93 protein-coding genes (2 of these 93 only partly in view) are annotated in these 115343 nt (G+C 47.4%); 34 read left to right on the top strand and 59 right to left on the bottom strand.

Annotated features, from left to right (window positions below; translation table 11 throughout):
• Positions 1-240 carry the 3' portion of a hypothetical protein gene (locus tag MH144_RS10970; protein ID WP_239299751.1) on the top strand. 78 nt of this gene lie to the left of the window's left edge, so 240 of the gene's 318 nt are visible here — the last part of the coding sequence; its start codon lies beyond the left edge, outside the window; the stop codon is at positions 238-240.
• Between the two features lie 202 nt (positions 241-442).
• On the opposite strand, the gene MH144_RS10965 is transcribed toward MH144_RS10970, so the two are convergent.
• On the bottom strand, positions 443-1150 hold the full coding sequence (locus MH144_RS10965) for a metal-dependent hydrolase (protein WP_239299749.1): 708 nt from the start codon (positions 1148-1150) through the stop codon (positions 443-445).
• A 311-nt stretch (positions 1151-1461) separates the two neighbouring features.
• Here MH144_RS10965 and nirB point away from each other — a divergent pair, with 311 nt between their 5' ends.
• The 6 genes from nirB (at position 1462) to MH144_RS10935 (ending at position 7562) form a co-directional block, all read left to right on the top strand.
• On the top strand, positions 1462-3891 hold the full coding sequence (gene nirB / locus MH144_RS10960) for a nitrite reductase large subunit NirB (protein ID WP_239299747.1): 2430 nt from the start codon (positions 1462-1464) through the stop codon (positions 3889-3891).
• Positions 3892-3982: 91 nt separating this feature from the next.
• On the top strand, positions 3983-4309 hold the full coding sequence (nirD, locus tag MH144_RS10955) for a nitrite reductase small subunit NirD (protein WP_095289784.1): 327 nt from the start codon (positions 3983-3985) through the stop codon (positions 4307-4309).
• Between the two features lie 52 nt (positions 4310-4361).
• Positions 4362-5144 (top strand): formate/nitrite transporter family protein, encoded by a 783-nt coding sequence (locus MH144_RS10950; protein WP_239299745.1) that lies wholly within the window; start codon positions 4362-4364, stop codon positions 5142-5144.
• Between the two features lie 257 nt (positions 5145-5401).
• On the top strand, positions 5402-6031 hold the full coding sequence (locus MH144_RS10945; RefSeq protein ID WP_239299744.1) for a YfbR-like 5'-deoxynucleotidase: 630 nt from the start codon (positions 5402-5404) through the stop codon (positions 6029-6031).
• A 130-nt stretch (positions 6032-6161) separates the two neighbouring features.
• Positions 6162-6587: an Rrf2 family transcriptional regulator gene (locus tag MH144_RS10940; RefSeq protein ID WP_095289779.1), complete on the top strand. Its 426-nt coding sequence runs from the start codon at positions 6162-6164 to the stop codon at positions 6585-6587.
• Between the two features lie 117 nt (positions 6588-6704).
• A complete protein-coding gene (locus MH144_RS10935) occupies positions 6705-7562 on the top strand; it encodes an SDR family oxidoreductase (protein ID WP_239299743.1) in 858 nt (285 codons plus the stop codon).
• A gap of 185 nt (positions 7563-7747) precedes the next feature.
• Here the strand turns inward: MH144_RS10935 and MH144_RS10930 are convergent, their stop codons facing one another.
• The 6 genes from MH144_RS10930 to MH144_RS10905 all read right to left on the bottom strand — a co-directional run bounded on the left by MH144_RS10930 (position 7748) and on the right by MH144_RS10905 (position 12671).
• Entirely contained in the window at positions 7748-8284 is a 537-nt protein-coding gene (locus tag MH144_RS10930) for an RNA 2'-phosphotransferase (protein WP_239299742.1), read from the bottom strand.
• A gap of 32 nt (positions 8285-8316) precedes the next feature.
• The gene (gene imm48, locus MH144_RS10925; protein WP_239299741.1) at positions 8317-8757 is read right to left on the bottom strand and encodes an Imm48 family immunity protein; all 441 of its coding nucleotides are present in this window, start codon (positions 8755-8757) and stop codon (positions 8317-8319) included.
• Between the two features lie 296 nt (positions 8758-9053).
• Complete coding sequence (locus tag MH144_RS10920) at positions 9054-10043, bottom strand: serine/threonine protein kinase (RefSeq protein WP_239299740.1); 990 nt, start codon at positions 10041-10043, stop codon at positions 9054-9056.
• A 302-nt stretch (positions 10044-10345) separates the two neighbouring features.
• Entirely contained in the window at positions 10346-11215 is an 870-nt protein-coding gene (locus MH144_RS10915) for an alpha/beta fold hydrolase (RefSeq protein WP_239299739.1), read from the bottom strand.
• 201 nt (positions 11216-11416) lie between these two features.
• Positions 11417-12079 (bottom strand): ribonuclease H, encoded by a 663-nt coding sequence (rnhA, locus tag MH144_RS10910; RefSeq protein WP_239299738.1) that lies wholly within the window; start codon positions 12077-12079, stop codon positions 11417-11419.
• Between the two features lie 103 nt (positions 12080-12182).
• Positions 12183-12671 (bottom strand): HEAT repeat domain-containing protein, encoded by a 489-nt coding sequence (locus MH144_RS10905; RefSeq protein ID WP_239299736.1) that lies wholly within the window; start codon positions 12669-12671, stop codon positions 12183-12185.
• 214 nt (positions 12672-12885) lie between these two features.
• Here MH144_RS10905 and MH144_RS10900 point away from each other — a divergent pair, with 214 nt between their 5' ends.
• A complete protein-coding gene (locus tag MH144_RS10900) occupies positions 12886-13536 on the top strand; it encodes a DUF421 domain-containing protein (protein WP_239299734.1) in 651 nt (216 codons plus the stop codon).
• Positions 13537-13659: 123 nt separating this feature from the next.
• On the opposite strand, the gene MH144_RS10895 is transcribed toward MH144_RS10900, so the two are convergent.
• Positions 13660-14427 (bottom strand): ABC transporter ATP-binding protein, encoded by a 768-nt coding sequence (locus tag MH144_RS10895; RefSeq protein WP_095289765.1) that lies wholly within the window; start codon positions 14425-14427, stop codon positions 13660-13662.
• A gap of 2 nt (positions 14428-14429) precedes the next feature.
• On the bottom strand, positions 14430-15539 hold the full coding sequence (locus MH144_RS10890; RefSeq protein ID WP_239299732.1) for a FecCD family ABC transporter permease: 1110 nt from the start codon (positions 15537-15539) through the stop codon (positions 14430-14432).
• Between the two features lie 158 nt (positions 15540-15697).
• Here MH144_RS10890 and MH144_RS10885 point away from each other — a divergent pair, with 158 nt between their 5' ends.
• Both MH144_RS10885 and MH144_RS10880 read left to right on the top strand, forming a co-directional pair.
• Entirely contained in the window at positions 15698-16120 is a 423-nt protein-coding gene (locus MH144_RS10885; protein WP_239299730.1) for a MarR family winged helix-turn-helix transcriptional regulator, read from the top strand.
• Positions 16121-16174: 54 nt separating this feature from the next.
• Positions 16175-17017, top strand: coding sequence for an alpha/beta hydrolase (locus MH144_RS10880; RefSeq protein WP_239299728.1), 843 nt, complete (start codon positions 16175-16177; stop codon positions 17015-17017).
• Positions 17018-17062: 45 nt separating this feature from the next.
• On the opposite strand, the gene MH144_RS10875 is transcribed toward MH144_RS10880, so the two are convergent.
• From MH144_RS10875 to MH144_RS10865, 3 genes are all read right to left on the bottom strand, one after another.
• A complete protein-coding gene (locus MH144_RS10875; protein ID WP_239299726.1) occupies positions 17063-18406 on the bottom strand; it encodes an amino acid permease in 1344 nt (447 codons plus the stop codon).
• Positions 18407-18568: 162 nt separating this feature from the next.
• Positions 18569-19267 carry an RNA polymerase sporulation sigma factor SigK gene (sigK, locus tag MH144_RS10870; RefSeq protein ID WP_095359566.1) on the bottom strand — a complete coding sequence of 233 codons (699 nt, stop codon included), beginning with the start codon at positions 19265-19267 and terminating at the stop codon, positions 18569-18571.
• Between the two features lie 202 nt (positions 19268-19469).
• A complete protein-coding gene (locus tag MH144_RS10865; RefSeq protein ID WP_095359567.1) occupies positions 19470-19649 on the bottom strand; it encodes a hypothetical protein in 180 nt (59 codons plus the stop codon).
• A 273-nt stretch (positions 19650-19922) separates the two neighbouring features.
• On the opposite strand from MH144_RS10865, the gene MH144_RS10860 reads away from it, so the two are divergent.
• On the top strand, positions 19923-22301 hold the full coding sequence (locus MH144_RS10860; protein ID WP_239299724.1) for an Ig-like domain repeat protein: 2379 nt from the start codon (positions 19923-19925) through the stop codon (positions 22299-22301).
• A gap of 627 nt (positions 22302-22928) precedes the next feature.
• On the opposite strand, the gene MH144_RS10855 is transcribed toward MH144_RS10860, so the two are convergent.
• The 8 genes from MH144_RS10855 to MH144_RS10820 all read right to left on the bottom strand — a co-directional run bounded on the left by MH144_RS10855 (position 22929) and on the right by MH144_RS10820 (position 38491).
• Positions 22929-23690 carry a hypothetical protein gene (locus tag MH144_RS10855; protein WP_239299722.1) on the bottom strand — a complete coding sequence of 254 codons (762 nt, stop codon included), beginning with the start codon at positions 23688-23690 and terminating at the stop codon, positions 22929-22931.
• A 37-nt stretch (positions 23691-23727) separates the two neighbouring features.
• Positions 23728-25536, bottom strand: a complete 1809-nt coding sequence (locus tag MH144_RS10850; protein ID WP_239299720.1) for an RHS repeat-associated core domain-containing protein — start codon at positions 25534-25536, stop codon at positions 23728-23730.
• Between the two features lie 293 nt (positions 25537-25829).
• Positions 25830-26465 carry a hypothetical protein gene (locus MH144_RS10845; protein WP_239299718.1) on the bottom strand — a complete coding sequence of 212 codons (636 nt, stop codon included), beginning with the start codon at positions 26463-26465 and terminating at the stop codon, positions 25830-25832.
• Between the two features lie 42 nt (positions 26466-26507).
• A complete protein-coding gene (locus tag MH144_RS10840) occupies positions 26508-31256 on the bottom strand; it encodes an RHS repeat-associated core domain-containing protein (RefSeq protein ID WP_239299717.1) in 4749 nt (1582 codons plus the stop codon).
• Between the two features lie 31 nt (positions 31257-31287).
• Positions 31288-34587, bottom strand: a complete 3300-nt coding sequence (locus tag MH144_RS10835) for an RHS repeat domain-containing protein (protein WP_239299716.1) — start codon at positions 34585-34587, stop codon at positions 31288-31290.
• A 339-nt stretch (positions 34588-34926) separates the two neighbouring features.
• Positions 34927-35829, bottom strand: a complete 903-nt coding sequence (locus MH144_RS10830; protein ID WP_239299715.1) for an RCC1 domain-containing protein — start codon at positions 35827-35829, stop codon at positions 34927-34929.
• Positions 35830-36265: 436 nt separating this feature from the next.
• Positions 36266-37501: an MFS transporter gene (locus MH144_RS10825; RefSeq protein ID WP_239299714.1), complete on the bottom strand. Its 1236-nt coding sequence runs from the start codon at positions 37499-37501 to the stop codon at positions 36266-36268.
• Between the two features lie 60 nt (positions 37502-37561).
• The gene (locus tag MH144_RS10820; RefSeq protein WP_239299713.1) at positions 37562-38491 is read right to left on the bottom strand and encodes an ADP-ribosylglycohydrolase family protein; all 930 of its coding nucleotides are present in this window, start codon (positions 38489-38491) and stop codon (positions 37562-37564) included.
• 522 nt (positions 38492-39013) lie between these two features.
• Here MH144_RS10820 and MH144_RS10815 point away from each other — a divergent pair.
• Positions 39014-39682, top strand: coding sequence for an HAD family hydrolase (locus MH144_RS10815; RefSeq protein ID WP_239299712.1), 669 nt, complete (start codon positions 39014-39016; stop codon positions 39680-39682).
• A gap of 46 nt (positions 39683-39728) precedes the next feature.
• Positions 39729-40901, top strand: coding sequence for a mannitol-1-phosphate 5-dehydrogenase (locus MH144_RS10810; protein WP_239299711.1), 1173 nt, complete (start codon positions 39729-39731; stop codon positions 40899-40901).
• Between the two features lie 102 nt (positions 40902-41003).
• Here the strand turns inward: MH144_RS10810 and MH144_RS10805 are convergent, their stop codons facing one another.
• From MH144_RS10805 to MH144_RS10795, 3 genes are all read right to left on the bottom strand, one after another.
• Positions 41004-41909, bottom strand: coding sequence for a hypothetical protein (locus tag MH144_RS10805; RefSeq protein ID WP_239299710.1), 906 nt, complete (start codon positions 41907-41909; stop codon positions 41004-41006).
• A 131-nt stretch (positions 41910-42040) separates the two neighbouring features.
• The gene (locus MH144_RS10800; RefSeq protein ID WP_239299708.1) at positions 42041-42694 is read right to left on the bottom strand and encodes a YkyA family protein; all 654 of its coding nucleotides are present in this window, start codon (positions 42692-42694) and stop codon (positions 42041-42043) included.
• 39 nt (positions 42695-42733) lie between these two features.
• The gene (locus tag MH144_RS10795) at positions 42734-43636 is read right to left on the bottom strand and encodes a polysaccharide deacetylase family protein (protein ID WP_239299706.1); all 903 of its coding nucleotides are present in this window, start codon (positions 43634-43636) and stop codon (positions 42734-42736) included.
• Positions 43637-43858: 222 nt separating this feature from the next.
• On the opposite strand from MH144_RS10795, the gene MH144_RS10790 reads away from it, so the two are divergent.
• Together MH144_RS10790 and MH144_RS10785 are read left to right on the top strand one after the other, a co-directional pair.
• Positions 43859-44803 (top strand): DMT family transporter, encoded by a 945-nt coding sequence (locus MH144_RS10790; protein WP_239299704.1) that lies wholly within the window; start codon positions 43859-43861, stop codon positions 44801-44803.
• 86 nt (positions 44804-44889) lie between these two features.
• Positions 44890-45732, top strand: a complete 843-nt coding sequence (locus MH144_RS10785; protein WP_239299702.1) for a sulfurtransferase — start codon at positions 44890-44892, stop codon at positions 45730-45732.
• Positions 45733-45843: 111 nt separating this feature from the next.
• On the opposite strand, the gene MH144_RS10780 is transcribed toward MH144_RS10785, so the two are convergent.
• Together MH144_RS10780 and MH144_RS10775 are read right to left on the bottom strand one after the other, a co-directional pair.
• Positions 45844-47793 (bottom strand): AraC family transcriptional regulator, encoded by a 1950-nt coding sequence (locus tag MH144_RS10780; RefSeq protein WP_239299700.1) that lies wholly within the window; start codon positions 47791-47793, stop codon positions 45844-45846.
• Between the two features lie 310 nt (positions 47794-48103).
• The gene (locus MH144_RS10775) at positions 48104-48658 is read right to left on the bottom strand and encodes an NAD(P)H-dependent oxidoreductase (protein WP_239299698.1); all 555 of its coding nucleotides are present in this window, start codon (positions 48656-48658) and stop codon (positions 48104-48106) included.
• 186 nt (positions 48659-48844) lie between these two features.
• Between MH144_RS10775 and MH144_RS10770 the strand changes: the two genes are divergently transcribed.
• Together MH144_RS10770 and MH144_RS10765 are read left to right on the top strand one after the other, a co-directional pair.
• Complete coding sequence (locus tag MH144_RS10770; RefSeq protein WP_239299696.1) at positions 48845-49255, top strand: winged helix-turn-helix transcriptional regulator; 411 nt, start codon at positions 48845-48847, stop codon at positions 49253-49255.
• Entirely contained in the window at positions 49252-49971 is a 720-nt protein-coding gene (locus MH144_RS10765; protein ID WP_239299694.1) for an SDR family NAD(P)-dependent oxidoreductase, read from the top strand. The genes MH144_RS10770 and MH144_RS10765 overlap by 4 nt, the downstream gene beginning before the upstream one ends.
• 156 nt (positions 49972-50127) lie before the next feature.
• Here MH144_RS10765 and MH144_RS10760 read toward each other — a convergent pair whose 3' ends face one another.
• The 7 genes from MH144_RS10760 to MH144_RS10730 all read right to left on the bottom strand — a co-directional run bounded on the left by MH144_RS10760 (position 50128) and on the right by MH144_RS10730 (position 61288).
• On the bottom strand, positions 50128-53571 hold the full coding sequence (locus MH144_RS10760; protein WP_239299692.1) for a glycoside hydrolase family 3 N-terminal domain-containing protein: 3444 nt from the start codon (positions 53569-53571) through the stop codon (positions 50128-50130).
• 10 nt (positions 53572-53581) lie between these two features.
• On the bottom strand, positions 53582-54745 hold the full coding sequence (locus MH144_RS10755; RefSeq protein WP_239299690.1) for an N-acetylglucosamine-6-phosphate deacetylase: 1164 nt from the start codon (positions 54743-54745) through the stop codon (positions 53582-53584).
• Positions 54742-55524, bottom strand: coding sequence for a glucosamine-6-phosphate deaminase (locus MH144_RS10750; RefSeq protein ID WP_239299688.1), 783 nt, complete (start codon positions 55522-55524; stop codon positions 54742-54744). Before MH144_RS10750 ends, MH144_RS10755 begins: the two co-directional genes overlap by 4 nt.
• Positions 55525-55529: 5 nt before the next feature.
• Positions 55530-57839 (bottom strand): Ig-like domain-containing protein, encoded by a 2310-nt coding sequence (locus tag MH144_RS10745; protein WP_239299686.1) that lies wholly within the window; start codon positions 57837-57839, stop codon positions 55530-55532.
• Positions 57840-57901: 62 nt separating this feature from the next.
• Complete coding sequence (locus MH144_RS10740) at positions 57902-59461, bottom strand: extracellular solute-binding protein (protein WP_239299684.1); 1560 nt, start codon at positions 59459-59461, stop codon at positions 57902-57904.
• A gap of 45 nt (positions 59462-59506) precedes the next feature.
• A complete protein-coding gene (locus MH144_RS10735; RefSeq protein WP_239299682.1) occupies positions 59507-60343 on the bottom strand; it encodes a carbohydrate ABC transporter permease in 837 nt (278 codons plus the stop codon).
• Positions 60344-60391: 48 nt separating this feature from the next.
• Complete coding sequence (locus tag MH144_RS10730) at positions 60392-61288, bottom strand: ABC transporter permease (RefSeq protein ID WP_239300596.1); 897 nt, start codon at positions 61286-61288, stop codon at positions 60392-60394.
• A 336-nt stretch (positions 61289-61624) separates the two neighbouring features.
• Here MH144_RS10730 and MH144_RS10725 point away from each other — a divergent pair, with 336 nt between their 5' ends.
• Positions 61625-63907 carry a helix-turn-helix transcriptional regulator gene (locus MH144_RS10725; protein WP_239299680.1) on the top strand — a complete coding sequence of 761 codons (2283 nt, stop codon included), beginning with the start codon at positions 61625-61627 and terminating at the stop codon, positions 63905-63907.
• Positions 63908-63984: 77 nt separating this feature from the next.
• Here the strand turns inward: MH144_RS10725 and MH144_RS10720 are convergent, their stop codons facing one another.
• On the bottom strand, positions 63985-65010 hold the full coding sequence (locus MH144_RS10720) for a leucine-rich repeat domain-containing protein (protein WP_239299678.1): 1026 nt from the start codon (positions 65008-65010) through the stop codon (positions 63985-63987).
• Positions 65011-65175: 165 nt separating this feature from the next.
• Here MH144_RS10720 and MH144_RS10715 point away from each other — a divergent pair, with 165 nt between their 5' ends.
• Both MH144_RS10715 and MH144_RS10710 read left to right on the top strand, forming a co-directional pair.
• The gene (locus MH144_RS10715) at positions 65176-66348 is read left to right on the top strand and encodes an aminotransferase class I/II-fold pyridoxal phosphate-dependent enzyme (protein ID WP_239299676.1); all 1173 of its coding nucleotides are present in this window, start codon (positions 65176-65178) and stop codon (positions 66346-66348) included.
• Between the two features lie 164 nt (positions 66349-66512).
• Positions 66513-68585, top strand: a complete 2073-nt coding sequence (locus MH144_RS10710) for a methyl-accepting chemotaxis protein (RefSeq protein ID WP_239299674.1) — start codon at positions 66513-66515, stop codon at positions 68583-68585.
• Positions 68586-68686: 101 nt separating this feature from the next.
• Here MH144_RS10710 and MH144_RS10705 read toward each other — a convergent pair whose 3' ends face one another.
• From MH144_RS10705 to MH144_RS10695, 3 genes are all read right to left on the bottom strand, one after another.
• A complete protein-coding gene (locus MH144_RS10705) occupies positions 68687-70738 on the bottom strand; it encodes an iron ABC transporter permease (protein ID WP_239299672.1) in 2052 nt (683 codons plus the stop codon).
• Entirely contained in the window at positions 70735-71751 is a 1017-nt protein-coding gene (locus MH144_RS10700) for an ABC transporter substrate-binding protein (RefSeq protein WP_239299670.1), read from the bottom strand. The genes MH144_RS10705 and MH144_RS10700 overlap by 4 nt, the downstream gene beginning before the upstream one ends.
• Before the next feature lie 289 nt (positions 71752-72040).
• The gene (locus MH144_RS10695; RefSeq protein WP_239299668.1) at positions 72041-72583 is read right to left on the bottom strand and encodes a CueP family metal-binding protein; all 543 of its coding nucleotides are present in this window, start codon (positions 72581-72583) and stop codon (positions 72041-72043) included.
• Between the two features lie 164 nt (positions 72584-72747).
• Here MH144_RS10695 and MH144_RS10690 point away from each other — a divergent pair, with 164 nt between their 5' ends.
• Entirely contained in the window at positions 72748-73392 is a 645-nt protein-coding gene (locus MH144_RS10690; protein ID WP_239299667.1) for a TetR/AcrR family transcriptional regulator, read from the top strand.
• Between the two features lie 66 nt (positions 73393-73458).
• Here the strand turns inward: MH144_RS10690 and MH144_RS10685 are convergent, their stop codons facing one another.
• Together MH144_RS10685 and MH144_RS10680 are read right to left on the bottom strand one after the other, a co-directional pair.
• A complete protein-coding gene (locus tag MH144_RS10685; RefSeq protein ID WP_239299665.1) occupies positions 73459-74229 on the bottom strand; it encodes an SDR family NAD(P)-dependent oxidoreductase in 771 nt (256 codons plus the stop codon).
• A gap of 206 nt (positions 74230-74435) precedes the next feature.
• Entirely contained in the window at positions 74436-75077 is a 642-nt protein-coding gene (locus tag MH144_RS10680; protein WP_239299663.1) for a hypothetical protein, read from the bottom strand.
• A gap of 156 nt (positions 75078-75233) precedes the next feature.
• Between MH144_RS10680 and MH144_RS10675 the strand changes: the two genes are divergently transcribed.
• Positions 75234-75983 carry an isoprenyl transferase gene (locus MH144_RS10675; protein WP_239299661.1) on the top strand — a complete coding sequence of 250 codons (750 nt, stop codon included), beginning with the start codon at positions 75234-75236 and terminating at the stop codon, positions 75981-75983.
• 473 nt (positions 75984-76456) lie between these two features.
• Here the strand turns inward: MH144_RS10675 and MH144_RS10670 are convergent, their stop codons facing one another.
• The 3 genes from MH144_RS10670 to hcp form a co-directional block, all read right to left on the bottom strand.
• A complete protein-coding gene (locus MH144_RS10670) occupies positions 76457-77236 on the bottom strand; it encodes a collagen-like domain-containing protein (protein ID WP_275440057.1) in 780 nt (259 codons plus the stop codon).
• 228 nt (positions 77237-77464) lie between these two features.
• Positions 77465-78853: a PTS sugar transporter subunit IIC gene (locus tag MH144_RS10665; protein ID WP_239299659.1), complete on the bottom strand. Its 1389-nt coding sequence runs from the start codon at positions 78851-78853 to the stop codon at positions 77465-77467.
• 212 nt (positions 78854-79065) lie between these two features.
• Positions 79066-80373, bottom strand: coding sequence for a hydroxylamine reductase (hcp, locus tag MH144_RS10660; RefSeq protein ID WP_239299658.1), 1308 nt, complete (start codon positions 80371-80373; stop codon positions 79066-79068).
• A 243-nt stretch (positions 80374-80616) separates the two neighbouring features.
• Here hcp and MH144_RS10655 point away from each other — a divergent pair, with 243 nt between their 5' ends.
• The 3 genes from MH144_RS10655 (at position 80617) to MH144_RS10645 (ending at position 85430) form a co-directional block, all read left to right on the top strand.
• Entirely contained in the window at positions 80617-80988 is a 372-nt protein-coding gene (locus MH144_RS10655) for a hypothetical protein (RefSeq protein WP_239299657.1), read from the top strand.
• A 202-nt stretch (positions 80989-81190) separates the two neighbouring features.
• Complete coding sequence (locus MH144_RS10650) at positions 81191-83842, top strand: cation-translocating P-type ATPase (protein WP_239299656.1); 2652 nt, start codon at positions 81191-81193, stop codon at positions 83840-83842.
• Positions 83843-84053: 211 nt separating this feature from the next.
• Positions 84054-85430, top strand: a complete 1377-nt coding sequence (locus MH144_RS10645; protein WP_239299655.1) for an MFS transporter — start codon at positions 84054-84056, stop codon at positions 85428-85430.
• A gap of 136 nt (positions 85431-85566) precedes the next feature.
• Here the strand turns inward: MH144_RS10645 and MH144_RS10640 are convergent, their stop codons facing one another.
• Positions 85567-86223 (bottom strand): DUF2625 family protein, encoded by a 657-nt coding sequence (locus tag MH144_RS10640; RefSeq protein WP_239299654.1) that lies wholly within the window; start codon positions 86221-86223, stop codon positions 85567-85569.
• Between the two features lie 342 nt (positions 86224-86565).
• On the opposite strand from MH144_RS10640, the gene MH144_RS10635 reads away from it, so the two are divergent.
• Positions 86566-88050 carry a right-handed parallel beta-helix repeat-containing protein gene (locus MH144_RS10635; protein ID WP_239299653.1) on the top strand — a complete coding sequence of 495 codons (1485 nt, stop codon included), beginning with the start codon at positions 86566-86568 and terminating at the stop codon, positions 88048-88050.
• Positions 88051-88163: 113 nt separating this feature from the next.
• Here the strand turns inward: MH144_RS10635 and MH144_RS10630 are convergent, their stop codons facing one another.
• Entirely contained in the window at positions 88164-89147 is a 984-nt protein-coding gene (locus MH144_RS10630) for a sensor domain-containing diguanylate cyclase (protein WP_239299652.1), read from the bottom strand.
• Between the two features lie 24 nt (positions 89148-89171).
• Complete coding sequence (locus tag MH144_RS10625; protein WP_239299651.1) at positions 89172-89978, bottom strand: alpha/beta fold hydrolase; 807 nt, start codon at positions 89976-89978, stop codon at positions 89172-89174.
• Positions 89979-90194: 216 nt separating this feature from the next.
• Here MH144_RS10625 and MH144_RS10620 point away from each other — a divergent pair, with 216 nt between their 5' ends.
• Positions 90195-91409, top strand: coding sequence for an MFS transporter (locus MH144_RS10620; RefSeq protein WP_239299650.1), 1215 nt, complete (start codon positions 90195-90197; stop codon positions 91407-91409).
• The gene (locus tag MH144_RS10615) at positions 91402-91965 is read left to right on the top strand and encodes a TetR/AcrR family transcriptional regulator (RefSeq protein ID WP_239299649.1); all 564 of its coding nucleotides are present in this window, start codon (positions 91402-91404) and stop codon (positions 91963-91965) included. Before MH144_RS10620 ends, MH144_RS10615 begins: the two co-directional genes overlap by 8 nt.
• 103 nt (positions 91966-92068) lie before the next feature.
• Here MH144_RS10615 and MH144_RS10610 read toward each other — a convergent pair whose 3' ends face one another.
• The gene (locus MH144_RS10610) at positions 92069-93703 is read right to left on the bottom strand and encodes a DUF1593 domain-containing protein (RefSeq protein WP_239299648.1); all 1635 of its coding nucleotides are present in this window, start codon (positions 93701-93703) and stop codon (positions 92069-92071) included.
• A gap of 480 nt (positions 93704-94183) precedes the next feature.
• On the opposite strand from MH144_RS10610, the gene MH144_RS10605 reads away from it, so the two are divergent.
• Positions 94184-94834 carry a hypothetical protein gene (locus MH144_RS10605; protein WP_239299647.1) on the top strand — a complete coding sequence of 217 codons (651 nt, stop codon included), beginning with the start codon at positions 94184-94186 and terminating at the stop codon, positions 94832-94834.
• Between the two features lie 112 nt (positions 94835-94946).
• Positions 94947-95501, top strand: coding sequence for a DUF1697 domain-containing protein (locus MH144_RS10600; protein WP_239299646.1), 555 nt, complete (start codon positions 94947-94949; stop codon positions 95499-95501).
• Between the two features lie 129 nt (positions 95502-95630).
• Here the strand turns inward: MH144_RS10600 and MH144_RS10595 are convergent, their stop codons facing one another.
• From MH144_RS10595 to MH144_RS10580, 4 genes are all read right to left on the bottom strand, one after another.
• A complete protein-coding gene (locus MH144_RS10595) occupies positions 95631-96074 on the bottom strand; it encodes an Hsp20/alpha crystallin family protein (protein ID WP_239299645.1) in 444 nt (147 codons plus the stop codon).
• Between the two features lie 214 nt (positions 96075-96288).
• The gene (locus tag MH144_RS10590; RefSeq protein ID WP_239299644.1) at positions 96289-97476 is read right to left on the bottom strand and encodes an MFS transporter; all 1188 of its coding nucleotides are present in this window, start codon (positions 97474-97476) and stop codon (positions 96289-96291) included.
• A gap of 111 nt (positions 97477-97587) precedes the next feature.
• Positions 97588-98544: a helix-turn-helix domain-containing protein gene (locus MH144_RS10585; RefSeq protein ID WP_239299643.1), complete on the bottom strand. Its 957-nt coding sequence runs from the start codon at positions 98542-98544 to the stop codon at positions 97588-97590.
• 123 nt (positions 98545-98667) lie between these two features.
• Entirely contained in the window at positions 98668-99561 is an 894-nt protein-coding gene (locus MH144_RS10580) for a LysR family transcriptional regulator (protein ID WP_239299642.1), read from the bottom strand.
• A 144-nt stretch (positions 99562-99705) separates the two neighbouring features.
• On the opposite strand from MH144_RS10580, the gene MH144_RS10575 reads away from it, so the two are divergent.
• Entirely contained in the window at positions 99706-100488 is a 783-nt protein-coding gene (locus MH144_RS10575; RefSeq protein ID WP_239299640.1) for an SDR family NAD(P)-dependent oxidoreductase, read from the top strand.
• Positions 100489-100697: 209 nt separating this feature from the next.
• Positions 100698-102284: a choice-of-anchor I domain-containing protein gene (locus MH144_RS10570; RefSeq protein WP_239299638.1), complete on the top strand. Its 1587-nt coding sequence runs from the start codon at positions 100698-100700 to the stop codon at positions 102282-102284.
• Between the two features lie 128 nt (positions 102285-102412).
• Here the strand turns inward: MH144_RS10570 and MH144_RS10565 are convergent, their stop codons facing one another.
• From MH144_RS10565 to MH144_RS10555, 3 genes are all read right to left on the bottom strand, one after another.
• Positions 102413-103669, bottom strand: coding sequence for an amidohydrolase (locus MH144_RS10565; protein WP_239299636.1), 1257 nt, complete (start codon positions 103667-103669; stop codon positions 102413-102415).
• Between the two features lie 48 nt (positions 103670-103717).
• Positions 103718-105232 (bottom strand): AbgT family transporter, encoded by a 1515-nt coding sequence (locus MH144_RS10560; protein ID WP_239299634.1) that lies wholly within the window; start codon positions 105230-105232, stop codon positions 103718-103720.
• 226 nt (positions 105233-105458) lie between these two features.
• On the bottom strand, positions 105459-106763 hold the full coding sequence (locus MH144_RS10555) for a hypothetical protein (RefSeq protein ID WP_239299632.1): 1305 nt from the start codon (positions 106761-106763) through the stop codon (positions 105459-105461).
• A 242-nt stretch (positions 106764-107005) separates the two neighbouring features.
• Here MH144_RS10555 and MH144_RS10550 point away from each other — a divergent pair, with 242 nt between their 5' ends.
• Both MH144_RS10550 and MH144_RS10545 read left to right on the top strand, forming a co-directional pair.
• The gene (locus MH144_RS10550; protein WP_239299630.1) at positions 107006-108658 is read left to right on the top strand and encodes an alkaline phosphatase; all 1653 of its coding nucleotides are present in this window, start codon (positions 107006-107008) and stop codon (positions 108656-108658) included.
• Positions 108659-108867: 209 nt separating this feature from the next.
• Positions 108868-109233 carry a VOC family protein gene (locus MH144_RS10545; protein WP_239299628.1) on the top strand — a complete coding sequence of 122 codons (366 nt, stop codon included), beginning with the start codon at positions 108868-108870 and terminating at the stop codon, positions 109231-109233.
• A 131-nt stretch (positions 109234-109364) separates the two neighbouring features.
• On the opposite strand, the gene MH144_RS10540 is transcribed toward MH144_RS10545, so the two are convergent.
• From MH144_RS10540 to MH144_RS10510, 7 genes are all read right to left on the bottom strand, one after another.
• Complete coding sequence (locus MH144_RS10540) at positions 109365-110078, bottom strand: DUF4274 domain-containing protein (protein WP_239299627.1); 714 nt, start codon at positions 110076-110078, stop codon at positions 109365-109367.
• A gap of 150 nt (positions 110079-110228) precedes the next feature.
• Positions 110229-111749: a methyl-accepting chemotaxis protein gene (locus MH144_RS10535; RefSeq protein ID WP_239299626.1), complete on the bottom strand. Its 1521-nt coding sequence runs from the start codon at positions 111747-111749 to the stop codon at positions 110229-110231.
• A gap of 315 nt (positions 111750-112064) precedes the next feature.
• Complete coding sequence (locus tag MH144_RS10530; RefSeq protein ID WP_239299625.1) at positions 112065-113204, bottom strand: DUF4179 domain-containing protein; 1140 nt, start codon at positions 113202-113204, stop codon at positions 112065-112067.
• The gene (locus MH144_RS10525; RefSeq protein WP_239299624.1) at positions 113194-113742 is read right to left on the bottom strand and encodes an RNA polymerase sigma factor; all 549 of its coding nucleotides are present in this window, start codon (positions 113740-113742) and stop codon (positions 113194-113196) included. Before MH144_RS10525 ends, MH144_RS10530 begins: the two co-directional genes overlap by 11 nt.
• Before the next feature lie 370 nt (positions 113743-114112).
• Positions 114113-114634 (bottom strand): DUF5412 family protein, encoded by a 522-nt coding sequence (locus MH144_RS10520; RefSeq protein WP_239299623.1) that lies wholly within the window; start codon positions 114632-114634, stop codon positions 114113-114115.
• Positions 114635-114656: 22 nt separating this feature from the next.
• The gene (locus MH144_RS10515; RefSeq protein WP_239299622.1) at positions 114657-115277 is read right to left on the bottom strand and encodes an SMI1/KNR4 family protein; all 621 of its coding nucleotides are present in this window, start codon (positions 115275-115277) and stop codon (positions 114657-114659) included.
• Positions 115278-115302: 25 nt separating this feature from the next.
• Positions 115303-115343: the 3' portion of a hypothetical protein gene (locus tag MH144_RS10510; protein ID WP_239299621.1), read on the bottom strand. It continues 640 nt past the right edge of the window; the window shows 41 of its 681 coding nt (coding positions 641-681); its start codon lies off the right edge, out of view — the gene reads right to left on this strand; its stop codon occupies positions 115303-115305.

Here is a 115343-nt window from a genome sequence, read left to right as displayed (position 1 = left end):
CTTAAAGGTAGAAACCTGGAACTTATCGTTGCAGCATTGCTTGTTAGCGGCAAATTAAGAGTCGATGCTGTCACCTTGTTTCGTGAAGCCACTCTGGTCGTTGAGCTTGTCGGACAGTATAAAACACTAACAAACATTAACCCTTCGAATGCCGATAAACTGGTCCAATTTCTTGACGAGATGGGCGATGTGACTCTGGATGATGTGATGCGGGCTTTCCAAAAAAGAATGAATTCCTAAATGAATGGAATGAAATGAGGTTGGGATGATGTCTGACTTTGACGGAACTGGATTCGCCGAGCTATTAATTGTAGTCATCCTTATTGTGTTATTTGTATTTGGCTCTTCGGATATTGATGGGCTTACCGATTCCCCATCCTCTTCCTGAAGCGGAGCAATAAAAAAACGCCAGTCCATATACTCCGGACTGGCGTTTTTGAAGTTACAGAAATAACGGCGAGAATGCGATCCATGCCAAAATAAGGGTTAGCACAATACATACATTCTCCACCACTGCTCCATGTTTGGTCCCCGTGCTCATCAAATTCGCTCTGATCCTCCACTTGAGTGGCGGAAGCGGACGAATCCCGCGATTCGTCAACGAGTCAGCTAGCAGATGCATGGCATATGCTACTCCTCCGGCAACCCAAATCTCCGGTCCCTGCTCATGCGTTGTGCTGTATAGTAGTCCTCCCCAAACTGCTGTTCCATAGACCGTATGGGTTAGACCTCTGTGGGTCAGCGTAGTACATAACATGAGCAGACTCCCTGCGATCAGATTCCATGGCGCGAGAGCGTGACCGTAGAATACAAGACCCAGTCCGATAGCGAACATCAACACTTTGCGGAGCGAACGCGATGGCAGGAAAGATACCAGCCCGACCAGAATGGCCAGGAGCAGATTCCAAGGCTTCGCCTGTACGTAAAAATACACAAAAACGGCTGTCGGCAGCAATATGGTTTGCAGCAGCCTGATCAAACTATTGGGCAGTGCCTTGGATACCAACAAGGAATTCGGCTCATCAATGTCCGGCAGGAGCGAGCCAATGAGGGCAACCGTAACAGCCGGTGCCGTTACTTGCATACCCATCAGCTGTAGAACTGATAGTGAAACGCCTGTTCCAATAATTAGGTGGGATCTTCCCATCATGATGCGAAAACTTCCTTTCGAAGAAATAGGGAACATCATATCCCATTCTCGATGTTACAACGAAAACAAAAAGAGAACAATAGTTCGTATTTCTTATTTTAGATTAGAGTCCCGATCTCAATAACTTTCCATTCTTTATGCTCCAATAAAAAAAGTTTCCGTGACCGGGCTCACACTTTTTAATTTGTGCTACTTATCTCTTTCTTAGTGAAATAAATCACATTAAGTGTCAGGCATCCACGGTATGATTCAAATATAAACCACTAAAAATGTTGATATTGTCCAGTGTTAAACCAAGGAGGCTTACACACATGAACGGAAAAAGAGAAAAACTTGTCGTGATCGGTAACGGTATGGCCGGCATTAGTACTGTTGAACAAATTTTGAAATTAACTTCACGCTATGACATTACGGTCTTCGGCACGGAGCCCTATCCCAACTATAACCGAATCATGTTGTCCTATGTTCTGGAGGGCAGCAAAACCATTGATGATATCGTGCTAAATGATTTGCACTGGTATGAAGACAACGGCATTACGCTTCATACCGGGACAACCGTGTCTCGTATCGACGCAGATCACCGGGAAGTCGTCACAAACGAAGGCACACGGGTGCCCTACGACAAAGTCATTATCGCTACTGGTTCCAACTCCTTTATCCTCCCCGTTCCGGGTCATGATAAAGAAGGCGTTGTTGGATTTCGGGATATTGCCGATTGCAATATGATGCTGGAAGCAGCAAAGCAATACAAAAAAGCGGCTGTTATCGGGGGAGGACTTCTCGGACTGGAAGCAGCCAAAGGTCTGGTACAGCTCGGCATGGACGTCACCGTAGTTCATCTCATGCAAGACTTGATGGAACGCCAGCTCGATCCTCAAGCTTCAGCCATGCTAAAAGCGGAACTGGAGCGCCAGGGTATTCGTTTCAAAATGGGTGCTCAGACGGCTGAATTGATCGGTGGAGAACGCGTGGAAGGTCTCCGATTTGCCGATGATTCCGTGCTGGATGCAGACTTTGTCGTAATGGCTGTGGGCATTAAACCGAACACGATTGTAGCCCGCGAAAGCGGCATGGAAGTTAACCGGGGCATTGTCGTGGATGACTACATGCAGACCTCACTCGAAGGCGTATATTCCGTAGGGGAATGTACTGAACACCGGGGAGTATGCTACGGCCTCGTTGCCCCATTATTCGAACAAGGCATGATTCTCGCCAAGCATATTTGCGGCGTGGAGACTGCTCCTTATGAAGGTTCTGTCGTTTCTACCAAATTAAAAATTTCAGGTGTGGATGTCTTCTCCACTGGTGAATTTCTTGATAGTCCGGATCATACGGTAATCAGCCATAAGGATGACTGGAAACGGACCTACAAAAAAATCCTGCTGCGGGACAACATTATGGTCGGCGCCGTGCTCTTTGGAGATGTGACGGATTCTGCCGAATTGCAGAAGTTAATCAAACAAAAAACCGAAATGACGGATGAACTGTATGCCTCCCTGATGGGTACGGGCTGTGGGGGTCACAAAAAAGCTGCTTCTGTTGAAACGATGGCCGAGGACGAAATCGTATGTGGATGTAATGGTGTAACCAAAGGAACGATTGTCGATGCCATTACGAATCAAGGTCTGAGCAGTGTTGATGAGATCAAAGCCTGCACTGGCGCAACCCGTTCATGCGGCGGCTGTAAACCGGTGGTAGAGCAAATTTTACAATACGTACTGGGAGACAACTTCACAAGCGGTGCCAAGCAGGGCATCTGTGGATGCACCTCGCTTAGCCGGGATGAAATTGTAGCCGAGATCAAGCAAAAAGGATTGCAGACAACCAAGGAAGTGATGAACGTTCTGGGCTGGAGCCAGCCTGAAGGCTGTTCCAAATGCCGTCCGGCAATTAACTACTACCTTGGCATGATCGCACCGGATACGCATGAAGATGAGAAGGAATCCCGGTTTGTCAATGAACGCATGAACGCCAATATTCAGAAAGACGGCACGTATACGGTGGTACCTCGCATGTATGGCGGCGTAACAACTCCGGAAGAACTGAAACGCATTGCGGACATCTCGGTCAAATACGATGTAAAAGCAGTCAAGGTTACCGGAGGACAGCGTCTCGACCTGATTGGGGTCAAAAAAGAGGATCTGCCGCAGGTATGGGCGGACCTGGATATGCCTTCAGGTTATGCCTATGCCAAATCGCTGCGTACGGTCAAAACCTGTGTCGGTTCCCAGTTCTGCCGCTTCGGTACTCAGGATTCCATGGCGATGGGTGCCCTGCTTGAACGCAAATTCGAGCGTCTCGATCTGCCTGCCAAATTCAAAATGGCGGTTAATGGCTGTCCACGGAACTGCGCGGAATCATGTACGAAAGATATCGGGATTGTGGGTAACGATGGAGGCTGGGAGTTGTTTATTGGTGGTAACGGCGGTATCAAAGCCAGACTTGCAGACTCCTTATGCAAAGTGAAAACAGATGCAGAACTCATCGAACTCTGCGGTGCCATTATTCAATACTACCGGGAAACTGGCAACTATCTGGAGCGTACCTCGGAATGGGTAGAACGGATGGGACTTGAGCAGATTCGTTCGGTTGTGGTGGATAATCTGGAGGAACGCAAAGCATTGATGGAACGCATTGAATTCGCTCTGAACCATGTGGAAGATCCATGGAAGAAAGCACTGCGTAATGAAGAAGGCCAGACCAAACTGTTCCAGGGAATTGAAGTGTCGGCTCGCCCTTAAGCTTCAATCCTTAAGATAGTAACGTTCTTCACTGGATCAATATGATAATAAATTTGCAGGGTGAACCTGCCATAGAAAAGGAGCAGTCCAAATGACAACCAAACAATCGGGCACCTATTTTCCGGCGGGAGAGATTGAAGAGTTCCTCCCCCGGATCGGGAGAGTCGTAGAAATTGAAGGCCGACAGCTGGCTGTCTTCCGCGCCTCTGACGGTACCGTATTTGCTGCCGATAACCATAACCCCCACCCCAAGGGTGGACCGCTCGCGGAAGGCATCGTATCCGGACATTATCTCTATGATCCGCTGTACGATTGGAAAATCGACTTAAGTACGGGTCAAGTGCAGGCACCCGATCAGGGACAGGTTCAGATGTTTCCGGTGAAACTCGAGAACGGGCAGGTCTGGATTGCCGTATAGCTAGCTCCATAAGCAGGAACGAGATAGATGCACAATAATGGAGGAGACCAAGATGTTTACACCAGGTGTTGAAGGAATTATTGAAGCTGCCGTTAAAAAACGGGATCAGATGAATGCCAGCTTACCGCGTTACATGGTAGCAGCCTTAATGGCAGGAGCATACGTAGGGCTTGGGATTATTCTGATCTTTAGTATCGGTGCACCGCTGCTTGCAGCCAAGTCACCCTTGCAAATGATGCTGATGGGCATGTCCTTCGGACTCGCCCTCACGCTCGTCATTTTTGCAGGCTCAGAATTGTTCACAGGCAACAACATGTTTTTTACCATGAGTACACTGGCGGGCCGGACTACGGTTCGGGATACCTTGAAAAACTGGGGACTCGTTTTCCTCGGCAATCTGATCGGGGCGATCCTGCTCAGTCTGCTTATTGTAGGCAGTGGCTTGTTTAAGACAGCTGCACCGGAGCACTTACTGTTTGCCGTATCGGCCAAAAAGATGGCTGCACCCGTCACCGAATTGTTCTTCCGTGGTATCCTTTGTAACTGGCTCGTCTGTCTGGCCATCTGGATGGCGGCCCGTTCCAAAGAGGATATTGCCAAACTGGTACTGATCTGGTGGTGTCTGTATGCATTTATCGCCAGCGGATATGAGCACAGTGTCGCCAACATGACGCTCTTATCACTGTCCTGGCTGCTGCCCAACCACCCCGATACGATCACGTTGGCAGGTTGGCTGCATAATATGATTCCCGTCACCCTGGGCAATATCATTGGTGGTGCGTTGTTTGTCGGTATGGCGTATTGGTTTATCTCCCCGGTTCGCAAGAAAGCCTGATTGTACATCACACATTTTCATTAAACGTGAATCATAAAAAAATCAAAAAAACCACCATAAATCTCGCTGAATATACGTTCAGTAGATATGGTGGTTTTTTGGTTTTGTCCCGGATATCCATCTTGCCTCTTAATCCCTATGTCTGTGTCTTTCCCTATTAAGTTATTTTTACCTTTCTCGCATACATCGTTAATCCGTGGTTAACATAATTAAAGTATAGTCGGATCATACTCAACCAACAAAGGATGATAGCTTAGATGGGAATTCATACGTACTTTAGGTCACTGAACGATCTTGAACGCATCATTCGCACGCCTGGCAAGTTCAAGTTTGAAGAACACTGTGTGTCGGCCCATTCCTGGAAAGTAGTACAGTATGCCAAGACACTGGCCGATATTGAAGAACAGCACGGAGTAAGCATCGATTGGAAAAAGTTATACGAAATCACCAGCAGCCATGACTATGGCGAAATCTTCATCGGCGATATCAAGACCCCCGTCAAACATTACTCGTTGGAACTGCGTTCCATGCTGCTTCATGTGGAAGAAGCGATGGTAGAGCATTTTATCAACGAAAATATCCCTGAGGAATTTAAGGACATTTTCCGCAGGCAGCTGCGAGAAGGCAAAGACGATTCCGTAGAAGGTCTGATTCTCGAAGTGGCGGATAAAATGGATCAGGTATATGAAGCCTTTGCGGAACTGCAGCGTGGCAATACGGAGAAAGAATTTATCGTCATGTACCGTTATGCACTGATCAAAATCAAAAATATCGACCTTCACTGTGTACGTTATTTCTTAGACAAAATTCTGCCTGACATGATCGAAGAAGGCATTCGCTCCCCGTTCGATATCCGCCAAATCACTGAAGAAGCTTTGTCCCAATAATCAGCGCTGGCCATCTTGGTTCACCTGATCCGGGGACATGGCTTCTTTTCGTTATGGATGGTGATCTGGAACTTGGATTTGACAACATCATAATTTGTAACTATTATAGTTACAACGGTGGTGATCATCCATGAAACAAATCAGCAGCCGCTTTTCCATTGCGGTTCACACCCTGTCCTTGATCGCTGTTGCACCCCATGAGTGCACTGGGGATTTTATTGCTTCAAGCGTAAATACAAATCCCGTGATTATTCGGCGGATCATGTCCAAGCTGAAACAGGCCCGTTTGATCGAGGTCAGACCTGGCGTCGGCGGTGCTTCCTTATTAAAGGACCCGGCGGACATTACCCTTCTGGATGTATACCGGGCACTCGAAGTAGTCCAGGAAGGGGAGCTATTCAACTTTCATAAACATCCGAATCCGGATTGTCCGGTGGGCAGCATGATCGAACGTACCTTGCGTGCCGAGCTCATTGAGGCTCAGACAGCGATGGAACAGCGCTTGAACCGCGTAACCATACAGCAGATGATGGATCAGGTTCATGTGTCTGAATAAAAGAAGCTCATCGCGAGCTTTTTTTAACCTTTCGGTTGTAATCACATCTGTTATAACGGACTTGATTACATCCAATCTTTTTTAAAAAAAATACTTATATCATTGGAGGAACATTTCATGAAAATTTTGGTTACTGGCGCAACAGGTCATTTGGGTTCACTGGTCGTAGAAGCTTTGTTAAAAACGGTATCCGCCGGGGATCTGGCTGTAAGTGTACGCAACCCGGAGAAAGCTGAAGCACTGCACGCTCAAGGCGTCGACGTTCGTCACGGTGATTTCGATCAACCGGATACACTTGCCAAAGCTTTCGCTGGTGTGGATCGCCTGCTGCTCATCTCCACAGATGGCGACAATGAAACACGCATCCGCCAACATCAAACTGCCGTTGATGCTGCCAAGAATGCAGGTGTTGGATTTATCGCGTATACCAGCGTGGTGAATGCAGAGGATAACACCCTTTCGCTGGCTGAAGTGCATCGTGCCACAGAACAGGCGATCCGCGAATCCGGCATTCCCTATTCCTTCCTGCGTAACAACTGGTATCTGGAAAATGAAGCAGGCAGCGTACAAGCTGCTACCCAAGGTGCTCCATGGGTTCATGCAACCAACGACAGTCAAGTAGGCTGGGCTACGCGCAGCGATTATGCACATGCAGCTGCAGCAGTCCTTACAGGTGAGGGACTTGAGAACTCAGTATATGAGTTGTCTGGTAAACTTCGCACGCAAGCTGAACTAGCAGCTATCGTTGGTGAAGTGCTCGGACAGGACATAAACGTGCAAAACGTCGACAATGCTGCTTATGCCGACATCATGAAGGGTGCAGGTCTGCCTGACTTTGTAGTCTCCATGCTGGTTGATATGCAGAGTGCCATTCGTGAAGGTGCACTGGCTGTAGAGAGCGACACATTGGAGAAACTGCTTGGTCGTCCGGCTCAACCACTGAGCGAAGGCGTCAAAGCAATTCTGGGCAAGTAAAACGTTCTTCCAATCCATATCCGCTAATTGAACGAAATTCTATTAGCTGGATATCCAAAAGGGACACACCAACAAATGTTGATGTGCCCCTTTTTTTTGTAACATGCTCTCATATTCAATTACTCATTGGATACATAGCAGAATAACAAAAAAATAATCTATTTCACTCGCGGGTAATATTCTTGTTAGCGATGGATATAGCGAGCAGGTATATGGTCGGCGAGCCAGATATTTTCGTTACCATGATAAAAGAGGATACCGTCCTTGGCTGCCAGTGCGGCGTTAATTTTCAGGATTACGGGCTGATCATCACGTCTGCGTCCTACCTGTTCGGCCGTATTCATATCTGCGGACAAGTGCACATATTGCCGCTGGCGTGGCTGTAATCCCTGCTCCATAATGGAAGCCACCACGCGAGCCGGTGTTCCATGATACAGTGTTTCCGGCGGGTCCGCAGGCTTTTTAGATACCTTCTGTGGAGTGGAATGACCATATAATGCCCGAATGCGGCCGGAACGGATCTCATGTCTCTTTTTCTCCGAGGCCTCGATCATCTGCTCCAGATCCGGTTCTGTTACTTCCTTCCACTGCGGACTTTCATGAAGAGCCACGAGCAATTGCGAGATCTCCACCCAGCCCTCTTCATCCAGCTCCAGCTCATATTCCCAGGGGGCATGCCGCAGAGCATAAGAGAGCTCTTTGCTTAGTTTCATCAGATCCATCATAATCATCCCCCAAATCTAGTAGCTCTCTTCTATCTCTCCGGTTGTACCGCAGCCAAAATCTCCTGAATATTACGAGCCAGTCCTTCATCATCTTCCTGGTTAAATTGACGGTGGCCGTCAATCCCACGATGAATAATCGTGTTCATTACGGGATGCGCCTCCCGGTCCGAAGCCACCCGGATCAGATCGTCAGCAAAGTCCACTGCCTGCTGTTCACTGTAGTTGAATGGTTTGATCAACATACGAATACTCAGTGCATGAGCCTGCGGCTCTGCTAATTGATCCCGATGAGTGATACCGTATACTGCTCCAAAACCGAATGCAGCGATAACCTGCCGCTCCAGCTCTGTTGTCTGCTCCAAGGGCGTGCCGATCAATTGACAAATCCGGTCCACCAACTGCTCAAGCTCTGACGCAGCCGCTGCCAGAATGACGTCGTTAATATCTTCTGCGTTAATAAAATCAGTCATTTCGTAGTTCTCCATTTCTCAGCCATATTTGAGCCAACTCTCTCGACTTTCTGACCACATTGTATCGGAGATACAGCACTCTTTTCAAATCAATAAACTAAAATTTGTCTCCTAATCTAGCTTCAAACTTACAATAGCTGCATTATCTCGTCATTGTCGGACTTGCGATTGGTCCGATTTTCACATCTCCATTATAAAAAAAACCAAATCTCCACGTTTCCGAGTCGATTTGGCTTAGCTCTGTCCTTAATACACAAATTCCACATCCATAATATCACTTTGTATCTTCTTGTATTTCACGCCGTCTCGTGCTTTTTGCCCGTTTCCAGGTCATAGACTTGAGTATGTTCATTCTCTGCGAGCGTCCATTCCAACGTGCCTGGCTTGCGTAATTTCCACATTAGGGCCTGAATCCGCAAAGATCTTCTGACCCAGGCAAGCGAAGCACAGCGTTTCTCGGAGCGGACCGTCAGTCCCCAGTGAATGACACGTGCAAGCCATGGGTTCACATAGGTGTTGTGACTGCGAACAGATGGTAATTCATCCTGGAACAGCCGCTTTTTCACGTCCATTGGAGGCTGTCCGCATGTCCAATAGTGCAGAAGAGCTGACAGACTGTAGATGTCTGACATCGGCCCCTGACTGGATTTTTCGGAATAGAATTCAAGCGGTGAATATCCGGAAGATGTGAAAATGGCCTGTTTATCACCAGATTGCATGGGCCAGCGAGCAGCCGAACCGAAATCCAGCAGCATTGGCGTTCCGTCCTCCATAATCATAATGTTGGAAGGCTTCACATCCCGGTGAAGAATTCCTTGTTTATGAATGTAATCCAGTGTATCGACCAGAGGTAGCAGTGTCCCTTGAATAAACGCAGGGTCCAGTGCATGATCGTTTTCGCGCAAATACTCATTCAACGTGATCCCGCTGCAGTACTCGGTAATCAGATACCCTGTATCATTTTCTTCAAAGTGGTCTATGTACGTAATAATATGAGGATGACTCAGGCCGGACAACAATTCTCCTTCTACAAGGAAGGAAGCAAGCAGTTCCTGATACTGCCCGCCGAAACCGCGCGAAGAACAGTACACTCCCCGCTTGTCCGATTGCCGCGAAGCCAGCCTCTGCGGGAAAAATTCCTTGATGGCGATCTTCGCCCCTGTATTTTTGTCTCTTCCCGCATATACAATAGCCAGCTCGCTGCTGGCGAGTACCTGTCTTACCTGATATGTATCGTTTAGAATGACATTGCGCTGCAGTGCCATTTTGTAATTGTCTTTTCTCATAACAGACCCTCTTTTCAACCTTGTCGATCGGAAGACTTGCCGCATGTTGCATTACTCTGTCCCAATCAGCAGGCGTTTTATCGCCAACCATCTATATAAACCAATCATAGCGATTTGAAACACAATCATGCGGAAATAATAAAATAAATTAATTACTATACAAACTCAATACTAGTCTATTCCTGATAGAATTACAAAATCTTAGTTAAATCTTCAACTACTCATCTCATACTGTTATCGACAGATCGGGCGGATTATTTCAATAGACTTGAAAGCTTTGATCCGCCCTTCTCTGCACTATATTAATAGTTTTTCTGTAAAAACTGACGAATCTCCTCATTCATCTGAATGAGCACATCCTGTGAAGGAAAATGACCTGTGTCGTATTTGACGGCTTGTACATTCGGGATAATTTTCTGAGCTCGTTCAATGACCTTATCCCCAGGGAAAAAGACATCCTTCTCTCCGACCAGCAGCAGCGTTGGCGACGTATAATTCACCAGCTCTTCCCGTTCCGTAAGCTTAGGGTTATCCTGCTCCATGCTGACGTATTTGAAGATCTTGCCCATGATGTTTTTATCCATTTCCTTCATGCAGTTGCATGACATGGTGCCTGTAATTTTTTGCAAAGAAGATGGCGAAGAAGTCATCCGGTATTTCACAAGTGGAAGAACAATGTCCTGAGCTGTTTTAAACTTCGAACCCACAGCCAGTCCTGCAGGCGATACCAAAACGGAACATGCAATACGCTCCGGAATATAAGTAGCCAGTCTAAGGATGATCCCACCGCCAAAAGAAGGCCCGATAAACGCACTTTTTTCAATCTTATAGTGGTCCAGCAAGTCGGAAACCCACAAGGCCAAACTGTCAAACCTCGCCGAGATTCGTGTCTCTTCACTGTAACCGGGGTGACCGATCGTATCGGGAGCAATAATTCGGTAATCCTTGAATAAGGAAGAAAACCAGGACAACGTCATCGGATTCACACAGTTTCCGCCTTGGAGAATGAACAGCGGTTTCCCGTTCTCCGGACCCGTCAGCAATACATGCGTTTGTCCAAAACGCGTCTCGACATATTCCCGATCAACGCCCTCGCCCAGATTCTCCAGATAGGCTTCATAATCCTCCAGAATACTGCTCTTGCCTTCTTCACTTCTATAAATGGAACTCATGTCTGCCTCCTGCAATGTGTACTCTACCCTATAACTTGACGAAAAAGGGATGGACCAAAAAGATAAAGAGGGCCTGCAGATGACAGGCTCCTCCATATGTGTAACTTATCATATTCAGATGATTATAGAATGGAAACTGGAAATTGTAAATATCGTTTCTAATAGACTACATATAATGGAACATACGGACAGAATTTTCGCTTATTTTCGCCCGTAATCCGCCTTAATTTCGCCCCACTGTTTCGTCTGCCATTTCAATACTTTATTGCTGTACGTATTCGTACGCAGCCATTGCTCCGCCCGGTCAATCATGAGCCAGATCTCTTCCGTTGAGTTATCCCGAGCTAGCGTGGTGGATACTTTCTTTTGCTTCAGCCATTTCATGGCATTCACCGAGTCGGTATACACGGTCTTGTCGCTTCCTTCTTTTTTGAGATGCGCCAAGGCATGGACGATAGCCAAAAACTCACCCAGGTTGTTCGTTCCCTTGGAAATGGGTCCTACGGAGAAAATAATCTCTCCCGTGCGCGTATCCACACCTTTATATTCTACAGGTCCCGGATTTCCGCGTGTGCCCACGTCAACCGAAATACTGTCGTAGTCCACTTCTTCCGATGTCTCCATCCCGGCGCTTCTTCCCTTACTGACCGATTTGCTCTTGGAAGAACTGCCCGCTCCACTTGAACCAGTACCCCAGTTTCCTTTCCATCCGGCACGATATGCCTCTTCGGCTGCTGATTTGGATTCGTATGATTTATATTTTGCTCCGGTAAAATGATCCGTCTGCGCTTTGCATTCCGCCCACGTGCTGTATACACCTGGCTGCTTGCCCTCCCAGACGACATAGTATTTCTGTTTGGCCATCGTTACCCGCTCCTTCGTTTGCTGCAATCAATACCCTATTGTAAACGAAAGGAAGGGGTGAATGAAAGCACTGGATAGACAATCGTTCAGTTCACCGTCATCCTTACTTCCAGCTCCGCACCATGTCCAAGGCTACGACGAGAAGCTTTCTTTCATTATGTCTGATTTGTTGCTCAATGACTTGCTCACATGTAAGTATTTGCTCGTTGGATAGCTTATCCTCTAGTTGCTCCAACAGCATAAATGATTGTGCACACACTTCCAGACTGGTATCACCAATAAACGGAATGATGTGCTCTATATGTAATATGTAATCCAGATGTTCAAGAGCGTATAAGAACGTTCCTCTGCTTCCCGATGTTCCGGGGTCCATGATAGCTTGAATCAAAGGTTCGACAGCTCTATCATCTTGAAGCTCAGATAACGCGATAGCCGCTTGGTTGCGCAATTCATGATCTTCTGTAGTTTCCAGAATCTTGATCAGTAAATGGTTTCGAGATGTATCTTTGTTTGAATCAATGCTTGTTATTCGTTGTATAGCCTCTTCGGAATCTTCCTGGGAAAGAAGTTCTTGTATTATCTTCGTATGCATCGTACGTTGTATCACTCCTCGTTTGTTAGCAGAAAGGAACCTACTTAATAACATCGGTCATTTTCCTCATTTGGAACGTAGTATAATGGTCCTTTTGTTTTTGGGACTATTTTCCCCACCGCAAGCGCTTCACGAATCAATTGTATAATCCATCCATATCTCGAACAGGCTAAGCAAAGCAGATACACGACTTGGTACAGAAGGGAATGTAATCATGGACTGGATATGGAAATCGATCTTACTTGTGCTGGTTGGCATGGTGTTGCTGCGAATTGCAGGACGCAAATCCATCTCGCAGATGAGTGTGGCCACGACGGTCATCATGATTTCAATCGGGACAACGATTGTACAGCCTATTGCAAATCACGAACTTGGCAAAGCCATTGGATCCGCTGCCGTTTTTATTGCGACCTTGCTTGTGGTTGAAGTGCTTCAGATGAAATTCAATGTGTTCGAACGAATCATGAGCGGGAGTTCCAAAATCGTTGTAGAAGATGGGCAAGTCATTATTCCCAACCTGAAACGCATGCGTTACACCATGGATCAGCTGGAGATGCACCTCCGGCAAAATGGAATTTCGAGCATTAGTGATCTGGAGACAGCTACAGTTGAGCCTAATGGTCAACTTGGCTATGTGTTGAAACGGCATGCCCGTCCAGTAACCATCGGAGATTTGGAGGAACTGCTGTACGGTAAAGGGTTAGCTGGTGCTCAGCAGATCGGGAACAGCATACCAAAGACCTCTGCAATCGACCAACAGCAAAACACAAATGGTTCTTCGTCCCCTATCGGCAAATCCACTGATATTTTCGAGGAAGTCAGCAAGGGTACTCACTCCAAACCGATCGACCCCAAATTGCAATAATTGCACTCTCACTGCTCCACAAAAAAGACCGTTCCTGCCAGCAACACAACATTGCTCTTGCAGAATACGGTCTGTTTTTAATCCACTCATCTATGGATCTACTCTTATTTTACTTTTTTTGCATTACCGTGTACTCAAATAGGCTATGCCCAATCCACCCGTAACCGGATTCTCGTAAATTTCACAATCTACCTCAAACACTTCCCCGATCATCTCACGTGTCAAAATATCAGCGGGTTTACCATGCACCACGATCTGTCCCCGTTTCACCACATACAGATAATCGCAGTATTCGGCTGCCAGTTCGAGATCATGGAGTGCTGCAAGTATGCCAATATCCAAGCCTCGTACAATATTAAGGATTTGAAGCTGGTATTTGATATCCAGATGATTGGTCGGCTCGTCCAAAATAAGAAATTCAGGCTGCTGCGCCAGCACACGGGCCAGGATGACACGCTGCTTCTCTCCACCGGACAAAGACACGTAGTTGCGATCGGCATGACCGGACAGATGTACCTTTTCAAGCGCCTGCTCCACAATCTCGACATCCTGCTGATTATCGGTTTCCAGCAGCTTTTTATGTGGTGTCCGGCCCATCATGACCATCTCACGCACCGTAAAATCAAAGCTCAGTTCGTTGAACTGCCCCACAACGCCCATATGCCGGGATACGATCTTCGGACTTGATTTCAGAATGTCCTTATCGCCGAGTAATACACTTCCCTGCTGTGGCTTGATCACTTTATAGATGCTCTTGAGCAGCGTTGACTTGCCGCAACCATTCGGTCCAATGATTCCAACAAATTGCTTGTCGTTTACCTGTAACGAAATATTTCGGATGATGTCCGTATTCAGCACCGATATGGATACATTTTCTACGTTCAGTTTCATCGTTATTTTCCTCCAAAACCGTAGCCTTTTTTGACCAGCATATACATAAACATCGGTGCACCAATCATGGCCGTAATGATTCCAATCGGCAGTTCAACGCTGGATATCAGTGATCTTGCGATAACATCCGTCCAAATGAGGAAAATCCCGCCGAACAACACCGACACTGGCATGACTTTGCGATGGTCTGAGCCAACCATGCCTCTTACGATATGCGGAATAATGAGTCCCACAAAACCGATCATCCCGCAGCTCGATACCATGACCCCCGTTACTAGTGCCGTCAACAGCATGTATAGTCTGCGATATACACTAAGATTAATGCCCAGCGTCACAGCCGCTTCATCTCCGAGCAGCATCGTATTAAGCACACGGGATTGCAGCAGGAAGAACAGAATCGCTACCAGAACGACAATACTAATTAGCGGGAGCTTGTTCCAGCCTGAAGCCGCCAAGCTGCCCATCGTCCAGAATGTGACGGTTCGAATGCCCTCTGCATTGTTTGCAAAGTAAATGATAAAGTTCGAGAACGCACTGCATAGTGCGTTAATGACCATCCCGGCAAGTACCAGCTTGACGGATGTCATTTTGCCCCGGATACCTGCAAGCGTAAGTACCAGCAAGGATGCGCCCATGGCACCGGCAAAGGCCCAAAAAGCCACACCCGTTTGCCCCAACCAGCTAATGGAACCGAATCCGATCAAAATCGCAAACGTTGCTCCGAGTGAAGCTCCTGAGGATATACCTAGTATGTAAGGATCAGCGAGTGGATTCTGCACAGCAGCCTGCATGACGGCACCACAGAGCGCCAGACCTGCCCCGATAAACATGGCCATTAATACCCGCGGAAAACGTATCTGCCAGATAATATCGGTAAAGGAACCTGCTTCAATTGGCGCAGCTCCAAGCTGAAAGCCCGTTATTTTGTAGAGCAGAATACGATAGGACTCGGCCAGCGGAATATGCACCTGACCAATGGACACCGCTATCCCCACCGATACAAGCATGAATATCACCAGTGCTGCAAGAAGTAATGCGAAGCCGGATTTGCTGTGAATCAAAGACTTTGTTTTACCCACGTGCTGCGTCTGCATCTGTACTGTTTGTGCCATTTCTTCCCCCATCACTTCCACGAAAATGTAAGATCAAAAAATCTAGCTATTTACAACGCTTTTGATCGGATTATAATTGAGAATGATTATCTTTGTCAATTTTAAAAAAAGATATCGAATCCCTTGACAATGGTTTGATATAAAACTATATTGGGTTTATGAAAACAAGAGATGCGATATCACTCATATCCAAAATTAAAGAGAGTTCCAACCGTTTTATCGTATCCGAGATGACCAGGCATGGCGTTCAGGATATTGCCACTTCGCATGGCGATATTATCTATGCTCTGTATCACCGACCTCAAATGACCATGGCCGAAATCGCCAAAAAAATTGGCAAGGATAAATCTACCGTCACAGCACTTGTCGACAAGCTGGTTCGCATGGGATACGTCATCAAGGAGAGAAGCGACGAAGATACGCGCGTTGTTCATGTAGCACTGACATCTAAAGGCGAGGATCTCAAGCCCGTCTTTGAAGAGATCTCTCAGAACCTGCTGAATGTCTTTTACGCGGATATCACAGAAACAGAGAAAGAGGAACTGCTTCGAATTTTGATGAAAATTCACAGCAACTTCTAAATTTTTTTTGGATAAATAGTTTGATATAAAACTAAATTATTGGAGGAATTATACATGAAGGACTACACCAAATCCCTGCCTGACCATATCGCACAATACATTGGGGAACAGGATTTGTTTCTGGAGATCTTTGAGGGTGATAAACTTCAAGGAAGAAGTGATCACAGACCCCCTCTCCTATTCGTTCACGGTGCCTATACAGGCAGTTGGATGTGGAGCAAATACATCCCTCATTTCGTTCAACAAGGCTGGACTTGTTATGTCATGAATCTGAGAAGTCACTACAAGAGCAGAGTGCACGACATGACCCGGGTGACCTTCGAAGATTACCTGGAGGATATTCAGGAAATCATCACCGAGTGCGGGGAGCCGCCTATCCTCATCGGATTCAGCATGGGTGGCATTCTTAGTCAAAAGCTTGCAGAAAGCTCTCCCCTGCGAGGGTTGGTCGTGATCGATTCCAGTCTGAGTCAGGAAGTTCTTCGCTCCGCGCCGTACTCTGAAGTGGATCGTATAATGCCTGGCCTCGTCGTGCCTGCACCCGTTCATCAAGAGGTGACCAGCATAGATGAATCGGCAGAGGATATTGCTTTTCAACGTAAGTATTTGGCCATGGAATCGTCGCAGGCCTTCAGCACATTCTCCGCGTTCTTTGGCGGTGAGGACGTTGTATCCATTAACGGTGAGTCCATTACATGCCCCAGTCTCGTAATCAAGGCCGTGTCCAGTGAGGAAGAGGACCTGCGAGGCAGATTAACTGCAGAGCAGCTTCATGCGGAATATGCCGGTCTATGGCACACGACTCATACCGGTTTGCTCGTCGGTCAGAGGTATATTGAAGCAGTCGAGATTATCCTCAAGTGGTTAAAACGGAATGAGATGTGCCCACTGGTATAGCAAAAGCAAAAAAACCGCCCATCAGCGATGGACGGTTTTACATTTTCACTTTTTTTTCTTAAACAGAGAGATCCCCACCATAAGAATAAACCACACCGGAGTAACAAACAGCGCCACCCGTGTATCCTCTGCCAATGCCAGAACAACCAGCACAAACGCGAGAAAAGCCAAGATTAAATAGTTGGAAAATGGATACAGCGGCAGTTTGAAGTGACTCCGATTAGCGATCTCCGGCTGGGTACGACGGTATTTCAGGTGACAGATCACCATAATGCCCCAGACAAAGATAAAGCAAACGGTCGATACACTGGTGATCAGTGTGAACACGCCCTCTGGCATGACATAATTCAGAATAATGGCAACCAGAATAACCAGTGTGGAGAAAAAGAGTGCATTGGAAGGCACCTTTCGGCCATTCAGGCGTGCAAGGGACTCCGGTGCATTCCGATCCTTCGCCATGGAGAAGACCATACGGCTTGTACTGAAAATGGCACTGTTGCACGCCGAAGCTGCAGATGTCAGCACCACGAAATTCACGATCCCAGCGGCAGTCGCAATACCGACAGCTGCAAACACCTGCACAAAGGGACTTTCACTCGGCACAATCGCTTTCCACGGATAGATGCTCATAATAATCAGCAATGCACCCACATAGAAGAGCAGCACACGGATCGGAATTTGGTTAATGGCTTTCGGAATAACCTTCTCCGGATTCTCCGTCTCCCCTGCGGTCAGTCCGACCAACTCCATGCCGACAAAAGCAAACACCACCATCTGGAACGAAATAATGAAGCCATGCATGCCATTTGGAAACCATCCCCCATGACTCCACAGATTCGTGAAGCTTGCCGTCCCTTGATCTGTGGTAAAACCCTTAAAAATCATATATAGACCGACAACAATAAGGGCCAGAATGGCAATGACTTTGATTAAAGCAAACCAAAATTCCATCTCGCCAAACAGCTTCACCGTTGCCAGATTCATGACTAACAAAATGACCAGTGCAATTAAACCCGGCATCCATTGCGGTACATTCGGAAACCAGAACTGCGTGTACATGCCAACCGCCGTAATGTCCGCCATAGCGATGGATATCCAGCAGAACCAGTAGGACCAGCCTGTAATAAACGCCGCCATATTTCCCAGGTAATCACGCACAAAATCCACAAAGGAGTGATACTGCAGGTTGCTTAACAACAGTTCCCCCAATGCACGCATGATCAAAAACAAAACCGCGCCTGTGATGATGTACGCCAGCAGGATCGACGGTCCTGTCAGTTGAATCGTCTTGCCCGCTCCCAGAAAGAGGCCTGTCCCAATCGCCCCTCCAATCGCCATAAGCTGGACATGCCTGTTTTTTAATCCCCGTGTTAATGTTTCTTGCTGCATGGTAAACCACCACTCTCTTTCTGCACATGCTCTCTAGGTTGCTGAAACTTGTATACAACATCATATAATAATCTGACCCAAATACATATCCTTCAATTATGATTTTTTTCATGCGAAAGAGGCCACCTCTTCTAACAAGGCGCCCTCTACTTTGGGTCATCGTTATTTTTGCTTATAGAACTCATGATACAGCTTCATTAGCGCCCGTTTCTCGATCCGTGAGACATATGAACGGGAGATGCCGAGTTCCTTGGCAATTTCGCGCTGGGTCCGTTCTTCCCCGCCAGCCTCCAGGCCGAATCGGCCAATGACGACTTCCTTCTCCCGGTCATCGAGAATGTCGAGATTACGGTAGATTTTACTTTTCTCAATCTTAAGCTGCACCCTGTCTACGACATCATCCGCTTCGGTTCCAAGGATATCAATTAACGTAATTTCATTACCCTCTTTGTCCGTTCCGATGGGATCATGGAGGGAGACGTCTTTGCGTGTTTTCTTCAGGGACCTCAGGTGCATTAGAATTTCATTCTCTATACAGCGGGCCGCAAATGTGGCGAGTTTGGTTCCTTTGCCTTGTTGAAAACTTTCGATGGCCTTAATCAAACCAATGGTTCCGATCGAGATCAGATCTTCCAGGTCTTCACCCGTATTGTCGAACTTCTTGACGATATGCGCAACAAGGCGCAGATTGTGTTCAATGAGCAAGTTGCGGGAGTGGGCATTGCCTTCAGCCATGAGGCGCAGGTGTTTGGCTTCTTCGTCCTCAGCCAGCGGCTGGGGGAACGCATTATTTTTGACATACGAGACGAGCAGCGTTAACTCTTTGATGAACAGGGCAATTGCGGTAAACAATCCGGGCACAGATGACACCTCCTGCAGTTTTACAACGATCTGGCCTGAGCACGTGAAGGAACAGGGTCGATCTATTGTATGTAGGCGGGGGCCCAGAAGTGCACGTACACTTGAAAAAGGGAACGTTTCCTTGATGATTGAATGGAAATTTATGATGGAGAACGCTGCTGATTTATACTTGCCTGTGTCAGTCTATCCATTGGCATGAGTATTACGTACTCACTTCAACAATCGAGCCAACCTTCTGCAGGAGCAGAAATTCTTTTTGGACACTCTCAATGAAATACGTTTTCTCTCCCAATATCACGACATCACTCTCGGCTAATGGAACATCGCTTTTGAAATAGATAAAGTTATCTGCGCCTCTGAATGCACCTTTATAGTAGTACAAACGGTCACCTTCTCTTAGAAAAAAATGATATTAATGATTATTAAGCTTCTGGATACAAGTCTAATCGGATCTCTGCTAATGACCCAAAATCGACTCTTGAAGAGACACCTGGTTGAAGAAGTATGTTTAAAAAAAGGGAGTTATACGATTTTTCGACATCAACACTAAACTTTCGACAAATTATGACGATAATATCTATGTTTCTTACGTAATCATGTATATATTTCATACATGCAGAAACGATAAATTACTTCGAAGGGGAAGTCATGTCAAATGTTCTCAACGCTCAAAAAAAAGGTAAGCACTCTGCTTGTAACCATACTGATGGTTACTTCTGCCTCTGCTGTTTACGCAGAAGCAGGCACAAATTCTTCAGGGGACAGTGCCTCACTCGTTAGTACCACCATTACGCTTCAAAGCACGCGCAGCCCAGCCTCAGAAACCGATCCTGTAACCTTTGTAGCATCGGTCCGTCCGGATAGTTCTTCTACTGTTCGCGAGGATCCTACGGGTACAGTGACTTTGAAAGATGGGGACACCGTAATTGGCACAGCAAGTGTAGTAAATGATTCCATCCCTAGCAGAGCACTAATTTCGGTAAGAAATCTGGATGCCGGCGAACATCAGATCACAGCCGAGTATAGTGGCAACAGCACATTTGGCGGCAGCATCTCCGATCCAATTTTACAGACGGTATCCACTACAGCGACACCTCCTTCGGAACATCCGACGGTCACGGAGGTTACTTACCTCAATCCTCCACGGTCAGAGGAACCATTTACACTTGACATAAGTACAAAAACAAACCCACAATACTCCCGAGATATTGCTGGAACCCTCATACTTATGGACGGTGAAAAGGAGTTAGCTACGCTTCCGATGTTTCCTAAAGGCGTTTTCAACGGTCATGCCAGAACATCATATACCATAAGCGATCTAAGCGCTGGAGAACACCACATTACTGCTGAATATTATGGTGACACCAGATTCGGTATCGCTGACAGTGTCTCAGATATATGGCTCCAAGTGGCAGAAGGAAATGGTACAAATACGCCAGCTCCAACCCCTACACCGTCAAATGGAGGAGACACAACTCCTCCGGAGGACAGCGAAAACCTGTTTAATACAACCGTTACGATTGAAAGCATACGTAACCCGGCCTCAGAAGGAGAGCCCATTGCGTTTATGGCGAGAGTCAGCAGAAACTATAAGGATACGTACGACATGCCGACAGGCACGGTTACATTCAAGGATGGGGATATCGTACTGGGTACTGCTGAGGTCGGAACAGATGTAACCAAACCGGATCTCGCATTTTATTCAGTAAGAAGCTTAAGTGCCGGAGAACATCAAGTTACCGCGGAGTACAATGGGAACCGTACATTCAAGGGCAGCACCTCAGCTCCGCTAACCCAAATGATAACAGCTGAAGCAGCTTATGTAACAGAACACCCAACGATGACGACGGTTACCAGTTATCTGAACCCATCCAAGTATGGAAACGCGGTAACCTTTTACGTAAGAACAGAAACAAAACCACAAATATCCCGTGATATTGCAGGATCTGTAATCCTCATGGATGGCGACACGGAATTAGCTACACTTGCCATGTGGCCGGACGGCGTTGCGAATGGTGTGGCCAAAGCCTACTTCACAACAAGTGTTCTAAGTGTCGGAGATCACCCGATCACGGCTAAATATTACGGCGACGCTAGACACAGTGTAGGTGACAGTACCTCAGAGGTGATGGTGCAGGTTGTCCAAGGAAGCGGTGGCACACCGTCCAATCCACCATCAGTACCAGGTGATGACACAACTCCATCCAGTCCAACGACAGGTTCGAGTTCAGGTTCAGGTTCGCCCCCAACCGCCCCTGTTAGTTCTAAACCGCAAGAACCAGCTGTACCCGGAACAACAACGGAGCAGCCAAGCACGCCGGAACAATCCGAGGATTACCAGGATCCCAACGATATTTTCAGAAGCCGGGTGGTGAACGCAGATAGCAACGTAATTGCCGGTGTTCAAGCCAGAATCGCTGAGATCATCAGCAAAGGTGATGACTTCGTTAAATTGCAGTTTGGTGATGTTCAACACCATTGGGCGATACCGTCTATCGAAAAATTGACCAAGCTGGGCGTAATCAAAGGCTACCCTACTGGCGGATTCGAGCCTGATGAACAAATTACCCGTGCAGAATTTGCAGCCATGATCAATCGTGCGTTTGTGGATATGGCATCACGTGAAGTCAACCTGAATGAAGAGGATTTCGCAGCATACCGTGATATTAACAATCGTTGGTCTACCAATGACCTCAAGAGACTTGTAGCCGTTGGCGTATTGAACGGGTACGAGGACGGTTCCATCCGTCCGGAAAAAACCATTTCCCGTCAGGAAATGGCTCTAATCATCACACGTGTATTGAATTCACTTATCCTGAACATCGATACATCCCATGTACAATTTGCTGATTTGAATGGTGCATTCGGTGCAGATGCAATCCGAAAAGCAACTGCTCTAGGAATCTTCGAAGGTAAGAATGAGCGTTCATTTGACCCGAACGGCGGAGCAACGCGCGCAGAAGCAATTGAAACCATTTTGAAGACTTATCGTTTAAGTCCAGCCATCAAAGAGTCATTGGAAAATTTGAAGTAAGCACTCCAGTTAAGACATCATTTCAATATCCATTTTTAACTGCTTTATAACATTTCAAAAACCGCTAACGAAAGATAACGTTAGCGGTTTTTACTTTGTTAATTTCCCCCTTAGAATATGAATACATTTCCAGTTGCATGCATCACATTGTTCATATGCATTATGACCCACAAAAAACCACCGTACCGCCTCCATAAAACCTATTTTCTTCTCATACTAAACTTTTTTAGGGCATCCAAAAATTTAATTTTAAGGAATATTGACAGAATGATTGTCCTTTTTAACCATAAAATCCTCTTCGTAATACAAAATCAAGTTCATCTTTTTTCCTTGTAGTCTAACAGGGAGTAACACAACATCAAAGGACTTGCATAGGTCACATTCTCATATCGTTATACAAATTTCCCCTTTTATAATATAGCTTTTTTACCTAAGTTAAACTAACTTATATCAATTTACACACTAATCGTTTCAAAAAAGAAAAACCTTAGTTCAGTGGAATACCAAACTAAGGTTGCTAAAGTCTGCTTCTTAGGAATTCTACTTGGATGGTATAAGTTCTTTTAACCAGAGCATACTTTTTCTATTTGGGATCCTCCTCACAAGAGACAAACGCTTCTCTCACTTTCATTCTTCTCCTACCATTTCCAATAAAACTTCATTTCCCTTCTTAATATTATTTATTAAATTTGAAAAACTGATTTCCATTTCTAAATGGTCACCTAGTGCATGAGGAACTGAAATACTGACTCCAATGGCATCTTGAGTGATATAGCTATATGTTTCTGAATCATTCACTTCGCCTACTGTATCTGATTGTTTAAAATAACTTATTAAATCTTTACTACTGTATCCACTCAAGATTTCTGTTAAGACTCCATTATCTAACAAATTCAAATCCTTATCATAACTTTTGTAACTTCCTTCTTTAAACTTTTCTACGAATGCATCATTAACCTCAATTAAGTCAGATAATTTAACTCTCGATCCCTTCTTTAAATCAATATTCGATGTGTAAAAAACATTTGAAGGGTAGGGTGCACCTTCTGTAAATACTGACCCAAAGTATTGAATACTTATTAATTCATAATTTTTATACATAATTCGATAGTTTATATCAAGATTATCTTTTTCTAGTGAATAGGAATTAACTATTCTCGTGGCTTCATTTTGAATCAGTGCATTTATTTTCTCAGCATTTGTAATATCAACTATCTGTGGATATACAATATTAATATTATTTTTAGAGTAATTACTATTTTTAATTGTAAAACCCTCTTCTATACTCAAGTCATTATTACTTTTTGCTTGATCTGAGTACAAATCAACATTCGCATTACAGGACATTAATAGTAAAACTGGTATTAAAATCAACAACCAATTTTTCATTCTTTATTCATCTCCATTCCAAGTGATAAATCTATTACTAGTGTAGAATTTTCTTAACAAGTGCGTAGTATTTTTTTCTATTAGCAAGATGGTTTGTTCCACCGTTAACTCGTTTTGTCACTTGAGTAACTGAAGCTCCTGAATCTACTAGTTTATTCATCTTTTTATCATCCCACCAAAATCCTGCAGCTCGCCATGCATAATTTTCAGCAACATACTCAGCACCTATTTTCATGATTTTTGAGTCCCCCATAGCGTCTGCAAAACGTTGGTAGTTATACCTGCCTGTCATTTGTATATATCCGGCGCCTCTAAATTTATAACCATCGCCCTTTTTTGTATTACCAAGTTGTTTGCCTAACTTGGTTCCAGGCTCATATTTTGAAAAATAATTTTTATCACCAAGTTCAGTAGTCCATCTTCCCAATTCCGATTCTTGCATAACTTGTGATAGAAAATGACTAATCCTTTCTTTGGTCGTTATATCAAAAGTCCCTAACGTAACATTCAAGTCTTTCACCATGTTATTTGTTATATTTTGAAATCCGAGTTGAGTTAATTGCTTTTTAGTTACATATACTGTATATCCATTAACAGTATTCGGCGGGACAGTATCATAAGGACTATCTCCTACGATTGGCGCGTGACCACTTGGATCTACAAACTTCAACGGATTATTGCTCACATACGCATACAAATTCAAACTCAGTGGATCACTCAATTCACCTTCGTACGTATCCTCGCCAATAAACCTTGCCATGCTTGGATCATACCAACGAGCTCTCAAATACTGCAGTCCTACCACTTCATCCCAGTATTCACCGGCATAACGAAGCACATTCGGCACTGTTTCCTCCGCCGTAAGCGGTCCACCCCAGATATCATACGTATACTCATTCAACACTTGTCCAGCATCATCCACAAGTCCGACTACATCGCCATGACCATTGAATTGGTAGTATTCCAATTTTCCAGTTTTCTTGTCCTGACGTGCCCACAGTTTCCCATACAGGTCATAGATATAGACATAGGTCAGTTCAGCTTTACCGGACATCACTTCGGCTTCCGCCATCAGTTTGGCTTCTTCATCGTAGTAATAACGAGTCGTTTGGTCACCTTCGGTGCGCTCATACAGCAAACCGTCCCCGTTGTAGCTATAGGTTACTGTTTTGCCTTCCCCGGTCGCTTTAACCAAGCGATTCTGGCTGTCATACGTATATTCTGCATCTTTCAGTCCGTATACCCTACCACTCCCGGTACTGTACCGGTTGCCATTCGAATCATACGTGTATGTTTCCTGCTGCGAACCCGATTCCGTTTGGATGCGACTAAGTTCATCATACGTAAACTGATCACTTGTTCCATTCTGAGTACGGGACGTGATGTTTTTGTTTCCATCGTATTCATAGTCGAATTGATGAATTGCGTTCGTTCCTTGGGAAACGGTGACTCCTGCCAGATCATAACCATCGAACTGATAGCTTGTGCTAAGGCCTTTCCCAAACGATACGTTTTCCAGCAAACTGTTCGATGAATAACTAAAGGTCATTCGATCCACAGGCGTCTGGGCCGATGCTGCGAGCGCTGAAGCGCCCCCTGTTCCGGAGGTGATATCCATGGAAGTGACCCGGTTCATCGTGTCCAGCTCACCGTGTACCTGCAAGGATTGCCCTTTGGCATCGGACAAGGTATATCCCAACCGCTGCTGGGTATTGTTTTCATATTCCAGCTGGGTTCCATCCGGGAAGGCAAGCCCACTCAGCACACCGTCCGTATCACGGTATGAATAGGTCGTTTTGCCGTGATCATCCGTCATCGACGTTCTACGACCCATCTCGTCGTACATATACGATACAGAGGTATCTGGACCTTTGAACCCTGTAAGCATGTTGTTCCGGTACCTGGAACATCTTCTTCAATGGCGTTAATTGAAAGGAATGAAATCCTTTCCTTCTACCACAGCCACTTATCCACTGTAACCACAAGAACCAAATCCGCTAAACTCCAATAACGCGCATAACCAGAGCTATAGTAAACAACCGTTTCCGAATAAATACGGAAACGGTCGTAGCAAGTAAAGGAATCTTGTGTTTTGGTTGGGAAGTAAATGTATTATTGCTCTGAGATCCTCTCATTTACTCACTTTATTTCTTCCCATGATCCTTCTCCAATATCGATCATATATACCTTTTTAACACCTAAACTTTCAGTTGTACTGAGCTTGTATAGTGCAGGGATAGTTGTTGGCTCTAAAATGGCCCACTGCCAATTAGAACCCGGACCAGATATTGTTGATTTTATTTCATTAGTGTCTAAATCTAATTGAATAGCTTTTACCCCGGTTGCACTACCAGATACTTCTCTAACAATTAAATTCATCTGATTGCTATTCTTTGACGCTTTCATCAACTCGATATTATACTGATATCTTTGATCAGATGTATACCTAACGGGATCAGACTCTACTTTCTCTCTTCCTCCAGAGTGTTGTAAAGCATTTATAAAAGCTGGAGTGCAGTACAATAATACAAAGATGAACACCACGCCCAAGATCATGATAGATGCACTTAACTGGGAATTCCATTTTTTCATGAGAATTACAATTGAAATGATGTTAATAATTAAAGAAGGGACGCCATAGAATAGCATGATTGGTAACCCAATCAAGTCTAGTGACTTTTGAAAATTAGAAGTAGCCCCTATTAAAAACCAAATAAATACTGATAAATTAATGAAACTAGCAGCAATCCACATGAGTTTAATCCAAGTCGACATTCTGTCACCTCCTAATTTAGTAATAAACTAACACTGTCACGATCATTTCAGCTTTGGTTCAATATATTTCTTCCAAACATTAACATTACTATGCATAGAAGAATGATTTACGACTCCTTGTCCTTTCCAATAGAATTCTCTTTCTTTTTCTGGAAGGATAACCTCAATATTTAGAGCATTTTCAAAAGTCCTTCTTGCTTTAGCGCTCTTTTTTATGCTACCTCCATTATTTTGAACAATATCATAACTATTATATACTTGTATGTGTTGCCCAACTTTTGTTGACAGTTGATACTCCCGTACTGGTGTAGCTATAGTGATCAATGTATCCACATGCACTCCTAACTTAGCCAAATTATTGGCTATCATGATTGCAACATTTCCTCCGTGACTATGACCTATCAGTCTGATTGGTTCTTTGGGATTGGATAAGTAAAACCTGTATATTCTATCTGTCAAGTCTTTGGCTGCTTCATCGCGAGCTGGAACATTATTTTTCCCAGTCCAACTAAGTCTCGCAACCGACTCATCTAACATACCCTCAAGATAACCACGGAAATCCTTAGTCCACGTATCCTTGTCACTCCATGTCCCATGAATTAACCAAGCAACATGACCAGTCGGATCTACATACTTCAATGGATTGTTATGAACGTATGAATACAAATTCAAGCTCAATGGATCGTTCAGTTCCCCTTCGTACGTATCCTCACCAATGAATCGTGCCATACCCGGGTCGTACCACCGAGCTCGCAAATATTGGAGTCCTACCGTCTCATCCCAATATTCCCCCGCATAGCGAAGTACATTCGGTACTGTTTCCTCCGTTGTGCGTGGTCCACCCCAGATGTCATACGTGTACTCGTTCAATACTTGGCCAGCATCATCCACAAGTCCGACCACATCGCCATGACCATTGAATTGGTAGTATTCCAATTTTCCAGTTTTCTTGTCCTGACGTGCCCACAGTTTCCCATACAGGTCATAGATATAGACATAGGTCAGTTCAGCTTTTCCAGATGTCACTTCGGCTTCCGCCATCAGTTTGGCTTCTTCATCGTAGTAATAACGAGTCGTTTGGTCACCTTCGGTGCGCTCATACAGCAAACCATCCCCGTTGTAGCTATAGGTTACTGTTTTGCCTTCACCGGTCGCTTTAACCAAGCCATTCTGGCTGTCATACGTATATTCTGCATCTTTCAGTCCGTATACCTTACCACTCCCGGTACTGTAACGGTTGCCATTCGAATCATACGTATAGGTTTCCTGTTGCGAACCCGATTCCGTTTGGATGCGATTAAGTTCATCATACGTAAACTGATCAATTGTCCCATTTTGAGTACGGGACGTGATGTTTTTATCTCCATCATATTCATAGTCGAACTGATGAATAGCGCTCGTTCCTTGGGAAACGGTAACTCCTAATAGATCATAACCATCGAACTGATAGCTTGTGCTCAGGCCATTCCCAAACGATACGTTTTCCAGCAAACTGTTCGACGCATAACTAAATGTCATTCGATCCACAGGCGTCTGGGCCGATGCTGCGAGCGCTGAAGCGCCCCCTGTTCCAGAGGTGATATCCATGGAAGTGACCCGGTTCATCGTGTCCAGCTCACCGTGTACCTGCAAGGATTGCCCTTTGGCATCGGACAAGGTATATCCCAACCGCTGCTGGGTATTGTTTTCATATTCCAGCTGGGTTCCATCCGGAAAGGCAAGCCCACTCAGCACACCGTCCGTATCACGGTATGAATAGGTCGTTTTGCCGTGATCATCCGTCATCGACGTTCTACGACCCATCTCGTCGTACATATACGATACAGAGGTATCTGGACCTTTGAACCCTGTAAGCATGTTGTCGCTGTTATACGTATACTCGGTGATCTTTCCGAGCCGATCCTGCTTTTTGATCAAATTACTCTTTTTATCATAGTAGAAGGTAGTCGCAGAACCATCCAGTTTCGGTGGGGTCTGCTTGATGATCCGGCCCAGTTCATCATACTGTTTGGTCACCGTTTGGCCGTTGGCAGAAACAACTTGGGTCACCTGGCCCTGGTAGCTGTAAAAATATCGGCTGGTTTCTTGCTTGGGCGTGGTTGCTGTTGCCATTTGTCCGAGCGCATCGTACGTATATGTCGTCCGCTCCCCATTACCATCAATGGATGCAGTCACGTTGCCACTCAAGTCATATTCTCTTTGTTGCAACGGAGCAAATGTACCGTCCCGATATTCTTCTACTGCTGTCGTGCGTCCCAGTAAATCCATTTTCTCACGAGTCTGGTATCCGGAAGCATCCTGAACCGTTACGGTTTGTCCAACAGGATCAATTGTTGTTGTGTTTCTGGTTCCATCCGGATATTGGGTCTCTGTCATTTGCCCAAACGCATCGACCACATACCTCGTCACGTTTCCCTCAGCATCTTCCAGAGCTGTCACGTTTCCTTCGCTATCATAGGCATATTTATATGTTGCGTCCGCCGTTTGCTCTTCCACGAGCAAACCTAATGGATTGTAACGCTCGGAAGTCACCATGCCGTCTGGCGAAGTGCTTGTTATGATGTTATTGGTGTCATCATATGCAATCGTCGATTGTGTACCATCGGCATGCGTTATTCGAACCAGACGCCCTGACTTGTCGTATTGATTCGTTTCCTGTTCTCCGGCAGCATTCGTCGTTATCTCCAGTTCACTGGCAGACGTGTAGCTGTACGTCTCCACAAGAGATTCTGCTTTACCAGCAGCATCATGCACGGTCATCGATGTCGATTCCAACAAATGCCCTGCATTCGGCTGATAGCTGAATGTTGCTGTACGATCTTTAGCTAATGTACCGCCTTTGTCGGTTGTACTGACGACGCGGCCTTTATCATCCAGCTTCACTTCTGAATCAGAGAGCAATTGTCCACCATATCCGTTTTTGGTGGTGGTCCGTAACATGTCCCCTTGATTGTTATATGATAGTTCCGTGTACTGCTCCAAAGTGCTATTCACCTTAGTGGTGATCCGCACCGGTTTGATCCAATGGTAAGGCGCTTTGCCCACTTCGTAAGAATAAGTTGATTCTTGTCCGGTGCTTTGTTTCTCGGACGTCACCATCCCGTTTGTATCGTATGCGATAGTCGTAGTCAACTTTTCACTAGTTCGACCACCCTCACTTACCCATTCTGTCGTTTGGGTCGGGAGATTCCGTTTGGTTTGGCTATCGTACTGAAGCTCCGTAGAATAGGTTACATCATCTCCAGTTAGTGTATGCTGGTCTGCATAAACTAGATCAGGTTCAGTGACGGCACTAAACGTTTTGGAGAACGTCCACGTATCCACGGTATGTGCAGCCTTAATTTTCGTTGTCCACGTGGCTGATTGTCCATAAGAGTCCAGATCTTCTCCAGAATACTCAAAGTTGATTTGGTCCAAAGTGCCTTCGCCTTCAGTTGTACTGAAATGGCTCTTGCGCTCTCTGACTTTAAAGACGAAATAGGAAGAAGCTTCACCCATTTTCTTAATCGCCGGAATGTATGCGTAATCCGTAATGGCAGAAGATGGACTTGTAATACGCGACAATAAAGCTGTATGCATTACACCATGCGCATTCTGATTGCTTTGCAGCTCAGGCAGGAAATTGAATTTGGATTCTGGATAATAGTAGGTAAACGTCGTGGTCCGATCCAGTGCATCGGTAAACTCTCGCAAAATGCGAATACCTTCATCTTCCCGCTGTGTATACGTTACTTTCCGGTCCGTTCCGGCAAGCTGCACGGTAACCTTCAGGTTGTCATAAGCAAAAGTCAGTGCCTGACCTTCGCTATTTTGAATCCGGGAGATGACTTGGTTTCCATCCAATGTTGTATATTGAAAATCCACCGTATTCCGGTAACCATCTGTAATTTGCAGTAACTCTCCGGTTCCGTTAAACAAATAATCGTAGCCATTCCGGATCGACAAACGGTAACTGCTGGACTGACCATCCACGGTCACAGTCGTATCTTGCTTCACGGTTAAATCATTCCATACGTAACCTTCCAGTTCAAGATTAGCGTTTAGGCGATAATAACCTACACCTGGAATAAGGATAAACCGTTCATCCCCGCGAGTTTCCATGTAGGGTATATCCCAGCGCCAGCCTTGTCCCAACCCCGTATTGAGTTCTTCCTTACGTGGCGTGACTACATTGGAGTATGTTTGTGTTGTTTCGTCGTATTGGACGCCGAGCTGTCCACTTGCTCTAGCACTGTCATAGATACGTGTCAGATCAAACGGAATCAGGCCTGGTAGAGAGAGGTCTGTGCTACTAACCATCATCTCCCCTGTAGCAGTGGCAATAGATTCCGCTCCATAAGACGTCATGTACAGTGATGCATCGTCCCGGATATCGACATGGTTTAGCGCGGTTTCATCCACGTTCGTTCCGGTACCTGGAACATCTTCTTCAATGGCGTTAATTGAAAATGTGTTTTCTTGCAATGTTTCGGAAGGGCTTAGCCCCTCCATTTGAATCGGTTTACTAGTCTCTTGCGTTTCTAGCCATTTCTCTGCAGCCTCGCCGCCTGTGCGATCTGTTTGCAAAGCCTTGTACAGTTGATATAGTGAGTACCCTTGATCTAGCTTCTGTTCAATCCAGTCTTCTCCAATACCAAATTGCTCTTTTAAACTATGGATTGTAATGTAGGTTGCAGAAGGAATAGAATCCTTCCCTTCTGCCGCATCTGCTTGTCCCCCATATCCAAAAGAACCGAGTCCACTAAGTACCAAAATGGCGCAAAGCCAAATGATCGTTATTTTCTTAAACACTCCATCACCTCAACCTAGATTTAGACAATTATTAATTAAAGGGGAAAATCTTTTTCGTACGTTTCGTCAGGTTTCCATTGCGATCATACTCAAATACAATCTGATCTCCCGTAAATAGCACAACTTTAAGCAATTGATTGCCATAGCCATATTCATAAGAGCTATCATTACGAATGTACATTTGAGCAGCCTTGATGACACCTTGAACCGGTTTTCCATCCTTTTCACTCAGCTTCAGATAATAGGTTTGTCCACCCTGCAGTTCCCACTCCAGCACGGTATACTGTTCACCATATACCTGCTCCTGTTCCACTGAAGCTGCTATTGCATTGCTCAGTTCCTTATCTGTATATAACTCAAGCCTAGGTTCGATCGAAAACTCTCCTGACTCTTTAATCGCGATCCGATACTTACCAGAACCATATGGGGTAAAACGATAGTACACATTACCTTGCTGAAGGGTCGGCAGCGCCGTCTCTACACCCTCATACAAGGTCAGAAACTCCACATTCACTTCCTTGACCGCAAACTGGCGATAAGCACCTGCAAAGTGCAGCGTCTGGGGTCCCACATTATGCACCTGAATGTCAGCATGTCCAGGTACTAGTTGTCCTCCTGCCGCATTTTTACCTTCCCTAATAACCACTTGGTTCTGATCCCGAATAACGTAATCATAGGCCACTCCTCCATCTACAGATGTAAGGATCACGGATGCATAGGATGATGTGTTCGAGAACAACACCACGTTATTTGGGGCCAAATCCCGCTTGATCAGTGCAGGCTCCTGACTGGAACTGGCCGTCACCGGAGCGGCATATTGAATTGTTACCGGCTCCGAAGATACTACGGCGACGACAAGCGTTGCTCCCGCTGGAATCTCCCATGTTGCATGACTCATACCTTCCACAAAAGACAAAGATGTATTGGTTGTATCGTAGACTACATAATCCACAACGGAAGTTTCTCCCGCAATCCGTTGAAGTTCAGCAGGTTCCGAACCCGGATTCGTAAACACTGCGCTCTGACCTTGGTTGATGGTGATTTCCAATTCTGGTGAAGGCACTTCATCGTCTTGTCCGCGGAAAACGCGGTAAATTCCACCAAACGTTATGGATTGATTAGAGACATTGGTAACGACAACTTTCTTGCCACCCAAGATCGTCGGTTCAATCGCGGTTGCTGTTCTACTGCTGGACTGAGTTCCATCTACGTTGTAAATCGTGTAGTCATACACTCGTCCTGCGCTGCTGGATGCATCATTTCGGAGTCTTTCCGAATCTGAGCTCGTATTGGTGAAGGCGTAACTCTCCCCTTGATTCAAAGTCACACGCAGATATGCCGGTTCCTGGCTATCCACTACAGAGAAATCATCCGTGTATTCGAATAATACGGGTGTACTTCCCACTACGGTAACGATGGCTTCACCACCGGATGGAATTGTAGCGAGACTACCATTGTTATTGAATTTGTCACTGTGTGCTCTACCATCCGCTTTATACACCGCGACATCATATAGAGAACCTACCGACTTGGCATTACTCCGGATCGGGTTGCTCAGTGAACCGCCATTATGGAATTTGACAGATTGGCCTGGAGACACGGTAATCTTGCTTAGCGCTTCATTCGGTCGACCCTCTACATCAAAGATCGTGTAAATCCCACCTATGGTTACCGGTTGAGCGGATACATTCGTAACTACAGCTTTGTTCCCATAAAATACAACAGGTTCAACCGCCGTCGCTTTTCTTGTACTCCGTTCTGTGCCATCAGGGTAATAGGTCACGTAATCGAATATCCGCCCTTGGCTGGTAGACGCATCGCTGTCGAGATATTCCCTGTCGGTAGTGTTATTCCAAAAAGTCACGCTTTCTCCCTGGTTCAGTGTTACCCGATGGTACGCAGGTTCCATGCTGTCTTCGACCGAGAAATCATCCGTGTAGCTAAACTCAATAGGGACCTGTCCGACTACGGTCACAACTGCATAACCCTGAGAACGAATGATCGGATTTGTATTTTTGTTGAAGCCGTCCGAATGTACAACATCTTCTGATGTATACAGAACATAATCAAAAAGGGCTCCGTTTGAACTGCTCGCATCGTTCTTAATCGGATTGGATAAGGAACCATTATTCCGAAAAATCACGGATTCTCCGGGATATACGGTAACTCGAGTAATGGCATCGCCACCAGCCTTTTGAACATCAAATGTCCGATACGGTACACCATACGTTACGGGTGTTGCTGTCACCAAGGTCACTACAGCGGTTCTCCCCGCAGCTACCGTAGGCTTAGTCGATGTATTGGTCCCGGTGGAACTTTCCGTCCCATTCGGAAGATAAACGACGTAGTCATGCTTGTCTTTGGTGGACCCATCGCTTTGGAGCGCATCGGATTTAGCGCTGATATTTGTGAATTGGTAACTTTCACCTTGATTCAGCGTCACTCGGGTATACGCAGGTTCATCGCTCCACTCACCGGTATAAACTTCGTACGGGAGTCCAATGGTCACAGGCTGTGAACCGGCCCCTGTAAAGATAATTTCGTTTCCTCCCCCTAAGTAGGGCTTTCCGGTTGATTCAAAATTTGAACCAGAGAGGCTTCCATCTTCATTGTAGTTGGCATAGTCATACTTCCGGTCTTGAGCTGTAGACGTATCCGCACTAACCGCCCTCGTTTGTGTTCCTTCATTGACGAATCGATAGCTCTCACCTTTGGACAAGGTCGCTCTATGTAAGGCCGGATTCTCAGACACACTATAGGTGAATTCAACAGGAATGGTTACTGTAAATGCATTGACCCCACTTGAGGTTACGACAGCAGTGTACCCCGCTCCTACGGATAGGCTACTCGTTGAATTCATGTTATCTGTTGAAATGCTTCCATCTGCTTTATAAACCGCATAATCATAAGAACTGCTTCTCGATGTGGCCGCATCTGTGCTCAAGGATTTTGAGCGAGTTCCAGTATTCGTGAAGCTATACGAATCACCAGGATACATTACAATAACTTGCTCTTCTGCTAATGCCATGGCTTGAGTCGTAAAGAAACCCTCACCATACGTATCATCAGTTACGGTTGGTGTATCTTCTTGATCCTCTATATCTTCATCAACACCCTCTGGTTCTTCGTGGATGTCCGGATCAAAAACATCCAGATTCTCAGCGTCTGTTAAAGCTAAATCCTCCATAGATACATCAACATTCTCCGCGCTGCTTTCGGTCGTTATTATGGCATCTGCTTGATCCGAAAGCGCATATCCGCTTGTCGGAAGAATAGTTCCCATCACGAACAAAACGACCAGAAAAACGATAAGACTTTTTCTCAAACTCATGAAAGTTGTCTTCCTCCTTTAAGTATTTTATCCATTTGATACCTTAAGAGTGATATAAATGGAGTCTAATAAATGATTATCGGCATTTTCCTTATTTTAGGATATAGTAGGATAGTCCTTAATTTCAGGGACTATTTTCCTTTTAAAATTCAGATAACAAGAATTTAATGATCCCAATTATCAACAGTGGACAATTCAGACAAATTCACGCAAGGAAAGTATCGTATTAATTCCCTTAACAAAAAAAAGCCGCCATATTGGCGACTTCAACGAAGGATATTGCTCTGCACTCAAATTCATTTCTCTACCACAGAGTAACGCTACATGAAGAATCCTTTCTTAAAAACGACTCCCCGGCATTCGAATGCCTTGCCATCCACTTACATCACATTGTCCATATGTATTATCTCCGACAGCAACCAACGTACCATCTGATTTAAGCCCTACGGTATGGGCACAGCCTGCAGCTACGGCAACAATATCGTGCCAATCACTTACATTACACTGGCCATACGTATTCCAGCCTGCAGCGGAAACCGTACCGTCTGCTTTTAGGCCAATGGTATGATTACTCCCCACCGCAATCGCCTCCACACCGTGCCAGCTGTCTAAAGCGCATTGCCCATGTTTATTACTACCCACAGCGAGCACCGTACCGTCTGATTGCAGACCAGCGGAATGGAGATAACCCGCAGCGACCATTACCACATTACGCCAGCCACTGACTTCACATTGGCGATATCGGTTATTCCCTACAGCCAGCACTGTTCCGTCTGCCTTCAGGCCGAGGGTATGCCAGTCTCCTGCAGTTATTGCCACCATATCATTCCAATGGCTTACCTGGCATTGACCTTCTTGATGCCGACCCACAGCTACCACCTTACCATCCGACTGCAGACCGATGGTGTGACGCCAACCCGCGGCAATGGCTACAATATCGTGCCAGTCGGTTACCTCGCACTGGCCATCCTTGTTCCATCCCACAGCCTCCACGGTGCGATCCGATTTCAGTGCGATGGTGTGAACATTGCCTGTGTTTGTCGCCATATGTACATTACCTGCTGTGACCGCAATGATATCCCGCCAGCCGCTGACTTCACATTGGCCCATTTTATTATCACCCACAGCCATTACCAGGCCGTCAGATGTGAGCCCAACGGTATGACGGCGTCCCGCCGCTATCGGATCTTGGGGCCACTTTTTCACCTGTAACCTCGCTTTATTCAGCGAACCTTGTTCCATGCTCAAGAACCTCCCTTGAAGCGAAGTTTCTTTCGATAGTCCATTTCTCATATTAACTTTCCTAAACTACTCCTCTTTTGGCCTGAAACACATCTTGCCCAGAAGAAGTCCTGTGCCCGAGGAACAAATCAGATATCCAAAGAACAAAAAAACCAAGAAAACAGCATGAAGATCTTCAGGAATCTGAAGCACACCTTCATACCAAGCCAAACGAAAAGGATAGAACAGTGCTACCCAGATGATCAGCAAGACAAGAATAAAATTAATGATTTTCCTCACTATAATGTTCCTTTCAGGGCCTATATGGTGTCCGTTATGTTATACCAATAATACTTCAATCAGGATGGTTTGTCTTTTTCTAGTTAAAACTACAAAGAAGCCTCCACTCCACATTACGCGGAGCAGAGGCTGCATCCTTCCATCTTCCTGCCTAGACTCAGCTGAGCGGTGCAGGCTCCACAACGTCCGGGATTTCCGGCAATCGCTGTTTACGCTCCATCCCCAGACTGATCACAAGCCCAAGCAAACCCAGAGCCGCAATGACTGCTGCGTACAATGGTACGGAAATAAGCCCCGTATGCGTAATCGCGAACCCACCAATATGGGCTCCACCTGCATTCCCCAGATTAAACGCGGAGTGGCTCGATGTGGTCGCAAGCAGCGGTGCTTCGCGTGTCATATTCATGATCCGAATCTGCAGACCCGGCATGATTCCGAACGCTGCAACACCCCAGCAGAAGATTGTAATCACCGCCAGATATGGATTCTCCAGCGTCAAAGTGAGTGCAGCCAAAAGTACGGCCAGCACGCCGAAGTTGACCATCAGGGACGGCATCAGTTTCCAGTCGGCCAGGCGTCCGCCCAGCATGTTTCCGAGCGTCACACCAACGCCGAACAGTACCAGTATCCATGTTACACTCTGCTCCGCAAAGCCGCTGATATCCACTAACATGGGTGTAATATAAGTAAATACCGCGAAGAGGCTTCCACAGCCCATGGCACCGATGAGCAGTATTAATAGCACCTGAGGACGAACAAGATTACGGAACTGCTGTCCCAGGTTCGCCGGCTCCCCTTGCGAAATAACCGGAATGAATCGAATGATGCCAATTAATGAGATGATGCCGAGAATTGTAATGGCTCCGAACGATGATCTCCATCCGAGCTGTTGGCCGATAAACGTACCGAAGGGTACCCCAATAATGTTGGCAATCGTAAGTCCTGCAAGTACAACGGAAACGGCCCCGGCCCTTCTCTCGGGTGCAACCAGACGAGTAGCCATGAGCGACCCTACACCAAGAAACGTACCATGTGCAAATGCCGTCAAAATGCGTGCCGAAATCAGCAAGCCATATGTTGGTGCAATGACGGATAGTGCGTTACCGATGATAAAAATGCACATCAGCAGGACCAGCAGTTTTTTCTGCGGTATCTTATGGGTAAACACGGTCAGAATAGGTGCGCCAACCGCGACACCCAGGGCATATCCCGTAATCAATTGCCCTGCTTGAGGGATGCTCACATGCAGATCAGCAGCCACATTCGGCAGCAATCCCATAATGATAAATTCCGTCATTCCAATGGCGAATGCTCCTACCGTCAGGCATAGAAGGGATAACGGAAATGCCCCTCCTTTTCCCGATTTCGAAGCACATCGTTCTGTCTTGTTCATATGATGTTCTCTTCTCCTGTCCATCTTGTGTCTCTTTTTTGGTTATTCCTTGTTACGATTTCAGGATGATATTTGGGCTGCTTTTAGCCACATTGCCTCGTTCAAGGCCTCGAGGGTTTCCATCATCGCAAGTTTATTGCGCCAATGTGCCGGGATGCCACTCCGACCATAATAAGCACCAGCAATCTGCCCGTACACAGCACCTGTTGTATCTGCATCATCACCAAGATTAACGGCTAACAGTGCCCCTTCTTCAAATGTGGAAGATTTATGGAATGCCCACAACGCGGCCTCCAACGAACGGACGACATAGCCGCTCCCCTGGATTGCAGGTGGTTCCTTATCGCGGTAGGATCCTCGAACAACTTCTTCAATAGCTGGGGAAAAAGAAGACTCATCCCTCCACCGCAGGCATGTCTCGGGCAGCATCATCGTATGCTTGTCTGCTCCGCGCAGCCCTGCAACCAGAATAGCCGCAAGCACCTCGCAGGCTTCCAGGCTTTCCGCTGCTGCGTGTGTCGTGCGGGAGCTCAGCCTCGCATAATGTACAGCATCCTGTGGATGGCCCGCATACACCATAGCAACAGGTGCAAGCCGCATAATTGAACCGTTACCAGCCGTCATCGGATCGGTTGATCCGCTGTAAGGCTCTCCGGTCTTCCTGAAACTTTCCAGCGCATTTCGCGTAGCCCCGCCGATATCAAAGCATGTTCCGGTACTGCTCATATAGCCGACTTCATACCAATTCGTGTATCTGCGCATCTGATCCGCCGGATCAAAATGTTCTTTTCTCACCAGACTTTCAGCCAGACATAGCGCCATTGACGTGTCATCCGTCCACTGTCCGGGAGCCAGGCCGAACACGCCGCCCCCCACAATATCAGTTACAGGCTCAAATGTGCCCGGGCTGCTAAACTCCACTGTCGTTCCCAGTGCATCTCCTGCCGCTAGTCCAAGTAAACATCCATTGAAGCGATCCTTATCCAGCATCGCCGGTCCCTCCTCTGCGTCCTAACTTTCACCATATTTCTTCCATTCTCCCACAAGGGCTGTTCTGTCGTAAAGAATTTTAAAAAGATGCAGCATGGTTTCTTCGAATTCGAAAAATTACCAACGGGCTCTCTTCTATTATTAATGTGTCGAAAAAGGGGGAACGATTGTTATCTCTCCATATCGCAAAAAAAGTTTATTTTTTTACAACGGGGAAAACCGTTTTTTCAGTACACCGCTTACATGCATAGGTCATAACGGTTTGCCACTTTCGATATTTTCTGAAAACACGTCATTTATGTGCAAATTTTCAATGTAAACAATCATGACGCGCTTGACCCCTAAGTTTGTCCCATGTTACGGTTTTATTAGCTTCAACGCTTAAATTTTTCCACATTTATAATTCTCGACTTGCATTCGCGTCAACTAATCTGCCGCAACGCAAAAGTAACAAAGGTGAAATTTGCGATTTTCCATTTGGTTTTATCCCAAAACTAATTCTGAAACAGGAGGAACAAATTTATGATTAAGGCACTGGTTTTTGATTTCGATGGAACGATTATTGATACGGAGACAGCATGGTATATCGCTTTTCGTGATGCCTACAAGGAACACGGCGTGAACTTGACCCTCGAGATGTATTCGCAATGCATCGGTACCAGTCTGAAAACATTCAATCCCTATGAGTACCTCATCACAGATTTGAATCTTCCGATCGATCGGGAAGCGTTCAGGGAATCGGTTCAGCTGCAGCATGCAGCACTGATGAACAAAGAGCAGGTAAGACCAGGTATCCAGAATTACCTCGAAGCAGCACGCAGGGCTGGGTTAAAACTGGCCGTTGCCTCAAGCTCCAAACGGGAATGGGTCGAACAGCATCTGGAACAACTGAAACTGAAGGATTACTTCGAAGTGATTCGAACAGCCGATGATGTGGCCCATGTGAAGCCTGACCCGGAATTATACAATCAAGCACTGGAAGCCCTTGGAGTAACTGCAGACGAAGCCGTAGCCATTGAGGATTCACCTAACGGCGCGCGTGCAGCTGCCGCAGCTGGTATTCACTGTGTTGTAATCTCGAACACCATAACAGGAACACTGAATTTCGATATGCCTCACCAACGGCTGTCATGCCTGACCGACCTCGAATTTAACGATTTGATCTCGAAACCACTCGTCACCACCGTTTAGGTCTGCACGAATTTCGCATTTCAAATTTTAAAGGGGGAGTTCACACATGAAAGCTGTACATTTTGGGGCGGGCAATATAGGCCGCGGTTTTATCGGTCATATGTTGTCCGCTTCCGATTACGAAGTATGCTTTGTCGCACGTAACCCGAAGAAGATATCCATGCTGCAAAAAAGGAAAGAGTATCCCATTACACTCGCTAACGCAGATCAGGATACAACCATGGTCAGCAACGTCACGGCCATTCATGTGGGCGAACAGGATCGCCTGGCTGAGCAGATTGCATCAGCTGATCTCATTACGACAGCGGTCGGAGTATCTGCACTTGAGGATATTGCCGAACCCATCGCCAAAGGCATATATCTCCGCATGAAGAACAACAATCAGGCACCCCTCCATATCATCGCTTGCGAGAATGCCATTGGAGGCAGCACCCGCCTGAAGAAACGGGTATATCCGTTTCTGGATGAACAGACCCGTACCAAAGCCGACCGCTATATCTCGTTCCCCAATGCAGCAGTAGACCGGATTGTTCCGGTGCAAAACCACAAGGATCCGCTGCAGGTCACCGTTGAACCTTTTTACGAATGGGTCGTGCATCGTCCGGCGCTGCTGGATGGATTCAAGGAGATTGAAGGCGTACACTACGTCGACTCCCTTGAGCCTTACATTGAGCGCAAGATGTTTACCGTGAATACAGGCCACTGTGTGGCTGCATACTTCGGATATCTCGAAGGATTCAAGACGATCAGGCAAGTCATGAGTAACGCAGCATTGCGTGCCAAGGTTAAACATGTCATGGAGGAAACCGGAGCCATGCTTGTGAAAAAACACGGGTTTAATCCTCAAAAACACAGTCAATATATCCATACCATTCTTGAACGCTTTGCCAACCCCAACCTGACAGATCAGGTTACCCGGGTCGGACGCTCACCCCTTCGCAAGCTATCGCCTTATGACCGGCTTGTTCGCCCAGCGATGCAGGCCAGCGAATTCGGAATTGAAATTCCCCATCTTACTTCCGCTATGGCAGCCGCAATGCTCTTTGATCACGAGCAGGACGAGGAAGCCATGAAGCTCCAACACATGATTCGTGAAGATGGCGTCTCCGCCTTCATTCGTGAACGCATGGGAATTCCCGACGAACACCTCATTCATCAGCATGTTGTCGCCCGATACGAGGAACTCAAAGGGCACAAGGGATCGACCATTTTAACCTGAAACCTCAGGTAAGACGGTAGGTTATGCACAGCTGAATAGAGACGGCAAAAAAAGCCGGGAGGAACCCATGCCCAAGCATCGTTCCTTCCGGCTCTTTTCATGTTATTTTGTCATGTTTGCTTCATTCATAATGGAATTCAGGGATACATACGCCATCGGCAGGAATCCCTCAGATGGTTCACCCACAGGTGCATAAATCTGGAAAATAAAACCATTTCCGTCCAGTTTTTTTACAATGAAATACTGGGTCTTTTTATCGTTTTGGGCCATCATATACAGTCTTGCATCCTTCATCGGGCCTTTACTCAGCTCTTCCTTGCTCAGTTCCTTGACCTCTCCCGTTTCACTCAGCTCTTCCTTGGCATCCATCTTCAGCGCATCCAGATTGAAGTCTGAAGGAAGCTTTTCGATCTCCACTTTGTAGTCAGGATCAATCTTCATCGTCAATTCGTCGTCCTCTGCATCAAAGGCCATGGGTTCAAACACATAAAGCGAGTATCCCTCACCTTGTGCAAGTTCAGCTGGACGTTTCTCCGTCATGCCTTCCACCGTTACTTCCAGCTCTGTTGTTTTGGAACGATCCGATGTCACGTTATCGCCTGCACTGGAACCGTTCGGTTCATCCGCTTCGATCTTCGCGATTTCCGTAAGTACCAGCTGCTTGGTTGTATTGTCGCCGGTCTCAATCGTTCTCTCTACATATTTGAATTGTACTGAATCTTCATCATCAATGTCATCGAAGGACTTCTGCACATTCTCTTCAACCTGGAAAGCCATCGGAACCTCCTTGACACGGATCTCTACCGTGTGAGGATCTGCCCAGCCAGTCAAAATGCCTTCTGCTTCAATCACCGCACTGTCATTCGGCTGCTGTTCCGGTGCAGGTGTCTGTTCTCCTGTATTATTGGTGGGTGGCTGTGCTGCAGGACTGCTGTTACCACAGGCCACAAGTGAGAATCCCATGAGTAAAACGAGTAGTGATGCACTAATATTCATTGTATTTCGCATATGAACACCTCCGTTAGCTTATACGCAATGATGCTTGTCCATGTTGCTTCAAGTTGCTTACTAGTACTTACACGGCTGACCGCCGGCTCAATCAGATAGATGAATAGAAGAAGCGGAAGTAGAGCACATCTCTAACTCGCTTGTTCCATTTGAACAAGCTTGGCATTGGCCCCGTTAAACGCTTTTGTCTGCTTGTTGAATTGCTTTCTGATCTCGGCGAGCTGCGCATACTGGATGTTGCGTTCCCGGATGGCGCGCTTGATTTTCACCAGATTCGGATCCACGCTGCCTCTCATTAAGGAATAGAGCCGTTCATCGGCATCCAGACTTTGCTGATACGAGGTTACAAACTCCTCAAATGTCCGCGCTCTTACTTCATACTGGTCCAAAACGGTTTGAGCCTGGGTTAGCGTCTCTTCTTTTTCAAAAGACAAACGTCCCAGGGAATCCCGCACAGCGGGCGTTTGCTCCCGTGTCTGATTCATCAAGGTTTCCGCCTGCTCCAGCAGTTTTCTCCGCTCGGCTATATGATCTTCTGCCTGATCCAGTAGTGACTCCAGGTCACTATTTTTGTTTTTTCCCTTATTCAAAATCGACGTGTACAATTCCATTTCCTCCCGTTCATGACGGGCAAGTTCCTTCAGATTCTGAGTCATCTCCTGGTCATTCCGGATCAATTCGTTCACCTGGTTCGCAGCCGGCTCCTGCGGCTCGCCGCAGGCACTGATGAGCACCGTCAACGCTAGGCCGACGGCAGCCAGTGCTGATTTTTTCCACGTACGCACTCGGTCGTCTCCTCTCTGCATTTCTATTATCGTCTCTAATTACAAGCGGGTATCTCCGCTAAAATTGGCAGTCCAATGTGCATTCGGGTCATAGACTTCGAACTCATAACCCCGATCTTCTAGCAATTTCAGAATACGCGGCAAAGCCTGCACCGTCTGCTCCCGCTCATGCATCAGGATCACTTCCTTGTCCCGGTGGACACTCTTGCTGACACGCGCCACGATTTTGTCCGGCTGACCCGGAAGATTCCAATCCAGAGAGTCTGTTGTCCAATCCCACATTTTGAATCCCGCTGCGGCTATGTCGCCCCTGAACGATTCACCGATCTGTGGACTGCTGCCGTAAGGAGCGCGAATCAGATGCGGCGTAAAGCCAATCAGATCCTGCACCATCTTCTGTTCCTTCTTGAATTCTTTCACAAAATTCGCGGAGCTTCCGCTTTTGTACAGGGTGTTATAGTTATGTGTCATACTGTGGAGCCCCGGGTAGCTGCCCTCTTGAACCAGTCGCTCTACCGCGGACTTATGCTGATTCAACTGACGTCCAATCATGAAAAAGGTTGCCTTGGCCTCATGCTCTTTCAAAATATCCAGCAGTTGTTCCGTATACTCACTCGGTCCATCATCAAACGTTATGTATGCCAGCTTGCGAACCTGTCCCTGAAACCGTGCAGGCTCTTCCTTCACATCTGGAGTCATTTCAATCATGCCCAGCTTGGTTGGCTGTTCAATAGCAGCTACCGGGGGCGGGGCTACATAGCCCTTAATCCAGTGGGTCATTCCAATGAATGCATATGTTAAACCGGTAATGATCAGTGCAATCAGCATCAAGGCTGCACTCAATCTTCCGTACCGGATTCGTCTTCGTTTGTGTGTCTTCGTTCGGCTGGTTCTGCTCGCAATCCCGCCGTTTTCTCCTGCTGTCTGTTGTTGAACTCTCACTTTCCATGCCACTTCCTTAATTTCCCGATTATTGGTATATTATATCGTTTCATGTCTCTATATAGAAGATTAATAGAAAAGCGGCATGGGTGAATGACAGAATAGTTACAAGCCCGGTTACAATCTGCTTATCTATTTTTCTTTCATCGCTTTTCGAACAGCTGTGTTCTCCTGTATAATGAATTGATTTACGCCATTTGACTTCAAGAAGGAGCTACATCCATGACAAGCTTGTTTCGTGCCGGCAGATCCATTGAACTTCTGTTCGTTGTCGGCATTATTGCCATCTCGTTTTCTTCCATTTTCGTGCGCTGGTCCAGTGCAGATGTGGCTGTTATCGCCATGTATCGGCTGTTTCTCACCAATCTGCTGATGCTTCCGTTTGTCTGGAAATACCGGCATGAAATGATGCGCCTAAACTTCAGGCAGTGGGGGCTGCTGCTCGCATCGGGTGTGATGCTGGCACTTCATTTCCTGCTGTGGATGGGATCGCTCAGACTTACGAGTGTGGCCAGCTCCACGGTCATTCTCGCCCTTGAGCCCATATTGATTCTTGCCGGTTCCGTTTGGCTGTTCAAAGCCAAGATTAACCGTATGATGATTATCGGCATGGGCATCGCCCTGCTTGGGTCCATCGCCATCGGAGCTGGAGATTTTCAGTTAGCCGGTACGGCACTGCAAGGTGATCTGTTGTCTCTGCTGGGAACCATTGCGGTAGCCATCCATATGCTGCTTGGACAATTTCTGCGTTCCGGACTCAGTGCCTTCTCTTATAATTTCTGGGTATTTTTCGTCGCTGCCTGTACGCTGGCAGTATATAATTTGGCCATGGGGCATCCGTTCGGGGGTTATGCCGCTTCGGAGTGGGGAATTTTCCTACTGCTCGCCATCGTGCCGACGATCTTCGGACACTATCTCTTTAACTGGCTGCTTCAGTATATGAATGCCACAACGGTATCCATGGGCGTGCTTGGTGAACCCGTATTCTCCTCACTGCTGGCCTGGATGCTGCTTGGTGAATCACTCAGTGCCATGCAGATGATTGCTGGTGTCGTCATTATCTTCGGGGTGTGGATCTTCATTCGGTATGGCAAAACCAAACCGGTGTCTATTCCAGCTGACACCCCTGTGGGCGGCCAAGGACCTGCCGAACCTACGGCGGTGTAATCTATCCGAAGCAAAAATAACGATTGGAGTCTGGTATAACAGATTTCAATCGGAATCCAATACTCTTCATAAGGCGGTGTATTTTCATGAAAAACATTGTATCCATGCGCTGGCTGCTCGCCAGAATGTACGAACCCGATGTGGTCATAGCCGATTGCAGATTCCTGCTCGGTCAACCGGATGCAGGAAGACAAGCTTATGAGGCTGGCCATATTCCAGGCGCCGTTTATCTGAATCTCGAACAGGATCTGTCCTCTCCCGTGTCCGCTCATGGCGGACGCCACCCGCTCCCTGACCCGGCAGAACTGGCCAAGCGTCTCTCGAAAGCGGGAATCGGTTCAAATGCTCGTATTGTTGCTTACGATGATCAAGGTGGTATGAACGCTTCGCGACTATGGTGGCTGCTTCGTTATCTGGGCCATGAACAGGTGTACGTGATGGACGAGGGCTTCTCTGCTTGGCAGAACGCCAAGTTCCCGGTAACCACCGACGTGCCCGTGCGGATTCCATCCACGTTCGAAGCAAATGTGCAGCCACACATGCTCGCCAGCGTGCAGGATGCTCAGCAAGCTTCGGCCAATAGCTCAGCCGTGCTGATTGATTCACGTGATGCCCGCCGCTATTCGGGTCTGGAAGAACCGATCGACGCCAAGGCTGGACATATTCCGGGCGCGCAGAATTATTTTTGGAAGGACGTGCTTGGTGCAGAAGGTCGGTGGTCTGACGTGAGTACGTTGGAGGAACGTTTCGGGAAGCTGGCGAAGGACGAGCCCATTATCGTATATTGCGGCTCCGGCGTCTCGGCCTGCCCGAACGTGATTGCGCTGGAGGAAGCCGGATATACGAACGTGAAGCTGTATGCTGGTAGCTGGAGCGACTGGATTAGTTATGAGGAGAATGCGGTAGCGATTGGGGAAGAAAAAATATAGCAGACAAAACAAAAGCCCGCGAAGCATGCGGGCTTTTTAACGTTGTTGGCATTCAGTGATTGAGCATCAATGTAGAATACATTACGTATCTATAAGATTCTCATGTGCCACTTATTCAGCGATCATCTTCGGAAACTCATCGAGCAGCATATCACTGGTCAGCATATCTTCATAATTCCATTTGGATTCAATAAAAGTGACTTTGCCACTTTGCACAGCGGGCAGCTTCTTCCACAGAGGCGTTTCAAGCAGCTCCTTGAAGGATGCTTCTGCATCATCATTTTGAGGATACAACACAAACAGGTGATCACCGATAAGTGTCTCATGCATTAGCTCAGGTGAAATTTCAATAAATGGCGAGCCTTCGGCAGGCTCAATTCCCTTCACCTTATCAGACATCTTATAGCCTTGCGGCTGATACAACAGCTCAGGCACTCCGCCCGTTTTCATCAGGTACATCGTTCTGTCCCAATAATACAACATGACAACAGCTGTCTCGCCTTCCTCAATCTTCCCTTGCTTTCGTAACTCACTCCACATTTTCTCCGCCTTGAGGTTATAGTCCGTTAACAATTGCTTTGCTTCGTCTTGTTTACCTACAATCTCTCCGATGACTGTGAGTCGTTCGTTTAATGGCAGATTCTGATCAAATACAACGGTCGGTGATATTTTGGAGATCTCATCATACTGCTTGTCCAGAACGTAACCCAGCATGGTCAGGTCCGGCTCCAGTGAGAGAATTTTCTCAAAGCTGGTGGGAAAACCGATATCCTCTGCTGGCGTAATTTCTTTATCCTCATATGCCGAATTTTCAATAAATCTGCGATCGATTCCTACCGGTTGAACTCCCAGCGCAAGCAGATCTCCGATGGAATTGCCTTGAAGTACGATGCGTTGCGGCTTTTCTGGTATGCTGACCTCATGTCCCTGATTGTCCGTATATAACCTCTCTGAAGGCGCAGTGCTCACCTGCTGACTCGTTTGTGTCTCTACGGATGATGCGGAAGTTGTGCTTGTATTGCTCACAGCAGGCGAGCAGGCGCTGACTAAAATGGCCAAACACAACAACATCACTGCCCCCATGGATCTTTTGGTATTTCTGCACATCGGTAAATCGCCCCTTCTATACTGATAATGATTATCATACTCATCACCAATATACCCTTGTCCTCTCGTTTGTGCATTAGACAATCTTAGCCTGGTTATAGGACGATCTGCGCTTCCCGCCTGCAGGGATATGGATCTGTAATTGCCTGGAGTTAATCCGGTTACCTTCTTGAACATGCGGATGAAATAAGACAAATCCTTGTAGCCCACGCCCTCGGCAATTTCTTGCAAGGAGGCTTCGGTATGTAGCAAAAGCTCTTGCGCCTTCTCTATACGTGTTTGAATAACATAATCAATAAGACTGCTTCCGGTCTTGGTTTTAAACTGTTTTGCCATATAAGCAGCACTATAGTTAAAACGTTCGGCCACGGAGGACAATGTAATAGGCTCCCGGTAATACTCCCTTATATAATAAATGGCTTGTTCCGCCAGATCGGGTTTGCCATTGGTTTTAACATTCATCTGTAATTGCTTCTCGATCTCATATACAAATTGGTATAGCTTCGATTTGACCTGAATCCGCTCCAGCACGCTGGCTTCCAGCCACATACGGCGCATTTCCTTCAGAAGCAGCAGCAATCCCACCGGATCATGCGGCACAAAATCATATGGTTTGTGGAATGGACTGCACGTCTCAAAACGTCTCCGTACACCCGGTAATGCCCTAATGGAGAGCGATGCCTTATAGAAAACGAGATAGTATTCCAGTCCCTCTCTAACCGAATAAATATCCAGCAAACCTCCTTTTCCACTGTGTATGACATGAAAACGGTCTGCTTCATGCTCCTTGCCATTCAATCGAAAAGATGCGGTGCCACGAGTAATATATAGATAGCCAGATGAAGGAAACCGATAGGCAGTTAACCCATCCCCTACCCCCAAAAAATGATGACGAATGTCCTTCAGTTGAATGTTGGCATAATCCCATAGTAGTAAATGATCCTCTTTCAACATGGTTGTACCTCCTGTCTATCGGAAGTATAATTGATAATTATTATCAATTACAATATGTTTTTGGAGAAACCTTCCACGGACTTGCTGCGAGGATATTTCTTGCACCTGCTTATACAACCAAGAAACGGGAAGGCATTGGTGAGGACCCTGAGTCTGGTTATGCCATAGATAATGGGGAAGCATCGCAAAGGAAAGGAAAACTGAGCGTACATAAGCTGTTCCGTACTACCCTGCCAAAAACCCGCCTAACCCAGGCAGGCTTTTGACATGATTATTTTTTTGACAATAGTCATTCGTAACGCATAACGCTTCAAACCGAGATGGATCCAGCATTCTTCTGATACTTACGGATATACCGGATGTAATCCTGAGCACTTTGGTTTATCTCTTCATCTGTAGCCTGGAATGATGCACCGAAAACTGCAAAGTATGGTAAAGCTATCGCGCCCACATGTTTGATACTGGCTTTGAAAGGTGCAATCACTTCATCTACAGTAAAGGAGACGGAACCTTCCGGCGTGTAATTTTCTTTTTTATCTCCAATGGACATGGCGAGGCTCAGCTTTTTCCCGCGAAGTTTATTGCCTGATGATCCATACGCCCAGCCGTAGGTAAAAACATCATCAAACCACTTTTTGAGCAAAGGCGGATAGCTGTACCAATATAGCGGAAACTGCAGGATAATATGATCATATGCCTCGAGCAGCTTCTGCTCTCGCGAAACATCGATATTCCAATCAGGATATGCTTGGTAGATCTCATGGATGGTGATATCCGTCTCATACTGCTCAAGCTCTTCTTTCCAGCGCCGATTAACTCTTGAGACGTCAATATTCGGATGTGCCAGGATCACGAGTGTTTTCATTGTTGAACTTCCTTTCTTGGTTCAGGCTGAATAACGCCATTATCATATAGGCCTGACAAAAAGAAAATACACACAATAAAGTAAGATGGTTACTTCGAGGTGTGTATGGACTTCATCAGCAAAGTTGTGAGAAAATGAGCAGTTAGACCGCATCAGCAAGATGTAACCTGAACGAGGTGAACGATCATGAAACAATATAATCTGGGAATCGAAGCAACACTCGAGATTATCGGCGGCAAGTGGAAAGCGCTAATGATATGTTTATTAATGTCAGGCGTGAAACGGACAGGCGAGCTGCAGCGCAGTATCGACGGCATTTCACAAAAGGTCCTGATTCAGCAATTACGTGAGCTGGAGAGGGACGGCCTTGTCAGAAGACATGTGTATCAACAGATGCCCCCCAAAGTCGAATACAGTCTTACGGAATATGGAGTTACTGCCAACAAGATTGTGGATGTGATGTGTGCATGGGGACGGGAAAATATAGCATTAAGACAGCAGCAGGGAGAAGAAATTATACTTTTGGAAAATAAAGAGTCTGTTCTTGATCTGCTACCCCTTGATTCGATAATTGAAAAGAAGGAGAACTTGAATTGAAAAACTATCTCGTATTTGGTGCAAGCAAAGGACTTGGAGATGCCTTCGTCAGAGGTGTCCCCGAGCAGGGAGACAAGGTCTGGGTCATCTCTCGCAGCAGGCCTGACAGTCTGAACCTGAACGACGGCGTAGAACGCATATGGATTCAGGCGGATCTGTCTGATCTCCATGCAGCCCAAGTGGTCACAGACGTGCTCCAGCACGAAACACTGGATGTTCTCATTTACAATGTAGGCATTTGGGAAAAGGAAGGGTTCGAGGATCACTACACGTTTGACCAGGACGCTCCTGCTGACATCTCGAATCTGATTCATGTGAATATAACTTCTGCGATTGTATGTATTCAGGCATTACTACCCCATCTCCGGCGATCAACAGCTGGCAAAATCATTCTGATTGGCTCGACTGCAGGTCTGAACAATTCGAATAACACTCAAGTTTCATTTGTAGCTTCCAAGTTCGCCATTCGTGGAATTACGGAGGCCTTGCGGGAGCACACGAGACATGATGGCATTGCCGTAACATGTATTAACCCCGGGGAGCTTGCAGGTGAAATACCTTATGAAGAGGGCAGTGAACGAGCACTAGCTGAATATAATGGCACACGTATCCCCCTTCAGGATATGGTTTCCATCGTCAAATGCATCGTGAACCTGTCCAAGGCAGCCTGCGTAAAAGAAATCAATATCCCTGCGATAACGGATACCAACGCATAATGGAGGCTTGATGGGATGTTTTATTGCAGTCCCTATCTATCATGGAGAACCCTTATAGCAACCAAGGAATAACAGACGGATTCAATACAGTAAAAAGCCCGTTACTTCACGGGCTTTTTACCTTTTCATTATGGAATACCATTTCAAGCTGACAAGTCACTTCGAAGCTGCCATCGTCAGCTGCTCCACCAGTGCCCGCAGCGAATAATCAGAGGTAGAACACAGCTGTATGCTCCCGGCCTGCTGCGGCAGTGCGGCGTCGTCATACGGATTGCGCAGCACCAGATTCAGTAGGGGCTTAACTGATGCCAGTGCCTCGGCGAGCGCCAACTGACCTGTGAACAGATGAGCATTAAGCGTACCCTGGATCACCACATCCGCACCAGCCGTCTGCTGTACGAGTGAGGTGATTTCATCCGCATCCGGCCTCATAGAACAGTGGTGCGTCACCACAGTTAATCCTGCATCCTTCAAAAGTGATGCCAGTCTAATCTCGGCTGCACCGCTATTATCGGCCTGCGTCAGCTGCTCCTGCTTCGGCAGAATCAGCGAATAATTCAGCGAAGTCTTGAGCGGAAGCAATCGCTGTGGATCTCGGGTAACTTTCACAGTTTTACGAGCCAGATTCAATGCCTCCTCATCCCACTCCTCTCTCGGAATAGGCTGGGCAGACGCTTGGTATTGTTGGAATTTACCGTATAGCTGCCGGATCCGATGAACAGACTCGTCAATTCGCGCCTCGTCGATCCGCCCATCCTGCACAGCTGCCAGAATACCCGTAATAACCCGGCTCTGATACTCAGGGGTGTGACACATTAGAATCATATCGTTCCCCGCCTGTACGGCCAGGACGCCTACTTCATCCGGACTGAAATGATTACGGATCGCTCCCATCTCGATATCATCGGTGCAGATTACACCTTCAAATCCCAGCTTGGTACGCAGCAGCTCTGAGGCAAAGTAAGAACTGAGCGAAGCTGGAAGCCCAGCAGATTCGGGAATGTTGGGAAACACCAGATGTCCCATCATGATTGAATCCGTTCCGGCATCGATTGCCTCAACGAAGGGGAGAAGCGGTCCCTCCATCAATTGCTCCAGCGTTAGCTCACACGCAGGCAAGACCACGTGCGAATCCCCGCTTACTTGGCCGTGACCTGGAAAGTGCTTTGCCGTCACGGCCACACCTGCTTCATGCATCCCCTGGATATAAGCCCGACCAAATCGCGCTACCAGCCCTGGGTCTTCTCCGAAAGAACGGACACCGACGACGGGATTATCCACATTGGTGTTCACATCCAGTACAGGTGCCCAGTTCATCGGAATCCCCAGCGCGTTCAACTGACTGCCGATGAATTTACCGAGCAGGTAGGCTGTTTCGGGGTCTTCGCTTAATCCAACTGCCCGGTTACCCGGAATATAGGGAAAGAAGGTTTTGAACTTGGACAGGGTGCCTCCTTCTTCATCTACCGAAATATAATAAGGCAACGAGCTGCCAGACTCTCCGGCTATCTTCTGAACTTCTTCCAGTAGTGCCAGCGTCTGCTGCTCACTCTCAACATTATGGGGAAAGATGCCGATTCCACCAAACCGCTGCTGCGACATTCTCCCCCGAAATTCCGGCTCGGCATAAGTAGATGGCGTACCAACCACACACATCATGGCTATTTTATCTTCCAGGCTCATCGCCTTCGATTCAGATTCCGTATAGGTCGCATTCAGTCCCAATTCATGATAGAGTGTGCGCTCCAGATAGTCATGCAGGTAGAACCTAGACTTCACAAAATGCTCTGCCATAGCAGGCGGCTGGTAACGTTCCAGCGCTGCCTTCATACGTGGCAGAACCTTCTCGCGTCCGCGGCGGTTTCTCGTGTAGTTATTCTGCAGGGAGCGCCACTCCGCATCGTCTCCAGGATACAGCTCCCAGCGGTAGGCATACTTGTGGATCGCTCGCGAACGGTCTGTCGCTACCTCAAAATCATGCATAATGGCAACCAGTTCCGCTTCTTCCTTATGCTCCTGCACCTCGTCCAGAAGCTTCCAGATGATCTCATAATAGTCCTCCAACTGATAAAGGCCGAGGCACGTATGCCCGGTAACCGGATCAATGCCATGAAACCGTTCCAGGAATCGGTCAATAAAGGTGGTTGCATTCGCCTTGCGATTCCAGGCCAGGTCCGCATGCAGCAGCATGGGGTACCAGGTCGTTTCAAAAATGCCATACGGAACACCAAGACTGAACGGCCCCGTCCAGTTGGTAGCAACAATACAATCAAGATCCAGCTTGCCTGCTGTTTCAGCCCACTGAAGCAAGTTGTCCGTTCGGTTCGATAATACCGGATAGTTCTGATGCTCCGCCCAGTCAAAGCTGCGAACGGCTGGAGCTCCCATGACTTCCATGCCTAGCGAGCGGAATTTGTCCGTATGCGAAGTAACTTCTGCTTCAATATTGCGACCATTATAAATCCAGATCATGGCTGTACTTCGCTGATCCAGCTTAGCGAGTTCTTCTGGTGGACATTTGTCGAGCATATCATGCCAGAAAATTGGCTGTTTCCCCCGCTCTGCCGTATAGGCGATCAACCGGTTCAAAAAGGAGATAAAGGCTCGTTCCCGTACACCTTCATATTCAACTTGACAGCGTTCGCATTCGCATAGGCTGTAGACCTCATCACAGCCCAGATGGATATATCGCGATTCCGGGTGGGCGTCAATCATCTCTCCAAGCAGCGTGGTAATCAACTCGAAGGACTCCGGGTGCGATGGGCAGATTTCCCCAGTCGACTGCTCTGTTTCACGTAGGTGCCGCCAGGCCTCGTGGCGTAGTACATACTCCAGGTGTCCGAAGCTCTGCTGGAGCGGAATAATCTCGATAAAATGTTCATGGGCAGTACGCTTCAGTTCTTCAAGCTGCGACAGGCTTAACGCATGCTTCGGATGTGCGAACTCGCTGTGTGTCCGAAATGGAAATTTATCCTCATATTCAATCAGCACGGCATTCGTCTTATATTTTGCAAACTCCCCCAGATATTCGATCAGTAGCTCTGGCTTCGAGAACGTCTGGCGTAGATCCAGATTCATTGCCCGCACAGCCGTATCCGGCCAGTCAGATATAGATACAGCAGGGATGTCACCATCTGAGCTACGCAGTTGAGCCAAGGTCTGCAATCCATAAAATAGACCCGCAGCATCCAGCGCCCAAACCTCCGCTCTTCGGGCCGACACTTCTAGCGTGTAACCTTGCGGCCTCCCTGCTAGACAAGCCCATTTTTTTTCCCTTTCTGCATCAATTGAAGTGACAACAGGGGGGAGCGAGCTCTTCCCCTGTTCTCCATGGACTTCATCAACAGTCTGATCGCTGATCTTAGGGTCATCGTCTACCTGCTGTGGTCCTTGCTCTGCCGAACGTTCTATAACAAGCCAATAACCTTGATCTATTCTTGAGGACGTATATTGGGGTCCCGGAAATGCCCGTCGGCAATGAACTGCCAGCCGGGCATCTTCCTGCTCCATATACATGCTTATTCTTGCCTTATCGTCCAGCCGTAAGGGGCCTTCCTGAATTGCTGTAAACTGCTTCGGTTGCGGTATCAAGCTCTGCATCGCTCTCCTCCTATTCGTTACCCTGTGGCTGCATCCGGCCATTCTTCCAGCATTGCAGCATGCTCAGCTTCCCATCGTTCATGTTGAAGCTAACCAGATCCGCAGGTGCTCCTGCCTCAAGTCCTGCGGCCTGTTGAAGTCCAAGCAGCTTCGCCGGATGCGCCGAAGCACAATCCCAGGCATCGGCAAGTCCAGCAAGTCCTGTTTCCACGAGATAGCTCACCTGATCCAGCAGCATCATTGCCGAGCCGGCCAGCAGCTGCGGCTGCCCGGCAAGGTGCAGCCGCCCTTCTGCTGTCAACACCACGTCGCCGCCGATGTGCAAACGGTAAGAACCTGGTGGCATGCCGCTAAGTGAGACGGCATCGCTTACTAGAATGGCCCGTTTGCGCTTCATTCGGAGAATGACGGACAGCACGGATGGCGGAAGATGATGGCCATCTGCGATCATACAGCCATACAGCTCATCTGCTGCCAGCTGCTCCCACAGATAGTTGGGATGGCGTGGAAGCATCAGATGTGCACCATTGCCAAGATGGGTGGACATGACGGCCCCCGCCTGGACAGCTTCCCGGATCTGATCAGGCGCAGCCGCCGTATGCCCAATCGAAACAAGAATGCCAGATTCACGGCACCGGGCGATAAATGAAGCTGCATCCGGCCACTCCGGGGAAAGGGTCACGATACGGATTAACCCACCTGCTGCCTCCTGCCAGCGGCACAAGGCATCCCAGTCCGGGGGAACGATATGCTGCCGCGGATGTGCACCACGCGGTCCGTCCTCCGGTGACAGGAACGGGCCTTCCAGATGAATGCCAGCTATGCCCGCGGCCGCATCCGGGTTCACCCGAACAGCTTCTGCAATAGCGGATGCAGACTCAGCGAGCCGATCACAACGGTTTGTAATGAGTGTAGGGCAATAACTCGTGACTCCTTGACTCCGCAGCAGCATGGTCAGCTTCAGCACCGTATCCGGACACAGCGGAGCCGCATTCAGATCCAGACCCCAACCACCGTTCACCTGCAAATCAACCAGACCGGGGGCAAGCCAGGGAAGATGTTCCGTTGAAGGTGTCACGGCGAGATCAGTAACGGCAGCAATCTTTCCCTCTCTGACTCGGACCTCAATGGGCAGCCCCGTCCGGTAGTGTCTACCATGAATGGGCACGCTCACAGGCCGAAGGCTTCCCGGTCCGTAAACATCGTAATACCGGGATGTGTACGCAGGATGGTAGCTGGACATGCGGTGCTTATTGGATCATGTAAGGCTGCCTTGAGCGCCCGACGTTTCGATGCCCCTGGAATAATGGCGAACAGTTGAACTCCTGCCATGAGCGCCGGCACCGTCAGAGTCAAAGCCTGTTCAGGTACGTCATCCAGCCGGGCAAAACAGCCATCGTTTACCTGCTGACGGCGGCAGGCCTCATCCAGCTTCGCCACTTTTACAGGCACCGGGTCATTGAAATCAGCAACAGGTGGATCATTGAAGGCAATATGCCCATTCTCTCCGATCCCAAGACAGATGATATCCATGGGAGCAGCACGGAGCAGCTCTCCATATCTCCGGCACTCCTGCTCCACATCGCCCAGTCCGTTCAGCAGTTCCACCCGCCCCGGGCGAATTCGGCTGAACAGCCGTTCCGTCAGATACTGACCGAAACGCTGCGGAGCCTCATCCGGTAAACCAATGTATTCATCCATATGAAAAGCACAGACCCTTGACCAGTCGATGTTCTGCTCCCGTGCCAGCCCCTCATACAATTCGTTCTGTGAAGGTGCTGCAGCGAAGACGATACGGACCTGACGCTCTGAATCCTGCAGCAGCTGTCTTAATTGCTGACCAACCGCAGCTGCGGCAGCTGCCCCCATCTGGTCCCGATTGGCATAGATCTGTACAGACATTCGATCGACAACTTGAGTTTCCAGTGGCTGTGTCAAGCCATTTGCGTTCATGCTTCTCATCCTCCTTCAGACGGCTGCTCACCTGATTCTTCGTGACCCATATTCTGCATCAGCAGTGTCGCATGGGACAGATCATGCCTGCTTGCATAGAAATAACCGTTATAACGGATTCGGCGAGGTTCGAAACCAACCTGTCTTCCGGGCATCACCGCTTCCGAGCCAAGCGTGACATTTCCATCTGCTCCTGTGATGCCGCTGGTATACCGTCCTGCTGAATACGTAAACCTTCCCTCCACCTTCGCACCCGTTAGTACCGTACCAGTATCGTAATCCCTGACCTTCAGGGTGACGGATACTGCTGATCCGCTATACACCAGATTCAAGTCCGACACAATCAGAGGCTTCAGGGCGGTGCTTCCCGTCGTAGCCGAGATTTCATCCGTGAGTGGTCCGATATTGCCCTGCAAGTCGCGGGCTGCAATGCGGTAGTAGTACGTCGTATCCGGCAGCAGCCCTTTATCCTGGTAGTTCAAGCCCCGGGCGAGTCCAGCGATATCTGAAGCAGCAGGCATGAAGCCTTGAACCGTACTCCGATAGATTACATATCGATCAACTTCCATGTTATCCGAAGCCATTCCATAATTCAGTTGTATAGCCTGATAACTGGTGGCTTCGATGGAGGGCATTCCAGCAAGGGCCGAAGGGGCCTCCTGATCATCCGGCGCTGTCCAAAATGTGCCTCCAGGCCCCCAGTAAGAAGGCAGTGCCCGGTAGGAATCATAGTGATGGACGGCAATACCGCCGAAGGCACTGCTCTGCCCGTAAGCTGTATAGACCTTATCCAGTTCGGCTTCCATATGGCTGCGGCCTTCTTCCCAGAACGTGATTGTCTCGGGATCGCCGCTATTCGCGATATCCAGCGTCTCCACCCCAATCACCACCGAATTCGGCTTGCCGATCTGGTCTGCGTAAGCGAGTTCTCCAGCAGCCCCGGCAATAATGCCAGCGGAGCCATCCGCCGTATCCCGGTAATCCATGATGGTGATATAGTCGGAGATATCCTGAACATGCTCGGAGAGCCACTTGCTGGATCCATTCCAGACAATATTTGCACCCTGATCCGACGTGTCATACCACTTGGGCACAGCTGGGCCGAACGGCAGCCGGATACCTGCCATATCCCGGCGATCAATCATTTTTTGCAAGACATCCAGATATTCCTGCTGCAGGAACCGGCTTGGATCTCTGAAGTCGGGGGAAATGTAAGGTTCTATATCCACATTGATGCCGTCAAACTTCTCTGGATCCGCTGCTGCAAGATTGTAATTGATGACCTGTTCCATTTCCCTTACTGCATGACTATGATATTTCTCGTATGCGCCCATGTAGGCCGGAGAAGTGCCACCAGCAATGAGAGCATGCACCTGCAGATTTTTGCTATGAGCCCAGCTCAGAAACGAACGCAGCTCATCCACCTGTTCTTCCAGCGCATTGTACCCCGCATATTTGCCCACTGCGAGATACAGCGTCTGGACTGGATCTTGCCCGAATGTCTGTGTATCCGTAATGAATGACTCTAGCACCTGGCGCGAGCCGGGATTCAGAATAAGCTTGTAGCTTTCCGGTTCCCAGATCCACATGGCCCGGTCCTGATTGGGCAGAGCGACAGCCGGTTCGTTCGTCCCGTTTCCAACCTGTGCATATACGGTTGGACTATAGCCGTATCGTTCCGGTGCATTGGTCGCTCTGGCCTCCAGACTGACGGTACGATCGCCCATTCCCGCTGTGTCCCACACGAAGACATACGCCGAACCTTGCTCGGTCGCCTGCTGCCAAGGCCCTCGATTCACCCTCACCTCTACCATTGAGACCGGAATGGGCGAGCTCGTCTCGATGGTGACCTCTACCTGACCGCTTAAGGGCACACCTTCGGATGGTCCCGTGATTGTGACGACTGGGACAGCCCCTGCCGGATTATCAACGGTAAGAATCGCGGGAGTGCTCCATACCCCGTAGCGGGTGGACGTATCCAGCCCGCGGACCACCAGTTCCACTGTCCCGTTATAGCCCGAGGTATCGAGCATGTAAGACCAAGTACCGCTGTCATCCCCATCGGGATCATTCAACAGCACTTCGTATTGGGACGTACCGTTCACATACAGCCGAATGTCATACAGGTCGGTATAACTGCCACCGATCTCTACCATTCCTCCGTCCGACACATAACCACCGCCGGGCGCGTCCAGCGAGATGGAACCGGCTGCTCCCGCCTTACCAGGGAAGGGTATTCCAACGAACACCATACCTATCAACAAAACCATGACTAGCCTGAATCCGGAGTACACACGCAGGTGCTGCATTTTCATATGCGAAGCCTCCTTTTGCCATTCTGTACTAATGGTCTAGGATTCCTGGGCCGTACATTCGCTCATTTCGCGCTCAACTGAATATTCAGAACGCGGTCATACGCTTCCTTATAGGTGCTCAGCAGCTGATCTACACCAAGATTGTTAATCTCCTCTACATACTTCTCCCAATCCGCCAGACTGCGGGAGCCGGTCACGAATTTGGCAAAGCTCTCATCGCGGTGCTTTTTGATCGCCTGCCCGGTAATGGAGATGATTTCATTTTCACCCTCGGTAAATGCAGGTCTTGGCTGCATGGCTGAAGGATCATACTTCACCGCTTCTTCATAAGCGTGCTTCAGAGCATCCGAGAATAGGGACAGATGCGCATTAAAATCAATCCAGGTATAGGTTCCACTGGTCTGCAGCCCCGTCTGCTTGCGCATTTCAATGACATCGTTATATTCCGGCTTGAACTTGATCGCATCTCCTTCCTTTACATATGTCTCGCCCTCTACTCCCCAGCTGCTGAGCGTACGCCCTTCCTCGGAATAGAAGAAGTCCATGTACTTCATGATATCGTCAATGTTTTTGGAGGTGGAAGCTACCGTTAACCCGCCCTCCATATAATGAAAATACGGATTCAGCTGTTTGCCACCGGCAACACCAGCTGGCGGTGCCATGAACTGCATGTTGAACTCGGGATTCTCCGGCTGCATGGCATTGTTAAAGAAATCAATCCGGCTGATATAATCGATGGTCACAAACGATTTGCCTGTAGAGACCATATCCTGCCACTGCTTGGTTTGCAGCGATAAGAAATCAGGCGGAACCAGGCCTTCGTCGTAGAAGCTTTTCCACATACCTACCATGGCTTTATAATTGTCTTCGGTCGGTCCATAACGCCATTCTTTCTGGTCAAAATCATAGTAGGCGCCTTCTCCGGTCCCATAATTCACCGTCATATTGGCATTCATCTCATCCGGAATCTGTCCGTAGCGGATGGAGAGAGGATAACTGTCCGGATATTTCTCCTTCAGCTTTTTCAGGGCCGCATGCAGCTCTTCGTAGGTCGTCGGAACCTGAATGCCTTCCTTGTCGAAAACGTCCTTGCGATACATCCAGATCATGCGGTTCGTCTCACCAAAGCCCTGATTGGGGAACATATACATCTTGCCGTCGGCGGAGAGAGCAGCCTTCGCTTCCTCGGGATATTGTTTCATCCATGCCTGCAGATTCGGCATGCTGTCCATATGCTCCATCAGATCCACCAGCGCGCCCTGCTGTCCAAACTTGTTCGATTCTTTGCGATTGGGCATATACATCAGATCAGGCAGCGATTTGGAGGCAATCGCCAGATTCAGGCTTTCATCCAGCTTGCCGGAGGGTGTCTGTACTTCAAGCGTGACACCGGTCTTCTCCTTCAACCAGCCCCAAACGGGCCAGCTCTTGGAATAAGGAAACGTGGCATTGTTATCCAGCAGTGCGGTAAACGTCTTTCCCGTTCCCGTAGAGTTATTTTTTACGCCATTCTCCCCTTGAGCATCCGTCTGCGAGCCGGAACCGTTGCCGCCTCCACTGCACCCGGCTACCATCGTTACAGCAATCAACAGCGGAAGAATTACCGATTTCCATTTGCCCATACGCTTCTCTCCCTTAATCTGAATTTGCGGTGGTTTTCATGCCGATTAGCCTTTGACTGCCCCAACCATGGCTCCCTTCACAAAATACTTCTGTACAAACGGATAGATGACCAGAATTGGCAAAGTGGACACCATGATGGTCGCATACTTGAGTGATTCCTCAACGACCATATTATCTCCCCCAATGGACGTAACGTCGCCTGAGCTTGCACTGCCGGCCAGCACCAGATTACGCAGGAGCACCTGCAGCGGAAACAAATCGGGAGATCTTAGATAGAGCAGCGGGAAGATAAAGTTATTCCACATGCCCACGGCATAGAACAGGGCAATGGTGGCGAAGGACGCCTTGGACAGCGGCACGACAATACGAATGAAGATGCCAATATCGTTCAGGCCGTCCATACGGCCCGATTCCTCCAGCTCTTTGGGAATACCTGAGAAGAAGGTTCGCATCAGAATCAGATTCCATGTACTGACTGCACCTGGAAGAACCATGCCCCAGACGGTGTCCACCAGATTCAGGGAACGGACCACCAGGAAAGTGGGAATCATTCCGCCGCTGAAGAACATCGTGATGACAATCAGTACGGTGAAGCTATTGCGCAGCGCCATGTCTTTCCTGGACAATGCATACGCTCCCGTTGAAGTGACCACCAGAGAGATCAGTGTACCGAGCACAGTATAGATAATCGTATTTCGGTAAGCCGTCCAGATTTGCGGATCTCCCAGCACCAGCTTATACATGCTCAGGTTGAAGCCCTTGGGCCAGAAGGAAATATTGTTCTGGATGACATTGACGTTGCTGCTGAGGGAAACGGCCAGCATATGAAGGAACGGATAGAGTGTGATCACCACAACAAGCAGCAGGATTAATGATGCCATGAGATTAAACCAGGAAAACCGGAGGGATTTCACATTCACACCTCATTTCTACCATAGACTGGTTTCACTAAATCGGCGGCTGAGCAAGTTGGCGGTATAAATGAAGATCAGGCTGATGACTCCCATGAACAGGTCAATGGAGGCGCCATAACTGAAGTTTCCCTGGACCATCCCTACCCTGTAGACATAGGTGCTGATAATATCTGCTGTATCGTAGATCGCCGGGTTCTGCATCAGGAAGACCTTCTCGAAACCAATCTCTAGCACCTTCCCAATATTCAAAATCAGCGTGATGACGATCGCAGGAGATATGCCGGGCAGCGTGATATGCCAGATTTTGCGCAATCGGCTCGCTCCGTCCATATCTGCAGCCTCATACAGCTGCGGGTCAATGGCTGTCAGCGCGGCCAGATAAATAATGGTCTCCCAGCCGATATGCTGCCAGATCTCCGACAGAACATAGATCCCCCGAAATAGCCCGGGTTCATTCATGAAATTAATCGGTCCCACGCCAATCCATCCGAGCAGATTATTAATTAGCCCTCCGGTTGGGGAGAGGAACATAATGACCATACTTGCCACAATCACATTCGAGATAAAATGCGGCAGATAACTGACCGTCTGCACAAAACGCTTAAACGCCGCCTTACGCACCTCATTGAGCAGAATGGCCAGCAGGATCGGGGCCGGGAAGCCAAACACCAACTTATACACTCCTAGCAGGAACGTATTTTTCATGAGCGGCCAAAAATCGGGATTCTCCAGAAACATCCGGTAGTATTTGAGCCCTACCCAATCACTGGCCCAAATTCCCTTAAAAAGGTTGTAGTCTTTGAAGGTAATGACGAGTCCGAACATCGGTGCATAGCGGAAGATTAAATAATACAGGAGGCATGGCAGGAAGAGCAGCCATAGCGCCTTGTTTTTGTTCCATATCCGTGTCATCCGTACCTTCCGCCGCGACGAATGATTTAAATTTTTTCGCAGTTTGTCTTCCATTAAGCCAGCATCAGCCATCGGCATGCCCCCTCTTGCTACATCATTGCAGCTTAACTAGATGTTAGCTAACTTCCCCTGAACAACCGGGGTTTGTAACCGAATTATAGCTAGTTTTTGTTGGTAAGCGCTATCTACATGTTATATAACATTTCGCCTATACTGCTATTTTCCAGATATCTGCGTATAAATCAGTAAAAGTGCATATTGTTTGTGTCAGATTTATGCCGCTATGATAGGATTAGACCATTGATCTGCGGCTGTATCCGAGGGAGGAATGTCATAATGAAGGAACTGCTTACAAACCGATTTGCGTTGAACGGCCTGTTTGTTAAGCTAATGCTGAGCTTCCTCAGTGTCATCCTGATTTTGGCTTCATTTAATCTGTTCTCCCACCTGTATCTGAGCAACAAAGTATATCAGGAGATGGTAAGACAAAATGAACTGGGCCTCGCACAGACTGTCGAAGGATATGAGAATCACTTCCGGCTGACCCAGAACATGATTCTGGCCCTTACTCAATCAGATACCTGGACAGCCAACTTGGGCATTTTAAGCCACCTTAAAGAAAATCGTCGTTACGATATTCCCGCTGAAGTGAAGGCGGACCTCTCTACCCTGTATACCAATCCTTTTTTGCATATCGACAATTTCATTCTTTATTTCAAGCAGGAGGACTATGTGCTGGAGAAGGAAGGTCTTAGCAGCGCAGCCGACATGTTTGGCAAATATTATTACAGTGAAGCGTATTCGCCGGACTACTGGAGAACCCAAACGATGAACAACCAGTTCCTGAAAGTGATGCCTGCAGCAGCTTTTACGGAAAAAACTGTCCATTCTTCCCGCTCCCTCGGAGAGCTGATGCCTGTTATGATGAAAGCCATTCCCTATGAGGAAGTGTACGGAATTGTGATGCTGAATCCGCAGCGCATGCAGGATACGTATGGAGATGCCAGCCATAATCCGTTCTACATTTTGGATAGTGAGGGGCGTCTATTGTTCACTACCACAGAAGAGGAATTCCATAATCCTCCGCTTATAGACGGAAGCAGACATGAACGCATTGGGGATCAATATTACTTCTATGAAAAAGGTAAGCAAACCGGGTTCACCTATGTTAGGGTCACCCAGGCCTCAGTGATTGCAGCGGAGATGCGCGGCATGCAGCTGCTGCTTACGGTACTGCTTGGCGCTGCCATTTTGATTAGCGTACTCTCCTCCCTGCTGTTCAGCCTGAGGTTAAATCAGCCGCTGCAGCACCTTATTGCCGCTCTTGACCGAAATTCCGGAAGCGGGGCAGGCAAGTTGAGCAGAGTGAAGGAATTCGCCATGATCGGTGACCGTCTAAGTTCCATTCTGGAGAACAATCGATTCATTCAGAGCGATCTCGCGCAGAAAAACTCTCTGGTGCGGCAGTTCGCTTATACGCATAAAGTCAAGAACATCCCGCTCAGCTCCCATCTGGCAGATCTTGAGGAGGTTCGGCAGCCCGAACATCCCTACGTCGCCATTCTGTTTAAGGTTGGCTTCAAAGACCGGCCCGATGAATTGGAACAGCATACCCTATTATTGTGGAAATTAATTCAGAGCCTGTTCTCCAGCAATCCAAATAACAGCGTTGCACTCCAGCCTGAACAGGATCAATTACTCCTGCTTCTATTCGATCCCGGTCCTCAGAGCGGTATTCTGCAGGCGCTCGATACGTTGAAGGAGCTGCTTGCCGCTGAAGAATGCCTGTACCTGACCATCGCGGTAAGCCCGGTATACTCCGGGGATATTCCGTTTACCGATGCATACGGGAATCTGTCCACTCTGCTCAAGGAGCGAAGACTCAACGGAGAAACCCAGGTTATTGTGGAGCCACGAGCCTCCTCATCAAGCTCATTTCATGTCAAGGTGACCTACGGGGAGGAACTGCATGATCTGCTGCAATCAGGCAAGGAGGAGGCTGTGTTTGCCTGGCTGGATCGCCAGCTGGACCAGCTGAGGCACAAGGACGCAGCCGCAGAGGACTTTCGGACATTTGCTCTTGGTGCAGTAGATCAGGTCGGTAAGACGGTGATGAAGCTGAATTTGACACGCATTGAAGACGGGCTTCCCTCTTCTCCATCTGGTGATCCGTTTGCTGGATTTTATTCCATAGAGCAGTACAGAACATGGCTTCAATCGCAGATTAAACCGATCCTCTCCGCGATCAGCAGCCAATTGGAAACGAAAGATCCTGTTATCAGCTTTGTGCTCGATTATCTGAATCATCATTATGGGGAGGATATTAATCTGAATCTTGTTGCCGACAAGCTGAATCTCACGCCGGGATATCTCTCCAGTATTTTCAAGGAAAAGACCAACATCAACTTCAGCGAGTATCTCAATAATCTTCGCGTTGAGCGGGCCAAGGAATTGCTGGTAAATGTGGATCTGCGAATTCAGGATATCGCCATGCAGGTCGGTTATCAGAACGTAAACTCGTTCATCCGCATGTTCAAGCGTCGATACGGATTGACCCCGGGAGAGTATCGCAAGCGTCATGCGGGCGATGACCCGTTCATCTCCTCGAATCATGGATAGTAGGTGTGAGCAGCAAAGTAATCCTAAGATCCTATATAAGCAAACACCCGCTCAGAAAGCGGGCGTTTGCTTATATATCACATGAGAATTTTGGACAGGTGCCCAAGAGCCGTAGAGGGAATGCGTTGTTCTTCAGGAATGTTCTCATAGAGAAGATGTTCTTTGCCCTCATCAATCATGTGTTTGCGCATGGCTCCAATACGGCCCTTGCCCTGATCAATGAAGCGAAAATCTACCTGCCTCAGATTTGGCATTTCGGTCAAACGCTCGAAAGCTTCTGCCTTTATTCCCTTATGTATTTCCTTCAGCAGCAGCACCTCCAAGTGCTCTGCAGTCCACAGGTTGTCCAACTCCTGTAGTGATTTCATGAAATCCAATTCCAGCTGTCGCAGGTTCTTCAGGCCTGACAAGTCGCACAGCCGCTCGACTTTGGGCAGTGACAAGTGCAAGAACTCCAGATGATGTAATGCACTCAGTTCATCAATATGGATCAGATTCCGTACAGACGACAGTCTCAACATACGAATGTTGGAGTCAGCGAGTACATCCAGAGGTCCATTTAAGACACCATGATCAATGGCTAGATATTCGATGAACGGCAGGTCCACGACAAAGTCCAGCGTCTCGATATTGCAGTGTAACACCAATGTATTCAGCCGAATACAGTCCTCAATCGGAGCCAAATCATCAAATTTCCCGCTGAGAGAAAGGTACTGCAGCTGCTTGTACTGTCGGATGAACTCCAGATTTTGCGTTTTGGCTGCCCGTATATTCAGAAACTCCAATCGCTGCAGCGCGCCAAGTACATTCAAATTCTGTTTTTGTTTCAGGTCCAATTCCAAAGCCTTCACATATTTTAATTCCGAAATTATTTTCAAAAACTCTTCCGTGTAACGTCCATTCTCCTCCACATTCGTAATCTTCAGGATCAGATCAGGCCGTTTGGAGAATACCCGCTTGTCCAATTCCGCAACATCTTCCATCACATCTGCTCCGACCACAAAGGAAATGGTAGCTCGATTCCGCAGCTGCTTTACCGCATTGTCCATTTTCGCTGCATTCCAGGGAACCCCGCTCATCGACGCAGCCCAAGGTTCACTCATTTCAGATCCCCTCCATCTGGTTTTCCTGTAATTGTAAATGAAGAAGACTTACTTGAGAAGTGCAATTTAGCCTGTATAAATAGAGTTCATCCACGTCTCTTCTCATTTGCCTCTCGCCCATCTATTATAGAACTAAGCGTTTGAACAGACTGGAGGAACCACAGCATGCAATTTGCCAAACGAATGAACTACTTTAATGAGGGAATATTTACGCGATTATCTGAAATTAAGCGACAACGTCTGGAACTGGGGCTCGGTGTCATTGATCTGAGTGTAGGCGCACCCAACACCCCGCCAGCGCAACATATTATCCAGGCTCTATGTGAGGCAGCAGCTGATGTGCAGAATTACACCTATGCCATCAATGACCAGAGTGAGCTGCTCAAGGCTGTCAGTGAGTGGTACAAGCGCAGGTATCAGGTCGATCTAGACCCCAAAACCGAAGTTTGCTCTCTGCTTGGCTCACAAGAGGGTCTGGCACATATCTCATTATCCATCGTGGATGAAGGCGATCTTGTTCTTGTTCCGGATCCCTGCTATCCGGTATTTGCAGACGGACCGCTTCTGGCGGGAGCAGAGCTGTACTACATGCCGCAAAAGGAAGAACATCAATATGTGATTCAGCTGGAAGAGATCCCGGAAGAGATTGCGCAGAGAGCCAAATTCATGCTGGTATCCTACCCTAACAATCCAACAACAGCCATGGCACCAGAGCAGTTCTACCTGGACCTGATCGCGTTTGCCAAAAAACATGATATCATTGTCCTCCATGACAATGCGTATAGTGAACTTGTGTTTGACGGGAAATCATGTGGAAGTTTTCTAGCCTTCCCTGGAGCTATGGATGTCGGCGTTGAATTCAATTCCCTGTCCAAAACCTACGGGCTTGCTGGGGCTCGAATCGGATTTTGCTTAGGTAATGCAGCCGTCGTCTCCATGTTGAAAAAGCTGAAATCCAATATGGATTACGGCATGTTCCTTCCCATTCAGAAGGCAGCAATTGCCGCAATTACAGGTGATCAGAGTGACGTAGGCCGGGTACGAGCCATCTATGAGGAACGTCGGGATATTCTCTGCGAAGGATTCAGCAGACTCGGATGGGAAATCGCAAAGCCCGATGCCACCATGTTTATCTGGACACGGATTCCAGCTCATTATGACAACTCCGAGCAATTTGCCATGGATCTGGTAAGCCGGGCGGGCGTCATCGTGACACCCGGCAGTGCTTTTGGACCTTCAGGGGAAGGATATGTCCGTCTTGCGCTTGTCCAGGATCGGGAACAACTGGAGCAGGCACTGCAAGCTGTGGAAAACAGCGGCCTGTTGATCTCGAACTAATCTGCAGCAAAGAGCACCAATTCCTTAACAGGAACTGGTGCTTTTTATGTTGTCATCGAAGATGTAACGTACCCTTTCCCCATCCTCTATCGAAACGGAATCGAAATACCGAAATAAAAAATAGGAGCGGTTCAGCTCAATATCAATCTTGGGGAGTTGGCAGCATGGCACAGTTATTTAGAAAAAAAGGAACCCGGACATCAAGCATCGCCAATACACTGTCCATCATGTTGTTGGCCATCATTGTTGTCGTATTTTCCATCCTGGGAACATTTATGTTTACCAGCACCCGAAGCATCCTTGTTAAACAGCAGGAATTGATGCTGCAAACGAAAACACATGCCATTGTGGCCCAGTTCGATGCTTTATTTAAGGAAAAAGGGTCTCTGGTTAAGCAAATGTCCACCAATAACTTATTCAGGCAGTATATTCAAACCACCGAATCTGCTTCCACCGCTACAACATCACCCTATGCCGCCGAAACCCAGGCTACACTTGCAGCTATAGTGAAGGAAGAGCCTTCTTTTGTGGATGCTTGGATCGCAGGCATTGATGGAAAAGGTTTCTGGATCCAGCATGATGGGGCTGCGTCCGACTCTGAATTTGTGATTCAGGATCGTCCGTATTATAAACCGGCTGTGGAAGCAGATGGCTTATATTTCTCCGAACCCTATGCCGATATTGCTTCAGGTAATATCCTCATGGGCATATTCTATCCGATTAAGGATGACAACGACGAGTTGATCGGTTTGGCTGCTGCAGATATTGCATTCAAGGATATTCCATCCATTATGGAGAGCTACTCACTTGGCAGCACAGGCTATTCCATTCTGGCCTCCAAAACCGGTGACATTTTATATCATCCTGACCAAGCCAAGGTTCTCAAGGAAAAGATTAACGAAAGTCCGGGAGATTTGGGTGAGATCGGCAAGAAAATGATGGCCGGTGAATCCGGAATTCAACTGATTGATGACAACGGAGAAGGGCGTTATGTCGGGTATGCCACCAGCACAGATACCGGATGGTCTGTAGGTTTGACCATTTCGGAGCGTGAGGTACTCGAAGAATTAAAATCCTTTACGTGGATCACCATTATAGGTTTTGCTGTAGCCGCCATCGTGCTTGTGTTCATCAGTTATATCACCCTGCGATATCTGCTGAGATCCATCCCGAAACTGCTGCAAAAAATCAAACTTGTGGAACAGGGAGATCTGACCGTTCAATTTGATACAACATCCCGTAACGAGATTGGTCAAATCTCACAGGGCATGCTCAACATGGTGCAAAAAATTCAGAGCATGATTCAGATGGTAGGAGCCACTGCCCAAGTTTTAGGCCAATCCTCCAAGGATCTGCAATCCATTTCCGCTCGGACAGCCGTAACGATGAATGATACGGCCACAGCAATTAATGAAATTGCCAATGCAACCAATTATCAATCCATTGAATCCGAGAACATTTTGCAAAAAACCGGATCATTATCAGGTCAAATCGACGATATTTCAAGTGATGTCACAACGATGGAGACTAAAGTTCAGGCTTCCGCAGAACAAAGCGAACGAGGATTGGAAGTGTTGAATCAGTTATCCAAATGGGCAGAAGAGAATCATCATTCAACCCAGGCCATGTCAACCATTATCCATGATATTGATCTAAGCCGTCATGAAATCTCCGGTATTGTGGACACTGTTCATCAGATCGCCACCCAAACCAACCTGCTAGCACTCAACGCTTCCATCGAAGCTGCACGTGCAGGAGAACAGGGACGAGGTTTTGCCGTGGTCGCAGGGGAAGTTCGCAAACTTGCTGAGCAGACTGCGCTGGCAACAGAGGAGATTAGCAAAAAGGTTCGTCAAATCGAAGATAAAACGAAGACATCCGTAGAACACACAGCCCACGGACTCCTGATTGCAGAGGAAAATGCCAAGTCCGTTGAGGGCACCAAGCAGGTGTTCTACAGCATCAATAAAGATCTAGAGGACTTAAGATTGCGCATGCTGCAGATCAGCAATAACACCTCCAGTGTCCATAAACACAAGGATGAGATTGTCCAGGCACTCGAAATTATCTCCTCCACCACGGAAGAAAATTCTGCCTCTACCGAAGAGGTCAGTGCGAGCACACAGGAACAACTGGACAGTATCGAGCAGGTTGCGGAATTATCCCAGCAATTGAGTCAGTTGTCGAACAAGCTTGAGGAAGAATTAAACCAGTTTCAGGTTGATCAGAAATCATAGTGTTCGCATGATCGTAGTGAACAATAAATAAACAACAAAAGCCCGCTGCGTGAGCGGGCTTTTGAACGTTCCAATCCTATTTCGCGTTTGGATATGTGCTTTTATTTCATTGGTCTGTGCCAGTTGGAACGGTACATCAGATATAGGAAATACGGTGTTCCAATCAGGGCAATAAGGATTCCGGATGGAATCTCTGTCGGCGCCATGACCGTTCTGCCAATCGTATCTGCGAGCACCAGCATCACTGCACCTGCGAGTGCGGATAAAAACATGGACCGTCTTAACTTATGCCCTGTCAGCAGCCGTACCATATGCGGGGCAATCAGACCGATGAACCCGACGGTTCCTACACAAGCGACAGCACCTGCTGCCAGCAGTACCCCCGTCGTCATGGCCAGCAATCTTGTTCGGCGTACGTTCAGTCCAAGTCCTGATGCACTGTTGTCGTCAAATACCAACAGTTCGAATCGACGGGCGAGCCACCAGGCCAGCGGAACCAGAATAACCAAAAATAAACCGATAACCTTCACCTGATCCCATGTACGGGCATAGGTACTGCCTGTCAGCCAAATATATCCGCTGCTGCCGTATACGGCGCCACGAACAATCAGAATCTGAATCCCTGCTCCAGCAATGGCCGACATGGCGATCCCCAGCAGCACAACCGCAGACGGATTCAGTCCTTTCTTCCATGAAAGGGAGAATACAACCACTGCCGCAACGGCGGCACCGATGATGGCCGCGATAGGTAGCAGGTACATCGGAAGACCTGGCCATAAAATGATGACCATCATGGCTCCGAGCCCCGCCCCGGAGGACACACCGACGATGGAAGCATCCGCCAGCGGATTACGCACGGCCATCTGAATAAGCACACCACTGATCGCCAGTGCAGCTCCAGCACCTGCAGCAACAAGCGTACGCGGAATTCGAAGCTGAATCACCGCCGAGAACAGTCCATCCGATTGGAATAAACTCGGCAGCAGATCAGCCAGCGGAATTCGCAGACCGCCAAACATGGTACTAAGCAATATAAGCGCTATAGTTACGACCGAGAACAATACGGCCATCGGGCCGAACGCGAAGCGACGTGAAGGTGCACCTGTGCTCATTGAAGAGGACATCCCGGAACCGTTCGCTGCTTTCATGCGTGTAAGTACCAACCAGATCAGCCACGGCGCACCAATAATCGCCATTACAGCCCCTGTCGGCAGCTCCATGCTGGAGTTATGTACCATCTTGGCGAGCACGTCTGCGCCAACTAGGAGAGCCGCTCCCCATATAAAAACACCAGGCAGCAGTAACCGGTTGGAACGCACTCCACTCAATCGGACCAGGTGGGGTGCTACCAGGCCCACGAAACCAATCGGACCGATGACACTGACAATCACTGCAGCCAGCAAAACCGCGATAATCAATCCACCGGCACGAGCGAGTCCAACCCTTTGACCCAATGAGGACGCCGTTGATTCATCCAGCTCCAGCATATCCCATTGTCTGGACAATACTAGCGCCAAAATGGTTATGCCAACGACCCAAGGCCAAGCATAAGCGACACCGCTCCAGTCATTCTGGACGAGTGTTCCTGAACCCCACAGGAATAGTCCCTGCGTTTCCATAGAGAAGAAAATATGCAGTGCGCTTGTGAATGAACCAAGCACCATCGACACGATCATACCGGACAACGCAAGTCGAACCGGGCTTGATCGTCGTCCCCCGCCCATGAAATAAGCTGCAAATGCCGCAACCAGACCGCCAAGAGCTGCGAACAGAAAAGGCGACTGACTAAGCACACCCGGAAAGAGAATCGCTCCCAGCACAACGATAAAGTAGGCTCCTGCATTAATGCCCAGCGTGTCTGACGCTGCCAGCGGATTACGGGTGATCGTCTGCAGCAGTGCTCCGGCCACAGCTAGCGCACCTCCTGCGATAATACCGATAACCGTACGCGGCATACGCAAATCCCAGATCATATTGTGCTCCAGTGTGTTCTGTCTGCCTGTGAGAGCATCCCAGACCGTATTCAATGGAATGGAAGCCTCTCCATAACAGAGACTTACAAAAAAAAGCACGATGAGAGCGGTTAGACCGCCCCCATATATGCTTATTGTGCGCCAGTTCACAGCTGGCCTAGTTCCCTGAACTGAACTCATTTGGTAATCGCCTCAACAACCCCGTCAACCAATACTTTGGAGGAGATTGGTCCACCAAATGTCCATGTTGTGCTATCCAGTTGATATAGGCGGTTTTCCTTCACGAAATTCAGTCCGTTCCAAACCGAGTTATCTTTCATTGCTGTACCAAAAACGTCATCGTCTGGCTGTGTAATATAAATGAAGTTACTGTCCTGTACATCAGATAAGGATTCAATTCCCACGGTGGAGAAACCATATCCCTCTACTTTTTCCGGCTGCCAGTCGTTAACCAAACCGATTTTGTCCAGTGTGCCAATAACGACCGAGTTATCCGTAAACATACGCAGACTAGCTGCATTTTGATACGTGAATGCTTGTGTCAGAGCAAAGTGGAAATCTTCTTTGCCTGCAGCAGCCAGTTTTTCTTTGGCTTCTACATAATGTTGATCAAGTTCATCCAGTACTTGTTTCGCTTTGTCCTCTTTGCCAAGAGCAAGGGCAATGTTATTGAAGATATCTGTCATTTTATCATAGTTATAACCATCACCATCATAAGGGTCGAATTCCATCGTTGGTGCGATTGCATTAAGCTGGTCGTAGACTGCAGTATTATTATCTGCATTGGCAATGATGAGGTCTGGTTTCAATGCAGCAATAGCTTCCAGATTCGGCTCACTACGTGTGCCAATATCTGTTACGCTGTCATCCAGGGCTGCTTCGGATGTAACATAGACTTTGTAGTTGGCGTTGTCCGCGTTACCTACTGGCTGAACGCCCAGTGCAACCACATCTTCCGTATATGTCCATTCCAGTGTAACCACGCGTTCTGCCGGCTTGTCCAGCGTAAGTTCTCCGCGTTTATGTTTAACGGTAACAGGGCCGGAAGCCGCTTCCGTCTGCGTGTTGTCAGAAGCATTACCTTCACCTGAATCCGCAGATGATCCGTTCGAGCTAGTGCCTGCAGAACCGCAACCTGCTAATGTAAGAGCAAAAACCAACAATAATAGTAGTCCGTTCAAGCTTTTTTTCATGTACTGTAATCTCCCCTGTTTGTATGTATTAATCTGATAATAATTATCATTATCACATTTTGGATTATGCGACAGAAATCACATTTTGTCAATGAAAAAGCGATTAAGCGCTCGCTACAGATTCTGCTATTGTGCCCATTATGGGGATAAAAAGAAAAAGAGCCCATGGTTATCCATGGACTCTTCTCGCCCAGCATCGCGACATGCCAGATTTACAGTATTATTCATCTACCGTACGTGCCTTCCATCCCTGTATAATCGCGCCCCAATTCTAAAAGGAATGCAAAGGCTATTTCAGTTCCATCGTGGTAATGCACGTATCATCCTGATCATATGTGGAAAGCTGGGATTCCGCGACCTTTCCGTCATGTACAATACGGATCAAGTATGTTCTGTTCCTCGGTACCCATAGGTCCATGAACCCGTTCTTTCCGGTTTTCATCGGCTCTTCTTTCATAAACGTATTACCTTCAGAATCATGAATCGTGACCAGGAACTCTTTGTTCTTCAGTTCCCCCTGACAACCCGTCAGGCTATGAATGGCACATGGGTGAGTCTGCTCGATGTACGGCGCTATCGAAAGGAAAAACTCCTCTTCAGGCAGATTATAGGTTTTCGTTTGATCATCCTTGCCAGTAACGACCAACTGGGTAGCATTAATGGAAGCCGATTTTGTTTCAACTTTACCCGTACTGATATCGTATACCAATTCCTTAACATTGGTTGATTCAGGAGGGCCTGCTTCTTTTTTTAGCATATTATCAGCGATCAGATATATTCCTAAGCCAACGACTGTAATGAATAAGGCTGCAATAAGTATTCCTTTTCTCAACTGGAGTTCATCTCCCCATCCGTTTTGGTTTATTATAATGGAGGATGCCATGCTATGGGCTATATACACCATCAAATTCACCAGATTTTCACATAATTGTCTTGTGGGTCAAAAAATCAGCAACATATTAGATGTATTATTGATAAGCAAAGGAGGGTATGTATATGCATAAATCTGCGTCCGAATCAGATATAGATCGTAGAATTTATAAATCCAAACAGGCACTGAAGGCTTCCTTGCTAGAATGGATGTCACGCAAACCACTGGAGGGCATTACCATCACCGATATCGTCAAATCGGCCGAATTAAATCGCAGTACCTTTTACAAACATTATGTATACAAAGAAGACTTGCTACGTGAAATTTTGACCGATGTGATTGATGATCTGATATCTGCCTACAGAGCTCCTTATAAACATTACCATGATTTTGAAATCAAGGATTTAAACGCTTCGGCTATCAAAATCTTCGACCATGTGCTTCTTAATTCCAGCTTTTATACCTTGCTCGTTCATTCCCATATGCCTAGAGAATTCAGGGACACACTCTATGAAACGCTCATTACCCTGTACTTGCAGGACGTAACAGATATATCTCCGGATCCCAGAATCGATAAGGAACTCCTTGCCTGCTATCAGGCTAATGCCGTTCTGGGTCTTATTACGGGCTGGGTACAGAGCAACTTCAAATACAGCTCCACTTATATGGCCGAGCAGTTATTGGAATTTACTCGTATGAATCGCTCGAATGAGGTTTATCGCTCGAATCTGGCACCTTCCCATGGTCATAAACCAGGCTTGTCCATATAAAAGAGGTACCAGCCTCATTCCTCATGAGACTGGTACCTCCGAATAACTGCCGTATTTTCATATTGTCTAGTTACTAATCCATCCGCCATCCACGGGTAACTCAATGCCTGTAATAAATTTCGATTCATCTGAAGCCAGGAACAGATAGGCATAAGCGATATCCATGGATTCTCCGGCATGTGGAGGCAAAGGCGCGAGATTTTTGTAATTCTCACCCATCTCCACTTGTGATTTGATGCCTGCTTTTTCGACCATGCCGGTAAATACAGCACCAGGATGTACAGAGTTAACCCGTATGTTGTCTTTCGCAAACCACTGTGCACCATGTTTGGTCAGTGAACGAACAGAGCCTTTGGAAGCACTATAGGCTGCGCCCTGAGCGTCTGCGATTCCTCCAATAATTGCAGCGATGGACGATGTATTAACAATAGAGCCTTGTCCATTCTGCTGCATGTAAGGGATAACCGCCTTCATACCTAGCCATACGCCTGTACCATTAATGGACATGACCTTCTCCCAATCGTCCAGCTCTGCCTCCAAAATCCCCTTGGCGATGTGAATTCCGGCATTGTTGACCAGAATATCTATTTTGCCGTATTTCTCTACTGTTTCTTCCACAACAGCGGTCCAGGATTCCGGACTCGATACATCCAGCTTCAAGGCAATGGCTTCCCCACCATTGGCTACGATCTGTTTAACCTGTTCCTCCAAGGCTCCAACAGCCACATCGGTAGCGACAACCTTCGCGCCTTCTCTGGCAAACAATTGTGCTCCTGCCAATCCCATACCACTTGCGGCACCGGTTATAATTGCAACTTTTCCAGTTAATCTGCCCATTTCATATCATCCTTTCCTATTTGAAGATGAACGCCTGATTAAGGCATCCAGCCCGTTGACACCTCTAGTATACGGATGAAATGAAAGCTCTTTCAATCAGCAAATGGACAGGCTTTTGTGGGATAACCAATAGATAAATATGGATCTGTTTACTTCCTGAATGATAATCCACAATATGGACGGGATATGTTGCTTTGCCATCCAAACTACGAATACTGCCAAAAACCTGCAATGGGATCGATCCATTTCCCGTCATCAAATTTGGCGAACAAGTACAATGCCCCATAACCAAAGACATACTCGTCCACCATCCCATCCGTATACCCCTCTTCGTCAATCTGGATGAGAAAGTCGTATCCGTCCTGATGTAAAGCTGCTATGTAACTGTCCTCTTGCTGAATGAGTTTCGGCACGCAGCCGATTTTAACCAGGAATGGCTCCTCGGCTATACCTTCATCCTTCATCCATTTCCCCGCTGTTAATCCATGCTTAAGCAATGCAGGATTGGTGTAGGTGTCCAGTGTACTTTCAGAGAAGACAGGATGCTGAAACACCTGGATATCACAGGTTGGATATATATTGTTCTCAAGATATCTCTCATAATCTGCTGGTACAAATACAGAGATCATCTCCTGGCCCGAGACAGCTTCCATAGAGTCTATATCAGGAAGAGTCACACTGAGATAAAACAGATAATTTTGCTCACGCAGAAAAGTGAATGCGGCGTCATCATCAAAATAAGCAGGTGCATTCCCCCCGATCCAACTCTGCGATGAATAATCTGTAGGATGTGAATACATGACGAGCGAATGTGTTCTATTCTCAAACAGATCAGTCCATGCGGACATATAGGCACGTTCCTTTCTTACGATTTTCGTTTGATCTTCCCATCCAATCCTATATAATAATTATAAATTCTGGAAACTGCAGTGAACAACAGATTGATTACATCATTAGCCCAGACCGAGCTGTTCTCCAAGCAGACCATGTAGGAGGAAAATACTTTGAAATGGCTCCGTGTACATAAGGCAGATCATGATATCAGGAAAACGATAGACTGGAACGGTAACCTCCCTAAACATATTGCAATGATGATGGATGGAAATGGGCGCTGGGCCACTAGAAGAGGGCTCCCGCGAAGTGCCGGCCATTATGCGGGCATGCAGACCATGCGAGAAACGATAAGCATGTGCCATCGAAACGGGATCTCCTCCCTCACCCTTTATGCATTTTCTACGGAAAATTGGAAAAGACCAAAAGAGGAAGTAGATTATATCATTAGCCTGGTCGTCGAATTTGTACAAGATACTACCATTCAGGAACTGAATCAACATGGCATTAAGGTCAATTTCATTGGTGATATATCCAAGTTCCCCCATGATACACAGGACGCCATGCGCAAAGTAGTTGAGCTGACCCAGGGCAATAGCGGGATGGCTGTATACTTCGCAATGAACTATGGTGGGAAAAACGATATTGTTCAAGCGGTTAAATTATGTATTGAAGAAAACAAAAGCATACCGGACATCACTGAACAGGACCTCGAGAAGTTTCTGTATACCGGGCAGAATCCGGCACCCGATCTATTAATTCGGACAAGCGGGGAGAAGCGACTGAGCAACTTTTTATTATGGCAGGTTGCCTATGCTGAGCTGTGGTTTACGGATGTCATGTGGCCGGACTTTAACGAGCAATTGCTATTCGAGGCCATTCTTGATTATCAACAGCGCAAGTTGCGGGCGCTAGAGGTTTAATATACTGATTATTCATCCATTCCCGGCGATTGTAAAATCAATGAGGCATAAGATCTCCAGCCATATCTACCGTAACATTCCCAAACTCTGCACCATATACTATGATATCTTACAGCACAATTTTGTTGGAGCATGATTACTGGTTATCCGAAGGCTCGCCAATGGATTTCTTTAGTGTAATCTGCTCCCCCCCTCCCTTGAGCTTATCCCTTACAATTCAATTACAGATCAGAAGTTCATTACGGAATTTCTTGGATAAACTATGCTTCCAATTCAGAAGACTCCACTCCCCTAACTTAAGTCTCGGCTACGAAAAAGAAAAGAGCAGCGGTCATGTTTATTTAACAACAGCATCCCGCCGCCCCCGAATCCCTGGCCATCCATACTATCATCTCAATAAATAGACTTATGGACTGGATAAAAGGCATAAACTTTAATTTTTATGCTGACATAGACTATATTGTGAATCGACATTAAGGAGTCAGTTTCAGAATAGTCACCGTGGTATTCAGATTGTTATGCAACTGTGCAGGAGTTGCATTCGCGTTTACCAGTTGGATCGTTGTCGGAACTGTTGTGACCGTAACGATAACTTCAGCAGATATGGGGCCTCCGCCATCACCTGTGAAAGGCACAGGTGTTATGGGCGTTCCGTTTACTGTGAGGTTGAAATCGGCATCACCCTGATTATGAATGGAGAAAGAGATAAAGTAACTTCCTGTTTCATTGATGGTTATCGTCGAAGATGGCGGCACGAAGGTAAAGGCACCACCCACGTTAGCCAAAACACCAGTCAACGTAATTGGCGAGTTTCCTGGAACGGTGTCCGTACCAGTACCGGGATCAGCTCGGAAAACACTCAGGAAATCGGAGATTCCAGCCCCCGTTGGACCGGCAGGACCTGTTGCTCCAGTTGCACCTGCAGGGCCGACAGGTCCAGCTGGACCCACGAGGCCAGAAGGACCTGCTGGGCCAACCGGGCCTGCTGGACCCACTGCTCCGACCGCACCAGCCGGACCCACTGGTCCCTGTATACCAGGAATTCCTTGCAATCCGACTGGCCCCGGTATCCCTTGAGCACCAGTCGCCCCTTTGGGACCTATCGGCCCTAGTGGACCAGGAATCCCTGGAACGCCTTGCGGTGCATTAACAATAACTTTAGGTTTAACCTTTACAACCTTAACTTTCACAGCGCAATGAACATTTTTTTTGAATTTACGTCTACAAATCCGTTTCCCATGACGATTAATCAAATAACTCACCTCCGTGATATTTCTCCACATACTATGTGCAGTGATCACAGGGGGCGTAGACAACTAACTATAATTCAGAAAATTACAGGCCCATTATGAGGAAAGTTGTCTATCTCATGGAGCAATATTTAGACTTTATGCTTCTATTACATATTGAAAGAACCTTTTAATACACCGGACTTACAACTGCCGAGTATACAAAGCAAACCATAATAAAAAATTTACACGTTACACATGTTTGGTATGAGATGCTCTGCCCGCAAGCCAGTATGTGAGTGCACCTGACACGGCGAAGGCTATGAGCAGACCAATGCAGGTATGCAGCAAGTTCAGCGTGCCATCTTCAATATAAAATGGGATGTCCAACAAACTTCCGGCACCACCTATAACCAGTGCCTTCACGGACGAAATGCCAAAATACAAACCTCCAACTGCTCCACCAGCCATTGCCGAGAAAAAGTACCCTTTCCTTCTCATATTCACAGCATACATGGCAGGCTCCGGAGCACCAAGCAATGCCGTTCCTGTTGCCCAGAAAGCTAGTTTCCTAAACTCAACCTCTTTGGTGCGCAGTCCAGCAGCCAGTGAAGCTCCAGATTGTGCTACGAAGGCAATAAGTATTGCCGGAATAATGAGGGAGAATCCATTCGTCATTAATTCATTGATCATGATGGGTACGAGCAAATAATGCAGTCCTGTAATCATCAGTATGGACATCATTGCTGCCATCAACATGATCGTGACTGCAGGGGCATCATTCAGAAGCGAATCAATGATATCGGGCAACTGCTGGTTAACCCAAGTTCCAAGTGGACCAAGTACCATGAGAACCAGGGGGATTAGAATGAGAAATGTCAACGCCGGAGCGAGAATACCTTTCATTAGTTTAGGCTCTCTACGTTCAACAACCCTTTCCAAAAAGGATGATGCACATACAGCTAGGATGATCCAAATTGTTGCGGAAAGAAAGGACGTCTGTGACACGATGGGAACACCCAGAAAATGAACATCTTCTTGCCCGGACAATAAATACGTCATTTGCGGGTAAAGCATCAATCCTCCAATAGCAGCGGCAACATACAGATTGCTCTTCATTCGATAGGCTGTACTGAAAGCCACTAAGATTGGCAACAGATAATTCACACTATCTCCAATCGACTTAAATATCATGAATGTCTGACTTTCCATTAGAGAAGAAGAATCAGTGGAACTGTACACATTAAACAAAGTAATAATAGCTAGCACAATTTTGAGCACGGCGGCTCCCAGGATGACAGGCATCAAAGGCCTGAACACATCCGAAATAAAGCCCAATAATGAGAATGCCTTTTTACCTGAACGCCTTGTTTCTTGCAGTGGACTGCTTATGTCTTTCGCAACCCCGAGGTCTGTTAACCTTTTGTAGAGTAGAGCAAATTCATCCTTAATAGCTATGTAACCTTGATCACCTGTTAGGCGAATATCTACATCAAGAATGGATTCAGCTGAACGTGGCATTTCTATGTCTGTATGGTTGCTTAATGTCAACGTAGTGGTATTCATGTCATGCTGAACATAGCTGATATTCCCCTTTCCACCTGCAAGTTTCAAGATCTCTTCGAATTGCCTGTCATTCATATGTACCTTCTCCTTATGCTGCGGTAAGCCCGAGTTTTATGATGTGCCCTTATCTATATACGCATTTCCATGATCAAACTTCAATAGGATATTCAAACTAATTTTCCTTTCATTTCATTACCAATCAAGCAGGGTACATGGACCTAAACTCACCTTAAGATAGCAAAAAGCCTGCTTCCGCAGGCTCCTCCATAATCTCTTCTATGATTGATTCAATTTCCAGCCCCGTATGATAACGCCAGCATGGCGTTCATATCTTCCTCTGCCGTTGTGATCAGCTTCAAGCCAAACATGTCAACAAGCACATCCAATACTCCAGCCGAGATGAATTCTGGTGGTTTCGGTCCAATACGAATGTCCTGAATACCAAGACTGAACAGTCCCAGCAGGATCGCCACTGCTTTTTGCTCAAACCAGGACAACACAATGCTGACAGGCAGCTCATTGACAGAACAGCCAAAAGCATCCGCAAGAGCCATTGCAATTTTCACGGTTGAACCGGAGTTGTTGCACTGCCCCAAGTCGATATAACGAGGGATCCCTGTATCCCCGACAGTACCGTAATCTACATCATTGAAGCGGAATTTACCGCATGATGTAGTTAGAATTACAGTATCGTTAGGCAATGAAGTCGCCAGCTCTCGATAATAATTCCCACCTTTTCCTGGTGCATCACAGCCTGCAATGACGAAGAAACGACGGATATGACCATCTTTGACTGCCTGAATAATCTCTGGAGCGAGTCCGATTACCGTCTCATGATGGTATCCTGTCGTTAGCACCTGCTCAGACTTAATGTCTGCTGCTGGCAGGGAGAGTGCGCGTTCAATCAGGGGGGTGAAATCATCATTTATAATCTTGGCTACACCCTCAAGACCCGCAACTTCATAAGAAAAGAATCGGTCGGCATATGTACCTTTGATAGGCATGACACAGTTCGTGGTCGCAAGTATGGCACCCGGAAACTGTTCAAATAATCTGCGCTGATCGTACCAGGCTTTGCCGATATTGCCTTTTAGATGAGCATATTTCTTAAGTGCAGGATACCCGTGGGCAGGCAGCATTTCGGAATGAGTATAAATGTTGATGCCTTTCCCTTCGGTCTGACGAAGAAGCTCTTCCAGCGCATACAAATTATGTCCGGTCACTACAATGCATTGTCCCTCAATCTGGTTCTGCGAAACGGTGATGGGCTGCGGTATGCCGAATCTCTCGGTGTGCGCACGATCCAGCACATCCATGATTCGGATTGCCGCGTTCCCTACTTGCATGGCCATATCGAGATGTTCCTGCACATTAAAATTGGAATTGGTCAACGTCATATACAGGGCTTCATGTGTAATTCGATCCACTTCCGGATCATGATACCCCAGCTGACGAGCATGTGTCGCATAAGCCGCTATGCCTTTTAACGCAAAAATCATGGTATCCTGCAGACTGGCTATCGTTTCATTTTTACCACAGACCCCAACTACCGTACATCCACCACTTGGTGTCTGCTCACATTGGTAACAAAACATGCCTGTTCCCTCCAAACGTCATTCAATTTCGTTCACTGGTAACAGCGTAACAAACCCTCAAGGGACCAAGTGTGATGGCGGACACAGTTTATCATTCGACACCTTATAGTCAAAATTACAAGTTAATAACCTATTATTCTCTCTCCAAGACTATCATCCAATCTTTCATTAGCTCCTTCGCATATTTTATTGCGTAGTCCATGCTGCCCCCGGCGGCAGGTCTATAAAAAAGGAGGAGTTCAAATGGCTAAACCCGTTTCCATTTCTCAAACGTATCCCCGCTTGACAGTGTTCAGTGAAGAAAACTTCAGGGGCCGCCGAAGAGTCTATCGTGGCAACCTCGGCATTTCCGATGTCGATGCCATTCTGACTGGAATTGAGAGTTTGCGATTTTTTTCCACCAATCCAAACGCCACACTCGTATTGTTTGATCGTTCACGCTTCCGTGACAATTTTGTTGTACTGCGGGGGAATCGCAGCATTCGCGAGCTGGATGACTTTTTGCGCAGAGGAGATGTGGAATCCCTTATCGCATCCAATCAGCGCTTAACCCTGGCACAGATCCGCGAGATCAGAAGAACCGGAGAGTTACCTCCTGGTTACCGCCTAATCTAATGTCCTTTTCGTTGGTGCCTTAATACCAGTGCAGTGGTGCACGTAACCGTGCATCACTGTAAATAAATATATTGGACAAGGCATATCTCGGCTCCTTATGAAAAATACTGTGAACATAAAAAAGTTGGAAATGAAACGATTCTATATTTTGCCCGTAAGGGTAATACACAGAAGAAATCCATTTAATCAAGGAGCTGGTCAATTGCAACATTATAGACACAGTGCAGAGGAGACACTTCAAGACTTGGATAGTTCCCCCAAGGGACTGACTGCCTCCGAAGCTGCAAAAAGACTTGAGACAGAAGGATATAACGAGTTAAAAGGCAAAAATGCAACACCTGTCTGGAAACTGTTTCTTGAAAATTTCAAAGATCCCATGGTCATCGTGCTGCTCATTGCGGCAGGTGTACAGGTTGTGCTCGGACATCTTATTGAATCACTGATTATCTTTTTGGTTATCCTGCTGAATGCAGTAATTAGTGTCGTGCAGACCAAAAAAGCGGAAAGCTCCCTTGATGCCCTAAGGCAAATGTCTGCTCCTGAAGCCAAAGTTATCCGTGATGGTGAGAAAAAGACCATTCCGGCCAGGGAACTCGTTCCCGGCGATATCGTTTTATTAGATGCGGGTGATTATGTACCAGCAGACGGTCGCATTTTGGAATCAGGTAGTCTGAGAATCAATGAGGGCATGCTGACCGGAGAATCGGAAGCAGCGGAGAAACATGCAGATGCCATTCCGGAGGAAGCTCCGATCGGTGATCGGCGCAACATGGCCTTCAGCGGTTCACTGGTTGTATATGGCCGGGGCACGCTGGTAATTACCGGAACCGCGTTAAAAACCGAGATCGGCAAGATTGCTGAGTTGATTGAAAATGCTGAAGCCAAAGAAACTCCGTTGCAGCGCAAATTGGAAGCCTTCAGCAAAAAACTGGGCTTTTTCATTCTGGGGCTGTCCATTCTTATTTTCGCCATCGAGGCAGGACGTGTCTGGTTAACAGAAGGCACGGACAACCTTGGTCCTTCGATCATCAATGCACTGATGTTTGCCGTTGCTGTCGCCGTCGCCGCCATTCCTGAAGCTCTCTCTTCCATTGTGACAATTGTATTGTCGCTGGGAACAAATAAGATGGCCAAGCAGCATGCGATCATTCGCCGGCTGCCTGCAGTGGAAGCGCTCGGTTCAGCCAGCATTATCTGTACAGATAAGACAGGCACGCTTACCCAAAACAAGATGACCGTTGTAGATTATTACATCCCCCATGGCACCAAAGAGGAATTCCCGGACGATCCCGATCAGTGGTCAGAAGAGGAACGACGCTTGTTACATATTGCAGTACTCTGCAATGATTCGAATATTAACCAGGAGGGCAAGGAGCTGGGGGATCCCACCGAGGTGGCCCTCATTGCCTTCAGTAACCGTGTAAACAAGGACTATAACGAAATCCGGGACCAGTTCCCCCGGGAAGCAGAGCTTCCTTTTGACTCGGATCGGAAACTGATGAGCACAGTACATACCTTCGAAGGACAGACGGCCTTATTAACCAAAGGTGGTCCGGATGTGCTATTCAGCAGGTGTACTCATGTGTTCATGAACGGAGAGGTTCAGCCGCTTACAGCGGAGATTCGCACACAATTCGAGGAGAAAAACGAAGCTTTCTCCAAACGCGCCTTCCGTGTACTGGCTTATGCTTACAAAAAATTCGATGACAAAAAGCAGGTCACACCTGAAGATGAATACGATCTGACGCTTGTTGGACTGACAGCCATGATTGATCCACCGCGTGAAGCTGTGTACGGCTCCATTGAAGAGTCCATGAAGGCTGGTATCCGCACAATCATGATCACAGGCGATCACAAAACAACAGCTCAGGCCATTGGACGGGATATTGGACTTGCAGGCCCGGATGATCTCGCCATCACCGGCGCTGAGCTGGACAAAATGTCGGATGAAGAGCTGGATCATCAGCTTGAACATATTTCGGTATATGCACGGGTATCCCCTGAAAACAAAATCCGCATTGTGCGCGCATGGCAGCGCAAAGGCAAAATTGCAGCCATGACCGGAGACGGAGTCAATGATGCACCAGCTCTGAAACAAGCCGACATCGGTGTAGCCATGGGCAGCGGTACGGATGTCGCCAAGGATGCGGCGGCCATGATTTTGACGGATGATAACTTTGTATCCATCGTTAACGCAGTCAGTGTCGGGCGTATGGTATTTGATAACATCAAAAAAGCCATTGCTTACCTGTTTGCGGGGAACCTTGGCGCCATTATTGCCATATTGTTCGCACTTATCGTTGGATGGGTGAACCCGTTTACGGCCCTGCAGCTTCTCTTCATCAATCTGGTCAACGACTCCCTGCCTGCCATTGCACTCGGGACGGAAAAGGCAGAACCGGATGTGATGCGGCGCAAACCGCGAGATATTAATGAAGGCATCTTTGCCGGCGGTACGCTTCAGGCCGTGATTACACGTGGTGTATTGATCGGTGCAGCTGTTATTGTATCCCAGTATATCGGGCTTGGCATCTCTGAAGAAATGAGCGTGGCGATGGCCTTTACGACCCTGATTCTGGCACGGAGTCTGCAAACATTTGCAGCCCGTTCCAATACACAGACCATCTTCCAGGTGGGTTTCACGACGAATAAATTTGTCCTTGGCTCCATTCTGGTATGTCTCTGTCTCTACGGAATCACCTTGATTCCGGGTGTACGCGGTATCTTCGCCATTCCGGATGCCTTTGGTTGGAACGAGTTCCTGATTGCAGGCGGCCTTGCCCTCCTCGCCGTCATTCTGATGGATGTCATCAAGTGGATTCGCAATCGTGGCAGAGTGGTCAGTCCAGCATAAAAAATACTTCAACCCTTCAAGGCGCCCTCAGACGGGCGTCTTTTTTTGCAGCTGGGAATCAATCTCTACAACACAAGCTTTACCTATCTTTTTGTTTGTTTTGATCTATTTCATCTCATTTGTCACCGATGCGAACCCCTTCAATTTTTATGACATTATTGCCATATATGCAGATTGAGCGTAAAATGATGTATTGATTTTCAATATAGCTTTGACTCAATCCATAGACAGGAATGGTACCGTGAAAGATAAAATTGTAATGCCTCTCTGGACATGCTGTCTGTTCATTGTTGTGATGAACACCACCATGTTTAATGTATCCTTACCCGTCATTATCAACGATCTCCAAATTACATCTAACCTGGGTTCATGGGTCATCTCCAGCTACTCTATCGGTTACGCCTTATCGACCGTCATTTTCAGCCGGCTATCCGATCGGGTCCCGGTACGCAAACTGCTAACGATTGGACTGCTCATTCTGGGCTTGTCTTCGTTACTCGGATTATTTGCACATAGCTTCGCCGTCCTGCTGCTGACGCGCATTCTGCAATCCGCAGGTGCAGGAGTTATGGCCGGGCTCGGTCTTGTGATCGCCAGTCGCTACATCCCGCTGGAACGCCGCGGAGCCGCGATTGCCCTGATCTCTTCAGGTAGCGCCATGGCATTTGGGCTTGGTCCCATTGTCGGCGGACTTATTAGCGAATACTGGGGATGGAATGGTCTTTTTGCAATAACCATACTGGTCCTGCTTGCACTGCCTGTATTGCTCTATTTCCTGCCGCGTGAAATACCAAGCCCAGACAACCCTTTCGATATCATCGGGGCAGTGTTAACGGTTATTAATGCCATCACGCTTCTGGTCGCGATTACCCAGCAGTCCTGGATCTGGTTTGCTATCGGTGTCCTGTCTCTTGTGGCTCATATTTGGTACATCCGCAAAGCACGCCTTCCGTTTGTCAATCCGGATGTATTTCGAATGCCAGGATATACACGTTTAATTCTCATTGGCTTCTGCATACTGGTCGTTAATCTGGGCAATCTGTTTCTAATGCCGCTTGTCCTCGCTGATCTGTTCGGACGTTCATCGCTCACGATTGGTTTGCTCATTGCTCCGGGAGCCATTGTCGCGGCCTTTTGCACCCGTTTCGTGGGACGCTGGATTGACCGTTACGGCAACATGCGCTTTCTGATGATTGGACATGTGCTGCTTGCAGCTGTACTTGCCCTGTTTATGCTTGGACTGAATCAGTCCGCCCTGATCATTACCGCAGGCTATCTCTTTTTCTCGCCTGCACTCTCAGCCTCCATGGCTTCACTGAATAACGAAACGTCCCGCATTTTGCCCAAAGCGCAGATCGGAGCAGGTATGGGCATGCTTCAGCTGATTCAATTCTTCGGTGGTTCGATGTCTGTGGCCGTCTGCGGACTGCTGTTACACAGCATCCCGGGCGTTTCGGTAGAGAAGGCCTATCACGTTGTTTATGGATGTCTGCTCTTCGTCTGTCTTGCCTCGCTTGTTATCGTGGTGTGGCATCACAGAGCCTCTCAATCTGGAGTTGTACAGCGTAAGAGTAGTACGGCTAAGTAATGAAATACTTTAGAATGATATTTTATAAAATGAATACACAAACAGCCCGCACAGTATGCGGGCTGTTTGTATGTTACAATACGCTTTTAGTACGGAGTCACTCACATCGCTTCAAACTCTGGATTCAAGTTCCGTATTAATTGCCTTCCAGCGCTGCCTTCCAGGCTTCCTCCACCGTTACAGGGGCTTTGCTGCTGCTCTCCCCGCTTCCTTCTTGCGTCCATAGAGGCGGGTAATAGGCAAATACTTGTCCCCTCTGAAGCTGACCAAGATCATTTTGCCATCCATTCCAGCGGAAGGTCTGGTAGAACTGCTGCAAATCACCATCTGCCAGCCAGGTCAGAAATTCCGAATAAACAAGCTCCGTCGATTCCCATTCCATGGCATCCGGCGCATAATAGTATATCTCTCCAGTGCGACCGAATTTGCCCGTATCCAGTGCAAAAAATCCTCCTGCCACATCATAGGCAACCACCATTATACCCTCCAGAGCCTGTACACAGGGCTTGTCGCTCAGACCGTTCCAGCTGGTCAGACTTCCAAATACGCTCTCACCGCCTGCACCCAGCAGCGTGATCCACCCGTGATCAATCACCATTCCTTCCGTCTCGTAAGCAACAACTCCCAGATAGGATTTGGTGCTCACCTGAAGACGATAGAGCGTATCTGCTCCATCCTCTGGCCGTGCAGAAACATACTCATATTTATTTTGCCCGTTATCCAATAATTCCTTAAGCTCGTCCCAGGCGTGATTGTCCCGATCCAATAGTTCATCTGCAGATAATGTTTGCATATCATTACTCCTTCCAGGGTATGCATTCATCATTCATACCCAGCTTTTTTTATCCATTTTCGTCCACCATATCCTCCAACACTTCACCAATCTTACTTTCCAGATCCAGCCTACTCGCGCCAAGTCTTACTCATCATTCAATCTCTTCCGTCCCTCTGCACAGTTCAAGCAAAGAATCGGCCACATGTATGCAATCCTCGTGCCCCAGATTTCCAGAATGAGCAAAAACGATCGGATATTCCCCACTCACATTCTACCTTTCTATCAGCATAACATGGCATATTTCACCATTCAAATCTGCTATAATCAAAACTTCACAGCTATTCTTAAGGAGGAAATACTTTGCTTCGTTTATTCAAAATTGGTTTTCTGGCTCTCACGCTGCTGGCAGCGGGTTGCCAGGGTGAGGCTTCAACTATCTCAAATCCTGTTCCGACTAACGGTTCCGACCATCAGGAAGTCTATTACATATCACCTGAAGGTGACGATGGAAATAACGGCTCCATTCAATCCCCTTGGAAAACAATGCAGCATGCTTCTGATCATGCCACGCCAGGGAGTACGGTCTATTTGCGAGAGGGCGTGTACCAGCAGAAAGTCAAAATCACCCGGAGTGGCCTTTCCTCCACTAAGCCTACCACCTTTTCCAGCTATCCCAATGAGAAAGCCATTATTGACGGAAAAGGCCTGTCTGTACATGGACTTGAAGGCTTGATTGAAGTGGAGAATGCCAGCTTCATCACGATTCAGAATTTTGAGATTCGCAACTTCACCACAACACATGCTGACCAGGTACCCACCGGGATTTATGTACATGGAGCAGGTGAATACATCCAAATTCGAGGCAATACCGTACACGCAATCGCCAACGATGTTCAGCCGAAAGGACCCGATTTAACAGGAAGAGATGCTCACGGCATTGCTGTGTATGGTACCGAACACCCCGCAGCGTTGCAGAACATTCTTATCCAGGATAATGAATTATATGATCTGGTCTTAGGTTCAAGCGAGTCACTCGCTGTTAACGGAAATGTAGACACTTTTTCCATACTGGACAACACCATCCATGATACGGATAACATCGGCATCGATCTGATTGGGTATGAAGGGATTTCAGCAGATGACAACTATGATCGGGCCCGCAATGGTATTGTAAGAGGTAACGAAGTATACGATATTACGTCCAATTACAATCCTTCCTATGGCACCACCCTTCCTAATGACAGCCATTTGGCCGGGGGCATCTATGTCGATGGAGGTACAGATCATATGATTGACCAGAACCGGGTATACCGCAACGATATCGGCATCGAAATCGCATCCGAACATGCCGGGCGTTCCACAAGCCATATTACGGTTCAGGATAACCTGATCTATCACAACAGGCTGACGGGCATTGCGATGGGAGGATATGACGAGGAACGCGGGTCTACTGAAGATAGCACGGTTATGTACAACACCCTGTTTCAGAATGACACCTTGGGCGCAGGTAATGGACAGCTGTTCGTGCAAGCCATGACGAAGAACAACACGTTTAAACGCAACATTGTCGTGTCAGGCAGCTCCGGTGTGCTCATCTACAATGAATACAGCAGCAATTCCGGGAATCTGATTGATGAAAATGTGTACTACACCCCGGTTGCAGAGGAAGATGCCCTGTGGGTTTGGAAAGATAAAGGGTATTCCGGTTTTTCAACTTACATGAACTCCGGCAATGACACACACTCACGCTATGCAAACCCGGCATTCATGAATGAAACCAGTGAAGACTTCAATCTCCAGCCCGGTTCACCAGCAGAAGGTTATGGCTACCTTGCACCCAGATAACAGCGGAGACTAAGAGAATAATAGAAAATCAAAAACCGGATCAGATGAAGGGATATCCCTTCATCTGATCCGGTTATTTTCTGCTATTACTGCATCATCGTTAAAAACAGACACTAGCTATTGATTAAACCTGCTGCATGGGTCACCCGATTACGCCCTCCGGTTTTGGAGGCATACAGCGCCAAATCCGCCTTTTGGAACAAGGACTGATCCGTATCCTCATCTGCAACCGTTGCTGCACCAATACTCACCGTGATATTGTAGGCTCCCCAATCGGCTGAAGCCACCTGCGAACGGTACCGTTCGGCTGTAATCAGTGCTTGTTCGGTATCACAATCCGCCAGGATAATCACGAATTCTTCCCCGCCATAACGTGCCACAACGTCCGAACTTCTGGACACCGACTGCAGTAGACCTGCCAGATTGCCAAGTACGAGATCCCCTACCGGATGTCCGTACGTGTCGTTAATGCTTTTGAAATGATCAATATCAACGACCAGCAGCGAGAACTCGCGCCGGGTTGTACGGAAGTTTTCCAGGCTTTCAAGCATTTTTAGCTGAAAGAATCTGCGGTTTTTGAGTCCGGTGAGCAGATCGGTAGAAGCCATCGTCTCCAGCTGGTCATTCACTTTAATCAGTGCCTGCTGTTTCACTTCATATTCCTCGTGCAGCCGTTCAAGCTCCTTGTTTGCTTCATGTGTGGCTTGATAGAGCTCCTGTAGCTTCGTCTTCGTGTTTAAAATATCTTTCTCATGTTCGATTCGTTTCCGCATGATCACAACAACACAGTCCACGACGCTTTCCCCGTCACGAGTCTGGCGAATCCCATTAAGCAGAACCGGAACATCCTGCTGATCACTGGTGCGAAACGTAAAGTACATCTCGTCCACACGGCCATACAGCTGAATGTACGGATAGAAATACGTGTGAAAGAAAAGCTTGTTGGTGACCGACATGGTGGACTCAATATGCCGTCCCATTAGCTCGCTGCGTTCATAACCCAGCATCGTCAGCAGTGTTTGATTGACTGATTGTATGACTCCCGAGTCAGAAATCGAGAAGTACCCGCATGGAGCGAGATCTAATTGTGCATCCATCAATAACAGCCTTTCTTCTGAGTTTTACGCGCTCGTCAGATAATTCTTAATCAATCGAATGGTTTCTTCCGGTTGACTTAAGTGAGGGTAATGTCCTTTGGCTGTCATCTGCTGCAGCATGCTGTTCTTCAAATGGGCATGCAGATAATCGCCTACTTCAACCGGGGCAATGCTATCATCGGAGCATTGAAGAATCAGCGTAGGTACAGATGCCTGATCCAATTCCTCACGGCAGTCGGACAAAAACGTCACCTCGGCAAATTGCCTTGCAATATGCGGATCTCTGGAGCAAAAGCTCTTCTCCAGCTCTTCCGTGAGCTCCTTCCGTTCCGCATTCTGCATCACGATCGGTGCCAAATAACTTGCCCAGCCTATGAAATTCAACTGCATCATCTCAAGCAGCTCATCAATGTCACGGCGATCGAAGCCCCCATAATAATTCGGCAGGTCGTTCACATATCGCGGAGAAGGCCCCAGCATCACGATGCTATTAAAATATTGGGGGGCTTGAATCGATGCCAACATGCCAATCATGCTGCTGACAGAATGCCCAACGAATATGGTATCTCTCAATTCGAGCGCTTCCATAATCTCCAGAACATCCGTAGCATATCCTCGCAAATCACTGTATTTATACGCATCGTAATAATTGATCTGAGATTGCCCTGAGCCTACATAATCGAACAAAACAATTTGATAATTCTCACTAAATCCCGGAACGATGTAGCGCCACATGTCCTGATCACATCCAAACCCATGCGCAAACACGATCGTTCTGCTACCTGTACCAAGCACCTTTACATTGTTACGTACAAGGACGTCAACCGTCATCACACTCACCTCTCTGAAGAATTTTCCATTCACTTCATATGTGGCTATTATATCGGAAAATGTTGGAATATGAATTAAAAATATTAATTCACTTGATGAAATCGTGAACTAGATTCACATTTCTGCAAATTATAAAACTCTTTACAATCTGACCATCGTCAGGTAATATCAGTTCAACATGTCGCGCGGCAAAGATAAAAAAGTGGAGGAAGATGGATGACTACCCTTGGAATTGCAAATACACCTCAGAAATTGTGGGGAAGATCTTTTATTTTTATCATGCTGGCTAACGCTTTATTGTTTATGGCCTTTGAAATGCTGTTACCAACCTTACCTCTATTCGTTTCAACCCTTGGCGGCGATGCTTCGCAGATTGGTCTGGTGACAGGTATCTTCATGTTTTCAGCCATCCTGGTTCGCCCTTTCACGTCGGTACTTGCATCAAAGATGGACAAAAAGTTTCTCTTGCTCATCGGTATAATCATATGTGCATTAACTACTGGCTCATACTACCTATCGTCAGGTATTTGGATGATTTTAATATTACGGGTTATCCACGGGTTTGGTTTTGGTCTGGCAACGACATATTTTGCAACGATTGCTACAGAAAACATACCCAAGGATCGCAGAGGTGAAGGTATGGGGTATTTCGGTGTAGGAGAGACCGTGGCCATTTCCATTGGCCCATTGATCGGAACCAGTCTTCTGTACAAATACAATTATCAAAGTCTGTTCATGGGTGGGATGTGCATCCTACTTCTCGCTCTGATCATGGCGATATTTGTATCGAGAAAACCAAAAGCAGCATCAGGCGCAGACCCAGCGGGTTCCCATACACCTAAGGTGAAGCTAATCGAAAGAAAGGTACTCTTTCCTTCTCTACTGATTATGTTAGTCGGTGTGGCTGCCGGTTCGATCATGTCTTTTGTAGCCTTGTTTGCGGCAGAGAGAGGATTCGACAATGTAGCCTGGTTTTTCTTCATCGTAGCTATTGCGAGTTTCGTGGTCCGATTGTTCTCGGGGAGAATGTTCGATCGATTGGGCCCGGGGTCCGTATTGCTGCCATCTGCCGTATTTGCGATCGCGGGACTGTTCGTACTGACCATCGCTCAGAATGACATGCACTTCCTCATTGCCGGTGCCTTGTATGGATTCGGATTCGGTGCCATTTTCCCAGCAATTCAGACCTGGTGCGTCAATCTGGTGGACGAGCATGAACATGAGAATGCCATGGCTTCCTTCTTCAATTTCTTCGACTTGGGTATTGGCGGCGGTTCACTGCTGCTTGGTATGATTGCTTCAGCATTTTCCTATACAGTGGTGTATGATATTGCCATAGGCATTTTTGTGGTATATATCCTGTTATATCTGGTATACTCCCGGAAACAACGGAGAGCTGAAGATTATTCATTGGAGGTAGACATTGAGTAAACAACGTATCAAGGACATTGCCATCCAGCATTTCAATCGTCTGGGTTACGAGGGAACCAAGATGGCGCAGATCGCCGAAGAGGCCGGCATTCGCAAGCAATCCCTTGCTTACCATTATCCGACCAAAAAGGCGCTGCTGCTTGAACTCTATGAGGAAGTGGTTCAGGAGGAACAACAATTCGTCAAAGATTTCTTCCTGGAAGCGAATGAACTGCCCTTGGAGCAGCAATTGTACAACTTTTTGCTTGACCATAAAAACAGATTCCTGACACATCCGAATGTGGCTTTTATGTACATTCTGTCCTTTATTACTCCGCTTGAGGTGCATGATTTTGTCCTCGCGCAGTATCGAACATATCTCGGCACGCTCAAAGCCGAGCTCGCCGCCGTGTTTGCCAAACATGAGGACATCCGTCTGAACCCCGAGGAAGCTACGGTAGCTTATGTCACGCTATTGGATGGACTGGATGTACAGCTCGTATATGAAACCAGACAATCTTATGAACATGCACTCGCCATTGCCTGGAATGTGTTCTGGACAGGCATACGCCGCTAGTGAATTCGGTTTGTCTTGCAAGCAAAGAGGAGCGCATCTCCATGTTTATACTGTGGAGACCGCTCCTCTTTGTGATGTTCTTTTGACTCAGGTTGCGTCTTCGTTATTTTACAGTCAAAATGACACGTTGATAATGCTTCAGCTGATGCTCGCCATCATCCTGTACCTCGGCCACGATATGAATCGTGTCTCCGGATTTGGCATCCTCAGGGACGGTAAATGTCACCGTGCTCGTGTCACTGCCTTCCAGTTTGATTGTATCTACCTGTTCATCCTTCGCAAGCTCCCGATGCAATCCAAGCAGCAGATCTCCTACAACTTCCTTCTGCACTTGGTTCTGCTCTACTTTGGCATCCTCATACGTGTCTGCTTCAAAATATCTCCACCATTTATAGGTCAATTGATCGCCATCCGGGTCCTTCGCTTCGGCATTCAGACTCACACGTTCACCCGGACTAACGGACAGATCAAGTCCTTCCTTAATGGTCAAGATTGGGTTATGATTGGCCCCTTCAAAGGTATCTGCAACTGCCCAATCCGCACGAGCGGCAAAATCGTCCTGAATATCGTCAAACCATCTCATCAGGGAATACTCGGCCTCATAACGTTTCGTATACGGATCATAATCGAGCACATTGTTTCTGAACAGCTTGTCATTCACAGCGCCGAAACGCCCGCCCCAACCACCGTAGGAAGGGTCTTCCATACTGCGAAGTCCGTTATCGATCAGATAGAAGAACGAAGGCGAGTCCCCCTCGGAGATAAAGTCGTACTTATCATATTGCGGATTGTTTTGAAGATAAGCGTCACTTCCGCGTTGTTCTTCATCCAGCTCGCCTTCAATCATTTTACCGTCACCCATGGAAGCATACATATCCAGCAGCTTGCCATGTCCATCCAGAATGTTTTTGATCATCCAGTCACCATGCAGCTTGCTGTTTACCTCTTCGGCATGCATCTTCCAGGCATAAGCGAAATGCCAGAAATTCGACTGGTCATTCAGAATGCGGATATCCGGCCAATTCTTCGCAATATATTCGTTATAACTGTCATCCTGATCGAGGATGATGTACAGTACCAGTTTATCACTGACCTTTTTGCGAATGGTTTCCCAGTCTGCCGTACCTTTGTACTGTTCTTCAATGGATTTGAGCGCTCTTGCCGTTGTATTGGTTCCGCCCCAGGTTTGAACAATCAGATCACGGGGATCATCGTCAAGGAACAGGGTCTGAAGAAATTCGGAGCCTTCCGTTTCCTTCTCCATCTCCCCTTTGTCTGAGATATTCCCGATTTTCGTCATGGCACGAAGCTGCTCGGGTTCCGGATAACCGTCCGCGTGTTTGGACAAGTTCGGATAAATCTCACCATAAGCATCGATCATGTCGTATACCCACTGTGTACCTGTCCAGCGGAATGGTTCAATTCCCGCTTCCTTATCCCCTCCGTAGTGATATACCGAACTAGTTAGCACTATGCCAGCTAAATCCATTTCATTGGAATACAGCAAAAAGCGGATGACCGAGTTCATATCATCGACTTCACCATCTGTCGTAATAACGGTCCTACCTTTCGTCGTTTCACCCTTTGCCGTGTCCTGATTATTGCTTTCTTCCTGTTCTGCCGCCTGGTTCGGTGTCTCATTTGCAGCTTGAGGTGTTTTGGATGCGCATCCACTAATCACCAGAATACTACTGATAAAACCTGCAGCGAATACATTCAGCCATTTTCTCTTATTCATGATGTTCCCCTTTCTTTCGCTTAGCATGATGTGTGTGGGAATGACCAGCGCGCGCTTTCCTATTCCTTAATATGGACCGTAGAATGCAAAAAAACCCAAACATGAATACGCCATGGACAGAAGCCACGCATATTAATGTTCAGGTTTTGCCTGCCGAAACAGTAACAATCCTTATTTGAAAAAAAGTATAGCATGTTGACTATTTGATGTAAACGTATTCAATCATCTTTTTCTGGATTTCATACCAAATTGGGTCTTAAGTAGGCCGCTTTAATATCCCTTCTGCTCCGTTACACCCAAGCTGTCTTCCCCATTGAAACGTTTAGCCACTGGTTCGGTCCTAGTCATGGAACATTCACTCGACGCCCACCAAAACAGGTTGTAAGCTTTTCCCATTTGGATATAGTATAATTTCTATGGTGACTGAATCCTATACATAGTAATAGCATGACATTCATAACATCAGGAGGTATTAAAACCATGCAAAAACTGGACGCTGCCATACAACAGTTTGTTGAACAGCAGGATCTATACAATGAAGCTTACGGATTTTTCAAACAACATGATCTGCGCCCTCGTGAACAGCCTTGCCAGCCCGAAGTGGACAAGCGGATACCTCTCTCACCTGAGCTTGTGTATTTGTACACCCATTATGAGATGAGAGATGCAAAAGCTGAAGGGACACTCAAAATGAAAAATGCTGCCGTGGAGATTGGCGATGCGGCCCTGTTATCTTTTGTAGCCCCCGAACATCTGCATCGCCAGCAGCAGGGTTACCGGTGGATCGGCTTGAATGAGCCATATGTGGAATCGCCCTCATGGACAGCAAATCATGTCGTTATTGCCAACTTTAATGATGATCCATTGATTGTGGATACAAGCGCGGCCAACTCACCTGTGTATGCTGCCTTTGAAGGCGGAGAGCCCCAGCGTATTGCGAATTCATTGTCCGACCTGTTCGCTGCACTCGCCATCCTGATTGAAGCGGCACGCACTTACGGCGGAGAAGTGAAGGATGAAGAGACCTATGAAACCAAGCCTGAATATTTGGAGCACATAGAACCTTTATTGGTTGATCTGCTCGGTGCAGAGTACACCGTACATCTAGTTGAATATTTATCACTTCGTTAAGTCATCGGAATGAGAATAAGCAAGATTGAAGATGGCTTCACTAACGAATTAGGACCTGTATTGGAATTTGCATGCATACAGAATTTATCTGTGGTGAACAAGGGGGAAGATCATGATTTATGTTGCTTTGCTGCGGGGGATTAATGTAGGCGGGAACAATAAGATCAATATGAAGCAGCTGAAAGAAACATTTGAACTAGCAGGCATGCAGGATGTCGTAACTTACATTAATACGGGCAACATTATCTTCGCCGATCATCTGGAACGTATTCACCCTAACGCCGAGATATCCAAGATACTGGAGCAGGCCATTACTGCTGAGTTCGGCTTGGAGATCCGTGTCGTGGTACGCAATATGGAAGAAATGCAGACCGTGCTTCAGGCGCTGCCGGAGGAATGGACGAATGATGAGCAGGCGAAGAGCGACGTGATGTTTCTGTGGGATGAAGTCAATGACGTCTCGGTGTTGGACAAGCTGCCCCTCAAACCGGAAGTTGGCACATTGATATACGTTACCGGAGCCATCTTGTATTCGGTAAGCAGAGAAGATGCCGGACGCAGCGGGATGAACAAGCTTGTCGGCTCCTCTGTCTACAAATATATGACGGTCAGGAACGTCAACACGACCCGCCAAATTTATAAGCTCATGCTGGCTGCGGCAGAGTGATAATAAGAACTTCGGCATAGAAAAAATCCCCCAAGGGATCACATGGAGGAACATCTTGACGGATGTTTCTCCATGCTGTCTGCCTTGAGGGATACCTTTTATGAATACAAGCTACAACATGTAAAATCATTAATCGATCTGAATACGTCTATGGGTATGATCGTCTCCTGAACGTTTCGGAATTTCAAGCTTCAGCACGCCATCTTCCAATCGGGCCTTAATGTTCTCCTCATCAATGTGTTCCACATAGAAACGCCGGAGGAATTCACCCGATCTGCGCTCCTGCCGAATGATTCGATTCGAATCATCCTTCTGTTCATGAAACTCATTGCGTTTCGCACGGATCATCAGTTCATTGCCCTGTACCTGAATATCGATATCCTGCTTGGCGATACCAGGCAGATCGGCCTCAATTAGATATTTCCCATCTTCCTCACGGATATCCGTCCGGAATGGCTGGCTGCTGGTTCCAAAGGGAGAAACCCACGGGCTGTCAACCATATCATTGAAGGATTTCAGCATGTGTCCGAACAGGTCTTCATTTCGTTTACGAAACGGCATCAGATCAAACATGAACATCATCTCCTTATATGTGATTGGTTTGTTGTTGCTTACATGGATTATTATAATCCTCACGTGGATGATGCTCAAAATACGTAAGAGCCGAAAAAAAATGATTTTTCTTCAATATGAACCGCTACCTGAAAATAGATCCTTTTTTCTTTTAATTTGACCTTTTTTGACCTTCTTGCTTTTTCGGACTCATTCCAGAGAATGACGAACCTGTCTAACCTGTGACAGAACGAGACTGAGTGCCTTTCATTCCAATCATGATCACACCCATAACCACGACGAGTATGACCACTAGCATAAATGGTATATGTCGATCCACCTGATATAGGGTTGTTGTAAGTATTGGTGTAACAACGGCGGATATGCCCTGCACGGCTGCTACGAGCCCAGCGGCGCCTCCCTGCTGCTCCTTGCTTACGGCAAGTGATGCACCAGCCATGAATCCCGGCATCATGAATCCGGATCCCATGCCAAACAGGAAAAACGAACCATAATACACGAGCAGCTGCTTGGAAAATAGAAACATGACCATGCTTCCAAGCAGAAAAAGAGAACCGAGCAGAATCATCGGCCGCGGCTGCCACTTCAGCCATTTCATCTGGATCACCTGTACGAGCAGCATGGCTGCCCCCGAGAACATCAGGCCAAACGAAACCATTCGAGCTGTATCTCCAGAGGTTAGTGCAAGTTGATCCTGAAAATAAAACCCGCCAACAACCTGTATCGTCATAATCGCGATCATGGTAACCAGCCCTGCTGCCAAGTAAGTGCGTAAGCCGCGCTGGAACGGGTTGACCTTGGGTGGTCGGGCTTGTAAAACCGGCTTGGCAGCTGGAATTAGCACCAAAGCAACGATAAAAGCAATGATCGCAATAACGATGCCAAAGTAAAGAGGCCAGAGCAGACCAATAATCGTAAAGGCACCAGCGATTGCTGGCCCGAACACCAATCCGAGTCCATTGGCAGCACTAATGATAGCCATCCCGCTTCCCCGATCCTCCCCTTCGGTAACATCACCCATATACGCTTGGGAAGAAGACAAAACGGCCGGAATGAACATTCCAATCAGGCTGCGTGTCACAATCAGCAAGGTGAGCAGAATTCCTCCTCCAATCCATGCATTCAACCCGCCATATAAGGCAAGAGCAAACAAAGCACAGCTTACAGACATCCCTATGAATCCAATCAAAATGATTGGTTTTCTCCCTCGAACATCACTGAATCTGCCCCATACAGGGCCCATAACTGCCATGGCGATTGAACCAAGTGAAATGATAAGACCCGAATGACTCTCCTTCATCCCCAGCTCACGAATAAGTGGCGGCATAATGGGAGCAATCAGCATCAAACCCAGCATGGCTGCAAAAACACTAAAAAAGATACTTCCTCTGACTCTGTTCATGCCCATACACTCCTCTGTATTTCAGTACAATTGCTCACTGTACCTGGAGTATACAGGGCTTAATTGATCCCGACTGCCTCAGGGCGGAACATTTCACCGCAGAACGGATTATTAATAGATTTTCTTGATCTCCGAAGGCTTCACACCGAACTTGCGATAGAACTGCTGCGAAAACGCACTGATATTGCTGTATCCAACGCTCATGGCCGCTTCAGTCACATTATTCCCTTGGTTATGCAGCAATTTCATGGCACTATCCAGACGGATCTGACGCACATATTCGAATACGGTACTTCCGAAAACGGCCTTAAATCCTTTTTTTAATTTGAAATCATTCAAACCCACCTGTCTGGACAATGCCAGCAAGGAAGGCGGATCTACCATGCAGGCCTCCATAATCTCTCTGGCCATGTGCAATTTACGTAGGTCATCTCTGGAGAAGCCTGCTGGGATCGGTGTGAGCTCAAACAGCTGGATCATGAATCGATTAAGTATTTCCAGCGCGTTCGCTTCCATGATTAATGAGGATCGGTGCTGGTTGTTCAACTCCACAATCAAACTGTCAATCATTGTACGTATTCTGTTGTCCAGCTCAAACACAATCGGTTTGAACACTTTGGGGCCCAGTACCTGATCAAATTGGATCGGCTTGAAACTGCCCAGCTGTGCTGCCGCATAATTGAACAGGGATACCGGAATCCCCAGCGAAAAAGATGTATAAGGCTCCCTTGCTGGAGGGTGAAACCAGGCTTCAAAATCATGCATAAAGATAAGCGCACCCTGACCAATTGCTAACGAATAATCCTGACCGGAAATATCGACATGCCGCTGGCCCGATAAGGCAAATTGCAGCTCCACGATGGGTGTGTCGGAAGCAAAATATGTAGGATATGGTTGATGATATTCAACCTGGGAGTATAGGATTTCAATGCCGCTGTAAGTCGTCACTCTTTTGATATTACCGCAGCCTGCCTTGGTGGAGAGCAGATAAGTATGCTCATCCAGCTGGCTGTATGGATCCTTGGTTAAATAATGCTGATATACTTCGGCTAACGCATCCGATGCCATGGGGGTTCACCTCGCCTAACTTGGTTCTGACTCATTGTATCGAAAAAAAGAAAAGGTTGATAATCATTCTCAATTAATTTTAACGTAATTCCCTCTCTTCGACCACCCCCATGAATAGAAATGCTATCCTTCATACTGGAAACGATCCAGAAACCGCTTGACGATGAGATTGGAGGATTTGCTCTCACGCATAACCCATCCAATGGAAATCGCACGCTGAACACCTTCAATTTCCAGGATGGAGAAGTCGTGATGCAGGACACTTCTGTCATGTGTGAATGAATATTCATGACCAATCGTCACCGCATCCAGCTGGGCAAGGGCGGCATTGACCACTTCGGAATTGTTCGTTCGGAACAATACATTCACCTCTCCCACCACCTGTGAAAGCTCCCCTACAAACAAATCGACCAATTCGTCATTAAATAACACCAGTGTCTCATTTTTCAATTCATGCATGGTGATCGACTTCTTGCCTGCCAAGCGATTGGTATGATTCACACAGGCACGCATCACCCCTTCATCAATTGGAACAAAGCGCAATCCTTCCAGATGCTGCTCCATATCATCTGTATACAGAGCGATTAGACCGAGATCGACCTGCTTGTTGCGTACATCTCTTGTAATGTTGCGGGCAGCACCCTCGGACAGCTCAAATTTCAGATCCGGATATCGCTTCTTCATACTCGCAATGGTAGGTATGATGCCCGGAATTCCTCCAGGTATGGCTGACAATCGGAGTTCTCCATGGATCGATTCCCCAATATACTGGGCATCCTCCTTGATGTTTTGGACCGTATCCACAACCGATTTCATTTTGTCCAAAATAGGCTTGGCCTGTTCCAATACATATGCACCGTTACGGGATCGGCTGAACAATGGCATGCCCAGCTCATGCTCCAGACGCGTGATCGCCTGACTGATGGTGGACTGCGTAACCGACAATGTTGCAGCAGCAACGGTAATGGATTTGGTCTTTTCAACTTCGAGTACATACACCATTTGTTCCAGGTTCATCGTTTAACTCCCAACCCTACATTAATTTAATTTAAGTTAAGTGCATTTTTGTTAAATATACATGAATCATAAAATTAAGTATACTTGGATTGAAGATGAATGTAAGCGAAATCATTTATTTTAACCAACAGAGGAGTGCTACATATGAATACATTTGAGAATCGATTTGCAGGTAAAGTTGCGATTGTTACTGGTGCGGCATCCGGTATCGGATATGCCATTGCGAGACGCCTTGTCCAAGAGGGAGCTTCCGTCCTTGCCGCCGATCTGAATACAGAACGTCTGGACGCCATCCAGGGGGAACTTGGTGAACGGTTCTTCGGCGTGAAAGCCAACGTGACCGTTGAAAACGATATTGAAGAAATGGTGAGTGCCGCTGTCAAACAATTTGGCAAACTCGATCTGGCCTTTAATGTGGCAGGTGCCTCCCGTGCAGGCGTCATTACGGAACTCTCGGAAAAAGATTGGGACTTCACTGTGGATCTGTGCATGAAAGGCGTCTTCCTGAGCATGAAACATGAAGCCCTTGAGATGGCTAAACATGGTGGCGGAGCCATCGTAAACGTGGCTTCCCTCAACTCTCATGTGCCTATGTATGCCGGATCGGCCTATGCTTCTGCCAAAGCTGGCGTCGAGATGCTTACCAAGAATGGAGCACTCGAAATGGCGCGTAACGGCATTCGTGTGAATGCCATTCTACCAGGCCTCATCGATACGCCATTAACTGCAGAACTGCTCTCCAATGCAGATATCAAAGAAGCCTACATGGAGCGGATTCCGATGAAACGTGCTGCTCAGCCGGAAGAAATGACGGGACCTGCCCTGTTCCTCGCAAGCGACGACGCAGGCTATGTGTCTGGTTCCAGCCTCATCGTGGATGGAGCTTGGGCAACGACCGGATATCCAGACCTGAGCCGCTGGTTCTAAGTCAATACATTTCCACATGATTTCCATGTACCAAGTAAAGCCTATTGGACAGAGCACTGCTCTGCCAGTAGGCTTTTTCACTTGGATGTAAATACTCAATATTTTTACACAAATACTTTAGTTCGCTAACTTCGGCTTAACAATTCACCCCTATACTAAAACAATTATACATACGATCAACCATGAAACGGTAAAGGGGATCTGAAACTGTGAAAAAGAGAAATCAATGGCTCGCCGTTTTGTCCATCACAGCTATACTTGGCGCAGGTGCAACCAACTATGCATCGATGGTTCATGCAGCCAGCGCATCCGAATCTGCTAATAATCATGTCGTACTACGAACAGCCATCCAAAATATGCAGGGAACAATCACATGGGATAGCAGCAGTCGCAGTGCCGACATCCAGTTGGGTGAAGTCCGAGTGCAGCTCCCAGTCGGAACAGCTATAGCTACCATTAACGGTGTGCAAACGCAGCTGGACAGCAAAAGCTATGTTACGAAAGGAACGACATACGTTTCCCCACAAACGTTGAAACTGATCACGGATCAAGCGATCCTGAGCCAAAATAAAACGGGATTTGAACAGACAGCGGCCTTCCAGATGCCAAGTGGCAAAGCCGAAATCGCTGCCTCTACCCCGGACGGTCAGCGCCTCCTCGTAACTGAAGCAGACAATGGCAGCATTTCCATCCTGGATATTGCTGATCTGAACAAGGTGAACGTTCTAAAAACCGTAAGCTTCCATGATCTCTCAGACAAAGCAGAGGTAACTAGTGTAACCGTATCCAAGGACGGAAAATATGGCCTCGCTGTTATTCGTACCGGCGATACAGATACCGAGGCGAACAAGGGACTACTGGCCATTGTTGATCTTGCAACTTACAAAACCGTGAAGACTTATGAGCTTGGCATCGGGCCAGACTCCATTGCATTGTCCCCAGATGGATTACACGCCGTGATTGCGATTGAAGATGAGGAACTTAACAAAGCTGCGGACGAAATCGATTACCCTAATGCAAAACGTCCAGGCAGCATCATGATTGTATCGTTTGCGGGCGGAAACGTCCTTGAAGGAGAGGTAACCAACCTGCCTGTGTCTCTGGAAGATGTGAGCGGTGCAAGCTATCCGCACGATCCGCAGCCAGAGTATGTTGCCATCAGCCCGGACAGCAAAACCGCAGCGGTTACATTGCAGGAGAACAACGTCATCGCCATCATCGACCTGCAAACGAAACAGATCAGCTCGATCTTCTCGCTCGGTACTACCTCACACCAAGCCGATCTGAACGATGACGGTGTCGTTCAGTTTACCGAGAGCCTGACAGCCCGCTATGAGCCAGACGGTATTGCGTTCTCTGCAGATGGCAAATACCTGCTGACTGCCAATGAAGGCGACTTGGGCAAAGATGAGTTTGACGATGGTGTCAAAGCAGGCGGACGCAACATCGCCGTCTGGGATTTGCAGGGCAAGCGGGTATATGACAGCAAGAACCTGATCGATGAAGCAACCGCGAAGGTTGGTTTATACCCGGATGATCGTAGTCCCAACAAAGGTAGTGAAGTTGAAAATCTAACAGTATCCACTGTAGACGGGACAACTTATGCTGCCGTAGCCTCTGAACGGGCTGATGCCATTTTGTTCTTTGATCTGGCCGACCCGTCGAATCCGGCCTACCTTGGCCTGATTCCGACAGCTGGAGAGTCACCGGAAGGAATCCATCGGGTTAACGGCCGCAGTGTATTTGTCAGTGCGGATGAGAGCACGGGGACACTTAGCTTCTTCGAGAAAAAATAAGTCAGGGACGCAGCAGGCAGCTGTTCTACCAGCTGGGCTACCGAGTCCATGAAATTTCAAAAGGACATGAGAGCATCACGCTCTCATGTCCTTTTTTGCCGCCTGTGCCAATGCACCATCTCTGCTGCTTAAACGTTGCGAGCCAATCGCTCCAGCCATTCCACCGCCGAAGCGAGAACTGATTCATCGATATCAAATTCAGGATGGTGATGGGGTGCAGGCAGATCGCTGCCCACAATCATATACGTCGCAAGTCCACCCTGTTCCTGTACGCGTTTGATCATATAGCTGGCATCCTCGCTTCCCAGGGCAGCGCCATCCGAGATCGCTTCAGCATGTCTTATTCCGGATATCCCTTCTGCCTTCTTCACGGCAAGCTCGGCTAGTTCCATATCGCACCTTATCGGAATAGCTCCACCTACAATCTCAACGGTAACACTTAACTCATGCATGGCTGCACTATGCTCCAGAATCTGACGCACACGCCGCTCCAGTTCAAGATTCGTTTCTTCCTTCGTGGAACGCGTCTCAATCACCATGCGAGCGTGTTCGGCAATGATGTTCGCGCCAGTTCCTCCTTCCAAAATGCCCACATTGATTCGTGTATCGGCTGTACTGAATCTTGGCAAGGCATGAATGTTAAGCATAGCTGTGGCCGCGCCAAGAAGTGCATTCCGCCCTTCTTCAGGCGAAGCTCCCGCATGAGAGGATACCCCGGTAAAGTGCGCTTCCAGCTTCGTCGTTGCCAGGAAACCGGCAGAGGCCCCTTTAACATGGCCGGACGGCACATCAGTGCCGAGATGCATGCAGAACAGGCGATCCACCTGATCCAGCATGCCTTTTTCCACCATGGCGTACGCACCGCGCACTCCCTCTTCTGCAGGCTGGAACAACAGCCGGACTTTCCCGGCAAACTGTCTGTCGCTTAACCGTTCCGCCAGCGCAAGACCGATACTGGTATGACCATCGTGTGCACACGCATGCATAATGCCTTCATGGGTTGAGCGGAACTGCCCAGACTGTGGCACGTGCTTGTCCTGCCCGCTTTCACGAATGGGCAGTGCATCCATGTCGAAGCGAAATGCCGTTGTCGGCCCTTCCTGAATTCCATCCAGCTCGGCGACAACAGCGGTAAATCCGCCGCGCATTTGTTCCACTATAGCGGGTTCTGCCCCTTCCTGAAGAGCACGCTGATAGGCGCCTTCCAGCACTTCCGGCTTGGGCAGCCCCCGCCGGGACGCATCATCAATGGCATCTTTTCCATACGTCACACGATAGCCTAACGCCGTTAACATCTGTACAACCTTGGTTGCGGTACGAAATTCAGTGAATCCCAATTCAGGATATTGATGCAGCTCTCTGCGAAGCGCGATAATGTCGATCATATTGGTTCCCCTCTCTCAACTCTTTTCATTTCCAGTTCTGTTGAACTTCTATAATCTGGCGTGAACTCCCGGGCCAAGTGGCAGGTTGAAGACGTACCAGAGAATGACCATGACGACCCAGACGGAGAAGAATGCAATCGAATATGGCAAAATCAAGGAATAATACGTTCCGAGCTTGGCATCCTTGCGATACTCCTGCAAAAATCCGACGAACAATGGTACAAAAGGCGATACCGGGGCGAGTGGAATCACAACCGAATCGGATACCCGGAAAATGACTTGAGTGAACGCCGGATGGAATCCAAGCAGCATCATCATCGGGATAAACACAGGAGCCAGAATGGACCAGATCGCAGATCCACTTGCAATAAACATCGTTAGCAACGCGGACAGGAAGATCAGTCCGATTACAACCGGGATGCCGTTAATACCTGTTTTTTCAAGCAGATCCGTGATGGTGAGTGCCAGAAACTTACCCATGTTGCTCCAGTTGAACATCGCCACGAACTGGGATAGCGGGAAGACCATCACGATGAAGCCTGCCATCGTTTTGATCGGTTCAATCAGCAATTTCGGCAGATCATTCTGGTTCCGAATCACTTTCAGTTTAATGCCGTAAGTCAGCGCTACGGTGAAGAAGAACAGTAAAATGACAGGCACAATCCCTGCAAGGAAAGGCGAACCCATCACACTGCCTGTTTCCGGGTTGCGAAGAATGGCATTCGAAGGCACCACCATAAACGCGATAACAGCGATAAAAATAAGGGCCGCAATGCCGGCCGCACGCAGTGCCCGGTTTTCTTCTGGTGTTGGAGCTTCCAGCTTGTACACACGTTCCCCTTCATATTTGCCCAGTCGCGGTTCCAGGAATTTGTCGGTCATAAAACCTGCGACCAGTGTTAACACAATGACAGAGGCGGACATGAAGTACCAGTTATCCAAGACCGTAACACCCACACTTGGATCTACCGAGGCGGCAATTTCGGTACTGATGCCTGACAATAATACATCCGTAGTCACAATCAGCATATTTGCGGTGAAACCAGCACCAACTCCGGCAATGGCTGCGATCAATCCTGCAATTGGATGTCTGCCTACAGCGAGAAAAATTAATGCTCCGAGTGGAGGCATGATGACGAGCGCTGCATCTGAAGACACATGACTGAAGAATGCAATGAAAATGACAAGATAGCTGGCATAGCGGGCGGGTACCCGAACAGCCATTTTGCGCATGACCGCTTCCAGGAGGCCTACTTTCTCAGCCAAACCAATTCCGAGTACCAATGCCAAAATCGAAGCAAGCGGTTTAAAATCAGCAAAGTTCTTTACCACATTCGGCAGCAGCCACTGTATTCCCTCTCGGCTCAGCAGGTTTTTGACCTGTACCTTCTCCCCGTCAATCGGGTTATGTGCTGTCGCGTTAAAGAACGACAGTACAAGGGTAGCAATCATCAGGGCAACAATGAGATAGATAAACAATAGAAACGGATTGGGAAGCTTGTTCCCCACTCTCTCTACCCAACCAAAAATTCCTGTACTCTCCTGCCTTTCCGCTTTCACCATGCAAATACCCCCTGACTGTGATATTAACGCACATTTAACGAAAATGTCGTAATTTTAGGACATTATATAATTAACTCCACACAAAACTCAATACTTATGTTATGTATTTTGACACTAAACATAAAAAATACCGATCTACCACCAGGTCCAACGTGTCCGCCAGGAGTGGACATGAGAACTAAGGTTGCATAATCGGTATCCTTATTCTGTTTCTATGTTCGTAAATCTAACGCAGCAGTCGATATCGGTTACTTGGCCTTCCTCTGCGGGTATTCAGCTCATTTCCCGTGATTTCAGCCAGGGAGAATGCCGTAAGACTGCCGAGAATCCGCTGTACGTGCCTGATGGTCATTGATAACCCCGAGGCTAGTTCACTGGCCGTGAATTCTTCTTTGCCCATTCGGCGTATGTATGCCTTTAATTTCTGAAATGTACGGATGCTTACCCCCGCTTTATTCAACTGTTCGAGCAATTCAGTGTCACTTGAATACATCTCATAGGATAATTCCTGATCCTCACCCGCTGCCTCCACAATCGTACCATCCGTCTCATAGACAATCACACGTCCAGCTTCATCGTCCTTGGCATATTGAATCGCCTTCCGGGCATGACGCTCTGCATCAAATGCCGTCTCACCAAACCCAATCCCGGCAAAGGAAAGCAGGTCCGTATCCAGCTCAAGCTGATGCATCGCTGTATGCAGCGATTCCATGTTGCGGGCCATTCCACCCCTGGAACCATACATCATGTATCGACCTGTACCATCCTGGTGAAGGGAACCATCAATTTGTTCACAATGACGCAGCAGAATGCCTTTGATCTTAAGCTCCATATGCTGCAGCTGATACCGCTCCGTCGATTGATCACCGGCTTCATGCCACCCTTCAATCTCAACCATTAACACGCCAATTTGGCTGTCTTTGAATGCAGAACTGCGAATCTGTTCAATCAGCATTCGCACCGCTTGCACCGTCTCCAGCTTGGTGGAATCGATTTTGAAGACAGGAACCCCTCTCTGAACTAATCCTTCATATACAGCGTACAGACAGGTAATGGCTGCCTTGGTCTGCCCTTCCTCCCAGTGACGAACGTGGAATTGGATCATGTCTTCGACATCGTAATCGGTGGAAAAAACGTATTTTCGCAATTGTTCATCCGAGAATTTCAATTCCTCAAGACTGTCCATCAGGCCCCAGCTTTCATTCCCCGTCATATCAATGGAGATGTCCTTCACCGGATTGTCCAGTGTATAAATGGCTTGCAGCATGGCTTTGTACAAGCTGGCCCCGGTAGGCGGGCAGTATATGGCATGTTCTTTTTCATGCAAGACGTCCTGGGCTGTCAAATAAGGAATGGGACCCGTAAACACCCACCCGTGTACATTCTCGCGATTCCTCGTAATAATCTCGCCCGTCTCGCGTGCGTGTTGATAGGGGTACAACTCAAAGTAAGCCTCCAGATCCTGCCCCTCCACAGCACGCATGGTCCGCTCAATGGACGGCTTCGGTCCTACAATTCCGATACGGTACATGCACTCACATCCCCTTGTCCAACGCAGCATTGTTTAATACAAAAATCATACCGAACTGAGGTTCCGCTGTAAACCTCTTCATCTCACCATTGCTGATCCCCTCTCATTCCTGATTATGCATCGTAATCGTAATCGTAAATTTTACATTTAGTTAACCCATTTCTTATGTTCGTTTAGCAATTGTTGTATACACTGGTTTTTGGATACCAAACTATACATATCTATTTTAGGAGGATGTATTCATGTTAAACCGGTTCAATGCCCGTGCGGCCAAAATGATGCTCGCGGTTACGACAGTTGTTACAGCTACGCTGGGAGGAAGCAGCGCAGCGTGGGCTGCGGAGGACACTGCCACCCCTGCCTCATCATCACCGATCAAAAATGTCATTATCCTAATACCGGATGGCATGGCTAATGATGCCACTGCACTGGCCCGCTGGTACAAAGGGTCTTCCCTGACTCTGGATTCCATGGCTAGCGGTATGGTTCGCACACACTCCGCGGATGCTCCGATTGCGGACTCGGCTCCTGCGGGAACGGCTTTTGCTACAGGTTATAAATCACATACAGGATATGTTGGTGTACTGCCGGACAAGGCAACCATGCCTGGACAAAAGGCGATCGCGCCTGGAGATGCCAAAAAACCGATCGCTTCCGTACTGGAGGCATCCAAACTCGCAGGCAAGGCAACCGGCATTATCGCCACCTCCGAAATTATGCACGCAACGCCGGCAGACTTCTCTGCCCACTATCCGGATCGCAAAAATTACGATGCACTTAGCAAGCAGCAAGTATATAACGGCCTCGATGTTGTTCTGGGCGGCGGAAGTCGCTACCTTGAACCAGCGGGCCGCAAAGACGGCGAGAATCTGGTCTCCTCCATCAAAGCACTCGGGTACGATTACGTGACCACACCAGCTGCCATGAAAGCCTCTAACTCCGGCAAGCTGTGGGGAATGTTTGCACCTGCAGGCATGGCTTATGATATGGACCGTGACCCTGCCAAGCAGCCAAGCCTTGCTGAAATGACATCCAAAGCCATTGATGTTCTGTCCAAAGACGAAGACGGTTTCTTCCTCATGGTTGAAGGCAGCAAAGTGGACTGGGCAGCTCATGCCAATGATCCGATCGGAATTATCAGTGACGTGCTGGCATTTGACGATGCCGTAAAAGTAGCCATGGATTTTGCCAAAGCAGATGGAGAGACAGCTGTTGTGGCAGTAACGGACCACGGGAACGGTGGTCTCACGATCGGTAACAATGCAACAACGGGCACCTATGACAAAGAACCATTGTCCACATTTATCGGACCTTTGAAAAAGGCCAAGCTGACAGGTGAAGGCGTGGAAGCGAAGCTGAATGCCAAACGCACCAATATCAAAGCTGTCATGAAACAATACTACGGCATTTCCGACCTGACATCCGAGGAAATCGCTACAATTAAGGCAGCCGAGCCAGGCAGTCTGAACTACGCAATCGGACCAATGATCAGCAAACGCGCAGGCATTGGCTGGACAACGGGTGGCCACACCGGTGGAGACGTTGTGCTGTACACGTATGCTCCGAACAATGACCGTCCATTCGGCGTAATCGACAATACGGATGTGGCTAAATACATGGCACGCGTGTTGGATCTGGATCTGGACAGCGTGAGCAAACAATTGTTTGTTCCTGCCAAACAAGCATTCACAGCCAAAGGCGCTACGTACAAGCTGGACCTGACAGATGCCAAAAACCCTAAAATTTTGGTCACCAAAGGCAGCACTAAAGTAGAACTCCAAATCTACAAAAACATTGCGCTGGTTAACGGCAAAAAGACTGCGCTGGAAGGCGTAATCGTGTATAACGGGGTAGATGCCTTTGTACCACAAGGTGCGGTGGATCTGATTCAGTAAGTTTGAAAGATGGTCTACGCTATAAACCAAACACACATAATGGGAAAGCGTAGCAGTTTACAAAGTTTCAACCGGAATCATATCATTGGGCTGCCGAATATTTCGGCAGCTATTTTTGTTGTTCACAGACAAGGATGGGTTCCTCCTCCTTGCTTATCGTATAATGGACGTAACATTGATAAACGGAGACAAAAAGGAGAGATTCACCCATGTTGATTAAACTAAACTGGATTACGCTTCGGGTACGAAATCTGGAAGCCTCGCTCGGGTTCTACCACGGCATGCTCGGGCTTCCAATCCAGCGTCAATTTGAAAGCCGTGGACGGCAAATTGCCATGCTGGGCACTGAAAATGAAACGATGCTGGAACTGATTGAGGGCAGTGTATCCATTCTCAAAAAAGAATCTGGCGTGTCCATCGGCTATGAGGTGAGTTCACTGGAAGAAGCCATGGAACGGCTGGCAGCACTGAATATTCCGATTGTTCGTGGGCCCATTCAGCCAAATCCACATCTACGCTTCCTTTACATCGCCGACCCGGACGGCTTCGAGGTGCAGCTCGCCGAGCATGAGTGACCGTGCTCGACCACTCATGGGGCAGCGTCAGCAATGGTATTGTGTTATACATGCCTAGCATCACCATTTTTTAGCACTATACAAAGCAAGAGCATCTCTAGTTGTGCCTAGAACATACTCTTGTTTTGTATTCACAATTTATTTGAGGAATTTGTTGGGCACTTCACTCTTAGTAGCTCGGCAAGTCGGCGATAACCCGGTCCATCCTCACTTTGGTTCACTTCGTCTGCGTCCATCTCCAGCCAGTAATCGGCGTCCAGCAGCTCAGCCATGTCGAGCAGCGTGATCTCCGCACAGGCAGGATGCTCACAAGCAGCCAGCATAGGCTCGGGACTGTCATCCCAGTTGTACCCGTCCACGACAGCATGCAGAAGTACAGCTGAGTCCAGATCACGGATCTTCGCGGCTGCCCTCTCTGAAGATTCTTCGTACAAAATCTCATCGACGATTGCTTGTTCCGCCTGGGTCAGCCGAAGTCTCACCGAGCCCGTGGTACCAAGCAGCATATCTGCAATAGCCGGGTCCCTTCTGGCTGCATTCCAGGCCGTCGCCTGAATTCCATGTGCAGAGTCCAGCTTCACTCCATGTTCAAGCATGAGTTGAATGGCTTCGATCTGCTTGAACTTCACTGCTTTTTTTAGAGCGGTATCGCCGAGTTTGTCTTCTGCGTCCAAGTCTGCTTGCTGTTCCAACAGACATTTAATAGCCTCAGCTGGCATGCGATACGTCAAGAAAAGCATTAAGGGTGTACGTCCCCGTTCATCCCGCTCATTGATATCCAGGCTATGTACTGCTGCACAAGCTTGTTCCACATCTTTGGACTTACTAATTTCAAGCCAATTCATTAACTATTCTCCTCCTTGCACTTTACACTCTACAATACACTGTAAAGGAGATATACACAGGGTTCAAGTCACCAGATGGCAGCAAAAAAGCCCGCCCCACGATGAACGTACGGGCGGACTCTACATTTTCTACTAATAGCTATCCTGCCTCTAAGCTGACAGCGTATCGATCGGTACCACACGATCATCTGCCTTCTCTTCAGTGACAGAAGTGGACAACTGATGATCTGACACCAGCTCATTCAGGTTCAGAATCAATTGCTCCAGCTCACCGAAGCTGTCTACCATCTTCTGAGTCAAGCTGCGCTGCTCCTCCATACTGGCAAGAATCTCTTCCGTAGCGGCACTGGATTGCTGAGTCACACTAGAAATCTCGGAAACCTCATTCACCACTTTAGTGGAGGATTCCTTCATCGTTGCGGAACTGCTCTCAATATCCATGGCCTGGTTCAGCACTTCCTGGGAATTGCTATTAATCGTACGGAACACAACTTCTGCAGTCTGTACGCTGTCTCTTCCTTCTTTTAGAGCAAGGCGAATGCGTTCGAAGCGATTCGTAAGTGCCTGTGTTTGCCCCTGTAAGCGGGTCAAAATGGTGGCAATGTCACTTGCCGACTGACCAGAGTGCTCCGCCAGCTTGCGAACTTCCTCTGAAACCACTGCAAATCCACGTCCATGTTCACCTGCGCGAGCGGCTTCGATCGCAGCATTGAGTGCAAGCAAGTTGGTCTGGTTCGCAATATCTGAGATACTGTTCAACATCAGGGACATGGCTTCACTTTCCTCATTGAACTGTCTCATATCGGAAGCCGTTGTATCAATCGTCTCATAGAGTTCCTGCATCTGCACATTCAGATGGTCCATCTGCGCACTTCCCGTTTCCGTGCTGGTTGCCATACTGGCGGACAGTTCTTTCATTTGAGACGAATAGGAAGCAACATCGCGGATATGATGATCCGACAAGGAGAGAGATTCCGAAATTTCAGCTACGCTGGTAGCCTGGAACTCTACGCCTTTGGCCACTTCACTGAATCCGAGCGTCACTTCATTTGTGATGGACCCGGTCGCGTCTACCTTTTGCTTCAATTGATCCGTATAGAGAGACAGACCTTCCACCGATTCTTTGACACGTTCCATCATGCTCTCTACTTTTTGTTTGGATTGCTCTACTTCCTGCCAGCGTACTTCGCTGTCCAGGAAAAGTCTTTGATTTAAGTGGGAGACTAACATCAGAATTGCTCCAGTAAGAGCGAACAGTCCGACATTAACGATATTTCCTATGAGTTCAACAGAATCTACTGTATTTATAACAAATAGCTGGAGCACACTGTGGGCTAGTAAGACAAAAAATCCAATCATAAAAAACTTCTTGTTTGGAATAAGCAAAAGAACCGCTGTTATTACCAGACTCATTGTCAGGTTAACCGTTCCCCAACCGACATAGACCCCACATATGGTAATCAAAATGGTAAACAGCCATGGAATTAAATGAATATGTTTTCTTTTCGCATTAGCGTATGTAACCCAAGCTGCAAACAAAATGGCAATTCCGTTCGAGACAAGCAGCTTAGGAAGCATTACGCTCAGACCGAGACCAATCGCAAGGATAATCCACAAAATGATACAGATTAGCTTGTTCCTTTTCCAAATAATTTCATCATACCGATTCATCTGTTCCCCGTCCTTTATCTAGGTAAATGTGGTTTTGTAGGGCAACTCTGTACTACATTCCATTGGTCTATGGTCCTGCTTATACGCAATCCGCAAATCCCCCGCGCTGTAGCATAGTACAAATTAACTTCATAAACATGAAATAAGCGCTACATTTATGTATATCGGTATTCTAAATTTGAAATTTTATATGACTTCCAAAATAATATACTTCCATATCATGTTGACAAACGAAAATAAGCCTGTTTATACGCTGTGACGTACAATACAGGCTTATTGGTTAATTCAAGTGGATCACGTTATCTACTACCAATTCTATTTTATTTTCAACTCGATCATATCGCGCTCTGCTTCCTGAAGATCATCATACACTTTGCCTGGTGCACGCAGCTTTGCTACCAACGATTGTGGATCATCCAGTAGGTTGCTGCTGAACGAGTAGATCATGCCGTCTTCGGTGCCCGTTCCTCCTACCGAGGATAATTCTGTCTGCTTTCCATCCTTAGTTGTGGAAACAATCTTAGTAGGGTTAACTACATCATAGATGGAAAGTTTGGTTTCGTAATCAATCTTTTCGCCTGGCTCATAAATGAATCTGGCACGAGTCACAAGAGGTGATATCTCTACTTCAGATAACATCACCTCATATCCGCCAACTGTAAATAGCTTATTCAGTTCCAAGACTTCCGTTTTGGGAACCGAGAATTTGGGATCCAGATTGAAGGTGATGTCCATTTTTTTTGAAAATTGATATTTGCGTTCTTTTTTGACTGCATCTGAATTCGTACCTTTATTCGGAACAACCGATGAAATCTGTACATTCATCATGACTTGTTCAGGCAAGGCCTGATTTTTTCTAAGCTCTATGGCGCTTTGACCATAAATGGTGTGCTCATCATCTGAAGTATGTACCCCCCTCGAATTTCCGTCGCCCAATACATTATTGGTTATCGCGTTTGTCATCTTGGTATTCACAACCGAATAGATTTCTTGAGTATCGTCTGTCTTGGCTGTATATAACACAATTAACTTGTTCTCATCTGCCATTACTGCATTAACGGTAAATTGATATATTCCCGATTTCACCGTACGGTTGACAAGTTGATAATAGCCATTATTCATTGCAGATTCGATCGTACTCCCGCTAACGTCCTGCTCAGCTAGTTTCCGAAAAGGCTCCAGAACTCCCCAATCCTGAATGGGTTCAACAGCTGTTGTCTGGGGAATAATATTCCCTCGGTACGGCCCGAGTAGGAAACATGCGGCAGTGATTGCTGTTATGAGCACAGCAGTGACCCATTTTATTGGGAGACCACTTGTCGTTCGCTTCGCTCTTGCTTTTGCAAGCCCTCGCTGGATGGCAAATGCCGTATCTGCCGGGTTCAAATGCTGTTTCTCCACTTCAACCTGATATGCGTCTGCGAGCAGTGCTTTTTCTTCAAGACTAGTTCTCATGCCAATCCCCCCTGTTCTTCATCAGCTTCCGTAAGTGCTCCAGCCCCTTGTGCTGCCAGGTTTTGATGGTTCCTTCGGGTTTTCCGAGGATCGAGGCAATGTCACTCAGTGTCATGTCGTTATAATATTTCAGCAGTAATACATGGCGGTATTTCGGTTTTATCTTCTGCAACAATGACCACATGGCGATCCGATTATCATCCAGGCCTGCACTTGCGAAATCTGCAACTACTTCCTCCAAACCGTTATTAGACAGCGGTGTGGTTCGCTTGCGGCGTCTCTGTTCATCAATACAGACATAGATCAGAATTCGAATAATCCATGATTTGAACGCTTTTTCATTTTTTAAACTCCGACGCTTCGTCCAAGCCCTGTATGTCATCTCCTGCACAGCTTCCAGAGCATCATGACGGTTGCGGAGATAACTATAGGCAATGGAAATCAGCGTATCCTGATGCTCCATGATGGACTGGACAAATACCGTCTCATCTTCGGTTTGCACGAATATCATCTTCTTCATCTCGGCTTTGGTCTCCACCCCGGTTCCCTCCTTCTCTCTCTTTCTGTGGTATAAGACGGGGGACTGCACCAAACGGTTTTGATTATTTTCCCACATACCAATGAACCCGATTGCAAAATAGAGTAAAACACACTGAATAAGGCTCAAGGCTGTCTAAAAAATATTTGAGTTAAACAATAAAAAGAATGACCCCTGTATAAACCAGAGATCATTCATTAGTCCATCCCGTCCTTTATTAAAATGTCCTTTACAGATCATCATACGTTTTTTATAAACCTATTTTATTATGTAATGTCGAATCGGTAATTTTCACTTACGTTAGATGGTATCGCTGATCCACATGAGTTACAACAGGATTCCTAGAAAGCTTAGTTATTCTCAATGAGTATTATTGTGGAATCCAGGCTTTCTCTAGCCATAAATTCACTTGGTGGCCATTAATGACAACAGTATGGTTATTGCTCCACTCCAAAAGGACTTGATCCGTCTTTCGCTCTGAATATACAACCTTTCGAAACCAAAGTGGTCCCTGTAATTCCCCTACAATACCGAATGTCCCCATTGCACCCGCATCCGTTTTATAGAACTTCAGTGTATAGTTCTGATCTGGCGAATGTGTCGTCGTGAGTAATACTTTTGATCCGGAGAACATCGCAGTAAATGATGTGAGAGCAAGTAGTAGGAAAATGAGGACTGAAGAGAGTATCACCGAGATCCAGCTTCTTAGCTTCGCAAAGTTATTCGATCGATCTTTGATACCAAGTATAGCTAGAACAAGAACGAATATAGAAAAAACGAGCATCATATAGGCAGGCGGAGTGATCAACCATTGATTATTCGAATTGGCATATATTGAGTAAGACGAAATGAAATACAAAATGAGCATGAGCAAGAATGCAATCCTGTTCATTTTTTTCACCATCAAGAATCTCCTATTCTTCATGCAATTCATGGATGGAACGATCCAGCCATAACTCATACCAATCCAGAAAGCGCAGACGTTCCGTATTGCCGAAATAATAATCCGGATAAATGCCGCTGCGATTCGCCCGATCATCTGTCCAGATCTCCCCGCTGCATGGTCCATTCAAGACCAGATTCACGGAAATGCCGCAGCCAAAATCACTGATGCGCAGCAGGCCTGCCGACCATTTAGGATCCAGATATTCGTGGTCCAGTGCATCCCACTCCTCTTCTTCCTTGCTGTCATCATACCAGTCATATTCCCAGTTCCAAGCCTCAATATGGGGAAATGGATCCGCGATAGCATTCAGCTCATCGTCATATCCAATGACGGCGTACACCCCATCTTCCGGCTTCTCCAGTCCGTAATAGGGGCCTGCTCCTCCCGATCCAATATGCAGCAGAAAAGCCCGATATCCCTCAGGCAGCTTAATCTTCCATTTCTGTTCAAACACTGCGATCTCTTGGGGTGTCCATACCCGCTCCATCTCATACTCGTGGTTCTCTGCTCCAAACAAGTCCATATCCGCATCCAAGCTGCGAAGATTCTGCAACTTCTCACGTATCCGTCCCAACTGCTGTTCAACCATGGCTGCTCTTCTCCTCCTACTTCCATTATCTACGTTCTACGACATATCCACGTTGATGCAGCTCAT

The sequence above is a fragment of the Paenibacillus sp. ACRRY genome (assembly GCF_022346995.1).
Taxonomy (GTDB): domain Bacteria; phylum Bacillota; class Bacilli; order Paenibacillales; family Paenibacillaceae; genus Paenibacillus.
Note: the sequence above shows the minus strand (reverse complement) of the source record. Positions and strands in the feature narration are given on the sequence as shown.

Excerpts from the sequence above, each read along its gene's own strand:
- MH144_RS10805 (WP_239299710.1), bottom strand. The coding sequence starts at position 41,909 with ATGCGAAATACAATGAATATTAGTGCATCACTACTCGTTTTACTCATG.
- MH144_RS10590 (WP_239299644.1), bottom strand. The coding sequence starts at position 97,476 with ATGAACAGAGTCAGAGGAAGTATCTTTTTTAGTGTTTTTGCAGCCATG.
- MH144_RS10760 (WP_239299692.1), bottom strand. The coding sequence starts at position 53,571 with ATGCAGAGCTTGATACCGCAACCGAAGCAGTTTACAGCAATTCAGGAA.
- MH144_RS10875 (WP_239299726.1), bottom strand. The coding sequence starts at position 18,406 with ATGCAGCAAGAAACATTAACACGGGGATTAAAAAACAGGCATGTCCAG.
- MH144_RS10945 (WP_239299744.1), top strand. The coding sequence starts at position 5,402 with ATGGGAATTCATACGTACTTTAGGTCACTGAACGATCTTGAACGCATC.
- MH144_RS10815 (WP_239299712.1), top strand. The coding sequence starts at position 39,014 with ATGATTAAGGCACTGGTTTTTGATTTCGATGGAACGATTATTGATACG.
- MH144_RS10940 (WP_095289779.1), top strand. The coding sequence starts at position 6,162 with ATGAAACAAATCAGCAGCCGCTTTTCCATTGCGGTTCACACCCTGTCC.
- MH144_RS10705 (WP_239299672.1), bottom strand. The coding sequence starts at position 70,738 with ATGAGTTCAGTTCAGGGAACTAGGCCAGCTGTGAACTGGCGCACAATA.
- MH144_RS10905 (WP_239299736.1), bottom strand. The coding sequence starts at position 12,671 with ATGCATACGAAGATAATACAAGAACTTCTTTCCCAGGAAGATTCCGAA.
- MH144_RS10850 (WP_239299720.1), bottom strand. The coding sequence starts at position 25,536 with ATGTACGACGAGATGGGTCGTAGAACGTCGATGACGGATGATCACGGC.
- MH144_RS10780 (WP_239299700.1), bottom strand. The coding sequence starts at position 47,793 with ATGTTGAAAGAGGATCATTTACTACTATGGGATTATGCCAACATTCAA.
- MH144_RS10620 (WP_239299650.1), top strand. The coding sequence starts at position 90,195 with ATGACTACCCTTGGAATTGCAAATACACCTCAGAAATTGTGGGGAAGA.
- MH144_RS10930 (WP_239299742.1), bottom strand. The coding sequence starts at position 8,284 with ATGGATCTGATGAAACTAAGCAAAGAGCTCTCTTATGCTCTGCGGCAT.
- imm48 (WP_239299741.1), bottom strand. The coding sequence starts at position 8,757 with ATGACTGATTTTATTAACGCAGAAGATATTAACGACGTCATTCTGGCA.
- MH144_RS10885 (WP_239299730.1), top strand. The coding sequence starts at position 15,698 with ATGAAAACAAGAGATGCGATATCACTCATATCCAAAATTAAAGAGAGT.
- MH144_RS10900 (WP_239299734.1), top strand. The coding sequence starts at position 12,886 with ATGGACTGGATATGGAAATCGATCTTACTTGTGCTGGTTGGCATGGTG.
- MH144_RS10855 (WP_239299722.1), bottom strand. The coding sequence starts at position 23,690 with ATGAAAAATTGGTTGTTGATTTTAATACCAGTTTTACTATTAATGTCC.
- MH144_RS10785 (WP_239299702.1), top strand. The coding sequence starts at position 44,890 with ATGAAAAACATTGTATCCATGCGCTGGCTGCTCGCCAGAATGTACGAA.
- MH144_RS10640 (WP_239299654.1), bottom strand. The coding sequence starts at position 86,223 with ATGCAAACATTATCTGCAGATGAACTATTGGATCGGGACAATCACGCC.
- MH144_RS10515 (WP_239299622.1), bottom strand. The coding sequence starts at position 115,277 with ATGGTTGAACAGCAGTTGGGACGGATACGTGAGAAGTTGCAGAATCTT.
- MH144_RS10545 (WP_239299628.1), top strand. The coding sequence starts at position 108,868 with ATGTTGATTAAACTAAACTGGATTACGCTTCGGGTACGAAATCTGGAA.
- MH144_RS10605 (WP_239299647.1), top strand. The coding sequence starts at position 94,184 with ATGCAAAAACTGGACGCTGCCATACAACAGTTTGTTGAACAGCAGGAT.
- MH144_RS10595 (WP_239299645.1), bottom strand. The coding sequence starts at position 96,074 with ATGTTTGATCTGATGCCGTTTCGTAAACGAAATGAAGACCTGTTCGGA.
- MH144_RS10750 (WP_239299688.1), bottom strand. The coding sequence starts at position 55,524 with ATGAACGCAAATGGCTTGACACAGCCACTGGAAACTCAAGTTGTCGAT.
- nirD (WP_095289784.1), top strand. The coding sequence starts at position 3,983 with ATGACAACCAAACAATCGGGCACCTATTTTCCGGCGGGAGAGATTGAA.
- MH144_RS10625 (WP_239299651.1), bottom strand. The coding sequence starts at position 89,978 with ATGACGGTTGACGTCCTTGTACGTAACAATGTAAAGGTGCTTGGTACA.
- MH144_RS10665 (WP_239299659.1), bottom strand. The coding sequence starts at position 78,853 with ATGAATGACAGGCAATTCGAAGAGATCTTGAAACTTGCAGGTGGAAAG.
- MH144_RS10935 (WP_239299743.1), top strand. The coding sequence starts at position 6,705 with ATGAAAATTTTGGTTACTGGCGCAACAGGTCATTTGGGTTCACTGGTC.
- MH144_RS10790 (WP_239299704.1), top strand. The coding sequence starts at position 43,859 with ATGACAAGCTTGTTTCGTGCCGGCAGATCCATTGAACTTCTGTTCGTT.
- MH144_RS10890 (WP_239299732.1), bottom strand. The coding sequence starts at position 15,539 with ATGGCACAAACAGTACAGATGCAGACGCAGCACGTGGGTAAAACAAAG.
- MH144_RS10550 (WP_239299630.1), top strand. The coding sequence starts at position 107,006 with ATGTTAAACCGGTTCAATGCCCGTGCGGCCAAAATGATGCTCGCGGTT.
- MH144_RS10745 (WP_239299686.1), bottom strand. The coding sequence starts at position 57,839 with ATGAAAATGCAGCACCTGCGTGTGTACTCCGGATTCAGGCTAGTCATG.
- MH144_RS10715 (WP_239299676.1), top strand. The coding sequence starts at position 65,176 with ATGCAATTTGCCAAACGAATGAACTACTTTAATGAGGGAATATTTACG.
- MH144_RS10575 (WP_239299640.1), top strand. The coding sequence starts at position 99,706 with ATGAATACATTTGAGAATCGATTTGCAGGTAAAGTTGCGATTGTTACT.
- MH144_RS10820 (WP_239299713.1), bottom strand. The coding sequence starts at position 38,491 with ATGCTGGATAAGGATCGCTTCAATGGATGTTTACTTGGACTAGCGGCA.
- MH144_RS10835 (WP_239299716.1), bottom strand. The coding sequence starts at position 34,587 with ATGAGTTTGAGAAAAAGTCTTATCGTTTTTCTGGTCGTTTTGTTCGTG.
- MH144_RS10585 (WP_239299643.1), bottom strand. The coding sequence starts at position 98,544 with ATGGCATCGGATGCGTTAGCCGAAGTATATCAGCATTATTTAACCAAG.
- MH144_RS10710 (WP_239299674.1), top strand. The coding sequence starts at position 66,513 with ATGGCACAGTTATTTAGAAAAAAAGGAACCCGGACATCAAGCATCGCC.
- MH144_RS10730 (WP_239300596.1), bottom strand. The coding sequence starts at position 61,288 with ATGACACGGATATGGAACAAAAACAAGGCGCTATGGCTGCTCTTCCTG.
- MH144_RS10680 (WP_239299663.1), bottom strand. The coding sequence starts at position 75,077 with ATGTCCGCATGGACTGATCTGTTTGAGAATAGAACACATTCGCTCGTC.
- MH144_RS10860 (WP_239299724.1), top strand. The coding sequence starts at position 19,923 with ATGTTCTCAACGCTCAAAAAAAAGGTAAGCACTCTGCTTGTAACCATA.
- MH144_RS10725 (WP_239299680.1), top strand. The coding sequence starts at position 61,625 with ATGAAGGAACTGCTTACAAACCGATTTGCGTTGAACGGCCTGTTTGTT.
- MH144_RS10600 (WP_239299646.1), top strand. The coding sequence starts at position 94,947 with ATGATTTATGTTGCTTTGCTGCGGGGGATTAATGTAGGCGGGAACAAT.
- MH144_RS10950 (WP_239299745.1), top strand. The coding sequence starts at position 4,362 with ATGTTTACACCAGGTGTTGAAGGAATTATTGAAGCTGCCGTTAAAAAA.
- MH144_RS10920 (WP_239299740.1), bottom strand. The coding sequence starts at position 10,043 with ATGAGAAAAGACAATTACAAAATGGCACTGCAGCGCAATGTCATTCTA.
- MH144_RS10825 (WP_239299714.1), bottom strand. The coding sequence starts at position 37,501 with ATGAACAAGACAGAACGATGTGCTTCGAAATCGGGAAAAGGAGGGGCA.
- MH144_RS10610 (WP_239299648.1), bottom strand. The coding sequence starts at position 93,703 with ATGAATAAGAGAAAATGGCTGAATGTATTCGCTGCAGGTTTTATCAGT.
- MH144_RS10520 (WP_239299623.1), bottom strand. The coding sequence starts at position 114,634 with ATGAACAGGATTGCATTCTTGCTCATGCTCATTTTGTATTTCATTTCG.
- MH144_RS10720 (WP_239299678.1), bottom strand. The coding sequence starts at position 65,010 with ATGAGTGAACCTTGGGCTGCGTCGATGAGCGGGGTTCCCTGGAATGCA.
- MH144_RS10740 (WP_239299684.1), bottom strand. The coding sequence starts at position 59,461 with ATGGGCAAATGGAAATCGGTAATTCTTCCGCTGTTGATTGCTGTAACG.
- MH144_RS10540 (WP_239299627.1), bottom strand. The coding sequence starts at position 110,078 with ATGAATTGGCTTGAAATTAGTAAGTCCAAAGATGTGGAACAAGCTTGT.
- MH144_RS10895 (WP_095289765.1), bottom strand. The coding sequence starts at position 14,427 with ATGAAACTGAACGTAGAAAATGTATCCATATCGGTGCTGAATACGGAC.
- MH144_RS10655 (WP_239299657.1), top strand. The coding sequence starts at position 80,617 with ATGGCTAAACCCGTTTCCATTTCTCAAACGTATCCCCGCTTGACAGTG.
- MH144_RS10685 (WP_239299665.1), bottom strand. The coding sequence starts at position 74,229 with ATGGGCAGATTAACTGGAAAAGTTGCAATTATAACCGGTGCCGCAAGT.
- MH144_RS10560 (WP_239299634.1), bottom strand. The coding sequence starts at position 105,232 with ATGGTGAAAGCGGAAAGGCAGGAGAGTACAGGAATTTTTGGTTGGGTA.
- MH144_RS10555 (WP_239299632.1), bottom strand. The coding sequence starts at position 106,763 with ATGTACCGTATCGGAATTGTAGGACCGAAGCCGTCCATTGAGCGGACC.
- nirB (WP_239299747.1), top strand. The coding sequence starts at position 1,462 with ATGAACGGAAAAAGAGAAAAACTTGTCGTGATCGGTAACGGTATGGCC.
- MH144_RS10845 (WP_239299718.1), bottom strand. The coding sequence starts at position 26,465 with ATGTCGACTTGGATTAAACTCATGTGGATTGCTGCTAGTTTCATTAAT.
- hcp (WP_239299658.1), bottom strand. The coding sequence starts at position 80,373 with ATGTTTTGTTACCAATGTGAGCAGACACCAAGTGGTGGATGTACGGTA.
- MH144_RS10530 (WP_239299625.1), bottom strand. The coding sequence starts at position 113,204 with ATGAGAACTAGTCTTGAAGAAAAAGCACTGCTCGCAGACGCATATCAG.
- MH144_RS10700 (WP_239299670.1), bottom strand. The coding sequence starts at position 71,751 with ATGAAAAAAAGCTTGAACGGACTACTATTATTGTTGGTTTTTGCTCTT.
- MH144_RS10580 (WP_239299642.1), bottom strand. The coding sequence starts at position 99,561 with ATGAACCTGGAACAAATGGTGTATGTACTCGAAGTTGAAAAGACCAAA.
- MH144_RS10965 (WP_239299749.1), bottom strand. The coding sequence starts at position 1,150 with ATGATGGGAAGATCCCACCTAATTATTGGAACAGGCGTTTCACTATCA.
- MH144_RS10735 (WP_239299682.1), bottom strand. The coding sequence starts at position 60,343 with ATGGCATCATTAATCCTGCTGCTTGTTGTGGTGATCACACTCTATCCG.
- rnhA (WP_239299738.1), bottom strand. The coding sequence starts at position 12,079 with ATGGCCAAACAGAAATACTATGTCGTCTGGGAGGGCAAGCAGCCAGGT.
- MH144_RS10810 (WP_239299711.1), top strand. The coding sequence starts at position 39,729 with ATGAAAGCTGTACATTTTGGGGCGGGCAATATAGGCCGCGGTTTTATC.
- MH144_RS10535 (WP_239299626.1), bottom strand. The coding sequence starts at position 111,749 with ATGAATCGGTATGATGAAATTATTTGGAAAAGGAACAAGCTAATCTGT.
- MH144_RS10690 (WP_239299667.1), top strand. The coding sequence starts at position 72,748 with ATGCATAAATCTGCGTCCGAATCAGATATAGATCGTAGAATTTATAAA.
- MH144_RS10880 (WP_239299728.1), top strand. The coding sequence starts at position 16,175 with ATGAAGGACTACACCAAATCCCTGCCTGACCATATCGCACAATACATT.
- MH144_RS10915 (WP_239299739.1), bottom strand. The coding sequence starts at position 11,215 with ATGAGTTCCATTTATAGAAGTGAAGAAGGCAAGAGCAGTATTCTGGAG.
- MH144_RS10770 (WP_239299696.1), top strand. The coding sequence starts at position 48,845 with ATGAAACAATATAATCTGGGAATCGAAGCAACACTCGAGATTATCGGC.
- MH144_RS10630 (WP_239299652.1), bottom strand. The coding sequence starts at position 89,147 with ATGGATGCACAATTAGATCTCGCTCCATGCGGGTACTTCTCGATTTCT.
- MH144_RS10775 (WP_239299698.1), bottom strand. The coding sequence starts at position 48,658 with ATGAAAACACTCGTGATCCTGGCACATCCGAATATTGACGTCTCAAGA.
- MH144_RS10830 (WP_239299715.1), bottom strand. The coding sequence starts at position 35,829 with ATGGAACAAGGTTCGCTGAATAAAGCGAGGTTACAGGTGAAAAAGTGG.
- MH144_RS10565 (WP_239299636.1), bottom strand. The coding sequence starts at position 103,669 with ATGATCGACATTATCGCGCTTCGCAGAGAGCTGCATCAATATCCTGAA.